This is a genomic window from Pseudomonas sp. PDM01, assembly GCF_014852325.1.
GTDB classification, from domain to species: domain Bacteria; phylum Pseudomonadota; class Gammaproteobacteria; order Pseudomonadales; family Pseudomonadaceae; genus Aquipseudomonas; species Aquipseudomonas migulae.
This window is the reverse complement of record NZ_JACVBK010000001.1, coordinates 916,081-1,018,276: the sequence shown is the minus strand read 5'-3', so window position 1 is coordinate 1,018,276 and position 102,196 is coordinate 916,081. Positions and strand designations below refer to the sequence as shown.

At 60.0% G+C, this 102,196-nt stretch carries 86 protein-coding genes (1 of these 86 cut by a window edge); 43 read left to right on the top strand and 43 right to left on the bottom strand.

Going from position 1 to position 102,196, the window contains the following annotated elements:
* Nucleotides 1-87 precede the first annotated feature (87 nt).
* From IB246_RS04510 to IB246_RS04495, 4 genes are all read right to left on the bottom strand, one after another.
* Nucleotides 88-1,155 (bottom strand): phosphotransferase family protein, encoded by a 1,068-nt coding sequence (locus tag IB246_RS04510; RefSeq protein ID WP_008036793.1) that lies wholly within the window; start codon nt 1,153-1,155, stop codon nt 88-90.
* Nucleotides 1,156-1,298: 143 nt separating this feature from the next.
* Nucleotides 1,299-2,264 carry a 2-hydroxyacid dehydrogenase gene (locus IB246_RS04505; protein WP_008036794.1) on the bottom strand — a complete coding sequence of 322 codons (966 nt, stop codon included), beginning with the start codon at nt 2,262-2,264 and terminating at the stop codon, nt 1,299-1,301.
* A 111-nt stretch (nt 2,265-2,375) separates the two neighbouring features.
* On the bottom strand, nt 2,376-2,960 hold the full coding sequence (locus tag IB246_RS04500; RefSeq protein ID WP_008036802.1) for a TetR/AcrR family transcriptional regulator: 585 nt from the start codon (nt 2,958-2,960) through the stop codon (nt 2,376-2,378).
* A gap of 29 nt (nt 2,961-2,989) precedes the next feature.
* Nucleotides 2,990-3,373 carry a tautomerase family protein gene (locus tag IB246_RS04495; RefSeq protein ID WP_008036811.1) on the bottom strand — a complete coding sequence of 128 codons (384 nt, stop codon included), beginning with the start codon at nt 3,371-3,373 and terminating at the stop codon, nt 2,990-2,992.
* 374 nt (nt 3,374-3,747) lie between these two features.
* Here IB246_RS04495 and IB246_RS04490 point away from each other — a divergent pair, with 374 nt between their 5' ends.
* Nucleotides 3,748-5,028 (top strand): HAAAP family serine/threonine permease, encoded by a 1,281-nt coding sequence (locus tag IB246_RS04490; protein WP_008036815.1) that lies wholly within the window; start codon nt 3,748-3,750, stop codon nt 5,026-5,028.
* A 1,107-nt stretch (nt 5,029-6,135) separates the two neighbouring features.
* Nucleotides 6,136-7,797, top strand: a complete 1,662-nt coding sequence (locus IB246_RS04485) for a SulP family inorganic anion transporter (RefSeq protein WP_008038192.1) — start codon at nt 6,136-6,138, stop codon at nt 7,795-7,797.
* A gap of 177 nt (nt 7,798-7,974) precedes the next feature.
* On the opposite strand, the gene acnB is transcribed toward IB246_RS04485, so the two are convergent.
* Nucleotides 7,975-10,584 (bottom strand): bifunctional aconitate hydratase 2/2-methylisocitrate dehydratase, encoded by a 2,610-nt coding sequence (gene acnB / locus IB246_RS04480; protein ID WP_032832425.1) that lies wholly within the window; start codon nt 10,582-10,584, stop codon nt 7,975-7,977.
* A gap of 408 nt (nt 10,585-10,992) precedes the next feature.
* On the opposite strand from acnB, the gene IB246_RS04475 reads away from it, so the two are divergent.
* A complete protein-coding gene (locus IB246_RS04475) occupies nt 10,993-11,463 on the top strand; it encodes a DUF1289 domain-containing protein (RefSeq protein WP_008038194.1) in 471 nt (156 codons plus the stop codon).
* Nucleotides 11,464-11,565: 102 nt separating this feature from the next.
* Here the strand turns inward: IB246_RS04475 and IB246_RS04470 are convergent, their stop codons facing one another.
* Nucleotides 11,566-12,429, bottom strand: coding sequence for a universal stress protein (locus IB246_RS04470; protein ID WP_008028696.1), 864 nt, complete (start codon nt 12,427-12,429; stop codon nt 11,566-11,568).
* Nucleotides 12,430-12,590: 161 nt separating this feature from the next.
* Between IB246_RS04470 and IB246_RS04465 the strand changes: the two genes are divergently transcribed.
* The 3 genes from IB246_RS04465 to IB246_RS04455 all read left to right on the top strand — a co-directional run bounded on the left by IB246_RS04465 (nt 12,591) and on the right by IB246_RS04455 (nt 15,430).
* Nucleotides 12,591-13,199, top strand: coding sequence for a tRNA-(ms[2]io[6]A)-hydroxylase (locus tag IB246_RS04465; protein ID WP_008028695.1), 609 nt, complete (start codon nt 12,591-12,593; stop codon nt 13,197-13,199).
* A 236-nt stretch (nt 13,200-13,435) separates the two neighbouring features.
* Entirely contained in the window at nt 13,436-14,143 is a 708-nt protein-coding gene (locus IB246_RS04460) for a winged helix-turn-helix domain-containing protein (protein WP_032828732.1), read from the top strand.
* Nucleotides 14,144-15,430 carry an ATP-binding protein gene (locus tag IB246_RS04455; RefSeq protein ID WP_008038196.1) on the top strand — a complete coding sequence of 429 codons (1,287 nt, stop codon included), beginning with the start codon at nt 14,144-14,146 and terminating at the stop codon, nt 15,428-15,430.
* 114 nt (nt 15,431-15,544) lie between these two features.
* Here IB246_RS04455 and IB246_RS04450 read toward each other — a convergent pair whose 3' ends face one another.
* The 4 genes from IB246_RS04450 to IB246_RS04435 all read right to left on the bottom strand — a co-directional run bounded on the left by IB246_RS04450 (nt 15,545) and on the right by IB246_RS04435 (nt 19,796).
* Nucleotides 15,545-16,333: a MipA/OmpV family protein gene (locus IB246_RS04450; RefSeq protein ID WP_008038197.1), complete on the bottom strand. Its 789-nt coding sequence runs from the start codon at nt 16,331-16,333 to the stop codon at nt 15,545-15,547.
* Nucleotides 16,334-16,492: 159 nt separating this feature from the next.
* A complete protein-coding gene (locus IB246_RS04445; protein WP_008038198.1) occupies nt 16,493-18,742 on the bottom strand; it encodes a TonB-dependent siderophore receptor in 2,250 nt (749 codons plus the stop codon).
* Between the two features lie 106 nt (nt 18,743-18,848).
* A complete protein-coding gene (locus tag IB246_RS04440; protein WP_008038199.1) occupies nt 18,849-19,337 on the bottom strand; it encodes a GFA family protein in 489 nt (162 codons plus the stop codon).
* A 57-nt stretch (nt 19,338-19,394) separates the two neighbouring features.
* Complete coding sequence (locus tag IB246_RS04435) at nt 19,395-19,796, bottom strand: PaaI family thioesterase (protein ID WP_008038201.1); 402 nt, start codon at nt 19,794-19,796, stop codon at nt 19,395-19,397.
* Between the two features lie 258 nt (nt 19,797-20,054).
* Between IB246_RS04435 and IB246_RS04430 the strand changes: the two genes are divergently transcribed.
* The 3 genes from IB246_RS04430 to IB246_RS04420 all read left to right on the top strand — a co-directional run bounded on the left by IB246_RS04430 (nt 20,055) and on the right by IB246_RS04420 (nt 23,249).
* On the top strand, nt 20,055-20,939 hold the full coding sequence (locus IB246_RS04430) for a LysR substrate-binding domain-containing protein (RefSeq protein ID WP_008038204.1): 885 nt from the start codon (nt 20,055-20,057) through the stop codon (nt 20,937-20,939).
* A gap of 100 nt (nt 20,940-21,039) precedes the next feature.
* Nucleotides 21,040-22,149, top strand: a complete 1,110-nt coding sequence (aguA, locus tag IB246_RS04425; RefSeq protein WP_008038209.1) for an agmatine deiminase — start codon at nt 21,040-21,042, stop codon at nt 22,147-22,149.
* Nucleotides 22,150-22,151: 2 nt separating this feature from the next.
* Complete coding sequence (locus IB246_RS04420; protein ID WP_008038211.1) at nt 22,152-23,249, top strand: extracellular solute-binding protein; 1,098 nt, start codon at nt 22,152-22,154, stop codon at nt 23,247-23,249.
* A gap of 130 nt (nt 23,250-23,379) precedes the next feature.
* On the opposite strand, the gene IB246_RS04415 is transcribed toward IB246_RS04420, so the two are convergent.
* The 7 genes from IB246_RS04415 to IB246_RS04385 all read right to left on the bottom strand — a co-directional run bounded on the left by IB246_RS04415 (nt 23,380) and on the right by IB246_RS04385 (nt 31,807).
* Nucleotides 23,380-23,997 carry a DNA-3-methyladenine glycosylase family protein gene (locus tag IB246_RS04415; RefSeq protein ID WP_008038213.1) on the bottom strand — a complete coding sequence of 206 codons (618 nt, stop codon included), beginning with the start codon at nt 23,995-23,997 and terminating at the stop codon, nt 23,380-23,382.
* A gap of 5 nt (nt 23,998-24,002) precedes the next feature.
* Nucleotides 24,003-24,815 carry an isocitrate lyase/PEP mutase family protein gene (locus IB246_RS04410; protein ID WP_008038215.1) on the bottom strand — a complete coding sequence of 271 codons (813 nt, stop codon included), beginning with the start codon at nt 24,813-24,815 and terminating at the stop codon, nt 24,003-24,005.
* A 31-nt stretch (nt 24,816-24,846) separates the two neighbouring features.
* Nucleotides 24,847-25,929, bottom strand: coding sequence for a bifunctional transcriptional activator/DNA repair enzyme AdaA (locus IB246_RS04405; RefSeq protein WP_032832426.1), 1,083 nt, complete (start codon nt 25,927-25,929; stop codon nt 24,847-24,849).
* A gap of 74 nt (nt 25,930-26,003) precedes the next feature.
* On the bottom strand, nt 26,004-27,662 hold the full coding sequence (locus IB246_RS04400; protein ID WP_008038218.1) for an O-antigen ligase family protein: 1,659 nt from the start codon (nt 27,660-27,662) through the stop codon (nt 26,004-26,006).
* 531 nt (nt 27,663-28,193) lie between these two features.
* Entirely contained in the window at nt 28,194-29,696 is a 1,503-nt protein-coding gene (locus IB246_RS04395; protein ID WP_008038219.1) for an O-antigen ligase family protein, read from the bottom strand.
* 502 nt (nt 29,697-30,198) lie between these two features.
* Complete coding sequence (locus tag IB246_RS04390; protein ID WP_008038221.1) at nt 30,199-30,819, bottom strand: LysE family translocator; 621 nt, start codon at nt 30,817-30,819, stop codon at nt 30,199-30,201.
* A gap of 91 nt (nt 30,820-30,910) precedes the next feature.
* Nucleotides 30,911-31,807, bottom strand: a complete 897-nt coding sequence (locus IB246_RS04385) for a DMT family transporter (protein ID WP_008038222.1) — start codon at nt 31,805-31,807, stop codon at nt 30,911-30,913.
* Nucleotides 31,808-31,908: 101 nt separating this feature from the next.
* Here IB246_RS04385 and IB246_RS04380 point away from each other — a divergent pair, with 101 nt between their 5' ends.
* Together IB246_RS04380 and IB246_RS04375 are read left to right on the top strand one after the other, a co-directional pair.
* Entirely contained in the window at nt 31,909-33,240 is a 1,332-nt protein-coding gene (locus IB246_RS04380; RefSeq protein ID WP_032832427.1) for a PLP-dependent aminotransferase family protein, read from the top strand.
* A gap of 85 nt (nt 33,241-33,325) precedes the next feature.
* Nucleotides 33,326-33,913 (top strand): LysE family translocator, encoded by a 588-nt coding sequence (locus tag IB246_RS04375; protein WP_008038225.1) that lies wholly within the window; start codon nt 33,326-33,328, stop codon nt 33,911-33,913.
* An 8-nt stretch (nt 33,914-33,921) separates the two neighbouring features.
* Here the strand turns inward: IB246_RS04375 and IB246_RS04370 are convergent, their stop codons facing one another.
* The 5 genes from IB246_RS04370 to IB246_RS04350 all read right to left on the bottom strand — a co-directional run bounded on the left by IB246_RS04370 (nt 33,922) and on the right by IB246_RS04350 (nt 39,490).
* Nucleotides 33,922-34,755, bottom strand: a complete 834-nt coding sequence (locus IB246_RS04370) for an AraC family transcriptional regulator (protein ID WP_008038226.1) — start codon at nt 34,753-34,755, stop codon at nt 33,922-33,924.
* A gap of 35 nt (nt 34,756-34,790) precedes the next feature.
* A complete protein-coding gene (locus IB246_RS04365; protein ID WP_008038228.1) occupies nt 34,791-35,294 on the bottom strand; it encodes a VOC family protein in 504 nt (167 codons plus the stop codon).
* A gap of 93 nt (nt 35,295-35,387) precedes the next feature.
* A complete protein-coding gene (locus IB246_RS04360; RefSeq protein ID WP_008038234.1) occupies nt 35,388-37,874 on the bottom strand; it encodes a TonB-dependent siderophore receptor in 2,487 nt (828 codons plus the stop codon).
* A 103-nt stretch (nt 37,875-37,977) separates the two neighbouring features.
* On the bottom strand, nt 37,978-38,961 hold the full coding sequence (locus IB246_RS04355) for a FecR domain-containing protein (RefSeq protein ID WP_008038236.1): 984 nt from the start codon (nt 38,959-38,961) through the stop codon (nt 37,978-37,980).
* 4 nt (nt 38,962-38,965) lie between these two features.
* A complete protein-coding gene (locus tag IB246_RS04350; protein WP_008038238.1) occupies nt 38,966-39,490 on the bottom strand; it encodes a sigma-70 family RNA polymerase sigma factor in 525 nt (174 codons plus the stop codon).
* Nucleotides 39,491-39,783: 293 nt separating this feature from the next.
* Between IB246_RS04350 and IB246_RS04345 the strand changes: the two genes are divergently transcribed.
* Complete coding sequence (locus IB246_RS04345; RefSeq protein WP_008038240.1) at nt 39,784-40,032, top strand: hypothetical protein; 249 nt, start codon at nt 39,784-39,786, stop codon at nt 40,030-40,032.
* Nucleotides 40,033-40,066: 34 nt separating this feature from the next.
* Here IB246_RS04345 and IB246_RS04340 read toward each other — a convergent pair whose 3' ends face one another.
* Nucleotides 40,067-40,987, bottom strand: coding sequence for a LysR family transcriptional regulator (locus tag IB246_RS04340; RefSeq protein WP_032832429.1), 921 nt, complete (start codon nt 40,985-40,987; stop codon nt 40,067-40,069).
* Between the two features lie 113 nt (nt 40,988-41,100).
* Here IB246_RS04340 and IB246_RS04335 point away from each other — a divergent pair, with 113 nt between their 5' ends.
* The 5 genes from IB246_RS04335 to IB246_RS04315 all read left to right on the top strand — a co-directional run bounded on the left by IB246_RS04335 (nt 41,101) and on the right by IB246_RS04315 (nt 46,118).
* Nucleotides 41,101-41,946, top strand: coding sequence for an oxidoreductase (locus tag IB246_RS04335; RefSeq protein WP_008038242.1), 846 nt, complete (start codon nt 41,101-41,103; stop codon nt 41,944-41,946).
* 296 nt (nt 41,947-42,242) lie between these two features.
* Nucleotides 42,243-42,698, top strand: coding sequence for a (2Fe-2S)-binding protein (locus IB246_RS04330; RefSeq protein ID WP_008038243.1), 456 nt, complete (start codon nt 42,243-42,245; stop codon nt 42,696-42,698).
* A 15-nt stretch (nt 42,699-42,713) separates the two neighbouring features.
* A complete protein-coding gene (locus tag IB246_RS04325) occupies nt 42,714-44,882 on the top strand; it encodes a xanthine dehydrogenase family protein molybdopterin-binding subunit (RefSeq protein WP_008038244.1) in 2,169 nt (722 codons plus the stop codon).
* Between the two features lies 1 nt (nt 44,883).
* The gene (locus tag IB246_RS04320) at nt 44,884-45,462 is read left to right on the top strand and encodes a hypothetical protein (RefSeq protein ID WP_008038245.1); all 579 of its coding nucleotides are present in this window, start codon (nt 44,884-44,886) and stop codon (nt 45,460-45,462) included.
* Nucleotides 45,463-45,536: 74 nt separating this feature from the next.
* On the top strand, nt 45,537-46,118 hold the full coding sequence (locus tag IB246_RS04315; RefSeq protein ID WP_008038246.1) for a GGDEF domain-containing protein: 582 nt from the start codon (nt 45,537-45,539) through the stop codon (nt 46,116-46,118).
* A 131-nt stretch (nt 46,119-46,249) separates the two neighbouring features.
* On the opposite strand, the gene IB246_RS04310 is transcribed toward IB246_RS04315, so the two are convergent.
* Nucleotides 46,250-46,675 (bottom strand): VOC family protein, encoded by a 426-nt coding sequence (locus IB246_RS04310; protein WP_008038247.1) that lies wholly within the window; start codon nt 46,673-46,675, stop codon nt 46,250-46,252.
* Nucleotides 46,676-46,789: 114 nt separating this feature from the next.
* On the opposite strand from IB246_RS04310, the gene IB246_RS04305 reads away from it, so the two are divergent.
* Nucleotides 46,790-47,647, top strand: coding sequence for a LysR family transcriptional regulator (locus IB246_RS04305; protein ID WP_008038248.1), 858 nt, complete (start codon nt 46,790-46,792; stop codon nt 47,645-47,647).
* Between the two features lie 177 nt (nt 47,648-47,824).
* Here IB246_RS04305 and fabI read toward each other — a convergent pair whose 3' ends face one another.
* The 8 genes from fabI to gloB form a co-directional block, all read right to left on the bottom strand.
* A complete protein-coding gene (gene fabI, locus IB246_RS04300) occupies nt 47,825-48,619 on the bottom strand; it encodes an enoyl-ACP reductase FabI (RefSeq protein ID WP_008028639.1) in 795 nt (264 codons plus the stop codon).
* 21 nt (nt 48,620-48,640) lie between these two features.
* Nucleotides 48,641-50,251, bottom strand: a complete 1,611-nt coding sequence (locus IB246_RS04295) for an ABC transporter ATP-binding protein (protein ID WP_008038249.1) — start codon at nt 50,249-50,251, stop codon at nt 48,641-48,643.
* 1 nt (nt 50,252) lies between these two features.
* A complete protein-coding gene (locus IB246_RS04290; protein WP_008028637.1) occupies nt 50,253-51,272 on the bottom strand; it encodes an ABC transporter permease in 1,020 nt (339 codons plus the stop codon).
* A gap of 1 nt (nt 51,273) precedes the next feature.
* Complete coding sequence (locus IB246_RS04285; RefSeq protein WP_008028636.1) at nt 51,274-52,347, bottom strand: microcin C ABC transporter permease YejB; 1,074 nt, start codon at nt 52,345-52,347, stop codon at nt 51,274-51,276.
* A gap of 3 nt (nt 52,348-52,350) precedes the next feature.
* A complete protein-coding gene (locus tag IB246_RS04280) occupies nt 52,351-54,192 on the bottom strand; it encodes an extracellular solute-binding protein (RefSeq protein ID WP_008038252.1) in 1,842 nt (613 codons plus the stop codon).
* The gene (locus IB246_RS04275; protein WP_412548144.1) at nt 54,189-56,003 is read right to left on the bottom strand and encodes an extracellular solute-binding protein; all 1,815 of its coding nucleotides are present in this window, start codon (nt 56,001-56,003) and stop codon (nt 54,189-54,191) included. The genes IB246_RS04280 and IB246_RS04275 overlap by 4 nt, the downstream gene beginning before the upstream one ends.
* A gap of 341 nt (nt 56,004-56,344) precedes the next feature.
* Complete coding sequence (locus tag IB246_RS04270; protein WP_008038257.1) at nt 56,345-57,802, bottom strand: transglycosylase SLT domain-containing protein; 1,458 nt, start codon at nt 57,800-57,802, stop codon at nt 56,345-56,347.
* Between the two features lie 99 nt (nt 57,803-57,901).
* On the bottom strand, nt 57,902-58,669 hold the full coding sequence (gene gloB, locus IB246_RS04265) for a hydroxyacylglutathione hydrolase (RefSeq protein WP_008038259.1): 768 nt from the start codon (nt 58,667-58,669) through the stop codon (nt 57,902-57,904).
* Between the two features lie 65 nt (nt 58,670-58,734).
* Between gloB and IB246_RS04260 the strand changes: the two genes are divergently transcribed.
* Together IB246_RS04260 and rnhA are read left to right on the top strand one after the other, a co-directional pair.
* Complete coding sequence (locus IB246_RS04260; protein WP_008038260.1) at nt 58,735-59,493, top strand: methyltransferase domain-containing protein; 759 nt, start codon at nt 58,735-58,737, stop codon at nt 59,491-59,493.
* A gap of 90 nt (nt 59,494-59,583) precedes the next feature.
* On the top strand, nt 59,584-60,036 hold the full coding sequence (gene rnhA / locus IB246_RS04255) for a ribonuclease HI (RefSeq protein WP_008028618.1): 453 nt from the start codon (nt 59,584-59,586) through the stop codon (nt 60,034-60,036).
* Nucleotides 60,037-60,132: 96 nt separating this feature from the next.
* On the opposite strand, the gene IB246_RS04250 is transcribed toward rnhA, so the two are convergent.
* Nucleotides 60,133-60,444 (bottom strand): DUF2388 domain-containing protein, encoded by a 312-nt coding sequence (locus IB246_RS04250; protein ID WP_008038263.1) that lies wholly within the window; start codon nt 60,442-60,444, stop codon nt 60,133-60,135.
* 190 nt (nt 60,445-60,634) lie between these two features.
* Here IB246_RS04250 and dnaQ point away from each other — a divergent pair, with 190 nt between their 5' ends.
* The 3 genes from dnaQ (at nt 60,635) to IB246_RS04235 (ending at nt 64,507) form a co-directional block, all read left to right on the top strand.
* Nucleotides 60,635-61,393, top strand: coding sequence for a DNA polymerase III subunit epsilon (dnaQ, locus tag IB246_RS04245; protein ID WP_008038265.1), 759 nt, complete (start codon nt 60,635-60,637; stop codon nt 61,391-61,393).
* A gap of 229 nt (nt 61,394-61,622) precedes the next feature.
* Nucleotides 61,623-63,878: an Orn/Lys/Arg decarboxylase N-terminal domain-containing protein gene (locus IB246_RS04240; RefSeq protein WP_008038267.1), complete on the top strand. Its 2,256-nt coding sequence runs from the start codon at nt 61,623-61,625 to the stop codon at nt 63,876-63,878.
* 14 nt (nt 63,879-63,892) lie between these two features.
* Nucleotides 63,893-64,507 (top strand): GNAT family N-acetyltransferase, encoded by a 615-nt coding sequence (locus IB246_RS04235; RefSeq protein ID WP_008038268.1) that lies wholly within the window; start codon nt 63,893-63,895, stop codon nt 64,505-64,507.
* Here IB246_RS04235 and IB246_RS04230 read toward each other — a convergent pair.
* A complete protein-coding gene (locus tag IB246_RS04230; protein WP_008038270.1) occupies nt 64,473-65,366 on the bottom strand; it encodes a LysR family transcriptional regulator in 894 nt (297 codons plus the stop codon). The two genes, IB246_RS04235 and IB246_RS04230, sit on opposite strands and share 35 nt — an antisense overlap.
* An 88-nt stretch (nt 65,367-65,454) precedes the next feature.
* Nucleotides 65,455-65,682 carry a hypothetical protein gene (locus tag IB246_RS04225; RefSeq protein ID WP_008028606.1) on the bottom strand — a complete coding sequence of 76 codons (228 nt, stop codon included), beginning with the start codon at nt 65,680-65,682 and terminating at the stop codon, nt 65,455-65,457.
* 176 nt (nt 65,683-65,858) lie between these two features.
* Between IB246_RS04225 and IB246_RS04220 the strand changes: the two genes are divergently transcribed.
* The 3 genes from IB246_RS04220 to IB246_RS04210 all read left to right on the top strand — a co-directional run bounded on the left by IB246_RS04220 (nt 65,859) and on the right by IB246_RS04210 (nt 68,213).
* Nucleotides 65,859-66,419, top strand: a complete 561-nt coding sequence (locus tag IB246_RS04220; RefSeq protein ID WP_008028605.1) for an NADPH-dependent FMN reductase — start codon at nt 65,859-65,861, stop codon at nt 66,417-66,419.
* Between the two features lie 133 nt (nt 66,420-66,552).
* On the top strand, nt 66,553-66,900 hold the full coding sequence (locus IB246_RS04215) for a metalloregulator ArsR/SmtB family transcription factor (protein ID WP_008028603.1): 348 nt from the start codon (nt 66,553-66,555) through the stop codon (nt 66,898-66,900).
* 29 nt (nt 66,901-66,929) lie between these two features.
* On the top strand, nt 66,930-68,213 hold the full coding sequence (locus IB246_RS04210; protein WP_008028602.1) for an arsenic transporter: 1,284 nt from the start codon (nt 66,930-66,932) through the stop codon (nt 68,211-68,213).
* A gap of 114 nt (nt 68,214-68,327) precedes the next feature.
* Here IB246_RS04210 and IB246_RS04205 read toward each other — a convergent pair whose 3' ends face one another.
* Entirely contained in the window at nt 68,328-69,278 is a 951-nt protein-coding gene (locus tag IB246_RS04205) for a DUF1853 family protein (protein ID WP_008038274.1), read from the bottom strand.
* A gap of 112 nt (nt 69,279-69,390) precedes the next feature.
* Here IB246_RS04205 and IB246_RS04200 point away from each other — a divergent pair, with 112 nt between their 5' ends.
* From IB246_RS04200 to IB246_RS04165, 8 genes are all read left to right on the top strand, one after another.
* On the top strand, nt 69,391-70,281 hold the full coding sequence (locus IB246_RS04200) for an NAD(+) kinase (protein ID WP_008028599.1): 891 nt from the start codon (nt 69,391-69,393) through the stop codon (nt 70,279-70,281).
* The gene (locus tag IB246_RS04195) at nt 70,278-71,252 is read left to right on the top strand and encodes a metallophosphoesterase (protein WP_177318166.1); all 975 of its coding nucleotides are present in this window, start codon (nt 70,278-70,280) and stop codon (nt 71,250-71,252) included. The genes IB246_RS04200 and IB246_RS04195 overlap by 4 nt, the downstream gene beginning before the upstream one ends.
* Nucleotides 71,249-72,118, top strand: coding sequence for a rhomboid family intramembrane serine protease (locus IB246_RS04190; protein ID WP_008038279.1), 870 nt, complete (start codon nt 71,249-71,251; stop codon nt 72,116-72,118). Before IB246_RS04195 ends, IB246_RS04190 begins: the two co-directional genes overlap by 4 nt.
* A 27-nt stretch (nt 72,119-72,145) precedes the next feature.
* A complete protein-coding gene (locus IB246_RS04185; protein WP_008028592.1) occupies nt 72,146-72,406 on the top strand; it encodes a YeaC family protein in 261 nt (86 codons plus the stop codon).
* The gene (locus IB246_RS04180) at nt 72,403-73,233 is read left to right on the top strand and encodes a DUF2797 domain-containing protein (RefSeq protein WP_008038281.1); all 831 of its coding nucleotides are present in this window, start codon (nt 72,403-72,405) and stop codon (nt 73,231-73,233) included. The genes IB246_RS04185 and IB246_RS04180 overlap by 4 nt, the downstream gene beginning before the upstream one ends.
* Nucleotides 73,234-73,243: 10 nt before the next feature.
* Nucleotides 73,244-75,901 carry an aminopeptidase N gene (gene pepN / locus IB246_RS04175; RefSeq protein ID WP_008038283.1) on the top strand — a complete coding sequence of 886 codons (2,658 nt, stop codon included), beginning with the start codon at nt 73,244-73,246 and terminating at the stop codon, nt 75,899-75,901.
* A 1,085-nt stretch (nt 75,902-76,986) separates the two neighbouring features.
* Nucleotides 76,987-78,060, top strand: coding sequence for a WD40/YVTN/BNR-like repeat-containing protein (locus tag IB246_RS04170; RefSeq protein ID WP_008030080.1), 1,074 nt, complete (start codon nt 76,987-76,989; stop codon nt 78,058-78,060).
* 28 nt (nt 78,061-78,088) lie between these two features.
* Entirely contained in the window at nt 78,089-80,473 is a 2,385-nt protein-coding gene (locus IB246_RS04165; RefSeq protein ID WP_008042857.1) for an efflux RND transporter permease subunit, read from the top strand.
* A 64-nt stretch (nt 80,474-80,537) separates the two neighbouring features.
* Here the strand turns inward: IB246_RS04165 and IB246_RS04160 are convergent, their stop codons facing one another.
* The 3 genes from IB246_RS04160 to IB246_RS04150 form a co-directional block, all read right to left on the bottom strand.
* Entirely contained in the window at nt 80,538-85,235 is a 4,698-nt protein-coding gene (locus tag IB246_RS04160) for a dermonecrotic toxin domain-containing protein (protein ID WP_008042867.1), read from the bottom strand.
* A gap of 279 nt (nt 85,236-85,514) precedes the next feature.
* Nucleotides 85,515-86,234: a FadR/GntR family transcriptional regulator gene (locus tag IB246_RS04155; RefSeq protein WP_008030085.1), complete on the bottom strand. Its 720-nt coding sequence runs from the start codon at nt 86,232-86,234 to the stop codon at nt 85,515-85,517.
* 202 nt (nt 86,235-86,436) lie between these two features.
* Complete coding sequence (locus IB246_RS04150; RefSeq protein ID WP_008030087.1) at nt 86,437-88,173, bottom strand: IlvD/Edd family dehydratase; 1,737 nt, start codon at nt 88,171-88,173, stop codon at nt 86,437-86,439.
* 193 nt (nt 88,174-88,366) lie between these two features.
* On the opposite strand from IB246_RS04150, the gene IB246_RS04145 reads away from it, so the two are divergent.
* The 9 genes from IB246_RS04145 (at nt 88,367) to IB246_RS04110 (ending at nt 95,323) form a co-directional block, all read left to right on the top strand.
* Entirely contained in the window at nt 88,367-89,689 is a 1,323-nt protein-coding gene (locus tag IB246_RS04145) for an MFS transporter (RefSeq protein WP_008042870.1), read from the top strand.
* A 142-nt stretch (nt 89,690-89,831) separates the two neighbouring features.
* Entirely contained in the window at nt 89,832-90,824 is a 993-nt protein-coding gene (araD1, locus tag IB246_RS04140) for an AraD1 family protein (protein WP_008042872.1), read from the top strand.
* 10 nt (nt 90,825-90,834) lie between these two features.
* Nucleotides 90,835-92,409, top strand: coding sequence for an aldehyde dehydrogenase (NADP(+)) (locus IB246_RS04135; RefSeq protein ID WP_008042873.1), 1,575 nt, complete (start codon nt 90,835-90,837; stop codon nt 92,407-92,409).
* 201 nt (nt 92,410-92,610) lie between these two features.
* Nucleotides 92,611-92,907, top strand: a complete 297-nt coding sequence (locus IB246_RS04130; protein ID WP_008042875.1) for a DUF5629 family protein — start codon at nt 92,611-92,613, stop codon at nt 92,905-92,907.
* Nucleotides 92,900-94,069: a lactonase family protein gene (locus tag IB246_RS04125; RefSeq protein WP_008042877.1), complete on the top strand. Its 1,170-nt coding sequence runs from the start codon at nt 92,900-92,902 to the stop codon at nt 94,067-94,069. Before IB246_RS04130 ends, IB246_RS04125 begins: the two co-directional genes overlap by 8 nt.
* A 155-nt stretch (nt 94,070-94,224) precedes the next feature.
* Nucleotides 94,225-94,404 carry a hypothetical protein gene (locus IB246_RS04120; RefSeq protein ID WP_008030101.1) on the top strand — a complete coding sequence of 60 codons (180 nt, stop codon included), beginning with the start codon at nt 94,225-94,227 and terminating at the stop codon, nt 94,402-94,404.
* A 211-nt stretch (nt 94,405-94,615) separates the two neighbouring features.
* Complete coding sequence (locus tag IB246_RS28835) at nt 94,616-94,741, top strand: hypothetical protein (protein ID WP_008030104.1); 126 nt, start codon at nt 94,616-94,618, stop codon at nt 94,739-94,741.
* A 115-nt stretch (nt 94,742-94,856) separates the two neighbouring features.
* Nucleotides 94,857-95,069, top strand: coding sequence for a hypothetical protein (locus IB246_RS04115; protein WP_008042879.1), 213 nt, complete (start codon nt 94,857-94,859; stop codon nt 95,067-95,069).
* A complete protein-coding gene (locus tag IB246_RS04110; protein ID WP_008030107.1) occupies nt 95,066-95,323 on the top strand; it encodes a hypothetical protein in 258 nt (85 codons plus the stop codon). Before IB246_RS04115 ends, IB246_RS04110 begins: the two co-directional genes overlap by 4 nt.
* A gap of 109 nt (nt 95,324-95,432) precedes the next feature.
* Here the strand turns inward: IB246_RS04110 and IB246_RS04105 are convergent, their stop codons facing one another.
* The 4 genes from IB246_RS04105 to IB246_RS04090 all read right to left on the bottom strand — a co-directional run.
* Nucleotides 95,433-96,026: a glutathione S-transferase gene (locus tag IB246_RS04105; RefSeq protein WP_008042882.1), complete on the bottom strand. Its 594-nt coding sequence runs from the start codon at nt 96,024-96,026 to the stop codon at nt 95,433-95,435.
* The gene (locus tag IB246_RS04100; RefSeq protein ID WP_008042884.1) at nt 96,023-99,664 is read right to left on the bottom strand and encodes an AAA family ATPase; all 3,642 of its coding nucleotides are present in this window, start codon (nt 99,662-99,664) and stop codon (nt 96,023-96,025) included. Before IB246_RS04100 ends, IB246_RS04105 begins: the two co-directional genes overlap by 4 nt.
* Nucleotides 99,661-100,905, bottom strand: coding sequence for an exonuclease SbcCD subunit D C-terminal domain-containing protein (locus IB246_RS04095; RefSeq protein WP_008042886.1), 1,245 nt, complete (start codon nt 100,903-100,905; stop codon nt 99,661-99,663). The genes IB246_RS04100 and IB246_RS04095 overlap by 4 nt, the downstream gene beginning before the upstream one ends.
* Before the next feature lie 268 nt (nt 100,906-101,173).
* Nucleotides 101,174-102,196, bottom strand: the 3' portion of a protein-coding gene (locus IB246_RS04090) for a BatD family protein (protein ID WP_008042888.1). 618 nt of this gene lie beyond the right edge of the window; the window shows 1,023 of its 1,641 coding nt (coding positions 619-1,641); its start codon lies off the right edge, out of view — the gene reads right to left on this strand; its stop codon occupies nt 101,174-101,176.

Sequence of the window (102,196 nt, the reverse complement as noted above, 5' to 3'; positions counted from 1 at the left end):
AGACAGGTATTACAGATACACCGCAGTGTCCAATTCGCCGGCAAGTCGGGTCGCCGCATCGCTGGCTCCTACAAGTGGTGTGTTGTATCAGAGGCTGGATTTCTGGATGACCTGCAAACTCATCTGCTCCAGCAGTTTGTTCATGTGAATGAACTGCGCGAAGCGTTTGTCCTGGGTCTGACCATGGAAGAAGCGGTAGTAGATCTGCTGCACGATGCCGGCCAGGCGAAACAGGCCGTAGGTGTAGTAGAAGTCGAAGTTGTCGATCTGGATGCCGGCGCGTTGGGCGTAGTAATCGACGAACTCGCGGCGGGTCAGCATGCCCGGGGCGTGGCTCGGCTGGCGGCGCATCATTTGTACTGGGGCCGGGTCGCCGGCTTCGATCCAGTAGGCGAGGGTGTTGCCCAGGTCCATCAGCGGATCGCCGAGGGTGGTGAGTTCCCAATCGAGTACGCCGATGATCTGCATCGGGTTGTTCGGGTCGAGGATCACGTTATCGAAGCGGTAGTCGTTGTGCACGATGCTTGAGGTCGGGTGATCGGCCGGCATTTTGTCGTTGAGCCAGGCTTTGACCACGTCCCATTGCGGGGCGTCCGGGGTCAGGGCTTTTTCGTAGCGATCGCTCCAGCCTTTGATCTGCCGCGCCACATAACCTTCGGGTTTGCCCAGATCACCGAGGCCATAGGCCTTGTAGTCGACCTGGTGCAGTTCAACGAACTTGTCGATGAAGCTCTTGCACAGGGCTTCGGTTTTCGCCGAATCCAGGCCCAGTTCCGGCGGCAGTTCGGAGCGCAGGATGATCCCGTTGACCCGTTCCATCACATAGAACTCGGCACCGATTACCGATTCGTCAGTGCAGTGCACGTAGGCTTTGGGGCAGTACGGAAAACCGTCGCGCAGTTGATTGAGGATGCGGAATTCGCGACCCATGTCGTGGGCGGACTTGGCCTTGTGGCCAAACGGTGGCCGACGCAGGACAAATTCCTGTTCGGGGTATTCCAGCAGGTAGGTGAGGTTCGACGCACCGCCGGGAAACTGGCTGATTTGCGGCAAACCGCTGAGGCCCGGAATGTGGGCCTTGAGGTACGGATCGATCAGGCTGGCATCGAGTTCTTCGCCGGAGCGGATACGGGTGGACTGGTCAGTAAGCGCCATGCTTATCCCTTCTGCTTATTCTGGAGGCCTGAGACTATTGGCTAATCTAATGTGCACACCCGGCACCGACAACCACGATCAGTCCTTATAGGTGAGCGTGTTGCCGGGCAATCATTGCTTTTGATACACCTGTTTGAATGTTGTCACAGCGCTGCCTGATTCGCATTGGCTGGCAGGGCGACTGGGGTGAGCACCGGTTCACCGGAAAAGAACGCCATCAGGTTGCGCCCGACCAGTTCGACCGTGCCCTGGGTCGCTTCCGGAGACAGTCCCGCGACGTGCGGCGTGAGGATGACATTGCTCAAGACTTTCAAGGCCTCAGGCACCTGAGGTTCGTGGTCGAAGACATCCAGTGCCGCGCCGGCAATGCGTCGCTGTTCCAGTGCGCCGATCAGATCGGCGGTTACCACGACACTGGCCCGAGCGATGTTGACGAGAAAACCGTTGGGACCCAGCGCGTCCAGCACCGGGCGATTGATCAGGTTTCGGGTGCCGATTCCGCCGGGCGTGGCCACCACCAGGAAATCCGTGACGCGGGCCAGTTCGGTCGGTGTCGAACAGAAGCTGTACGGCACATCGCTGCGATGCTGGCGGTTGTGGTAGCTGACCGTCATGTCGAAACCGTTGGCCGCGCGCCTGGCGATGGCCATGCCGACGGCGCCGAGGCCGAGGATGCCCAGGCGTTTGCCGGCGAGGGAAGGGCGCATGATCTTCGGCCACTCGCCCCGTCTTACGGCGGCGTCGCAGCGCGGGATATCACGCACCAGCGAGAGCAGCATCGCCATCGCATGGTCGGCGACCGAAGACGCGTTGACGCCGGCGCCGTTGGTGACGGTCAGGCCCCGGTCGGCGGCGGCTTGCAGGTCGACGTGTTCGTAGCCGGCACCGATCACGCAAATGATCTTCAGCGCCGGCAGCGCGGCTATTTCGTCAGCGTACAAACCTAACGGGCCACGGGTCAGGACCGCATCGATCCGGGCGCCGTGGGTGGCAATGGCCTCGGCGCGTTCGGCGGGGGTCGGTGCCAGAATCAGGTGAAACCCCTGATGCTCCAGAATCGGCAAGTAATCATTGATTGTTTCAACCAGTACCAGAACGGTTGCGGGCATGCTGGGCTCCTGTGACTTGAAAATCCCTAGAGATTGCTGGCTTCAAAGTGCATTGGCAACGATCAAGGTCGCAGCGCTACCAGATGATCATAGCGGAACAGGAGGGAGAGGTTATGGCGCTGTCAAAAAGCTGCGCGCCGCGTCCAGAATCTCATCGGACAATGGTTCGCCACGGGTGGCGCGGGCCAGCGTCAGGGCGCCGACCATCAAGGAGAACTGCACCAGCGCCTGCTGTCGATCGCGTTCGTCATCGCCAGTGTCCATCAGGGGGGCGAACGTGTTGAGCAACGAGTCGAGACCTTCCATGAACGTTTGGCGCAGGCCGCTTTCGGCGGCTTCGTGGCACATGTCACCGGCAAACGCCGTCACCGGGCAGCTGTCGCCCGGATTATCGCGGCTGGCTGCCGACAGGTAGGGTTTGATCAAGGCCTGACGAGCGGCGTTCTTGTCTTCATTGGCGGCGATCCAGTCTTTCCAGCGGTCTGCCGATTGCTGGAATGCGCGGCCACTGGCCTCCTGGGCCAAGGCTTCCTTGGACTCGAAATGCCCATAGAAACCGCCATGGGTCAGGCCTGCTGCCGCCATGACGTCGATGACGCTGATGCCATGCACGCCCCGTTCGCGAAACAGCCGCGTGGCCGCCTCGACGATAATCTCGCGGTTGAGTTCGGCTTGTTTGCGGGAAACACGGGGCATTGGCGGCTCACATAGATAAAGGATGGCGATCAGAGGGCGTACTGGGCAATTCCGTTGCCGAACGACCAGTTCTCTTTTTTCACTTCGACCAGATTAATGAAAACGTCCTCGAGGCGCACCGCCAGTTCAGCGTTAAGGCTCTCGGCGATGGTTTTATAGAGCAGTTTTTTCTGCTCGACGGTGCGGCCTTCGCTCAGGGTGATCTGAATCACCACCAGTTTGTCGCTGCGGTCGATCCCCAGGTACTGCGGGTCAAAGATGAAGTGCTGCTCGTCGTGTTCGGCGAGGATCTGGAAATTATCGTTTTCCGGCACGCCGATGGCGCTGTGCATGGCGGCGTAGATCAACTGCCCGATGCGTTTGGCGTGGGTGGGGTCCTGATGCTTTTTGATGTCGATGCGAACCAGTGGCATGGAAGGTCTCCGGAAGGGATGCGGGTTTACTTAAAATACATGATGGCAAACCTTTATCAAGTCGAAGCTGGCTTTGGCGATGAAGCGTTTGTGCGTGATTGAGGCTCAACCGAAATTGTAGGAGCCGGCTTGCCGGCGAAAGATTTTGGATATTGCGGTTTTCTTCCGTCCGCCATCGCTGGCAAGCCAGCTCCTACAGGGTTGTGTTCGCTGCAGATTTGCTGATCCGCACAACCATTCCTCAGCTAAGTCTTTGCTTCTGTTCATTAATCCCGGAGAATCGCGCCCCTGTTTCGGCCAGGGCGCTGCCTGTCGGATTTTTCCGACTCGTCCTGGCCGGGTAGCAACTGACCGGAATGTGGAGATCCCACCGGATGAATGATCAGGCCAATAGCGTTAACGAACGCTATGTAGCGGCGAACCCTGTCAGCCTTGAGGGCTGGAATCGTCATGACACCACCTGGATGCTCGGCCTGTTTGGCACGGCCATCGGGGCCGGCACCCTGTTTTTGCCGATCAATGCGGGTCTGGGCGGTTTCTGGCCGTTGCTGGTCCTGGCGCTGCTGGCGTTCCCCATGACGTTTTACGCGCACCGTGGCCTGACCCGCTTCGTGTTGTCCGGTCGTGAAGGCGCGGACATCACAGAAGTGGTGGAAGAGCATTTCGGCATCAAGGCCGGTGCGCTGATCACCTTGCTGTACTTCTTCGCGATCTTCCCGATCCTGCTGATTTACAGCGTGGCCCTGACCAACACCGTGGGCAGTTTCCTTGAGCATCAACTGCACATCATGCCGCCACCGCGCGCCGTGCTGTCGTTTGTGCTGATCCTCGGCCTGCTGGCGGTGGTGCGTTGCGGCGAGCAGGTGATCGTCAAGGCGATGAGCCTGATGGTGTATCCGTTCATCGTGGCGTTGCTGTTTCTGGCGGTGTTCCTGATTCCGCACTGGAACGGCGGCATCCTCACCACGGCATCGACGCTGCCTGAGCCGTCGGCGCTGCTGCACACCTTGTGGCTGGCGATCCCGGTGATGGTGTTCTCGTTCAACCACTCGCCGATCATCTCGGCGTTCGCGGTGGACCAGAAGCGTCGCTACGGCGACCACGCGGAAGAGCGCAGCTCGCAGATTCTGTCCCGCGCCCATGTGTTGATGGTGGTGATGGTGTTGTTCTTCGTGTTCAGTTGCGTGCTGACCCTGTCGCCGGCGCAACTGGCGGAAGCGAAGGCGCAGAACCTGTCGATCCTGTCGTACCTGGCCAACCACTTCAGCAACCCGACCATCGCGTTTGCGGCGCCGTTGATTGCGTTTGTGGCGATTTCCAAGTCGTTCCTCGGGCATTACATCGGTGCCAGTGAAGGTCTGAAAGGCCTGATCGTGAAGAGTGGCAAGCGTCCGGCAGCCAAGACGCTGGACCGTATGACCGCGGCGTTCATGCTGGTGGTGTGCTGGATTGTGGCGACGCTGAATCCGAGCATTCTGGGGATGATCGAGACCCTCGGTGGCCCGATCATTGCGGCGATTCTGTTCCTGATGCCGATGTATGCGATCCGCAAGGTGCCGGCGATGGCACGTTTCCGTGGTCAAGCGTCGAATGTGTTTGTGACGGCGGTTGGTTTGGTGGCTATTTCGGCGTTGATTTATTCGCTGAGCGCTTGATTGTTGTTGTTTGCTTGATTGGTTGAGATGACGGCTGATCCGCTTTGCGGGTTGGCCGTTTTTTTTGTGCGCTGGTTTTTTGAGGGGGGGCATATCCGTTGCTGCGGTCACGGCTGCTAATGGTTTCGCCCTTACGGCGAGTCACTTGGAGAAGCGCCAAGTAACCAAGCGCTCTTGCCCCTTTCGTTCGGTGGCTCGCTAATGCTCGCCATACCCTCGCTCCGGTCCTGCTCCGTGGGCCCGCCGCCATCGGCCATCCATGGCCGGGGGCGGCTAACCCGGCATCCATGCCGGGTTGCCCACTGCGCAGAACCTGCGCTCGGCCTCTCGAGGGGGCGCTCAGATCAAAAGCGGAAGGCGAGCTAACGCTCGGCCTGATGAGTGGTGGAAATCAAAAGCGCATGGAATTCCCTGTAGGAGCCGGCTTGCCGGCGAAAATCGTCTGGACAACGCGTTCATTCAGACAGCCCTCGTTATCGTTGACGCCCATCGCCAGCAAGCTGGCTCCTACAATTTTGAGTCGTGTGAACCCAATCCCCGTGTAGGAGCCGGCTTGCTGGCGATAGCGTCCATCCAATCAATAAATTCGTCGACTGACCCACCGCCATCGCCAGCAAGCCGGCTCCTACAGGGGATCGGTGTACATGTCCGGAATGAGTGAGCGCATCAGAGAAGGACAACGCGTACACAAAATGAGCCAGGTCGGCTTTCAGGCCGCCTCGGCGGCTGTGGCGGTAGTCGCCCCCTCGAGAGGCCGAGTGGAGGTTCTGCGCAGTGGGCAACCCGGCATGGATGCCGGGTTAGCCGCGCACGGCCAAGGATGGCCGATCGCGGCGGGCCCACGGAGCAGGACCGGAGCGAGGGCATGCCGAGCCTTAGCGAGGCACCGAACGAAAGGGGCAAATGCCCTTTGGTTACTTTGGGGCTTTTCCAAAGTGACTCGCTGTAAAAGCGAAACCATTAGCGGCCGTTACCAAAAAAACGGATATACACACGGCCAGCGTTTTTATGGCATGGCACCTGATCCAGAACACCTGTCCCCAAGGATAAACAGCTAAGCTGCGGCTGCATCGGCGCGCCGTAAAGCGCCGTCTCTGGAGACGCTACATGGCTCGTACCCCCGGCGCATCGGCGCAACCCCGTGCCGATACACCTGACCGTTGGCTGGATGTACTGGCCGGCCTGTCGATTGCCGGGTTGTTGCTGCCCGAGGCGGTCGCCTATTCCAGCATTGCCGCGTTGCCGCCACAGGCCGGGGTGATTGCCTTGTTTGCCGGGCTGCTGTGTTACGGACTGTTCGGCACCAGCCGGTTCGCCATCGTGTCCGCGACCTCGTCGTCAGCGGCCGTTCTGGCTGCCGCCACCGCCGCGCTGGCCAATGGCGATCCGGCCTTGCGTATGAGTCTGGCGATCGGCCTGGTGCTGATGACCGGAGGTTTCTTCCTGTTGGCCGGGTTATTCAAGCTCGGCAGCGTCACCTCATTCATCGCCAAACCGGTGCTGCGCGGCTTTGCAGTGGGGCTGGCCGTGACCATCATCCTCAAACAAGTGGCGAGCATCGTCGACGTCCACTTGAGCACCGGCAACCTGATCCGTTTCCTGCCGCAACTGCTGGAGCAGTGGCCGCAGTGGAATAAAGTCGGGGCATTGGTCGGGGCGGTGGCGTTGCTGGTGTTGTGGCTGTGCGCGCGGGTCAGGCGTTTGCCTGGCGGTTTGCTGGTGGTGACGCTCGGCATCGCGGCGGGCCAATGGCTGAACCTGCCAGCCTACGGGGTCAAGCTGATCGGCGTCATCGATCTGAGCCTCGAAGTGCCGCAGCTCCCGGTGTTGCCGTTCACTGACTGGTTGCGCTTGGGTGAACTCGCGTTCGCCATGGTGATGATCCTGTATGCCGAGTCTTACGGCTCGATCAGCTCGTTTGCGCTCAAACACGGCGACCGGGTGTCTTCCAACCGCGATCTGCTGGCCCTCGGTGCGGCCAATCTTTTATCGGGACTGTTTCATGGCATGCCCGCAGGCGCTGGTTATTCTGCGACATCGGCCAATGAAGCGGCGGGGGCCGGTTCGCGTCTGGCCGGGATTGTGGCGGCCGGGGTGGTACTGCTCATCGTCCTGACGGTGTTGCCGTGGATCGCCCTGACTCCCGAGCCGGTGCTGGCTGCCATCGTCATTCATGCCTTGGCCCGTGGCTTGAGCCTGCAACCGTTGGGCCGGTATTTCATCTGGCGTCGCGACCGCCTGCTGGTGATTTGCGCGGTGGCAGCAGTGCTGGTGCTGGGCGTGCTGGACGGCTTGCTGCTGGCAGTGGCGATCAGCGTGGTGCTGATGCTCAAGCAGATGTCGTCGGCGGACATCCAGGTGTTGGGGCAAATGGCCGGAGGTCACGATTTTATTGACCTGCAACGACATCCCGACGCGAAGGAAATCCCCGGTGTGCTGATCGTGCGGCCCAGCGAGGCGCTGTTTTTCGCCAATGTGGAGCGCATTCTCGGTGGTGCATTGCGCCTGGCGAGGCACGCGGAGCCGCCGGTGCATACGGTTATCCTCAGTCTCGAAGAGTCGCCCGATCTGGACGGCACCAGCATCGAAGCGCTGGAAGCGTTCTTTTTGCAGGTGCGTGCCGAGGACAAACTGCTGATCCTGGCGCGGCTCAAGCATCAGGCAAAAGCGGCGCTGTCGAAGTTGCCGGCGCAGGAACTGGAGCAGGTGATTCTCAGCGGCCTGAGTGTCGATGTTGCCGTCCAGCAAGCCCTTAAGCTATCCGCATAACCCTGTGGGAGCGAGACCGGCTTGCCGGCGATAGCGGAGGATCAGTCAACATCGATATGAATGTACTACCGCTATCGCGAGCAGGCTCGCTCCCACAGGGGATTGGTGCAAACCTTTCGGGCATAAAAAAACGCCGCTCATCTCACGATGGGCGGCGTTTTTTACAGCGTTGTAACGTTAGGCTTGAACGACCGGGATATTGGCGTTCGCAGCAACTTCACGGAACTCGGCGATCTGGTCGAAGGACAGGTAGCGGTAAACATCAGCCGCCATGCTGTCGATCTTGCCAGCGTATTCCATATACTCCTCGACGGTCGGCAGGCGACCCAGGATGGACGCAACGGACGCCAGCTCGGCCGAAGCCAGGTAGACGTTCGCGCCGTCACCCAGACGGTTCGGGAAGTTACGGGTCGAAGTCGACACAACAGTCGAGTTCGGCTCTACACGTGCCTGGTTACCCATGCACAGCGAGCAGCCTGGCATTTCCATGCGTGCGCCAGCCTTGCCGTAGATGCCGTAGTAGCCTTCTTCGGTCAGTTGGTGAGCGTCCATCTTGGTCGGCGGCGACAGCCACAGACGGGTTGGCAGCTGACCCTTGACCTGATCAAGCAGTTTACCGGCAGCGCGGAAGTGACCGATGTTGGTCATGCACGAACCGATGAACACTTCGTCGATCTTCTCGCCAGCAACGCTGGACAGCAGACGGGCGTCGTCCGGATCGTTCGGCGCGCAGAGCACAGGCTCTTTGATGTCGGCCAGGTCGATTTCGATGACTTCAGCGTATTCGGCGTCAGCATCGGCAACCATCAACTCTGGGTTGGCAACCCAGGCTTCCATCGCTTGAGCGCGACGTTCCAGGGTACGTGCATCGCCGTAGCCTTCGCCGATCATCCAGCGCAGCAGGGTGATGTTGGAGTTCAGGTACTCGGTGATCGACTCTTTCGACAGCTTGATGGTGCAACCGGCAGCCGAACGTTCAGCCGAGGCGTCGGACAGCTCGAAAGCCTGTTCGATGCTCAGGTTGTCCAGGCCTTCGATTTCCAGGATGCGGCCGGAGAAGGCGTTCTTCTTGCCTTTCTTCTCGACAGTCAGCAGGCCAGCCTGAATCGCGAAGTAAGGAATGGCGTGAACCAGGTCGCGCAGGGTGACGCCCGGTTGCATTTTGCCTTTGAAGCGCACCAGGATCGATTCCGGCATGTCCAGCGGCATAACGCCAGTGGCGGCGGCGAACGCTACCAGACCGGAACCGGCCGGGAACGAAATGCCCATCGGGAAACGGGTGTGCGAGTCACCACCGGTACCGACGGTGTCCGGCAGCAGCATGCGGTTCAGCCAGCTGTGGATGATGCCGTCGCCCGGACGCAGGGAAACGCCGCCGCGGGTCATGATGAAGTCTGGCAGGGTGTGGTGGGTGGTCACGTCGATCGGCTTAGGGTAAGCCGCGGTGTGGCAGAAGGACTGCATTACCAGATCGGTCGAGAAGCCCAGGCACGCCAGGTCTTTCAGTTCGTCACGGGTCATCGGACCGGTGGTGTCCTGAGAGCCGACGGTGGTCATTTTCGGTTCGCAGTAGGTGCCAGGACGAACGCCTTTGCCTTCTGGCAGACCGCACGCCTTGCCGACCATTTTCTGTGCCAGGGTGTAGCCCTTGCCGGTGTCGACAGGTGCTTCAGGCAGTTTGAACAGATCGGTAGGGCCCAGGCCCAGTTCAGCACGAGCCTTGTCGGTCAGACCGCGACCGATGATCAGCGGAATACGGCCGCCGGCACGAACTTCGTCCAACAGGACCGGGGTCTTCATTTCGAAGGTGGTCAGGACTTCGTCGGTGCCGTGTTTGCAGACTTTGCCAGCATGCGGGTACAGGTCGATCACGTCGCCCATGTTCATGTTGGTAACGTCGAATTCGATCGGCAGTGCGCCGGCATCTTCCATGGTGTTGTAGAAGATCGGAGCGATTTTGCTGCCGAAGCAGAAACCGCCGGCACGCTTGTTCGGCACGTAAGGAACGTCGTCGCCGAAGAACCACAGCACCGAGTTGGTGGCGGATTTACGCGAAGAACCGGTACCGACCACGTCACCGACGTAGGCGATAGGGAAGCCTTGACCGCGCATTTCTTCGATCTGCTTCATCGGGCCGGTGACACCCTGGACGTCAGGCACGATGCCTTCGCGGGCCATTTTCAGCATGGCGAGGGCGTGCAGCGGGATGTCCGGGCGGGACCAGGCGTCCGGAGCAGGGGACAGGTCGTCGGTGTTGGTTTCGCCGGTGACCTTGAACACGCGCAGGCTGATCTTGTCGGCCAGGACAGGGCGGTTGCGGAACCACTCGCCGTCAGCCCAGGACTGGATCACGCCTTTGGCGTGTTCGTTGCCGTTGCGGGCTTTTTCCGCGACGTCGTGGAACGCATCGAACATCAGCAGGGTGTGCTTGAGCTGAGCGGCAGCGACAGCAGCCAGTTCGGCGTTGTCGAGCAGGTCAACCAGGGTCACGATGTTGTAGCCGCCCTGCATGGTGCCGAGCAGTTCTACAGCGCGTTTCTTGTCGATCAGAGGGGAAGTGGCTTCGCCTTTGGCCAGGGCAGACAGGAAACCTGCCTTTACATAGGCCGCTTCGTCCACGCCAGGCGGAATGCGATTGGTGATCAGGTCAACGAGGAAAGCTTCTTCGCCAGCCGGGGGATTCTTCAGCAGCTCAACCAGGCCTGCAGTTTGTTCGGCGTTAAGCGGCTGGGGAACGATACCCAGTGCTGCACGCTCTTCGATATGTTTGCGGTAGGCTTCAAGCACAGTTATTACCCTCATCAGTGGTCCCAAATGGGTGTCCGGGACGCTCATCCCGAAATTGCCGTACTCATGCGCTGCGTGGCGTTGTGGGCCACTTAGCCAGAATTACCGACAATTCCTTACAGAAGCTGCTTTCAAAGTTTTACGCCTGCAGAACGGGGAGCTGATGAGGGTTGGCGTTGGGCTTTTCCCCGCTGGAAAAACCCTTCGCCAACACCGCTCTGAAGGAACGACTGTGCTCGTGACGCTTTGAAAACAGCTTCTAACGGACATTGGCGCCTTAAAAGGCTGGCTGATTCTACGGCAAAAAAAATTTAAAGGTAAGTTGGGCTCTCAACTTTGAGGGGTGATGAATGTTAGACAAAGGGCTAACATGCCCGCCTGTTCTGCTTTCCCGTGCTTTGTTGACCTATGCCCAATCAGACCATCAAGACCCCCTGCGTCGGCCTTTGCTCCACTGTTTACGGTGACTTGGTCTGCCGTGGCTGCAAGCGTTTCCACCATGAAGTGATCAACTGGAACGGTTACAACGAGGAGGAAAAACGCGCGGTATGGCTGCGGCTGGAGCAACTGTTGTCCCAGGTGATGGCCAGCAAACTGGAGGTTTTCGATCCCCAGCGCCTGCGTCTGCAACTGGAGCAGCGCAAGATTCGCTTCGTGCCGCATCAGTCGGAATATTGCTGGGCCTATCAGTTGATCGCCCGAGGCGCGCGGGTGATCAACAATCTGGAAGCCTACGGGATGGTGTTGATGCCGGAGTTTCGCGACTGGAACCTGCCGGAGCTGCGGGATGCGATTGATCGGGAGTTCTTTTTGCTCTCCGAGGCGCATTACCAGCGTTACATCGCGCCCGGGTTCCTCAAGGAAGCGTTCGGTGGTTAACCTTTAAAAGCTTCGCGGGCAAGCCTCGCTCCTACAGGTGAACACGTAACCCTGTAGGAGCGAGGCTTGCCCGCGAAGGCGCCCTGATGGGCACCGCAAATCTCAATGATGAGACACCATCTCTTCCAGATGATCCTCAATTTCCTGCGGCTTCAACACCAGCACATCGCTCTCCACCGCATCCAACACCACCTCCGCCGTATTGCCGATCAACGCGCCGGATATCCCGGACCGCGCCACCGTGCCAATCACGGTCACCGATGCGCCCAACGTGTGGGCCATGTACGGAATCAACACATCCGCCGGACCTTCCGCGATATGCAGGTGCTCATTGTCAATGTCGAACTCGGCTTGAAACGCTATGCACTGTTCGCGGTAACGCGCCTCGATGGTTTCGCTGAGCTGCAACGTAGGGTCCGCCGCCGACAGCATCGGTGAAGGATGAGCGCTGACCACATGCAGATGCGCCTTGGCCAGACTGGCGATGTCATAACCGTGATCGATGATGATGTTGTGCAGGTGACGGTGTTCGTCATCGGTATTGCCGACATCAATCGCCGCCAGGACCACACCGCCTGCCCAGGGTTTCGAGGTTTTCACCAGCAGCACCGGAGTCGGACAGTAACGCAGCAGTTTCCAGTCCGCCGGGGTCAGCAGGGCTTTTTTCAATGAGCTGTCGGGGTAATGCTGCTTGATCACCAGCCCGCAACCTTCGGCTTGCTGCACATCGACGATGGTTTCGTGCAGGCTTTCGTTCCACGCCTGCTCGGTGGTCACGCTGTAGCCATCCGCGAGCAGTGCTGCCTTGAGCACGCCAAGCATGCCGCTATGGTCATGCTTGCGGTCGCACACCAGCAGATGCAGATGAGCCTGGGTTACCCCGGCAATCAGCTTGGCCCGTTTGAGCGCCAGGCTTTCCGAGTGTTCGGGTTCGATGACCACCAGAATGCTGCGAATGGCTTGCATGATCGGGATCTCCAGAGGGAAAAAAAGCATGGCGTTGCACAACTATAGTTGCTGGTCGCGCATCCGGGACTTGATACATATCAACGGTCGTGGCTGGTGGTCTGGCGGCGGGCCGGTATAATCGGCGCCCTTCGTTTTGAACCTTTATGTCCGTGAGCCCCATGATCCTTCCCGAAATTCACGAGTTCCTCGGTTGTCGCACCCCGGACGGCTGGGTCCAGGCCGCACTGGCCGATCAGGAAACCTTGCTGATCGACCACAAGAACTGCGAATTCAAGGCGGCCAGCACGGCATTGAGCCTGATCGCCAAGTATCACTCCCACGTCGATCTGATCAACCTGATGTCGCGGCTCGCCCGGGAAGAGCTGGTGCACCACGAACAAGTCATGCGCCTGATGAAGAAGCGCAAGATCGAGCTGCGCCAGCTGTCGGCCGGGCGGTACGCCTCTGGCTTGCGCAAAGTAGTGCGCAGCCATGAACCGGTCAAGCTGGTCGATACCCTGGTAGTCGGTGCGTTTATCGAAGCCCGCAGCTGCGAGCGGTTCGAGGCGTTGGTGCCGCATCTGGACGAGGAACTGGGCAAGTTCTACTTCGGTCTGCTGAAAAGCGAGGCGCGGCACTTCCAGGGTTACCTGAAACTGGCCTACCAGTATGGTGACGCCAAGGACATCGCTCAGGTGATCGAGCGGGTCCGCGCTGCCGAGCAGGAACTGATCGAATCGCCGGACGTGGAATTCCGCTTTCACAGCGGTGTTCCAGCCGCCGCATAACCCGTAGGAGCACGGCTTGCCGGCGAAGGCGTCCTTGAGATCGCCTTCGCCGGCAAGCCGTGCTCCTACAGTTAGTTGCGATCTTTTGCAGCGCAATTGTTAAAAACTCTTAAGAGTATGAAAGATCATTGAAAACCGGCCCCAGAGGCCGGTTTTTGCTGCCTGCAATCGCCGCCCCGACGCTGATTGACGCCATAATGCCGCCCACTTCACACAAGAGTTGGCACGCGTTCGTTATGGATAACCTGGGTTTTGGCAAAGTTCTGCTGGTGGAAGACGACGAAAGGCTTGCCGGGCTGATCGCGCACTTCCTGTCCCAACATGGCTTTGAAGTGTTACAGGTGCATCGCGGCGACCTCGCGTTGGCCGCGTTCCTCGACTTCAAACCGAAAATCGTTGTACTCGACCTGATGCTGCCGGGCCAGAGTGGCCTGCACGTGTGTCGCGAAATTCGCAGCGTGTCCGATACGCCGATCGTCATCCTCACCGCCAAGGAAGACGACCTCGATCACATCCTCGGCCTGGAATCCGGCGCCGACGACTATGTGATCAAGCCGATCAAGCCGCCGGTATTGCTGGCCCGTCTGCGTGCGTTGCAACGCCGGCAAACGCCGGACAGCACAGTCTGCAGCTCGCTGGAATTCGGCCATCTGAGCATCGACCGCAGCTGTCGCGAAGTGCGCCTGGCGGGTGAGGGCATCGAGCTGACCACCATGGAATTCGAATTGCTGTGGTTGCTGGCCAGCGCGGCGGGCAAGATTTTGTCCCGCGACGATATCCTCAACCGCATGCGCGGGATCGCCTTCGACGGCCTCAACCGCAGCGTCGACGTCTACATCAGCAAGTTGCGCGGCAAGCTCAAGGACAACCCGCGTGAACCGGTGTGCATCAAGACCATCTGGGGCAAGGGTTACCTGTTCAATCCGTTCGCGTGGGAGCTGTAAATGCTGCGGTTATTTCTCGGTCTGTTTGTGATGATGACGGTTGGCCTGGTACTGGGGTTGCAAACTGTCGAGCGCACGTTCGATGCGCTGCTCGCAGGTCAAATGCAGAGCTACAACCGCGAGGCGGTGCGTGGTCAGGCCTGGTCGCTGGTGGAGCAGTTGCGCGGCCTGGACGGTCCGGCGCGGGAACGCCAATTGGAAACCGTGCGCCCTCACTACGGTTTGAGCTTGAGCCTGGTCGAAACGGATCAACTGGCCCTGACCGATCAGGAAAAAGCCGAGTTGGCCCAAGGCCTGCTGGTGCTGCGTGACAAGTACACGCAGTTCATCTCGCGCATTGACGACGGTTCGCAGTTGCTCAGCATCAAGCTGCCGGCCGAGCCGAGCCTGATGCCGTTCTACATTGCCGCGGCCTATTTGATGATCGCGGTGATGATCGGTTTCGTGTTGTTATTCTGGGTGCGCCCACACTGGCGAGATCTGGAGAAACTGCGCCTCGCCGCCGAACGCTTTGGCGACAACAACCTGTCGGCGCGAATCCAGCTGTCCAAGCGCTCGAACATTCGCGACTTGTCCGAGCATTTCAACCTGATGGCTGCGCGCATCGAAGGCCTGATCGCCAATCAGCGTGAGCTGACCAACGCGGTATCCCATGAATTGCGCACGCCGATTGCCCGGCTGTCGTTCGAACTCGATCAGCTCAAGCAACAATCCGATCCGAGCCAGCGTCGCGAACTGATTGCCGACATGTACGCCGACCTCGGCGAGTTGGAAGAAATGGTCTCGGAGCTGCTGACCTACGCCAGCCTTGAGCGCGGCGCTACGGTCATTACCCGGGAGAATATTCAGGCCAACAGTTGGCTCGACAGCGTGGTCGGCAGCGTGGCGCTGGAAGCCGAGGCGGCCGGGGTGCAACTGCTGATTGTCGTGTGTCGGGTCGATGAGGTGCGCATCGAGCCGCGCTTCATGGCGCGCGCGGTGATCAACCTGCTGCGCAATGCCATTCGCTATGCAGAAGAGCGAGTGGAAGTGTCGTTGGTGCGCACCGGGGATCATTACGAAGTCCAGGTCAACGACGACGGGCCGGGCGTGCCGGTGGACGGGCGGGAGAAAATCTTCGAACCGTTCTCGCGCCTGGACGCCAGTCGGGATCGCCGCACGGGTGGCTTCGGCCTGGGCCTGGCCTTGGTGCGGCGGGTGTCGCAGTCTCATGGCGGGCAAGTGCAAGTGGCGGATTCGCCGTGGGGCGGGGCGTCGTTTCGCATGACTTGGGTGCATCAGGATTAGATGTGTGTTGCTCTTGCGGACCCCTTCGCGGGCAAGCCTCGCTCCTACAGTTTGTACGCGTACCGTGTAGGAGCGAGGCTTGCCCGCGAAGGGGCCTTCAGCAACACCCTCAAATCAAAAGCTGTAAACGACCTGCCCAGCCACCGAAGTCTGCAAGCGACGCTCGACAATCGGACTGTCCGCCGCTTTACCACCCAGGTACTGCACCGCCAGCACCGTGGTAAAACTCCATTCATCGTTGATCGGCAGCGACCAGGTCAAATCCGCCCCCCGACTCACCAGGCCACCTTTGGTGTCATACGCCTTGAACTTGCTGCGCGATGCCTGAGCGCTGCTCACGCCATACCAGGTGCGCATGTAATTGCTGTCGCCGAACTGACTGTTCAGGCTGCCGACGACCTTGCCGTAGTCACCTTCATAAAACGGCGCGCTGATGCTCAGTTTCAATCGGTTCCAGGCTGAGCCGGTGTCGTGTTCGTCCTCGTCTTCTTCAAGCGCATGTTCATAACTGGCGCCGAGAATGATCGGCCCCATGTGATAGGTCCCGTCCAGCCCCAGCAAGGGACGCGACTTGATCGAGCCCATACCGTTGAGCTCATCCGAGCCCTTGAAACCGCTTTTACGGTCCTTGCGCACATCACTTGCGCCGACGTAGACGCTGAGGCCGAAGTCCTCTTCATCAAACGCCCAGCCAAGACCCTTTTGCGTGTCGAGAAAGAAACCATAAGGGCTGACGATTTCGCCGCCCAGCAACGGTGCGACTACGCGTTCATCACTGCCGCTGTAACGCGGCGCACTGGCAGCGCCGGCGCGCAGGGTGTAGTGCCAGTCTTCGGCATACAAGGAGGTGGAGGGGAGAAGCAGGCAAAAAGAGGTCAACGGCAAATACAGCGAACGAAACATGGGAGCACCCTGGGTGATAGTGGATGCGCCCATGCTAGGCGGGTGCCGCCCGGCAATCTTTGGCAGCTTTGTCGCAAAACTGTCAAAGACTGTGAACGGGGGTTGGCGAGCAGTGAGTCGCCTGTGGTGAGGGCGTAAATCCCTCGCCACGGGTTCAGCTTAGAAGTCCCACTTGGTGCTCAGCATCAGGTTGCGCGGCTCGCCGTAGAACGTGGTGTCGAAGTTGCCCAGGCCGGTCAGGTACTTCTTGTCGAAGATGTTGTTGGCGTTGGCGGTGAAGCTCAGGTGCTCGTTGTACTGGTAACGGGTCATCAGGTCCACGAGGGTGTAGCCGCCCTGTTTGATCCGGGTGTAGTCGCCAGCGGGAGCGCTGTAGATTTTGCCGTAGAAAGCGCTCTGCCAGCTGATGCCGCCGCCAACGGTCACTTTGTCCAGGGCGCCAGGCAGGCGATAGGTGGTGAACGTGCGCACAACGTGCTCGGGTTTGCTGGTGGACAACGGGTAACCGAAGATGCGCTGCTCGTCTTTATCACGGGTGCGTGCGTAGGTGTAACCGGCCATCAGGTTCCAGCCATCGGTCAGTTCGCCGGCCAGTTCCAGTTCCACACCTTTTGTGGTGGTGCCGTCGACGGCTTTGTAGATGCCTTCGTTGGTGATTGCGTTGGTGCCGGTTTGCTCGGCGACGCCGTCCTGCTCGATGCGGAACAACGCCAGGCTGGCATTCAGCCGGCCATCGAGGTAAGCGGCTTTCAGACCGGTTTCGTAGCTGACGCCTTCAACCGGTGCCAGGGTCATGCCACTGGCATCCTTGTTGGTCTGTGGCTGATAGATCGAGGTGTAGCTGGCGTATGCCGAGTACACGTCGTTCAGGTCATAGACCACGCCGGCGTAAGGCGTGACGACGCCGTGTTCCTTGTAGCTCGCGTGGCTGGCGTCCAGCGGTGAATCCACGTTGTAGCGGTAATCTTCGTTGTACTTGAAGGTGCTCAGGCGGCTGCCGAGGATGACCGACAGGTCATCGGTCGGGCGCAGGCGAGTGGCGAGGTACACACCGTTCTGGCTCTGGGTGCGTTCGTATTTGCCGTTGGCCGGGAACTCCTGTTTCGGCAGATGGCCGTCCCAGTCGTAGATGCTCCCCGGGACCATTTCGAAGGCGCTGGTGTCGTAGGTGGAACCGGTCTGGCGGGAGTGGGACGCCATGACGCCGGCCACCAGGTCATGCTCGCGACCGCCCAGTGAGAAGGGGCCGGAGACGTTCACGTCGGCGGTGTCCTGCACGCGATGACCTTCCCAGCGACCCCAGAAGAGGAACATGCCGTCGCCGGTCTCGCGGTTCGGGTTGCCGCCGCTGGCCGAGGCCAGTTGGGTGTCGTGTTCGGTGGTTTTCTCGCTGAGGCTGGCCTTGAATTTCCAGTCGTTGGCCAGCGCTTGTTCCAGCGAGGCAAAGTAGGTGGTTTCGTCGAAATCGCGGCGGCTCCAGTCGGCCGCCGGGTTGAAGCTGCGGGAGAAGTCGGTACGGCCGCCGTCGGAGAAATACGTCGGGTTGCCGGTCCAGGAACTGCCGCGAGGCGTGGCGCTGGACTTGTCGATGCCGAACGTCAGCAGGGTATCGTCGGTCAGGTCGGCTTCGAGGATGCCGTAGTACAGGTCTTTCTTTTGGCTGTAGTGGTCGATGTAGGAATCCTTGTCCTGGTACACGCCGACAAAGCGCCCGCGCACGTTGCCCGAGTCAGTCAGCGAACCGGAAATATCGCCGGAGGTGCGGTAATTGTCCCAGGAACCGACGGTGCCGCTGATCGAGGCCTTGAACTCTTTGGTCGGCTTCTTGCGGATCAGGTTGACGGTGGCGGACGGGTCGCCAGCGCCGGTTATCAGGCCGGTCGCGCCCTTGACGACCTCGATGCGGTCGAGGCTGGCGGAGTCGTCGCTGTTGTTCGGGTTTTCCCCATAAACACCGTCGTACGGCTGGTTGACCCCGTCGTACTGGAAGTTGGTGATGGCAAAGCCGCGGGCGGAAAACTCGGTACGGTCGCTGTCGTATTTCTGCGTCGAAACACCGGGGGTGTTACGCAACGCATCGCTGATGCTTTGCACACCACGATCGTCCATTTGCTGGCGGGTAATCACCGTGACCGATTGCGGTGTTTCACGCAGCGACAAGGGCAGGCCGGTGGCCGAAGACGTTGAGCCGGTGGTGTAGGAATGGGTGTCCTCGGTGGTCGCGCCCAAGGCGACACCATTGATGTTCGTCGCACCCAGTTGCAGCACGCCATCGTCCTTGGCTGCCGTTTTGCCGGTGGCCGTTTCGGCGGCATGGGCGGTGGAGGCAAGGCTCAGCAGAGCGGCCGGAAGGGCCAGTGCCAAGGGGCACAGGGCAAAACGAAAACGCGCAGCAATTGGGTGCGACATGGAGATCCCTTTGTATCGAATCGATCGGTAAGTGAAAGGCTTCTGAGGGTTAACCGAACGAAAAACGCAAAGGGGAACTGCCGTGTGAAAAAAATCCAGGTTTTGATTAGCGAGCCAGACCCAGTCGCTCGTGCCACTGTGCGATGGACTCCTCGGGCCAGATCTCGCACTGCCGATCACCGGCATGCACCGCAACCTCCACCCACGGCGCTTTCGAATTGAGCATCACGTGCGTGTACTCGGGTGGCACCGGCAACGCCGTATCAATGGCCGAGGCGAACGGGTGAATCAGTTCCGGCCATTCAGGGCTGAACAGCCACAAGCCCGAGCCACACACCGAGCAGAAGTGCCGCTCTGCCGTGCTGCGGTGTGCGCGTTTGGCATCTTCGTCCTTGAGTCGTGCGTGATAGATCGCGATGGATTTGCGACCGCGCACCTTGAGGCTGGCGGCATCGCCCGCGATGTTGACCGAGTAACCGCCACCGCCCTGGGTCTTGCGGCAGATCGAGCAATAGCAACGTTGGTAGGGGTAGGGGTGGGCGCTGGTCAGACTGAACGACACGGCACCGCAGTGGCAGGAGCCTTCGAGTCGCATGGCAGAACCTCCAAATGATTGGCTGTTACTTCCCTGACCGCCCCGAAAACCGGTGGTTCATTGCTGGATCGGCACCAGGATCGCATCGCCGGTTGCCACCAGCTTCAACTGATCCCCTGTTTGTGCGAACAGCTCGGCACGGGCAAACACCTGCTTCTTGCCAGACTTCACCACCTGGCCGCGCGCAATGAACACTTCACCGACGGCGGGTGCAAGGCAATTCACCGAAAAATGCGATGCCAGGACATTGCCAGCGACCGTTCCGGCCGCAAACCCACAGGCGGTATCGAGCAGCGCGCCAATCAGGCCGGCATGCAGAAAACCTGCGTATTGCGCCATATCCGCCTCGCGAAAAGCCATGGTCAGTTCCACCTCGCCCGGCTCGGTGCGAGTGACCTCGAAACCGGCCCAGCGGTTGAAGGCGGACGTTGAGTTGATCTTTTTGAGTGCATCAAGCATGGCGAATCCCTCCGGTTGAGGCATCAACATGCGCCGGGTTCTGGGGGATGTCATGGTGGATAAAGAAGGGTGATGGGCGGGTGGCTTGGTGGTGAATATTCAGGCCTTATCGCTAGCAGGCTAGCTCCCACATTGGATCTCCAGTGTTCATGAGACCACTGTGGGAGCTAGCCTGCTAGCGATGAACGATAACGCGGTCCCACTGGACGCCCACCGCCCGCCAAGTCAGCATGAGCACCTCGAATCGGGAACCGACTCATGCGACGACTACCTTCCCTTGCAGCCCTCAAAACCTTCGAATGCGCCGCCCGCCACGCCCACTTCGGCCGGGCCGCCGCAGAGCTGTGCGTCACCGACAGCGCCGTCAGCCATCAGATCCGCCAGCTCGAAGAGCAACTGGGCGTGTCGCTGTTCATCCGCGAAGGCCGGCAAATCCGTCCGACCATGGCCGCCGGGCGCCTGATGCAAAGCCTGCAGCAAGCCTTCGAACTGATTGGTGAAGCCTGCGATGAACTGCGCGATCCGTCGTCGCTGGCGGTGTTGCGCCTGGCGGTGACGGCCGAGCTGGCGCAAAAGTGGTTGATGCGTCGCCTCACGGATTTCTATGCGCGCTATCCGCACATCACCTTGCACCTCTACGAACAGCCAATCGACGCCACCGCGCCGGGGGAAGACATCGATCTGGCCATCACCTACGGCACCGGCCCGGTGGACAGCAGCGCGTACTTCGTTCGGCCATTGCCGGCATTGCAGTTTTTCCCGGTGTGCAGCCCCGGCCTGTTCAACCAGGGCGCCCTGAAAACCCCGAAGGACCTGGCGCGCCACTGCCTGCTGCACGACGATCAGGACGGCAAGACCTGGACCGCGTGGCTCACCAGTCATGCCGGCGATCTACGCCCCGAACGACAGTTGTATTTCGCCCATGCCGGCCTGGCGCTGGAAGCCGCGGCCCAAGGACAGGGCGTGGCCATGGGCGATAACCTCACGGCGCAGGAAGACTTGCTCAGCGGTCGACTGGTCCGGCCGTTTACCTCAAGCATGACTGCGCTGGGCCAATACGCGCTGGTGTGTGAACGAGTGCGCCTGGAGCGTCCGGCTGTGGCGCAGATGCTCGAATGGTTCAACGATCAGCTGATCGATTGATGAGTTGAATTCAACTATTCCGAAATAATCATCGTTGGTGAGGAGGGCGCCGACGACCTTAGCCTGTGGTCATTCCAATCCCCGTCAACGAGGTTTGACCATGGCACGTTCGCTCGACACCACCCCAAAACAAGACGGCTTCCGCCTGCCCGGCGAATTCGAAACCAAGGCCGGTTGCTGGCTCGGCTGGCCGGAGCGCACCGATGTCTGGCGCAACGGGGCCAAGCCGGCGCAGAAAGTCTGGGTGCAGATCGTCACCGCCATCTCTCAAAGTGAACCGGTCACCGTGTGTGCCTCCGCCGCGCAATTCGCCACGGCGCGCCGTCAGTTGCCACCGCAAGTGCGCGTGGTTGAAATGACCTGCAACGACACCTGGTTCCGGGACAGCGGTCCGTGCTTTGTGGTGAATGACGCCAGCGGCGAAGTACGCGGCGTCGACTTCGAATTCAACGCGTACGGCGGCCTCGATGGCGGCTTGTATTACCCGTGGGACAAGGACGACCAGATCGCCAGCAAGATCCTCGAAATCGAACGTTTCGACCGTTACCGCGCACCGCTGATCGCCGAACTCGGCGGCATCCAGAGTGACGGCCAGGGCAGCATCCTCACCACCGAACAATGCCTGCTCAACCGCAATCGCAACCAGCACCTGGGCAAGGAAGAAGTCACCCGGCGGCTGACGGACTACCTCGGTGCCGAGCAAGTCATCTGGCTGCCGCGCGGTTGCAAGTTCGACGAAACCGACGGTCACGTCGACGACCTCGCGTGCTTCGTGCGTCCCGGTGAAGTGGTGCTGCAATGGACCGACAACCGCGATGACCCGCAATGGGAAATCTATCAGGAAGCCTACGACGTCCTGCGCAGCACCCGTGACAGCCGTGGCCGCGAGTTGATCGTACACAAACTGCCACAACCCGACGTGCTGGAATGGACTGCAGAAGAAGCCGAAGGTCTGGACCAGCAAGACAGCACCCACACCCGTCAGGCCGGCACCAAAATCTGCGCGTCGTATATCAACTACTACGCCGGCAACACCTCGATCGTGGTGCCGTTGTTTGGTGATCGTAACGATCAGGTGGCACTGGCGACACTGGCTGAGCTGTTCCCGCAGCACAAGATCGTCGGCATCGAAAACTCCCGGGAAATCCTGCTCGGCGGCGGTAACGTCGCGTGCATCACCATGCCTCAATACGCTGGTAAAGGAGTGTGATCATGGGCCTGCACAAACTGACTCAAGCGTTATTGCTGGTGCTTGCACCCTTGTGTGTGCAGGCCGCCGACAGCGCCAGACCGGTGGTGAACCTGTACATCTGGGGCGAATACCTGGCCCCGGATACCCTGACCAATTTCGAGAAAAAGACCGGCATCCATGTGATCGCCGATCATTTCGATTCCCTGGAAACCGTCGAGACCAAACTGCTCACCGGTCGCAGTGGTTATGACCTGGTGCTGACGGCGGGGCAGCATTTGTCCAGGGCGATCCAGAGCGGTGCCATTCAAACCTTGAACCTGCAACGGTTGCCGCACTTTGCCGGCGTCGGTGAAGAGTTCCGCCAGCACATGGCGGTGTTCGATCCGGGCAATCGTTACGCCGGGATTTATGCCTGGGGCACGACCGGTGTGGGTTATCAGGAAGAGGCCGTCAAAAAGCGCCTGCCGGAGGCGCCAACGGACAGTTGGGCGATGCTGTTCGATCCGGCGGTGGTCTCGAAATTTGCCGATTGCGGCGTGAGTTTGCTCAACGATCCCAACGAGGTGTTCGCCGCGGTGATGAAGTACATGGGGCTGGACATCAACCGCCAGAACCTCGATGACCTGAAGCTGGCCGAGCAGCAACTGGCGAAGATCCGGCCGTACATCCGTTACTTCGACAATGACCTGAACATCAGCGACCTGGCCAATGGCAACACCTGCGTGGCGATGTCGTGGAATGGCAACGTGGCCATTGCGGCGGGTCAGGCAGAAGCCGCGAAAAAACCGTTCACGTTGACCTACCGGATACCGAAGGAGGGCACGTTGATCTGGTTCGACGCCATGGTCATTCCCAAGGATGCGCCGCATCCCGAGGCCGGGCTGGCGTTGATGGATTACCTGATGACGCCGCAAGTGATTGCGCCAATCACCGACACCATTCACTACGCCAATGCGATCACGGCGGCGGATGACTTGATCGCCCCGGCGATTCGTAATGATCCGGGGACGTATCCGTCGGCGCAGGTAAGGGCTTCGTTGTATAGCAAGAATGACAATGGCAAGGCGTTCAACCGGGCGTTGATTCGGGCGTTCAGTCGGTTGAAATCCGGGTTGTGACTGGCTTTGAGTGATGTGTTGAATGGGCTGGCGCCATCGCGAGCAGGCTCGCTCCCACAGGGGATCTCCAGCGTTCACAAAATCCCTGTAGGAGCGAGGCCGGCTTGGCGGCAAAGAACGATAATGCGGACTATTTGGCTGGCACCCGCCACAAATACCAGGACGCTACCGTTCGATAAGGGCTCCACTCCAGGCCGATCTCGACCATCTGTTTGCGCGTCGGCTGCACCTCCAGGCCCTTCAACCGCCGATAGCCCTCACGTACCCCAAAGTCATCCGCCGGCAGGATGTCCGGGCGCTCCAGGCTGTAGATCAGCAGCATCTCCACGGTCCAGCGCCCAACGCCGCGCAGGGTAATCAACTGCTCGATCAACGCCTCATCGTCCATGGCCAGCGCCGTTGCATAGTCCGGCACCACGCCGTCCAGCGCTGCTTGAGCGATGCCCTGAATGGTCGCGATTTTGCCGGCGGAAAAGCCGCAACTGCGCAGTTGATCAAACCCGCTCCCCAGAATCTGTTCGGGCCGCGGAAACGAGGCCGAAGGAAACAACGCCAGCAGCCGCCCGACAATCGCATCACCGGCCCTGGCGTGCAGTTGCTGATAGGCAATTGCCCGCACCAGCGACTCATACGGGTCGCGAGCCGCATGAGGCTGATGCAGACAAGGGCCGATGGTCGCGATATGGCGCGCCCAATCGTCGTCAATGGACGCCAGAAAACGGGTCGCGGGCTGATAGGGATCGGGCATGAGGATCAAGTGTTTCCGACGGATTTCAGCAGGGCGTTCACTTCCCCGTACGTGTAGGCCTTGAGCTGGCTGCTGTCGAGTTTGCCGGTCTCCAGAAACCCCTTGGCCAGGCCGGCCATGGCGCCGTACAGAAACTCGGCGATAGCGGACCCCGCGCTCAAACGCCGCACACCCAGCGCTTTCAACGTCTCTGGGGCGGGTAACCCCGGCAACGCGAGTACGTTCACCGGCAGCGTGGTGCCACGGCACAGCGCGGCAATCTCGTACTCTGCCGAAACGCCTGCCGCGAACAGCCCGTCCGCCCCGGCCGCTTGATACAGCGCGGCGCGTTTGAGTGTTTCCGCGACGCGGTCTTCGGCCGGCACCAAGGCTTTGAGGTACACGTCGGTGCGGGCGTTGATGAACAATTTCACCTGACGACGCTCCGCAACCTGGCGGGCGATGGAAATCTTGTGCGCCAGCAGCTCGGGCGGCGAAGCACCGTCCTCGATGTTGATTCCGACAGCGCCAGCGGCGAGCACCGCCTCAACCACTTCGGCGACCCGTGCCACGTCATCGGAATAGCCGGCTTCGATGTCCACGGTCAACGGCAGCGAAATCACGCGGGCAATGGCCTCGACGCTCGATACCAGGCGTTCGAGCGGCAGGGTGTTGCCGTCTGCGTAACCGTGCGCCCAGGCGACGGCGGCGCTGCTGGTGGCTACGGCTTTGCAGCCCAGTTGTTCAACGATGCGGGCCCCGGCGGCATCGGCAACGTTGGTGAGAATCAGCAGGCCGTCCTGATGCAGCCTGTGGAATGAGTGGTCGAGCGTATCCATCGATTTCCTTCCTTATGAAAACACCGAGTGATCAGAACGCGAGTTGATGGGTGATCTGCACCGCCGCTTTTTCCAGCCTGAGCAGAAACGCCTTGCGCGGTTGTCCTCCACCATAGCCCGTCAGCGAGCCATCTGCACCGATCACCCGGTGGCAGGGCAAGACAATCGAAAGGCGGTTGTGCCCGTTGGCCAGGCCCACGGCGCGACTGGCGCCGGGCTTGCCCAGCCGCGCGGCGATGGTGCCGTAGGTGCTGGTCTGGCCGTATGGGATTTTCGCCAGTTCGGCCCAGACTTGCCGGGAGAACTCGCTACCGGGCAGGTGCAGGGGCACCTTGAATTCGGTCAGTTTGCCGGCGAAATAGTGCGCCAGCTCGTCTTCGATTTGCTGCAAGTGAGCGTTGTGACCGGGCGCCACCGCGTAGCCGTAACGGTTCTGCAAGGCCTCGACTTCGCGGGTCAGCGCCGGCCGATCCAGAAACTCCAGCAGCACCAGCCCACGCCGTTCGGCCATGGCGATCATCGGCCCCAGCGGGGTGGTCAGGCGTGCGAACAACAGTGGCTCGCTGTGGGCCGCGCGGCCGGGCGTGATGTGAAAGGATTTTTGAAACGCATCGCGAAATCCACTCAGCGATTCGTATCCCGAATCGAACGCCGCGCTGTCAATGGAATCGCCTTGTCTGATCCCGCCCAGTGCCATGCCGAGGCGCCGGGTACGCAACCATGCATGAAAGGTCATGCCGAAATGCTGTTTGAACCAGCGGCGCAGTTTCAGCGGCTCAATGCCCTCGGCCAGCAGTTGCACATCGGTCCAGCGCCGTTCGGGGTCGGCGTCCACCGACTTGAGCAGCCTTTGCACCCAGTCCGGGGCAATGGCGGCAGCGTCCAGCGGTTTGCATCGCAGGCAGGCTCGATAACCGGCGGACAGGCACTCATCCGCATGGGCGAAGAATTCGACGTTCTCCGGTTTCGGCTTGCGCGCCGTGCAGCTGGGGCGGCAAAAGATCCCGGTGGTTTTGACCGCGGTAAAAAACACTCCCTCGTACGCGGTGTCGCGTTCGAGCATGGCGCGGACCATCTCGGCGTGGGGAGGGAGCAAAGTGTCTTGTAAGTTCATGGCATGAGCATAAGACGCGGCGCTCGGCACCTCCACCGGAAAATCGACAGAGAATTCCAGTGAGCAGTCGGGCTCTACGTGTTATCGATTTCGGACTTGTTCTTCTGACGGTCGATTAGAACCTGGGTAACGAGGATTCCCCATATGACCGCTAATAAAAGATTGAACGTGATGAGCCTGAACACTGCAAAGAAAGCTCCGTATATCGCCATGGTCAGGATAGCCATACGTATGAGTGTCCAGTGAATGGGCTCTGATCTGATCGATGACAGTTTGAAAATGACAGGGCCAAAAAGTAAGGCCGAATACACTAACAAGCCGCTTAATCCCCCGACCATCAACATATAAAATGGCCAGTTATGCACGTAGGCCACTTGTTTGGCTTCCGAAACGTTGTCAGAGGTCTCCCAGCGCATTTCGTGTTTGACTCCCAATCCATTGCCCATTATCGGGTGAGGCACAAACATTTCCCAGGCGATTTTATATTCATCCATGCGTGCAGAGATATTGAAGTCTTTTGTTATTTTATTGTCTGAAAATACTTCCGGTTGAATGGAGCGATAGTTGTCGGGTGCGGGCGGTGCCTCAAATGTGCTGGTGTCGTTCGGTGTTGTCTCTGTCGATATGTTTTGTTCGGGGGTGGAAAGTGCTGTTGTCGAAATAAGTGCATCGGGCTCGACAATAGTGTCAACAGGCGTGGTGTTGAGTTCTGAGGTTGGCAGGGCGATCAATTGGCTCATCCGGCCAATCCAGATATCCTGAATGCCCGTAGAGTAAATGAATATCAAGCCCGCCGCGCCGAGCGCCGTGAGGGTTGTAATAAATCTCGGCAGCACCTCTTTGCGGTAAACGATGAGGTAAACCAGGAATATAAACATCGCCAGTAACGAGCTCAGTAACATGCTTCTGGTAAACGTGATAAGTATTGCGATCATGCAGGACAGGGCCATCAGCAAACCTGTCGTCGCTGCGGCCTTTGGCTGCGCCAGCGAGGCCAGGGTTACACCGATGACGAGCCCGACAGGCAGGAGGGCGTCCGTGGCCTGTGCGATCGACATGGTTATTCTGTCGCGCATGGGGCCAATGGCGTCGGCGTATTCACTTGCAACGGTTTCCGGGATTCTGAGCGCCTGGTCATCGACCGAAAGAAGCCAATAAGGCCGCCATAAGTCGCTGTGAAAATAATAAAAAATAATAAAACCCGCGAGCATGAATATTGACGTTGCGATTGAAATTCCAATCCAGCGAATCCGGTTGCCGTCCTTGCCTATCAATACCGCGACAGGTAAAAAATTCAACATGAAAAGAAAAGGAATAGTTCCTCTGGTCCAGTCCCTGAGCGGGATGTTGTTGTTAAGCGCAACTGTCAGATTTATCGTTATTGCAGTCGAGACTACCAGTATTGTAAGTCCCCAAAGTTTCAAGTGAGGGCGAGCGGCGGGGGAGTGCAGGCACTCAATAAAAGTGCCTGTCGTAATGACAGCCAAAAGAACGGCAAATGAAAATTCTTGTAAGCCAACTGTAGCGGGGGCCGGAGGTAACGCAAGTGCCAGCGGGAATAGTGTCAGCATTCCTAGCCATGGCGAAAAACCCGCCATGATGATAACGGAGGCCATGCCGGTAGCAGCCATAAAAAGAATAGTGTCGTTTTCTTGTGTCAGGCCAATAGCAGTCAGCGCTGCAATAATGATTGCAGCGCTATTTTTAATGCGGATCATAGTGTTCAATACCATGAGTCACTCTCCCTCAGGAGAGCGTCTTTAGGATGGCTTGAAGCGGTTGGATGTGACCAAGTCGCCCCTGTCCATGATTCAACTTGCAACGAACCAGTCGATGCGATTAATTCAGCCGGTCAGCACAATTGAATTGCACATTCATACGTGCTGTCAGCCCTGTGCTTATGAATCGGACATTGACCAACGACTGGGCAGGCGTCTCTGTTATCCGGCACGCTGAATAAATCATGAGGTGTCCTTTCAGGCATTCTTGGGAGCCCGGGAATCAGGGCGCGGGCAGAAGAAGATACCGACACACTCAGTTGCTGAATGTAGGAAAGTTCCTGAAATGGGTACTCCGCTTTCCCTGTATCAAGCGCCAGCATCTGAAGCTGCGGAGCAGGCATCAAAACCCTGGGCAGGTGGTAAGCGGAGGAGGAGCAAGGCGAGGGGGGGAGACACTATTATCGCGGCCCGGCGACGCCCAGGATTAAGGGCGTCGCGGTTTTCAATGCCGTGGACTCGAAAAACGGTGACCTGACCGCTTTTTTACAAAGCCACCTCTTCCTTGATAGAGGACTGGCTTTTGCGGCGATCGGCAAGTATCTGGGCAAATATGAGTCCCCAGATAACGGAAATCAAAAGATTGAAGGTGATGAGCCGGAAGACAGCGAAGAAAGCACCATAGACAGTCATGGTCAGTACGGCCGCACGGATAATGGTCCAGTGCGTCGACTCAGACTTGACCCAGGACAACCTGAAAAACAGCGGCCCGATCAGGACGACCGAATAAACAAGGAAGCCAGCGATGCCGCCGACCATCAAAATATAAAAAACCCAGTTGTGCACATAAGCAACCCATTTGGTTTGCCGCTCATTCTCAACGGTCTCCCACTGCATTTCGTGCTTGATACCCAGGCCGTTGCCTAATACGGGATGGCTGACAAACATGTTCCAGGCAATTTTGTACTCTACCAGCCTGGACGAAACGTTAAAGTCCAGTTTTTCTTTCAGGACAGGGTCTTTACTGTAGAACTCCTTCAGGTTGCCAGTTTTTATTTCTGTCAGTTGGTTCATTCGCCCAATCCATATGTCTTGCATGCCAGTGGCGAAGATGAAGACCACGCCAGCTACGCCTAACGCTGCTCCAATTTTCACGACTTTAAGCCGCATTTCCTTGCGGAACATGAATATAAAAGCGGTAAACACAAATGCGATGAGCAGCGAACTCATCAACATGCTTCGGGTGAAGGTGATCAGTACGGCGAACAGGCAGGTCAAGGCCATCAAAAAACCGATTGCGACGACACTTTTGCGGCGAGCCAAGGTCGCCAGGACGACGCCCAACACGACCCCGACGGGCAACAAGGCATCCGTTGCCTGCGCCACCACCATTGTCACCCTGTCGCGCATCGGGCCAAGGGCCTCGGAATATTGCAGGGCAGCAGTTTCGGACATTCTGACGACCTTGTCGTCTACCATCACAAGCCAGTAGGGCAGCCAGATGTCGTAGTAAAAATAGTAAAAAATAATATAACCGGAGAACAGGAATATGAGTGTGGCAATGGACCCGCCGAGCCAACGTATCCTGCTCTCATCGTTGCCTACGAGTATCGCGACAGACAAAAAGTTATAAATGAACAGAAACGGAATTGCGCCGCGCACCCAGTCGACCAACGGCACGCCGTTTTTTACCGCGACGAACAGGTTGACTGCCAATACAAACAATCCGACAAGTAATGCCAGGCCGAAATACTTGAGTGCCGCCTTGTTCGCGGATCGTGAAAGTTTTACCAGTACACCCACAAAGATGACGCCCATTAGCAGGGCGAACGAAAGTTCGGTGATTCCGATGGTGGCAGGTGCCGGGGGCAGAGAGAACAGCAGGGGGAATAACGCGAGCATTCCCAGCCAGGGCGAAAACGCCGCCAGGATGATGAGTGAGCAAATACCGGCGACACCCAGATAAAAAACAAAACCGTGTTCTTGTATCAGACAAATAGCGGTAAGCGCTGCAAGTGCAATTGTTGCGCTATTTTTATTAAAAATCATGTTTATTACCTTGATTACTTCCGTGTTAGTAAGGGGGGTACCTTGAGCGAGGGCCTCAGCAACTGACCTTTTCAGTTCGGCCTGGTTCCATCGACTCAAAGCGAGAGCCCGTCAAAACGATAATGCAGTTGGTTAACCTGGCATTGACAAAGTTCCGGAATTGCGCTGTTGGCGGCCAAGTTGCCGTTAAATCACCCGCCGACAGGCTAGATTCGGTGGGGGCTGGCGCTATGACCATAGGTCGGATCAGTTCTGAAATATTTTGAAGTGAGCATTCTAGTCAGTGTGCTGATGTAACGCGAGGGGTGTCATGGCTATTCGGGACGGGAGGTCAGACTCGCAGTCCTTGTTCGGCTTTGGAAGTGCTCGGTTTGAAGCCGTGACGAAGGACGTTACCGGGAGCTTGAATGCCTGGATGCGCGATGGACCTGAAATGAATGAATCCGTTTTTCGAGTGTTCGCTGTCGGCCTGGAGCAGACAAATCAGCAGGCGTGAAACACTTCAACCACGGCGTGCCATCAGCAACACCGAAGCCGCCGCCGACAGCAACCCCGCACAGCAGCGATTGAAAATCTGCTTGCCCCGCGGTTTCGCAAACCAGCGGCGCATATGCAGACCCATGTAGGCGTAGGCGCCGATGGCGATCCATTCCAGGATCAGGAACAGCGCGCCCAGCACCGCAAATTGCGGCGTCACGGCCTGGTTCGGGTCGACAAACTGTGGCAGGAATGCAGTGAAAATCAGGATCGCCTTCGGATTGCCGGCTGCCACCAGGAACTCCTGTCGCGCCAATGTCAGCATCCCCGCCGGCGCGCCAGTCACAACGTTTTCAGCCCCCGGATCCGCGCGCCACAATTGCCAGGCGAGGTAGAACAGGTACGCCGCGCCGACAATCTTGATCGCGTAGAACAACAATTCCGACGTTTGCAACACCACCGCCAGACCCGCCGAGGCGAGGGCGATCATCCCGGCGAATGCCAGCAGTCGACCGATCCCGGCCACACACGCGGTGCGGTAACCGTAACGCGTCGAATTGCTGACCGACAGCAGGTTGTTCGGACCCGGTGCCATGTTCAGGGCGAAGCAAGCCGGGAGGAAAAGGGAAAGGGTGGCGAGGTCCATGATCGGCTCCAGAAGCGAGAGCGATATTTTTATCACAGGTGCCGTGCGGCCCAACCCATACAGTGGCGAACGGCACGTCCCGTACAATCGCTTACTTCGCGAACTTCTTCGCCCCCGCCACACATAGAATCACCGCCACGGTCACCGCCAGCATGCCGATGCTGACCTGCTCGTGAAGCAAGGTCGCCGCCAGCGCCAGGCCAAAAAACGGCTGCAAGAGTTGAAGCTGTCCGACCGCGGCAATCCCGCCCTGAGCCAGCCCGCGATACCAGAAAACGAAGCCGATCAGCATGCTGAACAGCGACACGTAACCCAGGCTGAACCAGGCCGGTGTGCTGATCCCGGAGAACGATGCGGGGGCGAGCCACCAGGTCAACAGCGCCATCACCGGCAGCGACAACACCAGCGCCCAGCAAATCACCTGCCAGCCGCCCAGTGTTCTGGACAGTTTCGCCCCTTCGGCATAACCCAGACCGCACGCGAGGATGGCCAGCAGCATCAGGATGTCGCCTTCAGGTGAGGCGGTCAGGCCTTGGGAGGCGGCAAATCCCACCACCAGCAGGCTGCCCAGCACCGAGAAAAACCAGAATACCGGCCGCGGCCGCTCACCACCGCGGATCACGCCGAATACGGCGGTCGCGAGCGGCAGCAAGCCGACGAAGACGATGGAGTGCGCCGACGTCACGTATTGCAACGCCAGCGCCGTCAACAGTGGAAAGCCGACCACCACGCCCATGGCCACGATGAACAGCGGCAACAGTTGGCTCTTTGCAGGGCGCTTTTCCTTGAACAGCCACAGCATGCATAGCGCCAGTACGCCGGCGATGGTTGCACGGGCGACGGTCAGGAAAACCGGGTCGAATTCCAGCACTGCCACTCGCGTGGCCGGCAGCGAGCCGCTGAAGATCACTACGCCGATCAACCCGTTGATCCACCCGCTGGTGGTCTTTTCCCGGGGCTCGATATGCAGGTTCGATACGCGTTCCATTGAGGTCACACTCGATGATTGTTTTCGCGGCGGGTTGCCTTGAGCGCATCGTATGGCTGACTATAAAGACAATCAAAAAATTGTCATGGATACATCTCGAGATGCCGCGCTCCCGATACAAGTCGCTGGTTGATTCCTTTGCCACTGATATCCGTTGCGGACGTTTGCCGCCGGGCACTCGCTTGCCCACGCACCGCCAGTTGGCCGAGTCAGAAGGGCTGGCCCTGGTCACGGCCAGCCGGGTGTATGCAGAGCTTGAGGCGATGGGGCTGGTGAGTGGGGAAACCGGGCGGGGCACGTTCGTTCGGGAAACGTCGTTGCCGCCCGGCCATGGCGTTGATCAACCCGAAGTGGCCGCGGGCGTGATGGACCTGAATTTCAACTACCCCTCATTGCCCGGCCAGGCCGATCTGTTGCGCAACGCCTTGCGTCAGCTCGCGTTGTCCGGCGATCTGGAATCCCATCTGCGCTACCAGCCGCATGGCGGGCGCCTGCATGAGCGCGCGTCGGTCGCCAGCCATTTGCGCACGCGAGGGCTGAGCGTAGAGGCCGGGCAGGTATTGATCGTCAGCGGTGCCCAGCATGGTTTGGCGGTGACGATGATGGCGCTGCTGAAACCGGGCGATGTGATCGCGGCAGACGCGTTGACCTACTCGGGTTTCAAAGTGCTGGCGCAAGCGTTGCACCTTGAAATCGTGCCCATTCCCGTCACCGAGACCGGACCCGATCTCGATGCACTCGACACACTCTGTCGGCGTCGTTCGGTGCGGGCCGTCTACACCATGCCGACCCTGCACAACCCGCTGGGCTGGGTGATGGACGCGGCGTGGCGGAACCAGCTCGTATCGATAGCGCGCGCCCACGACCTGCTGATCATCGAGGACGCCGCCTACGCGTTTCTCGCTACTGACCCGCCACCACCAGTGGCCCAATCGGCGCCGGAAAGGACGGTCTACGTTTCAGGGTTTTCGAAGAACGTCGCCACCGGCTTGCGTGTCGGCTTCGTTGCTGCGCCGGCTGAAAAGGTCCCGGCACTGGAACGCGTGATCCGGGCGACCACCTGGAATACGCCTGGCGTGATGACCGCGATTGCCTGCGCATGGCTCGACGATGGAACCGTCAGCAAACTCGAGGCGCAAAAGCGCGCGGACGCACAAGCCCGGCAAGCCCTGGCTGCGGAGCTTCTGAAAGGGCTGCCCTGCATCACTCATCCTTCTTCCTACTTTTTGTGGCTGCCTCTGGCGGAGGACGCCAGGGCGGACCAGATCGCCGTGGAGTTGATACAAGAGCAAGTGGCCGTTTCCACCGCCGAACCCTTTTCCGTCGCTGCCAACGTGCCCCATGCGATCCGATTGGCGCTGGGGTCGGTGGACATGGATTCTCTTCGGGCAGCGTTGATCAAGGTGAAGCGGGTGGTGGGCGCTTATTCCTAGTACGGTTGGGCAGTTTTCTTCAATACGCGGACCAGCCCGCGCCTTACCGTGAGGCCTGGTTCAACTGAATTGAAGAAGGTATGCAATGAGTCTGATTATTTCGATGGCGGCGTTTGCCCTGGTGGCCTCGATTACGCCGGGGCCGGTCAACATTGTGGCGTTGAGTTCCGGCGCGCAGTTCGGTTTTCGCGCCAGTCAGCGCCACGTGGCCGGCGCAACGCTGGGTTTTGTGTTGCTGCTGGTGTTGATGGGGTTGGGGCTGCATGAAGTGTTGCAGGCATGGCCGGCGCTGACGCGGATGGTGCAACTGGCCGGCGTGGCGTTTCTGTTGTTCATGGCGTGGAAACTGGCGGCGGACAACGGGCAACTCGACGCGAAGGAGTCGGGGCGGGCGCCGTCGATGGTGTACGGCGCGGTCATGCAGTGGCTCAACCCGAAAGCCTGGCTGGCCTGCGTGGCCGGCATGGGCGCGTTTGTCGCCGATGGCGAGGCGCGGCTGGTCTGGCAGTTTGCCGCGGTGTATCTGGTGATCTGCTACCTGTCCGTCGGTTGCTGGGCGTACGCCGGGACTTTTCTGCGCGGTTATCTGAACAACCCGGCGGGGATGCGCGTGTTCAACCGGATCATGGCGCTGTTGCTGGCGATGAGTGCGATTTACCTGTTGCTGCCCTGATCGATCATTCAGCCGCGATACTGCCCCGGTGTCGCCGCCAGATGCTGTTTGAACGCCCGCTGAAAATGCGCCTGATCGGCAAACCCGGCTTCCAGTGCCACGTCGGCGATCAGCTTGCCGCTGCGCAGACGATCCTGGGCAAACTGGATGCGTCGGTTGACCAGAAACGCGTGGGGCGTCATGCCGTAATGCTGTTTGAAGGCGCGGATCAGGTAGGACGGCGACAGTTGCGCAGCGTCGCAAATGTCTTCGAGCTTGAGCATTTGCGTGCAGTTGTCGCGGATGTAGTCAGCCGCGCGCTCCAGTTTGAAATTGGGCTCGCGCAGCGGTTGATCGCCGGGGTTGAGGCGTTGCTGCACGTCGGTAAAAAACTCGACCGCCGCGCTGTGTTTGCTCAGCACGTCCTGCTCGCTGTCGACCAGTGTTTCGAACAACGCCTTCAGGCCGGCAAACAGGCTGGCGTCAGACGTATGGGTGATGGAAAACCGCCGAAACGCCAAGTCGCTGCCGAACCCGAGCTGATGCTGCAAGTCGGTGAGCCACGGCGTATCGACGTACAACATCAAGTACGACCACGGCTGGTCATTGATTGGATTACAGGCGTGGACGTCACCGGGATTCATCAGCACTACGGTGCCGGCGCTGACCTCAAACTCCAATTGTTCATGGATATAGGTACTGCGCCCGGCGGTAATCGCGCCGATGGAAAAGTGCTCGTGAGCATGCCGGGTGTAACAGACCTCGCGCCCATCGGCGATGGAGCGGGCTTCAATGAAGGGCAGGGCATCGTCGCGCCAGAAGCGGGGGGCCTTGTCAGCGTCTTTGCCAGCGGTGGGCTTCATCGTCGGTGTCCTCGGCAGGTCAGCACCGGAGTGTATTAGCTCTCGCCGTCAAAGGCTCGTTGCAGTGCAGCGATATCGAGTTTTTTCATTTGCAGCATCGCCTCCATGGCGCGCTGTGATTTTGCCGTGTCGGGGTCTTTCATCATGTTCATCAGGGCGATTGGCACGATCTGCCACGACAGGCCGAATTTGTCCTTGAGCCAGCCGCATTGCTGGGCCTGAGGGACGCCCCCCGCGCTCAGGGCGCCCCAGAAGTGATCGACTTCCTCCTGGGTCTGGCAGTTGACCTGAAACGAGATTGCCTCGCTGAACTTGAACATTGGGCCACCGTTGAGGCCGGTGAAACTCTGTCCGTCGAGCTCGAAGCTGACCGTCATGACCGAGCCTTCAGGGCGGCCATGCAAATCGAAACCGGCGTGGCCATAGTAGGTCGTGGCGGTGATTTTTGAATGATCGAACACCGAGCAGTAAAACTTCGCGGCTTCCTCCGCCTGATCGTCGAACCACAGGCAGGGCGTGAGCTTCTGAACGCGTTGCATGGCGGTAATCCTCTCCACGGTTCACTCGTGCTGAACTTTCAGCGTAGTCAGCCGGGAGGGGCCCGGAAGTACCGCAGATCGACAAGTTACCGATCAGAAATCCCAGCGGGTGGTCAGTTGCACGTTGCGAGGCTCGCCGTAGAACCCGGTGCCAAAGTTACCGAGCCCGGTGTAATAGGTCTGGTCGAAGAGGTTCTTCACGTTCAGCGTGGTGCTCAGGTGATCGTTGAAGCGGTAACGCGCCATGACGTCCACCAGGGCATAGCTTTGCTGGGTGATTGTCGAAGACTGGCCGAAGTTGACCGGGTCGTCGGGGTTGGGCTGGAACACATTGCCGAAGAATTCGCTCTGCCAGTTCACCCCGCCGCCGACGGTGAGTTTTTCCAGTGCCCCTGACAGCCGGTAGGTGCTGAACACCCGAACCACTTGTTCCGGCGCGGTGGTTTGCAGGATCGAGCCGTAGACGTAATCGCCCTTGGCATCGCGGGTGTGGTTGTAGCTGTAGCCGGCCGACAGATTCCAGCCTTCCATCACTTCACCCGCCACTTCGACTTCAAAGCCTTTGGTCGTGGCGCCTTGCACCGGCCGGTACACCGACTCGGTGTCGACACCGCTGACGTACTCGGCAACGTTGTCTTGTTCGATGCGGAACACTGCGAAACTGGCGTTCAAGCGCCCGTCAAGGAATTCGGCCTTGAGCCCGGCCTCGTAGCTGTCGCCTTCCACCGGGTCGAGCAGTTTGCGCTCGGCATCCTTGCTCATCTGCGGCTGATAAATGCTGGTGTAGCTGGTGTACACCGACCAGGTATCGTCGAGGTCGTAGACCAGCCCGGCATACGGGGTGACCACGCCGGTCTGGCGATAGCTGTCGCGCACATCCTTGGTGGTCGGGTCGCTGTAGTCCAGCTCATCGCTGGCAGTGAAGCGGCTGACCCGGGCGCCGAGGATCACCGCCAGGTCGTCGGTTGGCTTGAGCCGGGTGGCCAGGTAGGCACCGGTCTGACGCTGGTCGATGTCGTTGTCGCCGACCCTGGCAATGTCCGGTTTCGCGAACTCGCCGCGCCAGTCGAAGATGCTGCCGTCGAGGGGCGGGTAGACCGAACCGTGCACCGGGATGTCCTGGCGGGTGTGCATCGACATGAAACCGGCGATCAGCTCATGCTCGCGACCCAGCAGGCTGAACGGGCCGGTGAAATTGACGTCGAGGTTGTCCTGCAACTGATCGCCCTTGAACCGGCCCATGTACATGAACATGCCGTTGCCGGTGAGCGGGTCCGGATTGCCGCCGCTGGCCGAGGCGAGGAAGGTGTCGTGCTGGCGATGCTTGCGGTCGTAGCTGACCTTCAGCTTCCAGTCATTCACCAGTTGCTGTTCCACCGAGGCGAAGATCGTCTGGTTGGTGAAATCGCGCCGGCTCCAGTCGGTGGCCGGGTTGAACGAGCGGGAAAAACGGGTGCGCGAACCGTCGCTGTTGTACATCGGGAAACCGGTCCAGCTGGCGCCACGGGAGCGGGTATTTTGCTGGTCGATACCGACGGTCACGAGAGTGCCCGGCGTCAGGTCGGCTTCGAGGATGCCGTAGGCGATGTCGCGGGTGTTGCGGTAGTTGTCCAGGTACGCGCTGCGGTCTTGATACGCCCCGACGAAACGCCCGCGCACGTTGCCGCTCTCCGTCAGTGGGCCAGCAATGTCGCCGGTGCTGCGATAGTTGTCCCAGGAGCCGACAGCGCCGGTGATCGAGGCCTTGAATGCTTTGGTCGGGCGCTTGCGGATCAGGTTGACGGTGGCCGATGGGTCCCCCGAACCGGTCATCAGCCCGGTGGCGCCCTTGATGATCTCGACGCGGTCGAAGGTCGCCATGTCGGTGCTGGTGGTGCCGTAATCGTAGACGCCGTCGTAGTCGGTGTTGACGCCGTCGTACTGGAAGTTGGTGATCGGCAGGCCACGGCTGGAAAACTCCCAGCGCTCGCTGTCGTAGTTCTGCACACTGACGCCGGGCACACGGCGCAGGGCGTCGGCGATGCTGGTGGAGCCCTGGTCGTCCAATTGCTGGCGGGTGATGACCGACACCGACTGCGGGGTTTCACGCAAGGACAGCGACAGCCCGGTGGCTGAAGAGGTCGATCCGAGGGTGTAGGCGTGGCTGTCTTCGGTGATGGCGCCGAGCGCCCGGCCGGAAACGTTGGTGGTGCCCAGTTCCAGCGGCCCATCCGTTGCGGGGGCAACCTGCAGGACATAGCCGCGGTCGCCCTGCGGCTGGGCTTGCAAGCCACTGCCTTGCAACAGTCGCTGCAAGCCCTGTTGCACGGTGAATTCGCCTTCAAGCCCCGGGCTGTATTTATCACTCGCCAGATCGTTGCGGCCGGCGAGGAATATCCCCGCCTGTTCGGCGAAACGGTTGAGTGCACTGACCAACGAGCCGGCAGCGACCGTGTAATAACGCTTCTGGCGGGTGGACTGTTCACTGGTGCCGGCTGTTCCGGCGTGGGCGAGGGCCGGGGCAAGACTCAGCAGCGCGACCGGAAGGGCCAGTGCCAACGGACGCAAGGCAAAACGAGTGCGAGCGAAGGAGTCGCGCAAAAGGGTGTTCCCTGGAATCAGATCGAGCGGCAATTGAAGTGCTTCACAGGGTTAACCGAACGAAAAACCAAAAAGGGAACTGTGGCGTTGAAATGTTTTTGGTTCACGCTTTTGGCGCGACGTTGACCCACCAGTCCATGGTTTTTTCGACGCGAATCGGTAGCGCCGCTTCCAGCAGGCGCAAGGCTTGATCGGTGTCCTTGAGCGGAAACGAGCCCATCACCGGCAAACCGGCGATGGCCGGGTCGCACGCCAGATGCCCCGGTCGGTAGCGGCTCAATTCGTCGATCAACTGCCCCAGCGGCAGGTTGTCCGCCAGCAACAGACCACGGCGCCAGGCTTCGCGGCCCGCCGCTGCTTCGGTGGAAGGTGGCGTGTGGTTTTGCGTGAACGCCAATTGTCGTCCGGCCTCGACCACCTGCACCTGGCCCGCCGTGGTTCGAACTTCGACCGCGCCTTCGTAGACGTTCAGCAACGTCCGCTGTTGTTCCTGGCGCACGCTGAAACGAGTGCCGAGCGCGCGCATCCGGCCTTCGGCGGTTTGCACCAGAAACGCTCGGCTGCTGTCCTTGGCGGTATCAATCAACACTTCCCCGGCATTCAACAGCAGCAGGCGTTGCGTGGTGTCGAAACGCACATTCAGCGCGCTGAGGGCGTTGAGCCAGATGCGGCTGCCATCGCTCAGGAGGCTTTCCCGGGTTTCGCCGGTGCCCGTAGAAAGATCGGCGGTCCATCGGCCCAGAACGTCCGGCAGCGAAGATTCCCGCCAGGCGTTCCAGCCCAGTAGCCCGCCCGATGCGAGAATGAGCAGGCTCTTGACTGTCTGCCGACGGCTGATCGGCGAGCGCGCGGTATTACGCAGCACAAGTCCGGCGGCCTGCGGGTGATCATCCTGTAGCGCGGCAAAGCGCTGGCCAACACGCTCGACATAGCGCCAGGCCGCCTGATGATCGCCACTTTGCGCCAGCCAGGCTTGCCAGCGCTGACGTTCCTGATCGCCGACGTGCTGATCGTTGAGTTGCACATACCATTGCGCCGCTTGTTCGAGGCTGGCATGGCTGATCGAGTTGGAAGTGGCGGCGGGCATGGCGCTACTCGATCAACAGGCCATCGAGTTCGGCCTCAAGCATCGCGCAGTGCATCAGCGCCTGTGCCAGGTACTTTTTCACCATGCGTTCGCACACACCGATTTCTTCGGCGATGGCGCGGTAGGGTAGGCCATGCAACTGGGCCAGGATGAACGCGTCGCGCACATTCTTTGGCAGGCGCAGCAGCATGGCGTCCACTTCATACAAGGTCTCGACGATGATTGCCTGTTGCTCCGGCGACGGTTGAACCGCCTGCGGGCGTGCAGCCAGCGTTTCCAGCCACGCCTGTTCCAGCTGTCGACGGCGCCAGTGATCGATGCACAAGCCACGGGCAATGGTCGCCAGGTAGGAGCGCTCGCGACTTTCGCAATCGAACACTTGAGGGCGCTTGAGCACGCGGATAAAGGTGTCATGGGCCAGGTCGGCAGCATCGAACGCATTGCTCAAGCGCCGGCGCAGCAGCTCATGCAGCCAGCGGTGATGCGTGACGTAGAGGTTCTGAACGCTGGAAGAATCGGCGACCATCATCGTGAACAGATATCCATGGGCGACAGGCGCCGTTGGTGCAAATAAGAATTGGTCGCGATTAAAACAAAAGGTTTGGCTGCGTGCAAATGATATTGGTTTGCTTTTAGGGTGTATGGACAGGCAGAAGGCCTTGGTGAAGTCAAATTGACTCTTGCCGTAGTCGTATTGACTGTTATGGCTTCAGGTCAAATTGACTGCCTTCGTCGCAGCGTGTTGATTTTTATAGCTTAAAAAACTGGCACGAAACCTGAAGTAACAAACGTACAACTGGTCTGATTCGGGAGTACGGAAATATGTTCGCTTACTTCAGCAATCCTCAGAATGTCTTGCACCTGTCTAGCAACATGTTGGGCGCGGGCCTGGCGCTGTTGCTGGCAGGCATCTACGGCGCTTATCTCTACGCCGGACACCTGCCGATCGTGGTGTTGGTCGCGATGCATGCCATGACCATCATCGGGCCTACCTTGATCAAAATCGGCTATGTCATGCGTCTGCTGGCCCAGCATCGGATGGGCAAAGGCTTGGTTGCCGCAGCGGTTTGAGGCATCAGACCGGCATTTTGTTTGTACCGAGGCTCTAGCCTCGTCCCAGACCACCCTGTTCGGCGATCCAGCGGGTGGCCAGGTCGATAAAGGCGCGCAACTTCGGTTGAGTCTGGGTTCTGCCGGGGAAATACAGGTACAGCGCCGAACTCAGTGGCACGAACGGTTGCAGCACCCGCTCCAGTCGGCCGTCCGCCAACTCATCGGCGATTTCCAGATCGCAGGCATACGCCAGGCCCGAACCGCTACGGGCGGCCGCCACCAGCAACCTTCGGTCATTGACGATCACGCCGCCCTCGACACCCACCGTAAAATCGCGCCCCTCGCGGCGAAATTCCCAGCGGTGTGCGCTCCCCGAGGTCGAAAAGCGAAAGCCGATGCATTGATGACGGGTCAGGTCTTCAGGGCTGGCCGGCTTGCCTGCCTTGGCGAAGTACTCCGGCGCACCCACCACCGACCATTGCAGATCCGGCGTGAGGCGCACCGCGACCATGTCTTTTTCGATGGACTCGCCCAGGCGGATCCCTGCATCAAAACCGCCAGCCATCAGGTCCACCGTGGCGTCATCGAGGGATATGTCGAGGGTGACTTGCGGATAAGCCTCGCGAAACAGCGGAATCAGCGGCTCCATCAACAAGGCCCCGGACAGCCTCGGTGCAGTGAGGCGCAGCGTGCCCATGGGCTGATCGCGAAAGCCGCTGAGTACCGCCAGCGCCTCATCGATTTCACTGGCCGCAGGCCGCAACCGCGCAAACAGGCTGGCCCCGGCTTCAGTCAACGCCACCCGGCGTGTGGTGCGCTGGAACAGCAATACGCCCGTACGGCGCTCGAGCAATTTGATCGCATGGCTGACAGCGGTGGGGGTGACCGCCAACCGCGTCGCGGCGAGGGTGAAACTCTTGTGCTCGGCCACCGCCAGAAACTCGGTCAAGCCATCGAAAGGATCGTGATTCATCGCGGTGCCATTATGAAAGTGCGTTTCATAGTGCTTGTAACACGAGGGCATTTTTCCGGGCAATCTTCCTGCGTACCTTGTGCCTACCCCCACTGCACACAAGGAACACGCTCATGACCACCTCCAATAACTTCAAACGTATCTGGCTCATCACGGGCGCTTCTCGCGGTATCGGCGCAAAAATCGCCGCCGCTGCGCTGGCCAACGGTGACGCGGTGGTTGCCACCGCCCGCGATGCCAACAGCATCACCCAGCGTTTTGGCGATCAACCCGGATTGCTGGCCGTCACCCTCGACGTCACTGACGAAGCGCAGGGCGTTGCGGTCGCCAAAGCCGCCATCGAGCACTTCGGACGCATCGACGTGCTGGTCAACAACGCCGGTTTCGGTTTGCTCGGCGCAGTAGAAGAAGCCACTGCCGATGAAGTACGCCGCGTGTACGAAACCAATGTCTTCGGTTTGTTGAACGTCACCCGCGCCGTCCTGCCGCACATGCGCGCCGCTCGCAGCGGGCATGTGATCAACCTGTCATCGGTGGGGGGGTACAGGTCCGGGGCGGGATTCGGTGTTTACTGCTCGACCAAATTCGCCGTCGAAGGCTTGAGTGAAGCGCTGCATGCCGAGCTGGAGCCGCTGGGCGTCAAGGTCACCATCGTTGAACCGGGCTATTTCCGCACGGAGTTTCTCGAAGGCAATTCACTGGTCGAATCGCCGTCCTCGATTGCCGACTACGATGGCACTGCGGGCGAAGTGCGCAAGATTGCCAAAGCCGTGACCCTGAATCAGCCCGGTGATCCGGACAAACTGGCCCAGGTCATGATCACCCTGGTGGAAGCGCAAAAGGCACCGCTGCGCCTGCCGCTGGGCAGTGACTGTGTCGCGGCGATCGAAGCCAAGAACACCTTTGTCGCCGGTGAGTTGCAGGCCTGGCGCGAAGTGTCGGTGTCCACCGATTTCTAAGCCCCGACGCAACCTGTAGGAGCCAGCTTGCTGGCGAAGCGGCAGCGGCCATAAAACCGCTTCGCCAGCAAGCTGGCTCCTACAGGTTTGAGGCGGTATTGAGAGTACCGGTGGTCGATGAACCGGTCTCGCCCGGCAATTTGCGCTTAGCTATAGGGATAACCCAAACAGCGCTACCTGTAGGAGCGAAGCTTGCTCGCGAAGGGGCCGTGTCATTTGACATGGAAGTCGTCTGATACACCGCCTTCGCGAGCAAGCTTCGCTCCTGCATGGGCCGTGAGTCTGAGGAATTCGCCATGCTGACCCTCAACATCAATGGCAAGGATCAGGCACTGGATGTCCCTGCGGACATGCCGCTGCTTTGGGTCCTGCGCGATGTCGCGCACCTGACCGGCACCAAATTCGGTTGCGGCATGGCCCAGTGCGGCGCTTGCACCGTGCATGTCGACGGGGCGCCGCTGCGCTCCTGCATCACGCCCGCCACGGCAGTGGCCCATGGGCAAAAAATCCTCACCATTGAAGGCCTGTCCACCGACGGTTCGCACCCGGTACAACAAGCCTGGGCCGAACTCGATGTGGTCCAGTGCGGCTACTGCCAGTCCGGGCAGATCATGTCGGCGGCGGCGCTGCTGGCGAAGATCCCCAAGCCCACCGACAGCGACATCGACCAGGCGCTCTCCGGCAACATCTGCCGCTGCGGCACCTACCCGAGGATTCGTGCCGCGGTCAAACGCGCCGCCGACATCGGTTGACGGGAGTCATGCGCCATGAACAGCATCAATCCGTTATCGCGCCGAGGTTTTCTCAAGGGCAGCGCAGTGCTGGGCGGTGGGCTGGTGATCGCCTTTATCATCCCCGGCGCCCACCGTTTTGCCATGGGTGCCGAGAATCAGGGCAACGTCTTTGCACCGAATGCATTTTTACGAATCGGTAACGACAACAGCGTCACCGTGCTGCTCGGCCATTCTGAAATGGGCCAGGGCATCTGGACCGGCCTGACCATGCTGATCGCCGAAGAGCTGGACGCCGACTGGTCGAAAATCCGCGTCGAACACGCCCCGGCGTCGGCCGCCGACTATGGTCTGCCCGGGTTTGGTGGGATGCAAATCACTGGCGGTTCGACCTCGACCTGGATGGAGTTCGATCGTTACCGTCAGGCGGGCGCGGCGGCGCGGTTGATGCTGATCGAAGCCGCCGCCAAGCGCTTCAATGTCGCGCCTTCGGAAATTCGCACCGAGTCGGGTGTGGTCATTGCCGGCGACCACCGCGCCACGTACGGCGAACTGGCCGATGACGCGGGCAAGCTGCTGGCACCGGACCCGGCGTCGATCAAGTTCAAGGAGGCGAAAGACTGGAAGGTCATCGGCAAACCGACCAAACGCCTGGACACTCCGGAGAAAATCACCGGGCGAGCCAAATTCGGGATGGACGTGCAGTTCGACGGACTCATGACCGCGATGGTTGCCCGTGCGCCGGTGTTCGGTGGCAGCGTCAAATCCTTTGAAGGCGCGCAAGCGCTGGAGATCCCGGGCGTGCACAAAGTGGTGCAGGTGCCGACGGGCGTCGCGGTGATTGCCGATCATTACTGGGCGGCGAAACTGGGGCGCGATGCGCTGAAGGTCGATTGGGATCTGGGGCCGAACACCGAGCTCGACAGCCAACATCTGCTGGAGAGCTTTCGCAAACTCGCCGCCACGCCGGGCACTTCGGCCAGCAAGGCCGGGGATGCGCAGGGCGCTTTGCGCAAGGCAGCGAAGGCGATTGACGTCGAGTACAGCGTGCCGTACCTGGCTCATGCACCGATGGAACCGCTCAATTGCACGGTGAAAATCACCCAGGACAAATGCGAAATCTGGACCGGTACGCAGTTCCAGACGCTGGATCAGATGATCGCGGGAAAAATCACCGGGCTCAAACCTGAGCAGGTCGAGATTCATACCGAGTTCTTGGGCGGCGGTTTCGGCCGGCGGGCCAACCCGACTTCGGACTTTGTCGCTGAGGCGGTGGAGGTCGCGAAGGCGGCGGGCGGCCCGGTGAAAACGGTGTGGTCGCGTGAGGACGACATCCGTGGCGGGTATTACCGCTCGGCGTTCCTGCATCAGGCGCGTATCGGCCTGGATGCCAGTGGAATGCCGATTGCGTGGAAGCACGTGATGGTCGGGCAGTCGATCATGGACGGCACAGCGTTTGCGGCCACCATGGTCAAGGACGGTATCGACAAAACGTCGGTGGAAGGCGTTGTCGACAGCCCTTACATCGAGGGCTTGGCCGATCATCAGGTGGAACTGCATTCGCCGAAAACCGGCATCACCGTGTTGTGGTTGCGTTCGGTCGGGCACACCCACACGGCGTTCGTGATGGAGTCGCTGATCGATGAGCTGGCCGAAGCGGCAGGCAAGGACCCGGTGGAGTACCGGCGAACCTTGCTCAAGGACCATGCGCGGCATCTTGGTGTGTTGAACCTGGCGGTCGAGAAGGCCAATTGGACAGCGCCATTGCCGGATGGGCATGCACTGGGTGTCGCGGTGCATGAGTCGTTCGGCAGCTACGTCGCGCAGGTTGCCGAGGTGTCCCAGGACAACCTGAAGATCCGCGTGCACCGGGTGGTGTGCGCGGTGGACTGCGGCATTGCGGTCAACCCGATGAGCATCGCGGCGCAAATGGAGTCGGCCATCACCTTCGGCCTCGGCTTTACCCTGCACAGCAAACTGACCTTCAAGAATGGGCAGGTGGTGCAGTCCAATTACCACGACTATCAGGTACTGCGCCTGAACGAAATGCCGCTGGTTGAAGTGCATATCGTGCCCAGCACCGACAAACCCGGCGGCATCGGTGAGGCTGGCGTGCCGCCCACGGCGCCAGCGGTGGCCAACGCAGTGTTTGCCCTGACCGGGCAGCGGTTGCGCGAACTGCCCTTGCAACTGTCGGGGGTGTGAGATGAGGCGACATCTGATTCTGGGCGCAGTGGTGCTGATCCTCCTGACGATCTACGCCACGGACCTGTTCTCAGAGGATAGAGAAGCGTTGAAGGCTTTCGATACCGTGCAGAAAGTGTTTCAGAGCCCGCGCTGCCAGAACTGCCATATTCCCGGTGATTCACCGTTGCAGTTCGATGCCGGAACGCCCCACGCGATGAACGTCGTACGCGGCATGGACGGCAAGGGCGCGGCCGGTTTGCCGTGCGCCACCTGCCACGCCGACAGCAATCCGCCGGCCAGTTACGGCCCGCATGCGCCGCCGGGTGCACCGCACTGGAGCCTGCCGCCTGCGGCGCACAAAATGGCCTGGATCGGGCTGCCGGCCGACAAATTGTGCGCAATGATCAAGGACCGCTCCAGTAATGGCGACCGGGATTTCGCCGCGCTGATCAAGCATGTCAGCGACGACAAACTGGTGCTGTGGGGCTGGAATCCGGGTGAAGGGCGAGCGCCGGTGCCGGTGCCGCACGATATCTTCGTCACTCAATTCAAGCGCTGGGCCGAGGCCGGAGGGCCTTGTCCGGTGGTGGGCAGTTGACCGACGGTCCGTTAACCGGGAGTCAAACCGGGTATGGACCACTCTAAAGAACATACCCGCCAATGGAGTGAGTCATGCTGAACCCAGGCAAACCGGTAAAACACGGCGCTAACGCAGACCCGTTGCTGTCGCCCCAGCAAGCGCGTCAATTGCTGCGTGATCAGGCCCGTAAAGCCGAGCAGGAAGTGATTGGTGTGCAGATGGCGAGCATGGATGAGTTGACGCTGCTGTCCAACCGTCACGGCTTCACGACACTGGCCCAACTGGGGCTGGACGCCTGTCAGCAACTGGAAAAGCCGGCCACGCTGCTGTTTTTCGATCTCGATAATTTCAAGCACATCAACTATTTGTACGGTCGCGCCGAGGGTGATGACGCGCTGAAAACCTTTGCCGACGTGCTGCGCATCGCCTTCCGCGAAAACGATGTGATTGGCCGGCTCGGCGACGACGAGTTTGTGGCCTTGTTGACCGGTTCAAGCGCCGTGGACATTGGCGCCATCAAGTCCCGGCTCGAAGAAATCCTCGACGAGCGCAATGCCACGATGCGTCGCGGTTATGACATTCGTTTCAGCATTGGTCAGGTTGAGTACGACATTAATCTGCATCACTCGATCGATGAACTGCTGATTGAGGCGGAGAGGGCGTTGCACCGGTAGGCTGGAATTTCGGTGGTGTATGAGCGGGCCTCATCGCGAGCGGGCTCGCTCCCACATTGGTTCGTGTACGGCGCAGAACCAATGTGGGAGCGAGCCCGCTCGCGATGAGGCCCTCAAAATCACCCATATCTTCACTTGGCAAACAGCTGCCCGATATCCTTGAACGCTTTGAACTCCAGCGCGTTACCGCAAGGATCGAACAAAAACATCGTCGCCTGTTCGCCAACCAACCCCTGAAACCGAATACCCGGTTCGATCACGAATTGAGTTTCAAGCGCCTTCAGCCGTTCAGCCAAACCCTCCCACTCATCCATCCCCAGCACCACGCCAAAATGCGGCACCGGCACGTCATGCCCGTCCACGGCGTTGGTATGCGCCGCTTCCTGTGAGGCGTTTTTGGGCGCCAGGTGAATCACCAATTGGTGGCCGAAGAAGTTGAAGTCAACCCAATGGTCGCTGGACCGGCCTTCCTCCAGACCGAAGACGTCACGGTAAAAAGTCCGGGCTGCCGCGAGGTCATAGACCGGGATGGCCAAGTGAAAAGGGGAGAGTTGCATCGCTGTGCCTCGCAGATTGACGGTGGTTGAGGTGGAGTTTAGCGCTGTGCTTTTCGATTGAAAGACGATAGTTTTTGCATCGAGCTCAAATTATTTCGATCAATCGAGACCGTCATGCTGCGTGAACTGAAAACCTTCATCGCTGTTACACGCTACGGCACATTCGCCGCCGCCGGCATGCACATCGGCCTGACGCAGTCGGCGGTCAGCGCGCAGATGCGCAACCTGGAACAAGCGCTGGGCATTCGTTTGTTCGATCGCACCGGGCGTCAGGCGATTCTCAATGCGGCAGGGCAACGGGCGTTGCCAATGGCCCGGGAGATGCTGGAAACCTTCAGTCGCATGGCGGTCAGCGATGACGTCAGCGAATACCGCGGCGAGTTGAAGATTGGCGCAGTGGCCACAGCCCAGACCGGGTTGCTGCCCCAGGCGTTATTGCGCTTACGCCAGCAAGCGCCGTTGCTGGAACCGAAACTGGTGCCGGGCGTTTCGCTGAATCTGCTGAGCCAGGTCGATACCGGAGAGGTTGATCTGGCCATCCTGATCAAGCCGCCGTTCGAGTTGCCCAAGGAGTTGTCGGCGCAGGTCATTCGCAAGGAACCGTTTGTGCTGATCGTGCCGCCGGAACTTGAGGGTGATGACCCGTTGCAGATCCTCGCGAACCATCCCCATGTGCGTTACGACCGCAATTCCTTCGGTGGGCGCCTGGTGACGCGGTTCCTGCGTGAGCAGCAGATTGATGTGCAGGTGGCTTTGGAGCTGGATGAACTGGAAGCCATCGTCAAAATGGTTGAATGCGGATTGGGTGTGTCGTTGCTTCCTGAGGCCGGGTTGTGGCTTGAGTATGGCGCGAAGGTGCGGATCATCCGGTTGGGCGAATTGACGTTCTACCGCGAGATTGTGCTGTTGCAGCGCTACAGCCAGAGAATGCAGCCAATCCAGCAGCTATTTGCCGACTGCCTGAGCCAATAGATGATCCCTGTAGGAGCTGGCTTGCCAGCGATGGCGATGTCCGTCTCACTATAAATGTTGGCTGTACGACCGCTATCGCTGGCAAGCCAGCTCCTACAAGGGATCGCGGTGGGGTCTGGAATTTCGGGCACAAAAAAACCCGCCTGTAGAGGCGGGTTTTTTCGTTACCGTCGAAGATTACTCTTCGAGGCTGCCCATGGCCGTGGTGTTGAAACCACCGTCCACGTACATGATTTCACCGCTGATGCCGGACGCCAGGTCCGAGCACAGGAAGGCGCCGGCGTTGCCGACTTCTTCGATGGTGACGTTGCGACGCAGCGGGGTTTGCGCTTCGTTGGCGGCCAGCATCTTGCGGAAGTTCTTGATGCCGGAAGCGGCGAGGGTGCGGATCGGGCCAGCCGATACGCAGTTGACGCGAGTGCCGTCCGGGCCCAGGGAACCGGCCAGGTAACGTACGCCGGCTTCCAGCGAAGCCTTGGCCATGCCCATTACGTTGTAGTTAGGCATGGTGCGCTCGGCACCCAGGTACGACAGGGTCAGCAGGCTGCCGTTGCGGCCTTTCATCATTTCGCGGCCAGCTTTGGCCAAAGCCACGAAGCTGTAGGCGCTGATGTCGTGAGCAATGCGGAAACCTTCACGGGTGGTGGCTTCGGTGAAGTCGCCGTCCAGTTGGTCGCCAGGGGCGAAGCCGACGGAGTGCACGATGCAATCCAGGCCATCCCACTTCTTGCCCAGCTCAACGAAAACCTTGGCGATTTCTTCATCGCTGGCCACGTCGCACGGGAAGCACAGGTCCGGGTTGGAACCCCAGCTTTGTGCGAACTCTTCGACACGACCCTTGAGTTTGTCGTTCTGATAAGTGAAGGCAAGCTCAGCGCCCTCGCGATGCATGGCGGCAGCGATGCCGGATGCGATGGACAGCTTGCTGGCGACACCGACGATCAGTACGCGCTTACCGGCGAGAAAACCCATGTGTTGCTCCTCTCTTTCAGGTTATTGCGCAGTGGCTGGTGCCAGAAAAGCGGCTTCCAGCAACTGCTGTGTATACGGATGTTGGGGGGCGGCAAAGATACTTTGCGCGTCTCCCTGTTCGACCACTTGGCCATGCTTGACCACCATCAGCTGGTGGCTCAGCGCTTTGACGACAGCCAGGTCATGGCTGATAAACAGATACGTCAGGTTGTACTTGGTTTGCAGTGAACGCAAAAGCTCCACCACTTGGCGCTGCACTGTCCGGTCGAGGGCCGAAGTCGGCTCGTCCAGCAGAATCAGCGCCGGTTTTAGCACTAATGCCCGGGCAATGGCGATTCTCTGCCGCTGCCCGCCGGAAAATTCGTGGGGGTAGCGGTGCCGGGTTTCCGGATCCAGACCTACCTCCCTGAGTGCCGCAATAATCGCTTGTTCCTGTTCCGCCTCGGTGCCCATCTTGTGAATCCGCAGGCCTTCGCCAACGATCTGGCTCACGCACATCCGCGGGCTCAGGCTGCCGAACGGGTCCTGAAACACCACCTGCATCTCCCGACGCAGCGGCCGAACCTGTTGTTGCGTCAGGCAGTCTAGCTGCTTGCCTTCAAAACGGATCGCACCTTTGCTGCCAATCAGCCGCAAAATCGCCAAACCGAGTGTCGACTTGCCGGAACCGCTTTCCCCCACAATCCCCAGGGTCTGTCCCTGAGGCAGGCTGAAATTGATCCCGTCCACCGCTTTGATGTGATCGACGGTCTTTTTCAGCAAGCCTTTCTTGATCGGAAACCAGACTTTCAGGTCCTCGACCGCAAGCAACGGCGGGCCAATCACGTTGGTCGCCGGCTTGCCGCTGGGCTCCGCTGCCAGCAGTTCCCGAGTGTACGGATGCTGCGGCGCGCGGAACAACTCTTCGCACGATGCCTGTTCGACGATGCAACCGCGCTGCATGACACATACGCGATGCGCAATTCTTCGTACAAGGTTCAAATCGTGACTGATCAGTAACAATGCCATGCCCAGACGGGTCTGCAATTCCTTGAGCAATTCGAGGATTTTCAGCTGGACGGTCACGTCCAGCGCGGTGGTCGGTTCGTCTGCGATCAGCAGCTCCGGCTCGTTGGCCAGGGCCATGGCGATCATCACCCGCTGGCGCTGGCCGCCGGACAATTCGTGGGGCAGGGCTTTCAGGCGCTTCTCGGGCTCCGGAATGCCGACCATTTCCAGCAGTTCCAGCGTGCGTTTGGTCGCGACTTTGCCGATCAAACCTTTGTGGATGCTGAGAACTTCGTTGATCTGCTTCTCGATCGAGTGCAGCGGATTGAGCGAAGTCATCGGCTCCTGAAAGATCATCGCGATCCGGTTGCCACGGATGTGGCGGATGGTTTTTTCTTTCAGGCTCAGCAGGTCTTGCCCGGAGTACTCGATGGTGCCGGACGGATGCCGGGCGAGCGGGTAGGGCAGCAGGCGCAGGATCGAGTGCGCGGTGACCGATTTGCCGGAACCGCTTTCACCCACCAACGCCAGGGTTTCGCCGCGCTTGATGTCGAAGCTGACACCTTCGACCACCCGCTGGCAGCGCTCGCCAACGACGAATTCGACGGCCAGGTCGCGCACTTCGATCAGATTGTCCTGATTCATTTCACTTCCTCGGGTCGAAGGCATCGCGAGCGGACTCGCCGATGAACACCAGCAGACTCAACATCAACGCCAGCACCGCAAATGCGCTCATGCCCAGCCACGGCGCTTGCAGGTTGGATTTGCCCTGGGCCACCAGCTCACCGAGCGACGGCGCACCCGGCGGCAAGCCGAAACCCAGGAAGTCCAGCGCCGTCAGCGTGCCGATGGCGCCGGTCAGGATGAACGGCATGAAGGTCATGGTCGAAACCATCGCGTTGGGCAAGATGTGGCGGAACATGATCGCACCATTCTGCATCCCCAGCGCCCGGGCCGCGCGCACGTATTCGAGGTTGCGTCCGCGCAGGAACTCGGCACGCACCACGTCCACCAGGCTCATCCACGAAAACAGCAGCATGATCCCCAGCAGCCACCAGAAGTTCGGCTGGACGAAGCTGGCGAGAATGATCAGCAGATACAGCACCGGCAACCCGGACCAGATCTCCAGGAACCGCTGCCCGGCCAGATCGACCCAGCCGCCATAGAAACCCTGCAAGGCGCCGGCAATCACGCCGATGATCGAGCTGAGAATGGTCAACGTCAGCGCGAACAGCACCGAAATTCGGAAGCCGTAAATCACCCGCGCCAACACATCGCGCCCCTGGTCGTCCGTGCCCAGCAGGTTGTCGGTCGATGGCGGTGCCGGTGCCGGGACTTTCAGGTCATAGTTGATGCTTTGGTAGCTGTAGGGAATCGGCGCCCACAGCACCCACGCATCCTTGGCCTTGAGCAGTTCGCGGATATACGGGCTCTTGTAGTTGGCTTCCAGCGGGAACTCGCCGCCGAACGTAGTCTCCGGGTAACGCTTGAGCGCCGGGAAGTACCAGCTGTTGTCGTAATGCACCACCAAGGGTTTGTCATTGGCGATCAGCTCGGCGCCGAGGCTCAGGCCGAACAGCACGAGAAACAGCCACAGCGACCACCAGCCGCGCTTGTTGGCCTTGAACAGTTCGAAACGCCGACGATTGAGAGGGGACAGGTTCATCTCAATGCTCCCGGCTTTCGAAGTCGATGCGCGGATCGACAAAGGTGTAGGTCAGATCGCCGATCAGTTTCACCACCAATCCCAGCAGGGTGAAGATGAACAACGTGCCGAAGACCACCGGGTAATCACGGTTGATCGCCGCTTCGAAACTCATCAGCCCCAGTCCGTCGAGGGAGAAGATCACCTCCACCAGCAACGAACCGGTGAAGAAAATCCCGATGAATGCCGACGGGAAACCGGCAATCACCAGCAGCATGGCGTTGCGGAACACGTGGCCGTAGAGCACACGGTGATTGGTCAGGCCCTTGGCCTTGGCGGTGACCACGTACTGCTTGTTGATTTCATCGAGGAAGCTGTTTTTGGTCAGCAGGGTCATGGTCGCGAAGTTACCGATCACCAGCGCCGTCACCGGCAACGCCAAGTGCCAGAAGTAATCGAGAATCTTGCCGCCCATGCTCAGTTCATCGAAGTTGTTCGAGGTCAGTCCCCGAAGCGGGAACCAGTCGAAATAGCTGCCGCCGGCGAACACCACAATCAACAGAATGGCGAACAGGAACGCCGGGATCGCGTAGCCGACGATGATCGCCGAGCTGGTCCAGACGTCGAAGTGACTGCCATGTCGCGTGGCCTTGGCGATCCCCAGCGGGATCGATACCAGGTACATGATCAGCGTGCTCCACAGCCCGAGGGAGATCGACACCGGCATCTTTTCCTTGATCAGGTCGATGACCTTGGCGTCGCGAAAGAAACTGTCGCCGAAATCCAGGGTGGCGTAGTTCTTGACCATGATCCACAAACGTTCCGGCGCCGATTTGTCGAAGCCATACATGTGCTCGATTTCTTTCACCAGCGCGGGGTCCAGACCCTGGGCGCCACGATAGGCCGAGCCGGCCACCGACACCTCTGCACCACCGCCGGCAATGCGGCTGGTGGCGCCTTCGAAACCTTCGAGCTTGGCGATCATCTGCTCCACCGGCCCGCCGGGGGCGGCCTGGATGATCACGAAGTTGATCAGCAAAATGCCGAGCAGCGTCGGGATGATCAGCAGCAGTCGCCGAAAAATATACGCCAGCATCTATTACTCCGTGCCCGCAGGGTCGGCTTGCAGTTTGGTTTCGACTTCTATCGCCGGTGTCACGTTGGGCTTGATCCACCAGGTGGCCGTACCGATGTCGTACTTGGGTGAGATTTTCGGGTGGCCGATATGGTTCCAGTAAGCCACGCGCCAGGTCTTGATGTGCCAGTTGGGGATCACGTAATAACCCCATTGCAGCACGCGGTCCAGTGCACGGGCGTGAGCCACCAGGCTTTTGCGCGAATCGGCGTTGATCAGTTGCTCGACCAGTTGGTCCACCACCGGGTCTTTCAGGCCCATGGAGTTGCGGCTGCCGGGTTTGTCGGCGGCGGCAGACATCCAGAACTCGCGCTGTTCGTTACCCGGCGAGTTGGATTGCGGGAAGCTGCCGACAATCATGTCGAAGTCCCGCGAACGCACGCGATTGATGTACTGCGAGACGTCGACCCGGCGAATCACCAGGTCGATCCCCAGGTCGCTGAGATTGCGCTTGAACGGCAGCAGCACCCGTTCGAACTCGGTCTGGGCAAGCAGGAACTCGATGTTCACCGGTTTGCCGTTGGCGTCGACCATCTTGTCGTCGACGATCCGCCAGCCGGCTTCCTGCAACAGCTGATAAGCCTTGCGCTGCTGCGTGCGGATCATGCCGCTGGCGTCGGTCACCGGGTTCTGGAAGGCCTCGGTGAATACCTGCTCGGGGATCTTGCCGCGGAACGGGTCGAGAATGGCCAACTGATCGCCATCCGGCAAACCGGTGGCGGCCATTTCCGAGTTTTCAAAGAAACTGCGGGTGCGCACGTAGGCGCCGTTGAACAGTTGCTTGTTGGTCCATTCAAAGTCCAGCAACAACGTCAGCGCCTGGCGCACGCGCACGTCCTGGAACACCGGACGGCGCAGGTTGAAGACAAAACCCTGCATGCCGGTCGGGTTGCCGTTGGGGATCTGTTCCTTGTTCAGCCGACCTTCGGCAACCGCCGGAATGTTGTAGGCGTTGGCCCAGTTCTTCGCGCTCATCTCCAGCCAGTAATCGAACTGTCCGGCCTTGAGTGCTTCCAGGGCCACGGTGTTGTCGCGGTAGTAATCGGTGGTCATCACGTCGAAGTTGTAGAAACCACGGTTGGCCGGCAGGTCCTTGCCCCAGTAATCCTTGACCCGCTCGTAGCGAATCGAGCGCCCGGCCTTCACCTCGCTGACCTTGTACGGGCCGCTGCCCAACGGCATTTCCAGGTTGCCCTTGTTGAAATCCCGGGTCGCCCACCAGTGTTTGGGCAGTACCGGCAACTGGCCGAGGATCAACGGCAGTTCGCGGTTGTTGGTGTGCTTGAACTTGAACAGCACGGTCAGAGGGTCTTCGGCGACTGCTTCAGCGACGTCGCTGTAGTAACCGCGATACATCGGCGCGCCGTCCTTGATCAGGGTTTCGAAGCTGAACACCACGTCTTCGGCACGGATCGGATGACCGTCGTGGAAGCGTGCTTCAGGGCGCAGGTAGAAACGCACCCAGCTGTTGTCCGGGGCTTTCTCGATCTTGCCGGCAACCAATCCATATTCGGTGAACGGTTCATCGAGTCCCTGTTTGGCCAGGGTGTCGTAGATCAGCTCGATGTCGCCGGCCGACACGCCTTTGCTGATGAACGGGTTGAGGCTGTCGAAGCCGCCGAAGCCGGCCTGACGGAAGACCCCGCCCTTGGGTGCGTCCGGATTCACGTAATCGAAATGCTTGAAGTCGGCCGGGTATTTCGGCGGCTCGTTGTACAAGGTCAGGGCGTGTTGCGGTGCGGCGCAGGCCAGCCCGGCGAACAACAGGCCGCTGGCCTGCAGGAGCAGGGCGCGTACGGGTTTCATCGATCTTTCTCCGAAGATTTCAGCCACCACGCGCTCAGGCCCAGCGTATAGGGCGGCGTGGTGACGAAGGCGAACCGGTTGCGGTAGGCCAGGCGGTGATAATTGAGGTACCAGTTGGGAATGATGTAGTGCTGCCATAACAACACGCGGTCCAGGGCTTTGCCGGCGGCAACCTGTTCATCGCGGGTCTGGGCGGCGAGCAGTTGCTCGAGTAAATGGTCAACCACCGGGTTGGCGATGCCCGCGTAATTTTTGCTGCCCTTGACCCCGACCTGGCTGGAATGGAAATACTGCCATTGCTCCAGGCCGGGGCTGAGGGTCTGGTTCAGGGTCATCAGAATCATGTCGAAATCGAACTGGTCGAGGCGCTGTTTGTACTGGGCGCGGTCCACCGTGCGCAGCCGGGCGTCGATGCCGATACTGGCGAGGTTCTCGACATAAGGCTGGAGGATGCGTTCCAGGTTCGGGTTGACCAGCAGGATCTCAAGCGAGAGCGGCTGGCCCTTGGCATTTTCGACCCGTTGACCGTTGAGCTTCCAGCCGGCCTCGGCGAGCAGGCTCAGGGCCTGGCGCATGGTGTCCCGCGGAATGCCGCGCCCTTGGGTCTGCGGCAGGCTGAACGGCTCGGTGAGCAGTTTGGCGGGCAATTGCTCGCGGTACGGCTTGAGCATCAACCACTCATGACCGACCGGCAGACCGGTGGCCGAGAATTCGCTGTTGGGGTAGTAACTCATGGCGCGTTTGTAAGCACCGCTGAACAGCGTGCGATTGGTCCACTCGAAATCGAACATCAGCCCCAGCGCTTCGCGCACCTTCGCGTCGGAGAAGGCCGGACGCCGGGTGTTCATGAACAGGCCCTGGCTCTGGGTCGGGATCTGGTGCGGGATCTGCGCCTTGATGACATCGCCTCGTCGCACGGCCGGGAAGTTGTAACCGTTAACCCAGTTCTTCGCCTGATGCTCGATGTAGATGTCGAACTCGCCGGCCTTGAAGGCCTCGAACGCGACGTCGCTGTCGCGGTAGAACTCGACTTCCATGCGGTCGACGTTGTACTTGCCGCGATTGACCGGCAGGTCCTTGCCCCAGTAATCCTTGACCCGTTCAAACACAATCTGGCGCCCGGGCGTGACCGAGGTAATGCGATAAGGGCCACTGCCCAGCGGCGGCTCGAAGGTGGTGGCCTTGAAGTCGCGACCTTTCCAGTAATGCTGCGGCAGCACCGGCAACTCGCCCAGGCGCAAGATCAGCAGTGGATTGCCAGCGCGCTTGAAGACGAAGCGGATGCGCTGTGGGTTGAGCACGTCGACCCGCAACACTTCCTGGAGATTGGTGCGGTATTGCGGATGGCCTTCCTTGAGCAGCAATCGATAAGAGAACGCGACGTCATACGCGGTGATCGGCGTGCCATCGTGAAAGCGGGCTTCGGGGCGCAGGTTGAACACCACCCAGCTGCGGTCTTCGCTGTATTCCACCGATTGGGCGATCAGGCCATAACTGGAGGTGGGTTCGTCGCCGGACGGCGCGTATTGGCCGGTGCCGACCATCAGCGGCTCGTTGAGCTCGTTGATGCCGTACTGCAGGAAATTCGCGGTGGAAACCGGGCTTGAGCCCTTGAAGGTGTACGGGTTGAGCGTATCGAAGGTGCCAAACGCCATCACCCGCAACGTACCGCCCTTGGGCGCTTGCGGGTTGACCCAGTCGAAATGGGTAAATCTGGCCGGGTACTTGAGCGTGCCGAACTGCGCATAACCATGGCTTTCGCTGATCGTCGCACTTGCGGAGGAGCTCAAGGCCAGGCTGATGAGGAGCAGGAGGAGGGGACGCTTCAAGTCAGAGATCCGATCCAGGCGGCTTGGGCTTTGTGGGCCGTACAGTAACAGCTTGTATGGACAGGAAAAAGACGGGGATTTAACGACCCCTTAATTGCCGGGGCAGATCCCTTGTGGAGGCTTGGAAACCTATTTGATCGCTCGTCGTACACAAACCCTGTAGGAGCCAGCTTGCTGGCGATGGGCTCAAGTGCGCCGCGCTTAACCAGATTTCACGCGTTATCGTTAACGACCATCGCCAGCAAGCCGGCTCCTACAGAGGGTGTGTGAACCTGTTTTATGGTGTTTGGGCAAAAAAAAGCCCCTGAAGTCAGGGGCTTTTTTTAGTGCGGCGAAGCAACCGTCAGCATCTGACCCGGCTTCAGCGCCTGGCCGACACGCGGGTTCCAGCGCTTGAGGTGCTGCATTTCAACGTTGAAACGCTTGGCCACGATGTACAGCGAGTCACCTTGCTGGACCTTGTATTGAGTCTGCGGTTTCTTGGTGTCCGTCTTGCCATTCGTCTTGGTATTGGCGGCCACTACGGTGTTGACGCGTCCGGAGCTGCGCTTGGTCTTGTCCTGCATCACCAGCGTCTGGCCAACCTTGAGGTCCTTGCCAGTCAGCTTGTTCCAGCGTTGCAGGTCTTTTACGTCGACCTTGTTGGCCTTGGCGATGGTGCCGAGGTTGTCGCCACGTTTCACGCGGTAGGCGCGTTTGAGGCTGGCGATCTGGGTATCGTCTGCGCCTTCGAACACCGGTTTGAGCGACTTCTTGCTGATCAGCTCTTCGGGACGCATGGTCGACAGGCTGGCGGTCAGCAGTTGCGCCTTGGACGTCGGCACCAGCAAATGCTGAGGGCCGTCCAGAGTGGTGGTGCGCTGCTTGAAGGCCGGGTTGAGCTGGAACAGCTCGTCTTCGTCGATATTGGCCACCGCTGCAACCTTGGACAGGTCCATGCGCTGGTTGATTTCGACAGCCTGGAAATACGGCTCGTTGGCGATCGGGTTGAGGTTCACGCCGTAGGCTTCGGGCGCCAGGACCACTTGCGACAGGGCCAGCAACTTCGGCACATAGGCCTGGGTTTCCGACGGCAGTGGCAGGTTCCAGTAATCGGTGGGCAGGCCAAGTCTTTCGTTACGTTCGATGGCCCGGCTGACCGTACCTTCACCCGCGTTGTAAGCCGCGAGGGCCAGCAGCCAGTCGCCGTTGAACATGTCGTGCAGACGGGTCAGGTAATCCATCGCGGCGGTGGTCGACGCGGTAATGTCGCGACGGCCATCGTAGAAACGGGTCTGGCGCAGGTTGAAGTAACGCCCGGTGGAAGGAATGAATTGCCACAGGCCAACCGCGTCGGCCCGGGAATAGGCCATTGGGTTGTAGGCGCTTTCAATCACTGGCAGGAGTGCCAGTTCCAGCGGCATGTTGCGTTCTTCAAGGCGTTCGACGATGTAGTGAATGTAGAGACTGCCGCGTTCGCCGGCGTTTTCGAGGAAGGAAGGGTTGCTGGCGAACCACAGGCGCTGTTGCTCGATGCGCGGGTTGACGCCCAGGCCTTCCTGCAACTGGAAGCCCTGGCGCATGCGCTCCCAGACGTCCTGTGGAATTTGCGGGCTAGGCTTTTCGCTGAGCCAGATGGGCTTCTGTTTGGCTCGCGCTGCGATGTTCGGGGTATGTGCCGCGTCGGTCTGCGGCACATGGCTGGAACAGCCCGCCAGAGTGGCGGACACAGCCACCGCTATGGCTTGAGCCAAGCGGGTCAATGCGTCTGAATTGATGGCTTTACGAATAGATGACGACATTGGCTGGAAGTAAGTTCCGGGCAAAAATGTCGGGCGATTCTAGAAAGCGCACCCTCTGCGGTCAACCATTCAGATTTTTCGCACCAACGGCAAGCCCTCTCAGAACTGATCCTTCCAAGCGCGCAGAGCAGCAAAAACCGCACTCGGAGCCCGGTTATAGGTGCCATTCCGTTCGTCCACTTTTTCTTTAACAGATGTTTCGTCGACACGTAAAAACGGGTTGGTCTGCTTTTCCAAGGCCAGTGTCGACGGCAAAGTAATGACTCCGGCGGCCCGTTGCTCCGTGACTTTAGCCAGACGTTCGACGGTATGTGGGTTGCCGGGCTCGACCGCTACGGCGAAACGCAGGTTGCTCAAGGTGTATTCATGAGTGCAGTAGACCCGCGTGTCCTCTGGAAAGGAGGCGAGGCGCGTCAGCGACGTGTGCATTTGCTCGGGGGTGCCTTCAAACAGCCGTCCGCAACCCGCAGCGAACAGGGTATCGCCGCAAAACAGTACGCCCTGATGGTAGTAGGCAATGTGCCCCAGGGTATGGCCGGGAACGGAGATCACCTCAAAGTCCCAACCCAGCACGTTGATACGGTCGTTGTCCTTGAGCGCGACGTCCCGCGCCGGAATGGTTTCACTGGCCGGGCCGTAGACCTTCGCGTCCGTCGCTTTTTTCAACTGTTCGACGCCGCCGACATGGTCGTGATGATGGTGAGTGATCAAAATATCACTCAGTGCCCAACCCGGATTCGCCGCGAGCCAGGCCTGGACCGGCGCGGCATCGCCGGGATCGACCACCGCACAGCGTCGCGTGTCGGGGTCTTGCAACAACCAGATGTAGTTGTCGGTGAAGGCGGGCAGGGCACTGATCTGTATCATCGTCGGATTCGCCAAGCGGAAAACAATGGCGCATCTTAGAACTTCCTGGCGCGTTGGAGAATGCAATGACTGATAAAGCGTTCGCTCAGGCTGATCCTGACTGGCTGGCCCTGATCAGCGCGGCCCGTGAATGGCTGTCCGGCCCCATCGGGCAGTTTCTGCTGGACGAAGAACGCCGCATGCTCGAAGACGAGCTGGGGCGCTTCTTCGGTGGCTATCTGGTGCATTACGGTCCTTCGGCTGAGACTCCGCCGTCGGCGCCGCAGGTCCAGCGCAATGTGCGGCTGGGTGCGCCATTGCCGGGTGTCGAGATTGTGTGTGAAGAGCAGGCCTGGCCGTTGAGCGAGCACGCTGCCGATGTGGTGGTGTTGCAGCACGGCCTGGATTTCTGCCTGTCGCCCCATGGTTTGCTGCGCGAAGCGGCGAGCAGCGTGCGTCCCGGCGGGCATTTGCTGATCATCGGGATCAACCCCTGGAGCAGCTGGGGCTTGCGCCACGTGTTCGCCCATGACGCCTTGCGCAAGGCGCGGTGCATTTCGCCGTCGCGGGTCGCCGACTGGCTGAACCTGCTGGGCTTCGCGCTGGAGAAACGCCGCTTCGGGTGCTATCGTCCGCCGCTTGCGTCCCCGGCCTGGCAAGCCCGTTTGGCCGGTTGGGAGCGCAAGGCCGGTGATTGGCAACTGTCGGGTGGCGGCTTCTATTTATTGGTCGCGCGCAAGATCGTGGTCGGCCTGCGGCCGGTTCGTCAGGAACGTCGTGAGCCGATGGGCAAGTTGATTCCATTGCCGATGGCCAAGGTCAACCGCCGCAACATCGAGCCGTAACACTTTTTATATTCCCGGCCGGGCGCGTCCCGGCCTCGGGCATCGTCGATCAACGGTCGGCGGGCCACCGCATTTTCTGGATAGATTGGCATGAGCGATAGCGTAGAACTCTTCACCGACGGCGCCTGCAAGGGCAATCCTGGCCCAGGCGGCTGGGGCGCATTGCTGGTGTGCAAGGGCGTTGAAAAAGAACTCTGGGGTGGCGAAGCCAACACCACCAACAACCGTATGGAGCTGATGGGCGCGATTCGCGGGCTGGAAGAACTGAAGCGTTCCTGCGACGTGCTGCTGGTGACAGACTCGCAGTATGTGATGAAAGGCATCAACGAATGGATGGACAACTGGAAGAAACGCGGCTGGAAAACGGCAGCGAAAGAACCGGTAAAAAATGCTGACCTGTGGAAATTGCTGGACGAGCAAGTCAACCGCCACAACGTCACCTGGAAGTGGGTGCGCGGGCACATCGGGCATCACGGCAACGAGCGGGCCGACCAGTTGGCTAACCGTGGCGTGGATGAAGTGCGCGGTTACAAACAAGCCTGACCTTTGTAGGAGCCGGCTTGCCGGCGATAGCGTTCCTGAGATCAATACAAGGCTCAGGACCTATCGCCGGCAAGCCGGCTCCTACAAGATCGGTGTTCACAGCATCAAAATGGCGTTGGCCAGTTGTTGGTCTGAATACTGATCGCTCAGCCCGCCACGAATCCTCTCGAATGCCGCTTCAATCCGCGCCCCGCGAATCTCCCCGTCACTCGCCACAAACGCTGCCGCATCATCCTTGGCCGCCAGCACAATCTTGTCGTCCTTGAATGATCCGCTCGTGCCCTTGGACGAACTCAAGGTCAGGCTCAACGTGATATCGGTGCTGATTACAAAACTGGTGGCCTGGGCGGTGGTTGCGATCAGGCAGCCGCCCAGGACCAGCAGGCGTAGCGATTGTGTGGTGGTCATGACGAGCTCAAATCCATCGGAAACAAGCCGCGCACGCTATCAAGCCGTTCTTTGCCAAACTTTATGAACATTGCTAATGATTGTTAAAAACTGCATGAGCTTCAGTCATTTGCCTGTGCGCACGCCTGATCCCGTGGGCGTGTTAACATCGCCGTTTTTGCACGATTGACCCGTTGAGAGCTGAGCACTGATGGCCACCAGATCCGTTGTACTCGATACCGAAACCACCGGCATGCCGGTGACCGACGGCCACCGGATTATCGAAATCGGTTGTGTCGAGTTGATCGGTCGGCGCCTGACCGGCCGGCATTTTCACGTTTACCTGCAACCGGACCGCGAGAGTGATGAAGGCGCCATCGGCGTTCACGGCATCACCAACGAATTCCTGGTGGGCAAGCCGCGCTTCACTGAAGTGGCTGATGAGTTTTTCGAATTCATCAAGGGCGCGCAGCTGATCATCCATAACGCGGCGTTCGACGTTGGCTTCATCAACAACGAATTCGCCCTGATGGGCCAGCACGATCGTGCGGACATCACGCAACACTGCTCGATCCTCGACACCCTGATGATGGCCCGGGAACGTCACCCGGGGCAGCGCAACAGCCTCGACGCCTTGTGCAAACGTTATGGCGTCGACAACTCCGGCCGTGAGCTCCACGGCGCCTTGCTCGACTCCGAGATTCTCGCCGACGTTTACCTGACCATGACCGGCGGCCAGACCAGCCTGTCGCTGGCCGGCAATGCGTCCGACGGCAACGGGTCTGGTGAAGGGGCGGACAACTCAGCCACGGAGATCCGCCGTTTGCCGGCCGATCGCCAGCCAACCCGCATCATCCGCGCCAGTGAAGATGATTTGGCGCAACACATGGCCCGTCTGGAAGTCATCGCCAAATCCGCCGGTGCGCCATCGCTGTGGCAGCAACTGCTTGAGGCTGAAGCTCAGGCGTAAATCTCGAGATAGACACTAACCTGTAGGAGCCGGCTTGCTGGCGATAGCGTCCGTTCAGACGATGAACGTGTCGACTGTCCCACCGCCATCGCCGGCAAGCCGACTCCTACAGGGTTATGCGATCCACTCGTGACCCATTTCGGGGCATTGCACTCGCCACAAGCGCCTCAACCCTCTACCCTGAGGTTATTGGCAGGCTACGGACTGCCGCCTCAGGACACTGAGCCCCATGTATAAAGATTTGAGATTCCCGGTCTTGATCGTCCATCGCGACATCAAGGCCGACACGGTTGCCGGTGATCGGGTGCGTGGCATCGCCCGGGAGCTGGAGCAGGAAGGTTTCAGCATTGTCTCGGCAGTGGATTACACCGAAGGGCGGTTGGTCGCGTCGACCCATCATGGCCTCTCGTGCATGTTGATCGCCGCCGAAGACCCCAGCGCCAACTCCCATCTGTTGCAGAACATGGCCGAACTGATCGGTCTGGCGCGGGTGCGTGCGCCGGATTTGCCGATTTTCGCGCTGGGCGAGCAGGTGACGCTGGAAAACGCCCCGGCCGATGCGATGGACGAGCTCAATCAGCTGCGCGGTATTCTCTATTTGTTCGAAGACACCGTGCCGTTTCTGGCACGGCAGGTCGCACGAGCCGCACGCAAATACCTGGATGGCCTGCTGCCACCGTTCTTCAAGGCGTTGGTGCAACACACCGCCGACTCCAACTATTCCTGGCACACGCCCGGCCACGGTGGCGGCGTGGCCTATCACAAGAGCCCGGTGGGGCAGGCGTTTCACCAGTTTTTCGGGGAAAACACCCTGCGTTCGGACTTGTCGGTGTCGGTGCCGGAACTCGGTTCGCTGCTCGACCACACCGGCCCTCTGGCCGAGGCGGAAGCGCGAGCGGCGCGCAACTTTGGCGCCGATCACACCTTCTTCGTGATCAATGGCACCTCGACGGCCAACAAGATTGTCTGGCATTCGATGGTCGCCCGCGATGACCTGGTGCTGGTGGACCGCAACTGCCACAAGTCGGTATTGCACTCGATCATCATGACCGGCGCGATTCCGTTGTACCTGTGCCCGGAACGCAACGAGCTGGGGATCATCGGCCCGATTCCGCTGAGTGAATTCAGCCGCGAATCGATTCAGGCCAAGATCGACGCCAGCCCGTTGACCAAGGGCCGTGCGCCCAAGGTCAAACTGGCGGTGGTGACCAATTCGACCTACGACGGCCTCTGTTACAACGCCGAACTGATCAAGCAAAGCCTGGGCAACAGCGTCGAGGTGCTGCATTTCGATGAGGCCTGGTATGCCTATGCGGCGTTTCACGAGTTTTTTGCCGGACGTTACGGCATGGGCACTGCGCGCAGTGCGGACAGCCCGCTGGTGTTCACCACCCATTCCACCCACAAACTGTTGGCGGCGTTCAGTCAGGCCTCGATGATTCACGTCCAGGACGGCGGTGCGCGGCAACTGGATCGCGACCGCTTCAACGAAGCGTTCATGATGCACATATCCACGTCGCCGCAGTACAGCATCATCGCCTCTCTGGATGTGGCGTCGGCGATGATGGAAGGCCCGGCGGGTCGTTCGCTGTTGCAGGAAATGTTCGACGAAGCCCTGAGTTTCCGTCGGGCACTGGCGAATTTGCGTCAGCACATCGCCGCTGATGATTGGTGGTTTTCCATCTGGCAGCCGCCGTCGGTGGAAGGCATCGAGCGCGTGGTGACGGAAGACTGGTTGCTGCAACCCGATGCCGACTGGCACGGCTTTGGCGGCGTGACCGATGACTACGTGCTGCTCGATCCGGTCAAAGTCACGCTGGTGATGCCGGGCCTCACCGCCGGCGGTGCGTTGAGCGAACGCGGGATTCCGGCGGCGGTGGTCAGCAAATTCCTCTGGGAGCGCGGGCTGGTGGTCGAGAAGACCGGGCTCTATTCATTTCTGGTGCTGTTCTCCATGGGCATCACCAAGGGCAAATGGAGCACGCTGCTGACCGAGTTGCTGGAGTTCAAGCGCAGTTATGACGCCAACGTCAGCCTCGTGACCTGCCTGCCCTGCGTGGCGCAGCAGGAAGGCGCGCGTTACAAGGGTATGGGGCTGCGCGATTTGTGCGATCAACTGCACGCCTGTTACCGCAGCAATGCCACGGCCAAACATCTCAAGCGCATGTACACCGTGTTGCCGGAAATCGCCATGAAGCCGGCTGACGCTTATGATCATCTGGTGCGTGGCGAGGTGGAAGCCGTGTCCATCGATGCGCTGGACGGCCGCATCGCCGCGGTGATGCTGGTGCCGTATCCGCCGGGGATTCCGTTGATCATGCCCGGCGAACGTTTCACCGAGTCGACCCGCTCGATCATCGATTACCTGGCGTTTGCCCGCACGTTCGATAGCAGTTTCCCGGGGTTTGTCGTCGATGTGCACGGCTTGCAACACGAAGACGAGGGCAATGGGCGGCATTACACCGTCGATTGCATCAAGGAGTGAGGACCTTTCCCAGTATGCAACCGGTCATGAATCCGAAATACCCAGGGCTGTCGGTTCGCGTTGCCGACGACGGCTTTGCAGCTTACATCTGGGGCAGTGATTTCAGTTTTGAAGTCACGGCCTATGTCGCCGCCGAAATCGGCAAACCGATGGAGCAATGGGCGGTCACGCCAATTACCCCTTACCGCAAGTGCTATGGCATCGATCCCGAGGAATTCAGCAGTTTCCGCGACGCCGCCGACAGCGCGATTTTCATAGCTTATCTCGATGATGAGCCAGTGGGCCACCTGGTGATCAGCACCAACTGGAACGGCTTTGCCCATATCGACGAGTTGGCGGTCCACGCGCCGGCCCGCCGGCATGGCGTGGCCAAGGCGCTGCTGGATGTGGCGCAGTTCTGGAGCCGCAAGAAAAAACTGCCGGGCATCATGCTAGAAACCCAGAACAACAATCTGGGCGCGTGTCGGCTGTATGAGCGCTGCGGTTATGTGATGGGGGGTGTCGATCATCTGCGCTATCGCGGCATCGACCCGAACACCGCCGAAATCGCATTGTTCTGGTATCGACTGTTCGACAATCCGCTGGAAAGCCCGATCAGCTCGCCAACATCGCCACGGCTTGTTCCGTGACGATGTCCAGCAGTGCCTGAAGGGCGGGGGATGGCTCGCCGTTCTTCAGGGTCAGGGCGTAGACGCTGATCGGCACGGCGGGCGCCAGCGGGCAGGCATCCAGGCCGGCGGATTTGGCCCCGAGCGCGGTGAACGGGTCGACAATCGCCAGGCCTTCACCGGCTTCGACCATGCTGCGCATCATCTGGTGAGTCTGAACCCGAGTGTGAATCACCGGGGCAGGGCGCAGGGCGTGCAGTTTGTTGTCGAGTGCCGGGCTCAGCGGATCATGACCTTCCAGGCCAACCATCGACTGCCCCGCCAGGTCTTGCAGCGAAATGTACTTCTGCTTCGGTTGCAGCCAGCCATGGGGGGCCAGTAGCTGGAGTTTGCCCTGGGCAATCACCTGGCAATGAATATCGGCGTGGTCGGGATCGTGCAGGCTCAGGCCCAGATCGCTTTCGCGCAGCAGCAGGCTTCTGACGATGTCGCGGGTGGGTTGGCTCAGGAGGCTGCAAGGCACGTCGGGGAGGCGTCGGCGCAACGCCGCGATGCTCTGTGGCAACAACTGTTGTGCCAAGGGCGGCGTGCAAATGATGCGAAGGGGTGGGGCCTGATATTGCTTGAGGCTGCTGGCCAGTCGCAGGACCGGCTCGAGCGCATCGTAGACGTGGGCGATTTCGACCTGTAGCTCCCGCGCCTCGCGCGTGGCTTGCAAGCGTCCACGCACGCTGGAAAACAGCATGAAACCCAACTGACTCTCAGCGTCACGCAGAATGCCTTCGACCTCGGCCACTGGCAGCTGCAGCCATTCGGCGGCGGTGCCAAGGTGACCGGTCTGCAGGAGCGCCTGGATCACTTCGATATGACGTAAACGCATGCGTGAAGTCCATGTTCAGCAGGTGAGGGAGTCAGTGGCTGAATCCTAACCCAAGTCCGCGCATAAGACTTCTGCTCATAACGCGAGGTTATGAGGCGACGCTGGCTTCGGGTTCACGAATGAGGGTGACGCCCGATTGCACCAGCAGAAACTCGTTCTCATCAAGCTTGTTGACGCGGTCGCCAATGGCCAGCTTGTAGGTGGTGACAGCGGTGAGGCCGTCTGCCGAAGGGGTGGATTCCTGGAACTCATGCACGGAATAGACACGGCCTTCCGCGTCTCTTGCATGGAACTGACTGACGAGTACTGCTGCCATCTGCTTAGAACCTCTGGAGATAAATCACTCAATTTGCGGTTCTGTAGACCGTGGTTGGGCGAGGTAAGTTTTCCTACAGGAAAAAAATAGTCAGGGGCGGCGTTTTTCAGTCGCCCACTGCTTGAATCGTCATCTATAACTACAAGCTCTTTCCATCGGACAGTCGAGAATCTTCCATGAGCAATGTCTACACGATCGCCGTTCTGGTCGGCAGCTTGAGAAAGGAATCGATCAACCGCAAGGTGGCGTTGGCCCTGGCCGATCTGGCACCTGCAAATCTCAAGCTCAACATCGTCGAAATTGGCGACTTGCCGCTCTACAACGAAGACATCGATGGCGAATCACCGCCGGCAGCCTACAGCACTTTCCGGCAACAAGTGAGTTCATCCGACGCGTTGCTGTTCGTCACCCCGGAATACAACCGTTCGGTTCCTGCGCCGTTGAAGAACGCAATCGACGTCGGTTCACGGCCATATGGCAAGAGCGCCTGGGGTGGCAAGCCGGGTGCGGTGATCAGCTGTTCACCGGGGGCTATCGGCGGGTTTGGCGCCAACCATCATTTGCGCCAGTCCATGGTGTTTCTCAATGTGCCTTGCATGCAACAACCGGAAGCCTACTTGAGCGGTGCCGGTTCGGCCTTCGATGAAGCGGGCAGATTGTCCGAGACGGTGAAGCCGTTTTTGCAGAGTTTCATCAATGCTTACGGGCAGTGGGTCGAGCAGCATAAGAAAGTCTGAATATCACTTTGATAGCCGCTGCCGAATGCAGGCTCGGCAGCGGCTGCACAAACAAACGTTTCCATACTTTGCTTTACTGGATATTCGAAATTCCATATATTCACGCCTCGTTTGTCCGGAGGCGTTTCCCTGTATGTCCGACTCTTACAGTCCCGTCGATGTTTTCAAGGCCCTGGCCGATGACACGCGCAGCCGTATCGCGCTGTTGATCGCCCGCGAAGGCGAGTTGTGCGTGTGCGAGTTGACCGCCGGGCTGGACTTGAGTCAGCCGAAAATTTCCCGTCACCTGGCGCTCTTGCGTAGCAATGGCCTGTTGGCGGACCGCCGTCAGGGGCAATGGGTGTTCTATCGCCTGCACCCGGACCTGGCGCCTTGGGTCGTCACTCTGCTGCACGGCGCACTGGCTGAACATCAAGGCTGGCTGGCTGCCGATGTCGCACGCCTTCAAGCCATGACCGATCGACCTGTACGTTGCTGTTAATCCCTGATTTCTGTTGAAGGCTGCTTTGCATGCTCATTGCGTCGTTGATTTTCCTGCTGACCATCACCCTGGTGATCTGGCAGCCCAAAGGCCTCGGTGTCGGTTGGAGTGCGGTGTTCGGCGCCGTGCTGGCGCTGATTTTTGGTGTGGTGCACCTCAGTGATATTCCGCTGGTGTGGCAGATCATCTGGAACGCCACCGGCACTTTTGTTGCGTTGATCATCATCAGCCTGTTGCTGGATGAGGCGGGGTTCTTTGCCTGGGCGGCACTGCATGTCGCGCGGTGGGGGCGGGGCAGTGGGCGCAAGTTGTTTGCCTACATGGTGCTGCTCGGCGCGCTGGTCTCGGCCTTGTTTGCCAACGACGGGGCGGCGCTGATCCTCACGCCCATCGTGATTTCCATGCTGCTGGCGTTGCGCTTTTCCCCGGCGGCGACCCTGGCGTTCGTGATGGGTGCCGGGTTTATTGCCGACACTGCCAGCCTGCCGCTGGTGGTGTCGAACCTGGTGAACATCGTTTCCGCCGACTTCTTCCACATCGGCTTCAATCGCTACGCGGCGGTGATGGTTCCGGTCAACCTGGTGAGCGTTGCGGCGACACTGGCGGTACTGATGTGGTTTTTCCGGCGCGACATTCCCAAGGATTACGATCCTGAGCAACTGGAACATCCGTCCAGTGCGATCCACGACAAGGCGACGTTTTATGCCGGTTGGGCGGTGTTGCTGATCCTGTTGATCGGCTGTTTTGCGCTGGAACCGCTGGGTATTCCCATCAGTGCCATTTCGGCGGTGTGCGCGGCGTTGCTGCTGGCCATTGCTGCCCGAGGCCACAAGATTTCCACGCGCAAGGTGCTGAAAGAAGCGCCGTGGCAGATCGTGATTTTCTCGCTGGGCATGTATCTGGTGGTCTACGGCCTGCGTAACGCCGGGCTCACCGGGTATCTGGCGGGTTGGCTGGACGGTTTTGCCGGTTACGGCGTCTGGGGCGCAGCCATGGGCACGGGTGTGTTGACGGCGCTGCTGTCGTCGATCATGAATAACCTGCCGACGGTGCTGATTGGTCTGCTGTCGATTGACGCGAGTCAGGCGAGCGGAGTGGTGAAGGAGGCGATGATCTACGCCAACGTGATCGGCAGTGACCTGGGACCGAAGATTACGCCGATTGGCAGCCTGGCGACGTTGTTGTGGCTGCACGTGCTGGAGCGCAAGAGCATTCGGATCGGCTGGGGGTATTACTTCAAGGTCGGGATTGTGTTGACGGTGCCGGTGTTGTTGGTGACGTTGGCGGCGTTGGCTGTGCGGTTGTCCGTTTAGACCGCGTCGGCCCCATCGCGAGCAGGCTCGCTCCCACAGGGATTTTGTGAACGCCGCAAATCCAATGTGGGAGCGAGCCTGCTCGCGATGGGGCCAGTCTAGTCACTACAAAAACTAACCACTGCCCGGCACATTCGGCCAAAGATCCGCCACCAGAAACAAGCGCTCCGCTTCCTCCCACTCCCCATTCGCATTCTCGATCAACCGCACCAGCAACTGCGCCGGCGCCAGCGGTTCCAGATCGCTCAGCCACGCTTGCAGCTGTTGCGTGCTCCAGGTCTGCTCGGCCGGGTAGTGCGCCGGCGCCAGCCAGGCATGGCGGGGCAGGGGTTGCCAGCGACCGAACGGGCGCTGCGTGACAAAATCATTCCAATCCTTTTGATGCAGCCAGCTACCGCGCAAATGCTGCGGGTGCGCACCGCTTGGGGCTTCGGATTGCCCCGGCCACGGATAAAGCAGATAGCCGCCCAGCCACAAATGCGCACTGAACTGCTGGATGTCCAGCGCCGCCAGGACCTCGCGGCTCTCCGGTCGCGCGGAAATCGGCAGCTGATGCTGGCTCAGGTGCGCCAGTTTGCGGTCCAGCCGATCATGGCAGCCCGGCCCCAGCCAATGCGCGGTGTTATGCCCCGCGCCATTTTGTGGGCCGAGGTAAAGCTTGATCGCCAGTTCCAGGTGATGCACGCCGTCGCGATCGCGCAGCAGCATGTCCAGTTCGCCCAGCGTGTGGCCTTCGCGACGGATTGGCATGTTCGCGGCAATCAGATCGATGCCCGGTGCATGGCGCACGGCGTATTGCCACAGCCGTTCGTAATACAGACCCAGGCGCCGGGTCCGGGCCTGGGCCAGCCAGTGCAGCAAGTCGTAGCTGTCGTTATCCAGTTGCCGTAGCCAGAGTTCCAGCCGTTCCGGTACCTGCACCCAGTCACTGCCGGCCAGTGGATGGCGTTGCGGCCACGGCGTGACCTCCAGCATCGGCGGCGCGAGGATGACCCAGGCCAGGTCGCGGACCTCGGGGTGGCGCAACTGGTGGGGTAACTGCAGCAAATCGGGAAATAGGATCATCTTGCGAGCATAGCCCTAAACCTGAGTGCGCCCTTGTGGCTGAAAGGATTTTGTCTATCCCGCGCTTTCGCCCATAATCGTGGTTTTCGCCGTCGCAAACCGTAGGGGCACCATGGAGCAATTTCGTAATATCGGCATCATCGGTCGCCTGGGCAGTTCGCAGGTGCTGGATACCGTCCGCCGACTGAAACGGTTTCTGCTCGATCGTCACCTGCACGTGATCCTCGAAGACACCATCGCTGAAGTCCTGCCGGGTCATGGCCTGCAAACTTCATCGCGCAAGATGCTCGGTGAAGTCTGTGACATGGTGATTGTGGTCGGCGGTGACGGCAGCCTGCTTGGCGCCGCACGCGCACTGGCCCGACACAATATTCCGGTGCTCGGCATCAACCGTGGCAGCCTCGGTTTCCTGACCGATATTCGCCCCGATGAACTGGAAGTCAAAGTCGCCGAAGTGCTCGACGGCCACTATCTGGTGGAAAACCGCTTCCTGCTGCAAGCCGAAGTCCGCCGCCACGCCGAGGCCATTGGCCAGGGCGATGCGCTGAACGACGTGGTGCTGCACCCCGGCAAATCGACGCGCATGATCGAGTTCGAGCTGTACATCGACGGCCAGTTCGTCTGCAGCCAGAAGGCCGACGGCCTGATCGTCTCCACGCCGACCGGCTCGACCGCGTACGCGCTGTCGGCGGGCGGCCCGATCATGCACCCCAAACTTGACGCTATTGTGATTGTGCCGATGTACCCCCATACCTTGTCGGGTAGACCGATTGTGGTCGATGGCAACAGTGAGCTGAAAATCGTCGTGTCCAAGGATATGCAGATCTACCCGCAAGTCTCCTGTGACGGGCAGAACCACTTCACCTGCGCGCCGGGTGACACCATCACCGTGAGCAAGAAAGCGCAGAAGCTGCGGCTGATTCATCCGCTTGACCACAACTACTACGAAGTCTGCCGGACCAAACTCGGCTGGGGCAGCAAGTTGGGGGGTGGAGGCGACTGATGCTCGATCCCGCGCGAAGTTATGACCTTATCGGTGACGTGCACGGTTGCGCCCTGACCCTTGAGCACTTGCTCGACCTGCTTGGTTATCACAAACAGGGCGGCGTCTGGCGGCATCCGTCGCGCATGGCGGTGTTCGTCGGTGACATCATCGACCGCGGCCCGCGGATTCGCGAGGCGCTGCACATCGTCCACGACATGGTCGAGGCTGGCCAGGCGTTGTGCATCATGGGCAACCATGAATTCAACGCGCTCGGCTGGAGCACGCCAGCGCCGCCGGGCAGCGGCAAGCAATTCGTCCGTGAGCACACGCCACGTCATGCGCGCCTGCTGGGTGAAACCCTGACCCAGTTTGAAGACCATCCCGCGGACTGGCATGACTTCCAGCAATGGTTCTACGAACTGCCGCTGTTTGTGGATGCCGGGCGTTTCCGTGTGGTTCACGCCTGCTGGGATTCGGGCCTGATCGAGCCGCTACGCGCTCTGTTTCACGACGGCTGCGTCGATGAACATTTCCTCCAGGCCTCGGCCGTGCCGGGCAGTTTTGCCTGCACCGTGTTCGACCGTTTGCTGCGCGGCACCGACATGCGCTTGCCTGACGGGTTGACCATGACCAGCGGCGATGGCCTGACGCGCTCGTTCTTCCGCACCAAATTCTGGGAAGACGACCCGCAAACCTACGGAGACATCGTGTTCCAGCCTGACGCTTTACCGGAACCCGTCGCCCGGACGCCGCTGTCGTCCACCGAGAAAAACACCTTGCTGCGCTATGGCGTTGACGAGCCCTTGTTGTTCGTCGGCCACTACTGGCGCAGCGGCAAACCGGCGCCGATCCGCCCGAACCTGGCCTGCCTGGATTACAGCGCGGTGCTTTACGGCAAGCTGGTCGCCTATCGACTGGATCAGGAAACCCGGCTCGATCCGCACAAATTCGTCTGGGTCGACGTCGAACGGCCGGAGGCACTGCGATGAGCGCCGTGGCCGTTTTACGCCTGCCGCTGGCGGTGGATCTGAGCGGGTTCGTCAAACTGCTGCAACGCATGCAGGTGCCGCATCGGGTCAGCGAAGAGCAGGGCGAGCAGGTGCTGTGGGTGCCTGCCAATATCAGTGAAGACGTGCGTGCGTTGTACGAGCGTTTTCCGACGGGTGATCCCGATCAGCAACTGGACATCCCGGTGGCGATAACCGCGAAGCGTCCCGGTTTCGTCGAGCAATTGCGCCACGCCAAAGCGACGGCGGCGGTGCTGCTGCTGAGCCTGATCGTCGGTGCGGTGACGCTGCTGGGCGAAAACCTCGACACGATGCGCTGGTTGACCTTCCTCGATTTCCGGGTGGTCGGCGAATACATCCATTTCACGCCATTGGCCGACAGCCTGGCAGCGGGGCAGTGGTGGCGTCTGGTTACGCCGATGCTGATCCACTTCGGCATCCTCCACCTGGCCATGAACGGCATGTGGTATTGGGAACTGGGGCGACGCATTGAGTCGCGTCAAGGCGGCATCAACCTGATCGGCCTGACCCTGCTGTTCGCCCTGGTGTCGAACTACGCGCAGTTTTATTTCAGCGGCCCGACCTTGTTTGGCGGGTTGTCCGGCGTGCTGTATGGCCTGCTAGGGCATTGCTGGATCTTTCAGATCCTGTCGCCGAACCGCGCTTATCGCCTGCCTCGCGGGGTGCTGGTGATGATGCTGGTGTGGCTGCTGCTGTGCCTGTCCGGGCTGGTCTCGATGATCGGCTTCGGTGAAATTGCGAACGCCGCCCACGTCGGCGGGTTACTCATCGGATGCTTCACCGGTTTGTTGGGTGGTTTGTACAACCGCCGTAAACTGGCCGCCTAAAAAAGTTATGTAAGTTCGGAGACCTTGATGTCCTCTTTTAACGAAATGATCAAAAACATCACACCCGATATCTACCAGAGCCTGAAACTGGCGGTGGAAATCGGCAAATGGTCCGACGGTGGCAAACTCACCGCCGAGCAACGCGAACTGTCGCTGCAAGCGATGATCGCCTGGGAAATCCAGAACCTGCCCGAAGACCAGCGCACCGGTTACATGGGCGTGCAGGAATGTGGCTCGAAGTCGATTGAAGTGCCGAATATCCTGTTCAAGTCGGATGCCATCCATTGATCGAGATTGGCCGCGGTGCAATCAGTAAAATGTCGGCCCGCCTGGACGGGGCCGACGTGCAGTACGCGTTTCGTCTGGGCGATGTCGAAGTGCCGGTCAACCCGTTGATCGGCACCACGGTACGTCTGGAATACCTGGGGGCGATCCACTGCTGCCATTGCGGACGCAAGACCAAAACCAGTTTCAGCCAGGGTTACTGCTACCCGTGCATGACCAAACTGGCGCAGTGCGATGTCTGCATCATGAGCCCGGAGCGTTGCCACTACGACGCCGGCACCTGCCGTGAGCCGGAGTGGGGCGAGAAGTTCTGCATGACCGATCACATCGTGTATCTGTCTAACTCGTCCGGGGTCAAAGTCGGGATTACCCGCGCGACCCAACTGCCGACGCGCTGGATCGACCAGGGCGCTCGTCAGGCGTTGCCGATCATGCGCGTTGCGACCCGTCAGCAGTCAGGCTTCGTCGAAGACCTGTTCCGCAGTCAGGTGGCGGACAAGACCAACTGGCGTGCTTTACTCAAGGGCGAAGCGGTTTCGGTGGATCTTGTCGAAGTACGCGATCAGCTGTTTGAAAGCTGCGCCGAAGGCCTGCAAACCTTGCAGGAACGATTTGGTCTGCAGGCGATCCAGACTATTAGCGATGCCGAGCCGCTGGAGATCCGTTATCCGGTGGAGCAATACCCGGCCAAAATCGTCAGCTTCAACCTGGACAAGAACCCGATTGCCGAAGGCACGCTGCTGGGGATCAAGGGCCAGTACCTGATCTTCGACACCGGCGTGATCAATATTCGTAAATACACGGCTTATCAGCTCGCCGTGCATCAGTAAGGACTCCAGCATGCGCACCGAACAACCGAAGATGATCTATTTGAAAGACTATCAGGCGCCTGAGTACCTGATCGACGAGACGCACCTGACCTTCGAGTTGTTCGAGGACCACAGCCTGGTCCATGCGCAACTGGTGATGCGCCGCAACCCTGAGCGTGGTCCGGGCTTGCCGCCGCTGGTGCTGGACGGTCAGCAACTCGATCTGCTGTCGGTGACCCTGGCCGACCGCGAGCTGACAGCTGCCGACTATCAGTTGACCGAGAACCACCTGACGCTGCATCCGACCAGCACCAGCTTCACGGTCGACACCAGCGTACGCATTCACCCGGAAACCAACACCGCGCTGGAAGGCCTGTACAAGTCCGGCACGATGTTCTGCACCCAGTGCGAGGCCGAAGGCTTCCGCAAGATCACCTATTACCTCGACCGCCCGGACGTGATGAGCACGTTCACCACCACGGTCGTCGCGGAACAGCACAGCTACCCGGTGCTGCTGTCCAACGGCAACCCGATTGCCAGCGGTCCTGGCGAAGACGGCCGTCATTGGGCGACCTGGGAAGACCCGTTCAAGAAACCGGCGTACCTGTTCGCATTGGTGGCCGGTGATTTGTGGTGCGTCGAAGACACCTTCACCACCATGACCGAGCGCAACGTGGCGCTGCGCATCTACGTCGAGCCAGAAAACATCGACAAGTGCCAGCACGCCATGAACAGCCTGAAGAAATCCATGCGCTGGGACGAAGAAGTCTACGGTCGTGAATACGACCTGGACATCTTCATGATCGTTGCGGTCAACGACTTCAACATGGGCGCCATGGAGAACAAGGGCCTCAACATCTTCAACTCCAGCGCCGTACTGGCTCGCGCCGAAACCGCGACCGACGCCGCGCACCAGCGTGTCGAAGCGATCGTCGCCCACGAATACTTCCACAACTGGTCGGGCAACCGCGTGACCTGCCGCGACTGGTTCCAGTTGTCGCTGAAGGAAGGCTTCACCGTATTCCGCGATTCCGGTTTCTCCGCCGACATGAACTCGGCCACCGTGAAGCGCATCCAGGACGTGGCTTACCTGCGTACTCACCAGTTCGCCGAAGACGCAGGTCCCATGGCTCACGCGGTGCGCCCGGACAGCTTCATCGAGATTTCCAACTTCTACACCCTGACCGTGTACGAAAAGGGCTCGGAAGTGGTCGGCATGATCCACACCTTGCTTGGTGCCGACGGTTTCCGTAAAGGCAGCGACCTGTATTTCGAGCGCCATGACGGCCAGGCCGTGACCTGCGATGACTTCATCAAGGCCATGGAAGATGCCAACGGTGTCGATCTGACCCAGTTCAAACGCTGGTACAGCCAGGCTGGCACGCCGCGTCTGGCGGTGAGCGAGTCCTACGACGCTGCAGCGAAAACCTACAGCCTGACGTTCCGTCAAAGCTGCCCGGCGACCCCGGACAAGGTTGAAAAACTGCCGTTCGTGATCCCGGTTGAATTGGGCCTGCTGGATTCCAAAGGCGCGCCTGTTGCCTTGCGCCTGTCCGGCGAAGCCAGCGCCCAGGGCACCTCGCGCGTCATTTCGGTGACCGAAGCCGAACAGACCTTCACCTTCGTCGATATCGCTGAGCAACCGCTGCCTTCGTTGCTGCGCGGCTTCTCGGCGCCGGTGAAACTGAGCTTCCCGTACAACCGCGACCAACTGATGTTCCTGATGCAGCACGACAGCGACGGTTTCAACCGCTGGGATGCCGGTCAGCAGTTGTCGGTGCAAGTGCTGCAAGAGCTGATCGCCCAGCAGCAGAAGGGCGAGAAGCTGGTGCTGGATCAGCGCCTGATTTCGGCCTTGCGTACCGTGCTGTCGGACGAGACGCTGGATCAGGCGATGGTCGCCGAAATGCTCTCGCTGCCGGGTGAGGCGTATCTGACCGAGATCAGCGAAGTGGCTGACGTCGACGCCATCCACATCGCTCGCGAGTTTGCCCGCAAGGCGTTGGCAGACGGTTTGTTCGAGGCGTTGTGGTCGCGTTACCAGGCCAACCGCGCTCTGTCGAAACAAACCCCGTACATTGCCGAAGCCGAGCACTTTGCCCGTCGCGCCTTGCAGAACATTGCGCTGTCGTACCTGATGCTCAGCGGTCAATCGCAAGTAATGGCGGCGACGCTTGAGCAGTTCGAGACCAGCGACAACATGACCGAGCGCCTGACGGCATTGGCGGTGTTGGTGAATTCGCCGTTCGAAGAAGAAAAAGCCTTGGCGCTGGCCGGTTTTGCCGAGCACTTCAAGGACAATCCGCTGGTCATGGATCAATGGTTCAGCGTTCAGGCGGGCAGTACGTTGCCGGGCGGGCTGGAGCGGGTGCGTCAGTTGATGCAGCATCCGGCGTTCAACATCAAGAACCCGAACAAGGTGCGGGCGCTGGTCGGTGCGTTTGCCGGGCAGAACCTGATCAACTTCCATGCGGCGGATGGTTCGGGGTATCGCTTCCTGGCGGATCTGGTCATCGAACTGAACGGGTTCAACCCGCAGATTGCTTCTCGCCAACTGGCGCCGCTGACGCGCTGGCGCAAATACGACGATGCTCGTCAGGCGTTGATGAAAGGGGAGCTGGAGCGGATTCGTGCTTCGGGTCAACTGTCCAGCGATGTGTTTGAAGTGGTCAGCAAAAGCCTGGCCTGAGTCTGGCTTTGGAACCTGTAGGAGCGAGGCTTGCCCGCGAAGGTTGTGTGTCGGGCGCGTTTTTTGATGGTGTGCATATCCATTGCTGCGGTAACGGCTGCTGGCGGTTTCGCTCTTACAGCGACTCACTTTTCCAGACGCCGAAAAGTAAGCAAAAGGCTTTGCCCCTGACGTACGGCCCTTCGCCTAGGCTCAGGGTACCCTCGCTCCGGTCCTGCTCCGTGGGCCCGCCGCCATCGGCCATCCATGGCCGGGGGCGGCTAACCCGGCATCCATGCCGGGTTGCCCACTGCGCAGAACCTCCACTCGGCCTCCCGACGGGGCAGATCAAAATCAAAATCAAAAACCAAGCAAAAGCCAAAGCGAGGCGGCCTGTCAGCCGACCTGGCTCTATCTTCGTACGCATCCCCCTGTAGGAGCCGGCTTGCTGGCGATAGCGTCCGTTCAGGCGATACATGTGTCGCTGACCCACCGCCATCGCCAGCAAGCCGGCTCCTACAGGGAACCCCATACGCTTTTGCTTTTCACCACTCATCAGGCCGAGCGTTAGCTCGCCTTCCGCTTTTGATCTGAGCGCCCCCTCGAGAGGCCGAGCGCAGGTTCTGCGCAGTGGGCAACCCGGCATGGATGCCGGGTTAGCCGCCCCCGGCCATGGATGGCCGATGGCGGCGGGCCCACGGAGCAGGACCGGAGCGAGGGAATGCCGAGCCATGGCGAGGCACCGAACGAAAGGGGCAAGAGCGCTTGGTTACTTGGCGCTTCTCCAAGTGACTCGCCGTAAGGGCGAAACCAAAAGCCGCCGTTACCGCAAAAATGGATATGTACACAAAACACCAACCACAAACCCCAAATCACCCCACCTGATACCCCAACATTCAGAAAAACCCCATCCCCCCCAGGTTAACAAAAGATAACGTGGCGTCGATTGTCAGACCTTTCCAAACCCCGATAGGATAAGCCAGCTTCCGAAGGGGCTCTGGATTGCGGGTTTCAGGACTATGCTCCTAACCATCCAATCCCGATGAGCACCCCTTACGGCGCCCTGAAAGGTTGAACGACCTAACAATAATAATGGGGGAAGGTCTATGAGTGAGCCTGTCATGGGTGTGGGTATCTGCCGCCCGCCGGCACTGCGCAAATTCGCATTGCTGGCTACAGCGCTCTCGCTGTTGGGCTGTGCCGTGTTGTCGGCACCTGCGCTGGCCAATGCGGCGCCAGCCACCGACGTTGTCTATTCCGTTGAATCCGCCAAAGCCAGCAAAAGCCTGATGCTCGACGTCGTGCACGCCGGCAAGCGCCTGGTGGCCGTCGGGGATCGCGGGCACATCCTGTATTCCGATGACCAGGGCGCGACCTGGACCCAGGCCAAGGTGCCGACCCGGGCACTGCTGACCTCGGTCTATTTTGTCGACGACAAACACGGCTGGGCCGTCGGGCATGACGCGCAGATCCTCGCCAGCGAGGACGGCGGCGTCACCTGGACCAAACAATATGAAGACCTGAAACGCGAATCGCCCCTGCTCGACGTCTGGTTCCAGGATGCCAGCAACGGCTTTGCCGTGGGCGCTTACGGCGCGCTGGTGGCCACCACCGACGGCGGCAAGACCTGGGAAGACGCCAGCGACCGCCTGGACAACGAAGACCAGTACCACCTCAACGCCATTGCAGCGATCAAGGATGCCGGGCTGTTCATCGTCGGTGAGCAGGGCAGCATGTTCCGTTCCTCCGACTGGGGGCAGACCTGGGAAAAACTCGAAGGCCCCTATGAAGGCTCGTTGTTCGGCGTGATCGGCACCGCCGAGGCCAACACGCTGCTGGCCTACGGGCTGCGGGGCAACCTGTTCCGCTCCACCGATTTCGGCACCACCTGGGAGCCGGTCGAGTTGAAAGCCACCCGTGGTGCGCTGGAGTTCGGACTGTCCGGTGCGACCTTGCTCGACGATGGTTCCATCGTGATCGTCGGCAACGGTGGCTCGGTGATCCGCAGCAACGACAACGGCGAAACCTTCAGCGTGTTCAACCGTCCGGATCGCATTTCCGTTTCGGCGGTGACTGCGGCGGGCGACGGCAATCTGGTTCTGGCAGGACAGGGCGGCGTTCGCGTTACCTCGCCAACCGGCGCCGGTGCAGAGAATGGAAAAAACGGGTCGTCCAAATGAGCCGGGCAAATAATAAGAAGGCGGGTCTATGACATCCTTGAGCAGCCATCACCAAGACAAGGCGACGTTTCTTGAACGCCTGATTTTCAACAACCGCCCGGCAGTGATCGTGATCTGTCTGTTGGTGAGTATTTTCCTGTTCTGGCAAGCGACGCTGATTCGGCCGTCCACCAGTTTCGAAAAGATGATCCCGCTCGAGCATCCGTTCATTCAAAAGATGATGGAGCACCGCAACGACCTGGCGAACCTGGGCAACACCGTTCGCATTTCGGTTGAAGCCACCGACGGCGACATCTTCTCCAAGGAGTACATGGAGACCCTGCGTCAGATCAACGACGAGGTGTTCTACATCTCCGGCGTCGACCGTTCCGGGCTCAAGTCGCTGTGGAGTCCGAGCGTACGCTGGACCGAGGTGACAGAGGAGGGCTTCGCCGGGGGTGAAGTGATCCCGCAGAGCTACAACGGCTCCCAGCAAAGCCTCGATTTGTTGCGCAACAACGTGCTCAAGTCCGGTCAGGTCGGGCGTCTGGTGTCCAACGACTTCAAGTCGAGCATCGTCGATATCCCGCTGCTGGAGTCCTACCCGGACCCGCAGGACCAAGGCAAGTTGCTGGCCCTGGACTACCGCAAGTTCTCCCACGAGCTGGAAGAAAAGATCCGCGACAAGTACGAGAAACAGAACCCCAACGTGCAGATCCACATCGTCGGTTTCGCCAAGAAAGTCGGCGACCTGATCGATGGCCTGGTGATGGTGGTGATGTTCTTCGGTGTCGCCTTCGTCATCACCCTGATTCTGTTGTACTGGTTCACCAACTGCATGCGCAGCACCGTGGCGGTGTTGAGCACGACGCTGGTGGCGGTGATCTGGCAGCTCGGCCTGATGCACTTCTTCGGCTTCGGGCTGGATCCGTACTCGATGCTGGTGCCGTTCCTGATCTTCGCCATCGGCATTTCCCACGGCGTGCAAAAGATCAACGGTATCGCCTTGCAGTCCAGTGAGGCCGACAACGCGTTGACTGCGGCGCGGCGCACCTTCCGCCAATTATTCCTGCCGGGGATGATCGCGATCCTTGCGGATGCGGTGGGCTTCATCACATTGCTGATCATCGACATCGGCGTGATTCGCGAACTGGCCATCGGCGCATCCATCGGTGTGGCGGTGATCGTGTTCACCAACCTGATCCTGTTGCCGGTGGCAATTTCCTACGTCGGCATCAGCAAGCGCGCCGTCGAGCGCAGCAAGAAAGACGCGCACCGCGAACACCCGTTCTGGCGCCTGCTGTCCAACTTCGCCAGCCCGAAAGTCGCCCCGGTGTCGATCGTGTTGGCCCTGTTGGCCTTCGGTGGCGGCCTCTGGTACAGCCAGAACCTGAAAATCGGCGACCTCGATCAAGGTGCTCCAGAGCTGCGTCCGGATTCGCGCTACAACAAGGACAACAACTTCATCATCAGCAACTACTCCACCAGTTCTGACGTGTTGGTGGTGATGGTCAAGACCAAGTCCGAAGGTTGCTCGCGCTATGAAGCGATGGCACCCATCGACGAACTGATGTGGAAGATGCAGAACACCGAGGGCGTGCAGTCAGCGATCTCGCTGGTGACCGTGTCCAAGCAGATGATCAAGGGCATGAACGAGGGCAACCTGAAATGGGAAACGCTGTCGCGCAACCCGGACGTGCTGAACAACTCCATCGCCCGCGCTGACGGCCTGTACAACAACAGTTGCTCCCTGGCGCCAGTGCTGGTGTTCCTCAACGATCACAAGGCTGCCACCCTGGATCGCGCAGTTCATGCGGTGCAGGACTTCGCCAAGGAAAACAACAAGGAAGGCCTGGAATTCATCCTTGCGGCAGGTAACGCCGGCATCGAGGCGGCCACCAACGAAGTGATCAAGGAATCCGAGCTGACCATCCTGATCCTCGTCTACATCTGCGTCGCAACCATGTGCATGATCACCTTCCGTTCCTGGGCGGCGACCTTGTGCATCGTGTTGCCACTGGTGCTGACGTCGGTACTCGGCAACGCCCTGATGGCTTTCATGGGCATCGGCGTCAAAGTTGCGACCTTGCCGGTAGTGGCGTTGGGCGTGGGGATTGGCGTGGACTACGGCATCTACATCTACAGCCGCCTGGAAAGTTTCCTGCGTGCCGGTCTGCCGTTGCAAGAGGCGTACTACCAGACGCTGAAGTCCACCGGTAAAGCCGTATTGTTCACCGGCCTGTGCCTGGCGATCGGCGTGTGCACCTGGATCTTCTCGGCCATCAAGTTCCAGGCCGACATGGGCCTGATGCTGACCTTCATGCTGCTCTGGAACATGTTCGGCGCGTTGTGGCTGCTGCCGGCGCTGGCTCGTTTCTTGATCAAACCGGAGAAACTGGCGGGGCAGAAGGGTAACTCGTTGTTCGCTCACTAAACCTCAGGCAAAACCAAAAAGCCGCAACCTTGGGTTGCGGCTTTTTTATGGGCGATTGAAAAACTCAGCGGGGTTGCAACGGTAGAAAATCGCTGTTCGCCAGTTCCTTGCTGATGATTCCGTGATGAATTTCGATTTTCTGCTTCGGGTCCTTGGCCTTGGCCATGGCCGATTCATAGGTTTCGAAGCGTTGCTCCCTGGTTTTCAAGTGCGCCTGGGTGTAGTCAGCCTTGGCATCATCCGCGTTGGCGTAGTGAAAATGCCCGTACCACCAGGGTTGATTGTCTTTATTCAACAAAGCGTACTCTTGCATGAAGTCACGCCGCCCGGTTTTCAGCTGAACCCGGTTGCCGTTGATTCGCGCAAAAATTTCTTTGTGCCGCAGCAGATACTCCACCCCCTCGCTACTGGGCGGCCGGGCGAGGGTCATGCGGGTGCGAAGTTCAGTGGCCTTGTTGTCGAGGATAAGCGCTTTGTCGCGGAGTCCGCTGATCAGCGAAACGTCTGTTTCGCGGTTGGCCGGAGGACTTTCGTGCTGTTCCAGTCCATCGGCGTACCCGATCAGTTTTTGTGCTTCCCGTTGCAACTGCTCTTCGATTTCCTTGGGAGAACTGGCGCGCTGCGCGTAACCCTCGATCTTCTGCACGTTTTTATCGACATCGGCCAACGCCTTGCGGGCATCGCCCTTGAGCTGCTGATAGGGGTGCGTTGCCTTGGTAGCTGCGGGTCTGGCATCGACGATTTCTACCCAGACATTGGGCTCGTGCTCGTGGAACGAAGCCAGTGGCCTTTCTTCGAACGGATGGTTGATGTCGACAATGTCTCCTTCCTGGTGAGCGACCCGTTGTCGAAGATCGCCGATCAATGTGCCTTTAGCGGTTTTGATCACCCGCTTGCGACTGGACCATGAATAGGGACGCTTCACCGGCGGCTTGGGGCCGGAAGCTGATGTTGAAGGCTCCTCCGGTTGCGGCAACAGTTGAAGCGCTTCCGCAAGACGTCGTTCGGCATCGATACGCAGTTGGTGAATGAGCTCGCGCAGGCGATTGAAGGGGTGTGCCTGCAGTTCATCTGTGCTGAAAATGCCTATCGCCTCAAGGCCGTCCTGTGCCTTGTTGTACTGATCGACCAGGTTCTCCAGAACGGAGATCCGATCGCTGTTGGTGTAGGTGTGTTCCGTTTGCAGTTCGGCATGCGAGCGAGACAGCAGCAGTAATGGGCTGAGGGTGTGTTCGAGCACACCCATGGTGCTGCTTCCGAGGGCCTTGAGGCTGAGCAGGCGCAAGATACTCAACTGGTAGCACTTGACGCGCAGTGCCGTCATTTCATTTTCGGGCCTGTTGCCGGTCAGGCGCTTCCAGTACTCGATGCCCAGGCGAGGGATCTGCTTGAGTTCCTGCAGTCGGCTGTCTACCTGGTCCAGAAGCTTGATCATGGATTCGTTGATGTCGGAGGTTTTGCGCATGAACTCAAAGTAGCGATCCAGTACCGCGTCGCCTTCGCGGATCAACGCGTCATGCAAATGCCCGACGCCATTTCTCAAGTCCGCATACGTTTGATTGACAGCCTCGCGCTCCCAGTCAGCAATGACGATCCGTTTGCGGGCGTTGTTGATGATGTTTTCCGACAGGTTGCACAACTGCACAGGATCGGGATCGGATTTGGTCAACTCGGCCAATTCCCTTTTCTCGGCCAGCAGCGTGGCGTAGCTTTCGGTCTGTTTGTCCAGCTCATCAACGAACCGTTGCCTGTACGTGGCGCGATCGAGCTCTGTACTGGCGGCGTCGTTCTTTTTCAGCTGCATCAGGTTTTCGGCAATGTCGACGCGCTTCTGCACCCGCACTTGCTGATCCACGAATTCCTGACGATTGAGTTCCAGCAGACTGATGCGTTGTTGCGTGATTTCTCGCTGGGCGTTGATCCGTGCATTGCGCCCGCCGCCAACCAGTTTCAACCCTTGATCCAGAGTCCAGCGGCCCGCTCCATTGGTCTTGAGCTTGATGCCGGGATGATCCGGGTGCTCCGGATGTATCAGATACGCCTCACCGAACCCGGGCACGATACTCACGCGAAACAGCAGGCCGGCGACGGTGGCGTGCCAAAGATTGCCGATCCGGTACAAACCTTTGAAGACGCCGGTGGTAACGGGCTCTGGCAGAGGTGTCGGCCATGGCACCTGAACCTCCCGTAACGTGTTGAACAGTCGGGCCGCTGCCGAATCGCGCGCGCTCGACTGGTTGAAGTCGAGCAGGGTCTTGCCACTGCCCGGCGGCTCGGAGGGCAGGCCCGCAGTGTCCTGGGTAATAGTCGATTCGGCGGGCCATGAAAATGTCTGCGCAGGACGGCGCAAGGAGGCGAGGGCATCCGGAACTGGCGTCGCTGCGCTGTCGGAAAGTGCCGGGGATCCTTCCTCTCGAGCGACATGCAGAACCAACAGGCCAATGTTCAACAGCACATCGATCCATGCCTGATTCCGCGCCTTCGGGTCATCACTGTCCAGCGCTGGCAGATCGTTGATCAGGCTGTGGGCGATTTGCAGCATCCAGCCCACCACCATGGCGGGGCCGCGCAACAATGGCAGAATCAGGTTGTTGAACACCAGCCAGCCACCCTCGAGGATGATCGCCCAGCGGCTCTCGGCATTCGACACCGATTGCCGATCCGCCAGATCGATCAGTGTGCGTGCATTGCTGACGAACAGACTGGCCAGCAATCGACCTTCTTCCAGCGCGGTGAGCCAGCCGCCAACCGCTTCGTCGCCAGCCAGAATCGCCGGTTGGGGCTTTTCAGGCAGTGTGAATTCGTCCCCTGCATGGAAGTGGACAATGTGCGGTTCGGTGAAGCCGTTGTTGTCGTAGATCGGCCGTGCGCGATCCGGCAACCAGGTCAGCACGCTGGTTTGCAACGGGCCGGTTTGCGCAATGGCACTCAGCAAGTCCTGACGGCTGGAGTATTGGTGCAGAGGTTCTGAATACAGCGGTCGGTAAAGAATATGCGGGCCGTCCGACTTCAGGTCTTTCGGCTCAATGATGAACATGTTGCTGACCACATCACTCGTGGCCCCGGCCTTGCGTTGAAACGCCAATGGCCTGATGACGACGGACTGTTCCTCGACAATGCGCTCGGCGGCCAACGGCTGGAACACTGCATCGACATATCGATAGCCCAGGAAGGTGAAGCCGTGCTCACCCTTGATCGAATGCTCAAGGGCGCGCAGTGGCAAATGCAGGCTCAGTTCCAGGCCGAAGAGTCGCAATCGCTCATTGGCCTCGGCACTGTTGCCAAGCAACTGCGCCTCGATGTACTCGGGGTAATGTTTTCCGACATCAACGCGGCTCACCAGATCCAGCAAATAGGCCTCGGTGGTCCAGTCTTGAATCAGCTGGTTTTCGGTGTGGCGAAGGGTCATCCGGCCCTTGGGTTTGCCGGCCAGGTTGTTGATCGCCAGCTCGGTCAGGGACATTTTGACGGGTTCGAGGTAGCCGCTGCCCAAATCGCCGACAGGCACGTGAAAGGTCAGTTCCAGTTCATCGGACTTGTAGCCGGGTGCCAAGGGCTGGTCTTTGAGCATTTGCTCATGCAGCGCATTTCTGGCGAATGTGCGAAGGTCAACGTCGTCGTCGGGCAACGAGCGCCCCTGTGTCTGCTGTTTGACACTGGCCATCGACAACGTGTGTTTACGCCAGGCCATGCGATCAGTGGCGCTGGCGCCCTGCAACCACTCGGGAATCGTTGTCTGTAGGGCGTGAAGGTGCGTCGGGTGGTTGTCGCTGCCGATAAACAGTGCGGCGACATCGGTGATCGCATCAAAACGCTTTTCAAGGCTGGCCACGTTTTCGTGTGCGGGCAGTTTGAGCGACTCCAAATCTTCCAGTTGCCGGTTCAGCAGCAGAGCTGCCTGGGTATCAAAGATGTTGCCGTCCGGAGCAAAACGTTTCCAGGTGATGGAGTCCGCCGTGAAGTCTTGCTGAAACCGCGCGCCCCATGCGGCACCGAAGGCTTGCAGGGACGGGAACGATTCGATGTTGCCGGTCACGCTGCACAACAAATGGGTTTCGCCGCAAATCACCAGGATATCCGGCACCTGCAGTGTGAACGACATGTCGCCTCTGCTCAGCGTGACTTGCAGCGTGCAGGCTTCAATTGCACCTTTGGCCCAAGGACGCAGAAGGCGTTCGCGGTTGTCGGGTTGGCGGGCCAGCTCCAATAGAATCCCGGCCTGCTCGGCATCACTTGCTGCGAGGCGCGTCGCGGATGTTTTCAACACGCCGGCGAGCAGGTTCCCCAGCCATTGCCAGCGGCTGACGCCGGTTTCGTCCTGTTCGTTCCAGCAGGCGGCCAATGATTCCTGAGCGCCGATGTAGAAAATGTCGGGTAATTCACGGATGACTTGCGCAATCACTTGCAGGTCGGGCAGTCGCGATGTCGTGTTGTCGACGGTAAGTTGCGCGGGGGCACGGTTTGTCAAAAAACAGCTGCGACCGTATTGCTCGCTGAGATCGGGGAATGTGCCGCTGGCCAGGTAGTCGAGTACCACGTCCAAAAGTAGCGTCAGCCGCCAGGCGCCATCGGGGATCGGTTGGGCAATTTTGGTTCGCTCAGGGTCGAACGCCAGTTGCGGGTATTTTTCCAGAATGCCGTCTTTGAGCAGGCGGGCGGTTTGCGAGCGTAAGGTCGGCCGGGTATTAAATCGGGTGTGAACCGCCCGCGCGATGATGTCGGTGTCGCTTGCGGCGGCGGGTGGTGATGCAGGTGTGGGCATGATGCAATCCTTTGCATGTGTGGTTCCTCAACGTAAAACCGAATCGAAAGGGATGTGCGGTAGCCGGGTACCGCACATTGGGCGAAGCGATAGGTTAAGGCCTGCGTTCAGGCCAGAAACGAAAAAGCCGCAACCAGGGTTGCGGCTTTGTTATCTCAGAAGATCAACGTAACCCCTGTAGGAGCCAGCTTGCTGGCGATGGCGGTGGGTCAGCCAACATATTTATCGTCTGAACAGACGCCATCGCCAGCAAGCCGGCTCCTACAGTGGAACGTGTTTTTATGAGGGATCGGCGCCGAGCACCACATTCAGCGCACTGCGTGCATCGTCCAGTTGCACCAGCGTTGCATGCCGTGCACCCAGCGCATCGCGGTTCTCGATGGCAGTGAGAATCGCCTTGTGCCGTGGCAACGCCAATTCATGCAGGTTCGGCCGCTGGTTGGAATGCTTCAACGCTTCGGCAATCGCCACCGACAGCATGTTGCACAGGTTCGCCAGCAGATCGTTGTGAGTGGCATCGGCGATGCGGCTGTGGAAATCCAGGTCCGGTTGCAACAGGGCTTCAGGCGTCGGCGCGGCTTCCATGCGTTGGTAGGCTTCACCGATAGAGGCAATGTCTTCGTCGGTGGCGAATTGCGCGGCGAGGGCCGCTGCTGCCGGTTCGATGATGCTGCGCACGCTGGTCAGCAGATCGAAGAACTGATTCTGCGGGCTGCTTTGCATCAGCCAGTGCAGCACGTCCGGGTCGAGCATGTGCCATTCCTTGCGCTGCTTGACCACCGTGCCGACACGCGGACGGGAATACACCAGGCCTTTTGCGACCAACACGCGAGTGGCTTCGCGCAGCACCGGACGGCTGACCGCGTACTCCTCGCACAACAGGGCTTCGGCGGGCAGTTTGTCGTCCGGTTTGAAGCGTCCCGAAACGATCTGCATGCCCAGTTCCTGGACAATGCGCGAGTGCATGCTTTTGCGGTCGGAGGGTTTGCGGTAATCCATGGGGAACGGCGCGATCCTGTGCGGGGGAGGTGCTGCGCATGATAGCAGGCGCGGCGAGGACGGTCGCCAGAGCAAGCACGGTCCTGAGGCAGATGAAGATCAAAAACTGTAGGAGCTGGCTTGCTGGCGATGGTGTGTCAGTCACCGTTGTGTCGACTGATACACCATCGCCAGCAAGCCGGCTCCTACAAGGGGGGTGGGGTTAGTGGGAGTGGCGGGGGACTTCGGCACCTCGGCAACCGACCAGGAAGTCGAAGTCGCAGCCCTGATCCGCTTGCAACACATGGTCGATGTATAGCTGGCGATATCCACCGAGGATCATCTGCTGCGGCGGTTGCAGATCGGCCATGCGCGCCGCCAGTTCGGCATCCGGAATGTCCAGGTGCAGACGCCCGTTGGCGCAATCGAGTTCGATCCAGTCACCTTCCTTCACTGCTGCCAAAGGCCCGCCGGCCGCCGCTTCCGGTGCTACGTGCAACACCACTGTGCCGTACGCGGTGCCGCTCATGCGCGCATCGGAAATACGCACCATGTCCGTCACGCCCTGGGCCAGCAGTTTGGCCGGCAAGCCCATGTTGCCGACTTCAGCCATGCCCGGATAACCCTTCGGCCCGCAGTTTTTCATCACCAGAATCGAGTTGGCATCCACGTCCAGTTCCGGATCGTTGATCCGCGCCTTGTACATGTCGAAGTTCTCGAACACCACCGCCCGCCCGCGATGCTGCATCAGCTCAGCCGTGGCGGCGGACGGTTTGAGCACCGCGCCGAGTGGCGCCAGGTTACCGCGCAATACGCAGATGCCGCCGTCGGCGCGGATCGGGTTGTCGAGGGTACGGATCACTTCGTCCTGACCGTAGATCGGCGCGTCCTTGGTGTTCTCGCCGAGGGTCTTGCCGTTGACGGTCAAGGCATTTGGATTGGGAATCAGGTTGGCTTCACCGAGGCGTCGCAATACCGCAGGCAAGCCACCGGCGTAGTAGAACTCTTCCATCAGGAAGCGCCCGGAGGGTTGCAGGTCGACGATGGTCGGCATGCCGCGACCGATGCGGGTCCAGTCATCCAGCTCCAGCTCCACGCCGATGCGGCCGGCGATGGCTTTCAAGTGGATCACGGCGTTGGTCGAACCACCGATGGCGGCGTTGACCCGAATGGCGTTTTCGAAGGCTTCCTTGGTGAGGATTTTCGACAGTTTCAAATCTTCGCGGACCATCTCCACCGCACGCATGCCGGACATGTGCGCCAACACATAACGGCGTGCATCCACCGCCGGAATCGCGGCGTTGTGGGGCAGGGAAGTGCCGAGTGCTTCGGCCATACACGCCATGGTCGATGCGGTGCCCATGGTGTTGCAGGTGCCGGCGGAGCGGGACATGCCGCCCTCGGCCGCGAGGAAGTCATCGATGGAGATGGTGCCCGCTTTCACTTGTTCGCTGAGCTGCCAGACCACCGTGCCCGAGCCGATGTCCTGGCCCTTGTGCTTGCCGTTGAGCATCGGCCCGCCGGTGACGACGATGGCCGGCACGTCGCAACTGGCCGCGCCCATCAACAGCGCCGGAGTGGTTTTGTCGCAACCGGTCAGCAGCACCACGCCGTCAATCGGGTTGCCGCGAATCGCTTCTTCGACGTCCATGCTCGTCAGGTTGCGGGTAAACATGGCGGTCGGGCGCAGGTTCGATTCGCCGTTGGAGAACACCGGAAATTCCACCGGGAAACCGCCGGCCTCGATCACGCCGCGTTTGACGTGGTCGGCGATCTGGCGGAAATGCGCGTTGCACGGGGTCAGTTCCGACCAGGTGTTGCAGATGCCGATGATCGGTTTGCCGTGGAACTGGTGGTCGGCGATGCCCTGATTCTTCATCCAGCTGCGGTACATGAAGCCGTTCTTGTCGGCAGTGCCAAACCATTGGGCGGAGCGCAGGGTGGGTTTCTTATCAGACATGATCGATTCTCTTATTGTATGACTATATTGTTCTGGCTGAGGCGTAACATAAGCGCAATTCGATCTGTTTGGAAGTGTTGTTGCGTAAATAGTATTACTATATAGTCCGCTCCAACGGAGGGAAGGCCCTGGCAGTTTTTGGCGAGAGGCGTCCCCCGAGGTTCTATAACAACAACAATCGGAGACCGATCTCATGAGCCAGGAACTGCGGCTTATTCGTCGCATCACGCTGAAACTGATTCCCTTCCTGATCCTGCTGTACCTGATCGCCTATGTGGATCGCTCCGCCGTGGGCTTCGCCAAGCTGCACATGGGCGCCGACATCGGTATCGGCGATGCGGCTTACGGCCTCGGTGCCGGGTTGTTTTTCATTGGTTACTTCCTGCTGGAAATCCCCAGCAACCTGATGCTCGAACGCTTCGGCGCGCGGCGCTGGTTTGCGCGGATCATGGTCACCTGGGGCGCCATCACCATCGGCATGGCCTTCGTTCAAGGGGCGCACAGCTTCTACGTGATGCGCTTTTTGCTCGGCGCCGCCGAAGCCGGGTTCTTCCCGGGCGTTCTGTACTACATCACGCAGTGGTTCCCGGTTCGCCATCGCGGCAAGATCCTCGGGCTGTTCATCCTCTCCCAACCGATCGCCATGCTGATCACCGGCCCGGTGTCCGGCGGCCTGCTCGGCATGGACGGCATCCTCGGATTGCACGGCTGGCAGTGGCTGTTCATCGTCATCGGTTCCCCGGCGATCCTGCTGACCTGGCCGGTGCTGCGTTGGCTGCCTGACGGTCCGCAACAGGTGAAATGGATGGATCAGCCCGAGAAAGACTGGCTGGCCGGCGAACTGAAAAAGGACCTTGAGGAGTACGGCCAGACCCGCCACGGCAATCCGTTGCATGCGCTCAAAGACAAACGCGTGTTGCTGCTGGCGCTGTTTTATCTGCCGGTCACCCTGAGCATTTATGGCCTGGGCCTGTGGTTGCCGACGCTAATCAAGCAGTTCGGTGGCACTGATCTGGTGACGGGTTTCGTGTCGTCGGTGCCGTACATTTTCGGGATCATCGGTCTGTTGATCATCCCGCGCAGTTCCGACCGTTTGAATGATCGCTACGGCCATCTGGCGGTGCTGTATGTGTTGGGGGCTATCGGCCTGTTTCTCAGTGCCTGGCTGACGGTGCCGGTGCTGCAACTGGCGGCGCTGTGCCTGGTGGCGTTCGCCCTGTTTTCCTGCACTGCGGTGTTCTGGACCTTGCCGGGCCGGTTCTTCGCCGGTGCCAGCGCTGCGGCGGGGATCGCGCTGATCAACTCGGTGGGCAACCTCGGTGGCTACATCGGTCCGTTCGTGATCGGGGCGCTGAAGGAATACACCGGCAACCTGGCTTCGGGGCTGTATTTCCTCTCGGGTGTGATGGTGTTCGGGCTGATTTTGACCGGCGTGGTGTATCGGTTGCTGGAGCGTAAACACGTTCTGCCGGCGGACCAGTTTGCAGCCAGCGCACGTGGCGCTTCCCGCATCTGACGCAAACCCTGTAGGAGCCGGCTTGCCGGCGATGGCGTCAGCATATTCAACATCATTGTCGACAGGCCGATCGCTATCGCCGGCAAGCCGGCTCCTACAGGGTTCTGCGGTGTTTTTGAGAATTGCTTACAGGAGAAAATTCATGCGTTTGGTTCAATTTGAATTGTTTAACGGCGAGCGTCGGGTTGGCGTGGTCGAGGGCGGTCTGGTCCGCGAGGTGCAGGACGCGCGCACGGTGCGCGATCTGGCGTTGGCGGCGATCGAGGCGGGTGTCAGTCTTGAGCAGCAGGTGAACGCACTGGGCCTGGGCATCAGCCACGACTATGCAGAACTGCTGGCGAAACTGCGTATCCTGCCGCCGCTGGACCATCCGGACCCGGCACACATGCTCGTCAGCGGCACTGGCCTGACCCATCTGGGTAGCGCCTCGGCGCGGGACAAGATGCATCAGCAGGCCGGCGACGAAGCAACGATGACCGACACCCTGCGCATATTCAAATGGGGCGTGGAGGGTGGCAAACCGGCAGCGGGCCAGGCCGGTGTGCAACCGGAATGGTTCTACAAAGGTGACGGCAGCATCGTCGTTCGCCCCGGTCAATCGTTCCCGCTGCCGCCGTTTGCCGAAGACGCCGGAGAAGAACCCGAGCTCAGCGGTCTTTACGTCATCGGCCACGATGGCAAGCCGTATCGCCTCGGTTATGCGGTGGGCAACGAGTTTTCCGATCACGTCATGGAGCGCAAGAACTACCTCTATCTGGCGCATTCCAAACTGCGCAGTTGCAGTTACGGGCCGGAGCTTCGGGTCGGTGAGCTGCCGGAGCATCTGGCGGGCACCAGCCGCATTTTGCGCGACGGCGAAGTGCTGTGGCAGAACGAGTTTCTCACCGGCGAGGCCAACATGTGCCACAGCCTGGAAAATCTCGAATACCACCATTTCAAATACAGCCAGTTCCTGCGTCCGGGGGATGTGCACATTCACTTCTTCGGCACCGCGACCCTGTCCTTTGCCGACGGCATTCGCACCCGGCCGGGGGATGTGTACGAGATCAGTCAGGCCGAGTTCGGTGCGCCGTTGATCAACGGTATCGCACCGGTTGAAGCGGCCTTCGAGCCCGGCACCATCGGCATTCTTTAAGGAGCAACCCATGATTCTTGGTCACAACTATATTGGCGGCCAGCGCAGTGCCTGCGGCAGCGTCAAACTCCAGAGCGTCGACGCCAGCACCGGCGAGGCGTTACCTCACGATTTCTATCAGGCCACGCCGGAAGAAGTCGATGCCGCCGCCAAGGCTGCCGCTGCCGCGTACCCCGCTTATCGCAGCCTGAGCGCCGAGCGCCGCGCGCAATTCCTCGATGCCATTGCCGATGAACTGGACGCGTTGGGCGATGAATTTGTCGCCGTGGTCTGCCGCGAAACCGCGCTGCCTGCCGCCCGCATTCAAGGCGAGCGCGGTCGCACCAGCGGCCAGATGCGCCTGTTCGCCAAAGTGCTGCGGCGCGGTGATTTCTATGGCGCGCGGATCGATCTGGCGCTGCCGGAGCGCAAGCCGTTGCCGCGCCCCGACCTGCGTCAGTACCGTATCGGCCTCGGCCCGGTCGCGGTGTTTGGCGCCAGCAATTTCCCGTTGGCGTTTTCCACCGCCGGCGGCGACACCGCTTCCGCCCTGGCCGCCGGTTGCCCGGTAGTGTTCAAGGCGCACAGCGGTCACATGGCCACGGCCGAGCAAGTGGCAGATGCAATCCTCCGAGCCGCAGAAAAAACCGGCATGCCGGTCGGCGTGTTCAACATGATCTACGGTGGCGGGGTCGGCGAAGCGCTGGTCAAGCACCCGGCGATTCAGGCAGTCGGTTTCACCGGTTCGCTCAAGGGTGGACGGGCGTTGTGCGACATGGCCGCTGCACGTGCACAACCGATCCCGGTGTTTGCCGAGATGTCGAGCATCAACCCAGTGATCGTCTTGCCCCAGGCCCTGTCCGTTCGTGCTGAAAGCGTGGCCCGTGACCTGACCGCTTCGGTGGTGCAAGGCTGTGGCCAGTTCTGCACCAACCCCGGTCTGGTGATCGGCATTCGCTCGGCACAGTTCAGTGCGTTTGTGCAGCAGGTGGCGGGGTTGATCAACGATCAGCCTGCGCAAACCATGCTCAATGCCGGGACGTTGAGCAGTTATGGCCAAGGTCTGCAAAAACTCCTCGCGCATCCGGGCGTGACGCACCTGGCGGGTAATCCGCAGCAAGGCAATCAGGCGCAGCCGCAGCTGTTCAAGGCCGATGTCAGTCTGTTGCTCGATGGCGATGAAGTGCTGCAGGAAGAGGTCTTCGGCCCGACCACGGTGTTTGTCGAGGTGACGGATCAGGCGCAACTCAGCGCTGCTTTAAATGGCCTGCACGGACAACTCACGGCAACGATCATTGGCGAACCGGCAGACTTCGAGCAGTTCGGCGAATTGACGGCGTTGCTGGAACAGAAGGTCGGACGAATCCTGCTCAACGGCTATCCGACCGGTGTGGAAGTCTGCGATTCGATGGTCCATGGCGGGCCGTACCCGGCGACGTCCGATGCGCGTGGCACCTCGGTGGGCACGCTGGCAATTGACCGCTTCCTGCGGCCGGTGTGCTTCCAGAACTACCCCGACAAGCTGCTGCCGGATGCGTTGAAGAACGGCAACCCGCTGCGTATTCAGCGGCTGGTGGATGGACAGCCTTCGCGTGATGCGCTCTGACAGCTGAACACAAATCCCTGTGGGAGCGAGCCTGCTCGCGATTGCGGACTGTCAGGCACATTGATGTTGAATGTGCCGCCGCTATCGCGAGCAGGCTCGCTCCCACATTTGTTCTGTGTGGCGTGGGAGTTTTGTGGTCGGCTCTGAGCCGCTCCCACATTGCGCTATCATTGCGTCTTTCCCCTTCAAAGATTGACTGCCATGACTGCCCCAACCGACACCTTGCTCAACGCCCTCGAACACTGCGGAATGGTGGAAATCGACGGCTTGCATGCCTTCGAATTCGCCCTTGATGTCGACGACAATCTGCACATCGAATGCATGGACGGTCGAGCGGCCAAACACTGGGAATTCACCCCCGCTCAGGTTCAAGCGGCAACCTTCGATTCGACTTTGCAGAGCTGGCTGATCAAGGACGATGGCGGCGAACACCGCCTGGTCTGCCTCGGCGACGTCATCAGCGGCGACAACGAAGACGACGAACAAGAGGATGCGTAATCTCTGGCCGCTGTTGATCGCCGGTAGCATCGGTGCAATGGGTGTTCAAGCCGCATCCGCCGGCGACTTTCAACTGCTCGTGGGTTCCTACACCGCAGGGCAAAGCCAGGGCATTTATCGCCTGAATTTCGACAGCGCCACCGGGCAGCTCGACGCCAAGCCGTTGCAAGTGGTCAACAGCGGAAACCCGTCCTGGTTGACCCTGTCCAATGATCAACGTCATCTGTTCGTGGTCAACGAAAACGGCCCGGGACAAAAAGACCCGGTCGGGCGCGTCAGCAGTTATGCGATCGACGCCAAAACCCATGCGCTGCGCCAGATCAATCAGGTCCAGAGCCTGGGCAACGAGCCGACCCATTCGAGCCTCAGTGGCGATGCCAGCCACCTGTTCGTCAGCAATTATTCAGTGGCTGAAGACCCGGGCGGCACGCTGGCGGTGTTGCCGGTGGGCGCCGATGGCACGCTCAAAACCGTGGTGCAAATGAGCAGTCATCCGTCCAGCCGGGTCAATCCCGAGCGGCAGATGTCGGCGCATGTGCATTCGACGGTGTCCTCGCCGGATGGCAAGTTTGTGTTCTCCAATGATTTGGGCGCGGACAAGATCTTTGTCTATCGCTTCGACCCGAAGGCCAACCCGGACTTGCCGTTGATCGCGGCCACACCCGCGTCGGTCCAGTTGCCGCCCGGCAGCGGACCACGGCATTTGCTGTTCAGTGCCGATGGCAAACACGCGTGGCTGACCCTGGAAATGAGCGCGCAGGTCGCGGTGTTCGATTACCGCGACGGCACGCTTGAGCAAACGCAAATGGTCGATCTGGCGGCCGGGCAACCGACGTCGGACAAAGCCGCCGCAGCGTTGCATGCATCAAAGGATGGCAAATTCCTCTACGTCAGCAACCGTGGCACTGCCAATCAGTTGCTGGTGTTTGCCATTGATCCTGCTACCGGGCACCTCAAAGAGCTGCAACGCCGTTCGGTGGAAGGGGATCACCCGCGCGAGTTCAGCCTCGATCCGAGTGGCCGGTTCGTGCTGATCGCCAATCAGAAGAGCAACCAGATTGTCGTCGTCGAACGCGATGCCAAGAGCGGCCTGCTGGGTAAAACCGTGCAGAAACTGCCGATGGATGCCCCGAGCGATCTGAAGTTCCTGGTGCGTCAATAGGCCGCAGGCCCCGGTTGATGGGGCCTGCATCCTTCTATTAATGACGCTGATATCTGCTACTGCTACAAAAGATTTCAAGGCGTCAGCCTCGGCAGTTAAGTTTGCTTCACGGCCCCACCGGGCAAGCAAGCCAACTGAATCCGAGGAATACCGCCATGAACTTCAATCTCTTCTCTGTCATCGCCGCATCCGCCATCTCTGCCACCGTTGCGCTGCCAGCCAGCGCCAACGTTGAAATCAGCGACAAAAAATCCCACGCCCAGAGCTACACCCAGAAATACCTGCAACAGAGCGCCAACTTCTACGCAGCCCTGGATCACAAAACCCAAGCCTGAAAGCCAAGCCCTGCACCCTTTATGCAGGAGCGAAGTCACTTGCGCGGATCAAGCTGAAAAGCTTCGAGAAAGCCTGAGTGATGTCGCTCCTGCATAACGCGTTTACGACAGCATCATATTGCTATTAATGCTGCGCTTGATATCACATGGCCATGAGTTTAAATTTGACGCTGATTTATTGACTCCTTCTACTATAAAAAGGATCGACAGCATGGCGATGCGTCTGGCCGTGGTACTCCTGTTCCTCTATTCAACCCCCATTTTATCTGCCGCAACGCCCGTTCCAGGCGAGCCTGACGCTGCCCGAGAGCGCATGATGAGTTTTATCGAAGGCTGAAATAGACTGGCTTAATGATCAACGAAGCTGATGGTGACTATGGATAACCCTGAGTGGTTATCACAGCTTTTTTGATCGATTCTGTGGGCACTGAAACATGCCCACGGAGAACACCATGGCCAGCGCAATCCTCACTTCTGCCAAACACGGCGCCTACCTGGCCATCGGTCTTTACGTGGCGCTGGTGTTGGTTGTCAGCATTACCGCGCAATCTCAACACGAAACCGACGCACCGATTCAGGTCGCTTATCCCGCCATTCAGTTCGAGCACCGCGCACAAAACGCCGTGATCGATCACGCAGACGTGGCGGGAGTGACAGGGGCATGAAAGGGGGCAAACTCTGGGTCATCGCCTTCCTGGCGTTCATGACCAATGGCTCATCACTGTTGGGCATCGGACAAGCCTCGGCAGGTTCCGTGGCTCGCGCTATCGAAGCCAATCACAACCTCGCTCGCAGCATCGAAACCGAAAAGGCCATGGGCCTGCTGGCCGGTAATCCACCGATCAAACGCCAAGGCGATTTCTTCGGGCCGTTCCAGGTCGATTGCTCGGTGCTGCAGATGTGCGAAGTGTTCGCCTGAATCCTGAAACGCCAACACCCCCTGTAGGAGCGAGGCTTGCCCGCGAAGCTTTTGGCGGTCTTGATGACCCCTTCGCGGGCAAGCCTCGCTCCTACAGGGGGGGGGGCGGTTATTTCTTCATGATTGATGTGAACAGGTCCGACTCCAGGAATCGTTGTAGCCACGCCTGCAACCGCACGTAAGGCGTCTGCCCGAACCATTCGCGATCGACATGGGCGAACTGCCGTACGAACGGCATCAACGCCACATCCGCCAGGCTCGGCACCGCCAGCAAGTAATCGCGGCCCTCCAGCAACGCCTCCAGCCTGCGCAAGAACACCTCACCCTCGCTGCGATAAAACGCCATTGGCTGCTCGGGATAACGCTCGGCGTACTTGTAGCGATTCAGATGCACCTTGAACACCTGATCGTTCTCTTCGATCAGCGCCGCGATCTGCGCTTGCCCCACAGGATCATCCTTGAGCAACCAATCCTGCGGATCGTTCTGTTCCAATGCCCAGTGCATGATCGCCAGGCTCTCATCGATCACTTGGTCGTCGACGCTCAGCACCGGCACCGTGCCTTTGCTCGACAGCGCGAGCATCTCGGCAGGCTTGGCCTTCAGGCTGACCTCGACGATGTTCACGGCAACGTCCGAGTAACGCAGGGCCATCCGCGCCCGCATGGCGTACGGGCAGCGGCGGAAGGAGTACAGCGTGGTCATTTCACCTCCAGGGTACTCAGGCCGTTGCCCTGACGATGGACCTGGATCTGCACCGGGATCCGTTCGTGCATTTCCTGGACGTGGGAAATTACCGCGACCTTGCGGCCCTGAGCCTGCAAGCCATCGAGGGCATCCATCGCCAGTTGTAGGGATTCCGGATCGAGGCTGCCGAAGCCTTCGTCGATGAACAGCGATTCGATTTTCAGCGTGCTCGACGCCATCGAAGCCAGGCCCAATGCCAGGGCCAGCGACACCAGGAACGTCTCGCCGCCGGACAGCGAATGCACCGAGCGCAGCTCGTCGCCCATCTCGGTGTCCATCACCAGCAAGCCCAGCATGCTGCCGCCGCGTTTGAGGCGATAGCGCCGCACCAGTTGCCGCAACTGCACGTTGGCGTGATGCACCAGCAGGTCGAGGTTGTAGGCCTGGGCGATCTTGCGGAAGGTGTCGCCGGTCGCGGAGCCGATCAAGGCATTCAAGCGCGCCCAGCGCTGATACTCGCTGTAAGCGTCGGCGATCTGTTGCGCCAGGGCCTGATTGGCGTTCTGCCGGCGCTGGTCCTCGGCCTGTTCGGCGCGCAGTTCGGCGCAACGGTGCTCGCTGGCGGCAAACTGGTTTTGCAGCTCGGACAGGGCAGTGTCCAGTTGCGCGGCATCGAGATTACCGTTGTGCTGCGCCTGATGACTGGCCAGACGCTTGTCGCGTTCCTGCAACAACACCTTGGCTTGTTCGATGGCTTTTTCGTTGTGCTGCAACCGTTGACGCAACTCGCTGACCTGCTGGTCGTCGACGCTCAGCAACTGCTCAAGGCCACCGTCATCCAGTTCCGGATGCAAGGCGCGCCAGTCGGCAATCTTCAGGCCCAGTTCACGATCTTCGCTTTCAAGGGCGAGCAGGCGGTCTTGCTGCGCTTTCAGTTCCGCTGCCAATTGCACCAGGCGCGTGCGCACCGATTGCAGTTCCTGACTGACGGTCGCCTGGGCATTGCGCGCCTGTTCGACGGCTTGATCCAGTTGCTGTTGCCAGTGTTCGGCGCTGCTGTGGGAACCGAGCAGTTGCGTCAGTTGCTGCTGGCAAGCCTGTTGCTGCTCGGTGAGCGTGGTGAACTGGCGCTGAGCGGTTTCCAGCTGCTGGACGCGGGTCAGTTGACGATCCTGTTCCTTCTCCAGCGTCTGCTGGCGTTGTAGCTGTTCGCTCAGTTCATCGCGTTGCTGGTCGAGTTGCTCCAGGCGCTGGGCGATCTGCCGGTCGAGCTGCATGAAGGTCGCAGCCGGTTCGTTGCGCAAGGCGTCCAGTGTGTCGGCCGGGAGCAGGGTGCTGAACGCGATCAGCTCTTCGTCCAGGCGCTGACGGTCATTGCTCAACTCGCGTTGCTGGTTGGCCAGGTGCTGGGTCGCCTGCTGACTCGCGGTTTCGGCGTTGCGCAGTTGCTGTTGCAGGCGCGTGGCGTCCTGCTGCAGGGTGAGCAGGGCGGTCTGGCGCTGTTCGTCCTGCGTGATGCTTTGGTTCAACTGGCTGTTTTGCTGGTTCAACCAGGCATCGCGTTTGGCGCTGTCCTGGGTGAAAAGCTGCGCGGATAACGGGTGCGCATCGAGGCTCGGTGCCAGGCTTTGCTGCTGAGCGAGCAGTTGTTCCTGCTGTTGCAGCAATTCCTTCTGTTGCGCAATCACGCCGCCGACTTCGGTACGCAGGTCGGTGAGTTTTTCCTTGAGCGAATCCACCGCTTTTTGCGCGTTGGCCTGTTCGCTTTCATCATGGCGGCCGAGGCTTTGCAGCAGCGCTTCCGGTTGATGATAAGGATGGTCCGGGCTGCCGCAGACCGGGCAGGGCTGATCATCCTGCAATTGCTCGCGAAGTTCTTCGACACTGGCGCTGCGTGCCAGACGCTGACGTTCCAGCAGTTCGCGGGTCACCGTCAGGGTCTGTTCGGCCACGGTCAATTCGTTTTTGGTTTTCACCCCGTCCTGGGTCAGGCGGTCGCGCTCCTGCTGGGCAACGGTTTGACGTTGCTGCAATTCGGCGATGCGCTTGTCCAGTTCCTGCTGGCCAGTCCACAGCCGCGTCAGCTCTTCAATGGCGCGCAGTTGCTTGCGGTTGTCCTGCAACAGAGTGCCCAGCAGCTGGATCTGTTCGGCCACCGCATCAGGCTCGGCGCCGGCCTCTTTGTAGAGCACTTCCAGATTCTGTTTTTGCGCCGCCAATTCCTCGGCGGCGTGGGTGGCGTTCTGCTCCAGAGAGGCCAGTTCCGCCTGCCCCTTGTTCAGGCGATTGCCGATCAGCATCAATTGTTGCAAGCGGTCGCGGTAGGCGTTCCAGGCATCGCTGAGCGGCGCCAGATGGGTGCTTTGCTCAAGTTCGGCGGCAATCCGTTGCAGACGCTCGGCAACCCGATTCTGCTGCTCAAGCAAACCTTGAATCGTCTGTTGGCCTTCGGAGCAGGCCCGTTCCGCTTGCTGCTTGAGGTCGGCGCTGAGGCCGGTGTCCTTGATCAGGCGGGCGAGGGTGCTTTGCGCCTCAAAGGCCTGACGCAGCAGTGGCGCGCTTGAAGTGTGTTGGCTTTGCGCCTCGATCAGCGCGGTTTGCGCCGCGCTGAGACTGTGTTCGAGTTGCGTCTGACGGGTTTGCAGATCCTGTTCTTGCCCGGTGTGCTGCTGGATCTGCGCGGCCAGCGGCGTGAGCTGGGCGGTCAGTTCGGTCTTGCGGGCGAACTGGTGCCGTTGTGGTGCCAGTTGTTCCAGTCGAGTCAGCTTCAAGCGGTCGCTGGCCAGGTTTTCCCAATCCTGCCGGGCGCTGGTCAGTTGCTCGGTGGCGCTGAGCTGCTCGTCCTGCAATTGGCGCAGCTCTTTCAGCCAGGTGTGTTGCAACTCCAACTGTTTGAGTTGCGCCTGTTGAGTCTTCAATTGCTGCTGTGCTTCGTTGAAGCGTTCATCCAGTTCTGCGCGGGCTTCGGTCGACAGCGGCGTGACGCCGGTGGCCTGATCCTGCAACAGCTTGTGCGCTTCACGGGCCTCTTTGGCCTTGTCGAAGGCGCGACGGCCGAGACGCGTGTAGAGCGCGGTGTCGGTGAGTTTTTCCAGCAGTTCGCTGCGTTCGTTGTCGTTGGCCTTGAGGAACGCACTGAATTCGCTCTGGGCCAGCAACACGGCACGGGTGAATTGCTCGAAGTTCAGGCCCAGGACTGCTTCGAGCTGGACCTTGAATTCAACCTTCTGACTGGCCAGCAGTTGATCCAGATCGATGTCGCGCAGGCTCTGACGGCTGTGTTGCAGCTTGCCGCCGGCCTTTTCCCGGGCGCGATTGGCTTCCCAGCGAGCGCGGTAGCGACGGCCATCGATGCCGACGAAATCCACTTCGGCATAGCCTTCGCCCGTACCGCGACGCAGTAACGTGCGCGGGTCGCCGGTGCTGATTTCACCGTCGGCGTCCGGCGCTTTGGCCGACACTTGCGCGTTGCTCAACCGCGGCACGGCGCCGAACAGCGCCAGGCACAAGGCATCGAGCAAGGTGCTTTTGCCGGCACCGGTCGGCCCGGTGATGGCGAACAAACCGGCGCTGGCCAACGGCTCGGCGGTGAAGTCGATTTCAAACGGCCCGGCCAGGGAGGCGAGGTTTTTCAGGCGGATCGCGAGAATTTTCATGGCTGTTCGCTCTCCATTTGCACGTCTTGCAACAGCTCGGCGAAGTCCTTCAGCGTTTGCTCATCGACCTCGCTGCCGTAGTTGTCCTGCCAGGCGCGGCTGAACAATTCCTGGGGCGTGAGCTGGTCCAGTTCAACCAGGGTCGCACCGTCATCGAGGCCATCACGGCTGCCGTTTCCGGCGTACTCAGCGGCGATGCGCACCAGGCGCACGGCTTTGCCTTGCAGGGCGGTTTCGACCTGATGGCGCAAGTCGGGTTGTGGCTCGTCGAGGCGCACCCGCACTTCCAGCCACGGCTGCCGTTGAACGTCGGCGAGCAAGTCGATGTTCGGCAGGTCGCCCAGTTGCAGCAGGATGTCGGCCAGAGGCGCCGGGCCGATACGTTGCAGGTTGACGGCGCGGGGAATCAGTTTCGGTTCGACGCTGATCAGGGTTTCGCCGTCGAGCTGGACGTCGAGAATCTGATGCTGATAACCGATTTCGGAGAACGACAATGGAATCGGCGAGCCGCTGTAGCGAATGCGCTCTTCACCGTTGACCTTCTGCGGTTTGTGCAAGTGGCCAAGGGCAACGTAGCTGATGCTCGGGCCGAAGAGGCTGGCGGGCAGCGCTTCGGCGTTGCCGATGATCAAGCTGCGCTCGGAATCTTCGGACACCGAACCGCCGGCCATGTGCGCATGACTGATGGCAATCAGCGCCTGACCTTTCTTGCGCTTGGCGTTGGCGGCTTCGATCAGCCATTCGTGAACCTGGCCAATCCCGCGCAGGTAGTTGTCGCCCAGGTGCGCGCCGGTCACTTCGGCAGGTCGCAAAAATGGCAACGCCAGGCACCAGGCGACGGTTTTGCCCTTGGCGTCCGGCAGTGGCAGCAGCAGGCGCTCGGCGTCGAGTTGGCCGTCATCCAGCCACAACACACGACCCAGCGCATGCGTGCGCAAACGGCGCATCAACGGTGCAGGCAATTCGATGCGCGAGCCGGAGTCATGATTGCCGGCGATCATCACGATGGTCAGCTTCGGCTGCTGTTCGTGGGCGCTGACGATGAAATCGTAGAGGCGTTCCTGGGCTTTGACCGGTGGATTGACCGTGTCGAAGATATCGCCGGCGATCAACAGCACATCGGGCTGGTCCAGTTTCAGTTGATGCAGCAACCAATCGAGGAAACAGCCGTGCTCGAAATCGCGTTCCTGGCCGTGCAGGTTCTGCCCAAGGTGCCAGTCGGAGGTGTGAAACAGACGCAAGGCGAGCTCCGTAGGAAATAAGGTGATGGCCGCGTGGGAATTGACAGCGGCGAAAGGGGAGAGAGTTTACGGGTAAAGCGACACCAAACCTACTGCAGGAACTGGCCACCACAACCTCAAGGGCCTCTTCGCCGGCAAGCCTGGCTCCTACAGGGATTCGCGCCGCCCCCGGCCTTGTAGGAGCGAGGCTTGCCCGCGAAGGCGGCCTTGAGCGCGACGCGGAACTCGGGATCGCTTCGCCGGCAAGCCGGCTCCTACAGGATTGGGGTTACTTCGGGTAGAGCGGTGGCAGGCCGCTGTCGCCGACCGGGTCTTGAACCCGCTCGGCAATCGGGATTGCCTTGATCGCGCGCCACAGCTCTTCACCTTGCCAATGCTGGCCGGTTTCGCTGTACAGCGCCCCGTTCAAACCATCCAGCGCGTCCGACAACGGCACGAAACGCGCCGCCATGTCGGCCAGGGTTTCCGGTTGTTGCCGGGCCCAGGCGTCGAGGGCCTGGCGGGTGGCGTGGGAGTCGTTGGCCTGACAGGCGCGCTTGAGGTCGTCGAGCACGGTACGCGGGCTCGGGCCGGTCTGGGCCGCGCGCAGGATCGCCGGTTGCCAGCGGGCACGCCACCAGAGGCCGAATCCCAGCAGGGTGGTGCAGGCGAGAATGACGGTGCTGAGTTTCCACCACCAGAGCGCTTCATTGTCGGCAGGGGAAATGACCAGCGGCGTACCGGCCGGGGTATCGACCATCAAGCCCGGGTTGTTGGCTACTTGCAGCGTCCGCGCCGGCAGGCTGCTGTGTTCCAGATGATCTTCGAAGGTGTTCCACCAGACCACATCCACAGCCGGCAACTCGACGTTCCCCCGCTGGACAGGCACCAGTGCCTCACGGTCCTCGCGGCTGCCGATCAGGCCGCGCTCGCTATTCTGGTTGACCAGCACCGGCTGATCCGGATAGCGCCGTAAGCCGTTGACGTCGGTGGCCGGCAATGGCGGCAGTTGTGAACTGGCCAAACCTTCGGCTTCCAAAATCAGGCTGCGAGTCAGAGAGTCACCCACTTGCGTGTGATCCGGTTCCGGATTCCAGCTCTCGCTCAGGGTCAGGCTGCGGGCCGGCAGCCAAGGCACGTCAGCCGGGTAAGTGGCAGGTTTCGGCTTGACGGTCAGCGGCAGTTCGACCGAGCTGACACGCATCAATTTGCCGGATTTCGGCACCTGGGACTCGACGTCCTTGGCCGGCTGCGCGTCCACCAGCGTGGCGCTGAAGATCTGCGCCGGAATGGTCAACTGGCCGCTGTGTTG

What these genes read in the sequence shown, in the direction of transcription:
- IB246_RS04510 (WP_008036793.1), bottom strand. Translation starts at nt 1,155, where the DNA reads ATGGCGCTTACTGACCAGTCCACCCGTATCCGCTCCGGCGAAGAACTC.
- IB246_RS04505 (WP_008036794.1), bottom strand. Translation starts at nt 2,264, where the DNA reads ATGCCCGCAACCGTTCTGGTACTGGTTGAAACAATCAATGATTACTTG.
- IB246_RS04500 (WP_008036802.1), bottom strand. Translation starts at nt 2,960, where the DNA reads ATGCCCCGTGTTTCCCGCAAACAAGCCGAACTCAACCGCGAGATTATC.
- IB246_RS04495 (WP_008036811.1), bottom strand. Translation starts at nt 3,373, where the DNA reads ATGCCACTGGTTCGCATCGACATCAAAAAGCATCAGGACCCCACCCAC.
- IB246_RS04490 (WP_008036815.1), top strand. Translation starts at nt 3,748, where the DNA reads ATGAATGATCAGGCCAATAGCGTTAACGAACGCTATGTAGCGGCGAAC.
- IB246_RS04485 (WP_008038192.1), top strand. Translation starts at nt 6,136, where the DNA reads ATGGCTCGTACCCCCGGCGCATCGGCGCAACCCCGTGCCGATACACCT.
- IB246_RS04475 (WP_008038194.1), top strand. Translation starts at nt 10,993, where the DNA reads ATGCCCAATCAGACCATCAAGACCCCCTGCGTCGGCCTTTGCTCCACT.
- IB246_RS04470 (WP_008028696.1), bottom strand. Translation starts at nt 12,429, where the DNA reads ATGCAAGCCATTCGCAGCATTCTGGTGGTCATCGAACCCGAACACTCG.
- IB246_RS04465 (WP_008028695.1), top strand. Translation starts at nt 12,591, where the DNA reads ATGATCCTTCCCGAAATTCACGAGTTCCTCGGTTGTCGCACCCCGGAC.
- IB246_RS04460 (WP_032828732.1), top strand. Translation starts at nt 13,436, where the DNA reads ATGGATAACCTGGGTTTTGGCAAAGTTCTGCTGGTGGAAGACGACGAA.
- IB246_RS04455 (WP_008038196.1), top strand. Translation starts at nt 14,144, where the DNA reads ATGCTGCGGTTATTTCTCGGTCTGTTTGTGATGATGACGGTTGGCCTG.
- IB246_RS04450 (WP_008038197.1), bottom strand. Translation starts at nt 16,333, where the DNA reads ATGTTTCGTTCGCTGTATTTGCCGTTGACCTCTTTTTGCCTGCTTCTC.
- IB246_RS04445 (WP_008038198.1), bottom strand. Translation starts at nt 18,742, where the DNA reads ATGTCGCACCCAATTGCTGCGCGTTTTCGTTTTGCCCTGTGCCCCTTG.
- IB246_RS04440 (WP_008038199.1), bottom strand. Translation starts at nt 19,337, where the DNA reads ATGCGACTCGAAGGCTCCTGCCACTGCGGTGCCGTGTCGTTCAGTCTG.
- IB246_RS04435 (WP_008038201.1), bottom strand. Translation starts at nt 19,796, where the DNA reads ATGCTTGATGCACTCAAAAAGATCAACTCAACGTCCGCCTTCAACCGC.
- IB246_RS04430 (WP_008038204.1), top strand. Translation starts at nt 20,055, where the DNA reads ATGCGACGACTACCTTCCCTTGCAGCCCTCAAAACCTTCGAATGCGCC.
- aguA (WP_008038209.1), top strand. Translation starts at nt 21,040, where the DNA reads ATGGCACGTTCGCTCGACACCACCCCAAAACAAGACGGCTTCCGCCTG.
- IB246_RS04420 (WP_008038211.1), top strand. Translation starts at nt 22,152, where the DNA reads ATGGGCCTGCACAAACTGACTCAAGCGTTATTGCTGGTGCTTGCACCC.
- IB246_RS04415 (WP_008038213.1), bottom strand. Translation starts at nt 23,997, where the DNA reads ATGCCCGATCCCTATCAGCCCGCGACCCGTTTTCTGGCGTCCATTGAC.
- IB246_RS04410 (WP_008038215.1), bottom strand. Translation starts at nt 24,815, where the DNA reads ATGGATACGCTCGACCACTCATTCCACAGGCTGCATCAGGACGGCCTG.
- IB246_RS04405 (WP_032832426.1), bottom strand. Translation starts at nt 25,929, where the DNA reads ATGAACTTACAAGACACTTTGCTCCCTCCCCACGCCGAGATGGTCCGC.
- IB246_RS04400 (WP_008038218.1), bottom strand. Translation starts at nt 27,662, where the DNA reads ATGGTATTGAACACTATGATCCGCATTAAAAATAGCGCTGCAATCATT.
- IB246_RS04395 (WP_008038219.1), bottom strand. Translation starts at nt 29,696, where the DNA reads ATGATTTTTAATAAAAATAGCGCAACAATTGCACTTGCAGCGCTTACC.
- IB246_RS04390 (WP_008038221.1), bottom strand. Translation starts at nt 30,819, where the DNA reads ATGGACCTCGCCACCCTTTCCCTTTTCCTCCCGGCTTGCTTCGCCCTG.
- IB246_RS04385 (WP_008038222.1), bottom strand. Translation starts at nt 31,807, where the DNA reads ATGGAACGCGTATCGAACCTGCATATCGAGCCCCGGGAAAAGACCACC.
- IB246_RS04380 (WP_032832427.1), top strand. Translation starts at nt 31,909, where the DNA reads ATGCCGCGCTCCCGATACAAGTCGCTGGTTGATTCCTTTGCCACTGAT.
- IB246_RS04375 (WP_008038225.1), top strand. Translation starts at nt 33,326, where the DNA reads ATGAGTCTGATTATTTCGATGGCGGCGTTTGCCCTGGTGGCCTCGATT.
- IB246_RS04370 (WP_008038226.1), bottom strand. Translation starts at nt 34,755, where the DNA reads ATGAAGCCCACCGCTGGCAAAGACGCTGACAAGGCCCCCCGCTTCTGG.
- IB246_RS04365 (WP_008038228.1), bottom strand. Translation starts at nt 35,294, where the DNA reads ATGCAACGCGTTCAGAAGCTCACGCCCTGCCTGTGGTTCGACGATCAG.
- IB246_RS04355 (WP_008038236.1), bottom strand. Translation starts at nt 38,961, where the DNA reads ATGCCCGCCGCCACTTCCAACTCGATCAGCCATGCCAGCCTCGAACAA.
- IB246_RS04350 (WP_008038238.1), bottom strand. Translation starts at nt 39,490, where the DNA reads ATGATGGTCGCCGATTCTTCCAGCGTTCAGAACCTCTACGTCACGCAT.
- IB246_RS04345 (WP_008038240.1), top strand. Translation starts at nt 39,784, where the DNA reads ATGTTCGCTTACTTCAGCAATCCTCAGAATGTCTTGCACCTGTCTAGC.
- IB246_RS04340 (WP_032832429.1), bottom strand. Translation starts at nt 40,987, where the DNA reads ATGAATCACGATCCTTTCGATGGCTTGACCGAGTTTCTGGCGGTGGCC.
- IB246_RS04335 (WP_008038242.1), top strand. Translation starts at nt 41,101, where the DNA reads ATGACCACCTCCAATAACTTCAAACGTATCTGGCTCATCACGGGCGCT.
- IB246_RS04330 (WP_008038243.1), top strand. Translation starts at nt 42,243, where the DNA reads ATGCTGACCCTCAACATCAATGGCAAGGATCAGGCACTGGATGTCCCT.
- IB246_RS04325 (WP_008038244.1), top strand. Translation starts at nt 42,714, where the DNA reads ATGAACAGCATCAATCCGTTATCGCGCCGAGGTTTTCTCAAGGGCAGC.
- IB246_RS04320 (WP_008038245.1), top strand. Translation starts at nt 44,884, where the DNA reads ATGAGGCGACATCTGATTCTGGGCGCAGTGGTGCTGATCCTCCTGACG.
- IB246_RS04315 (WP_008038246.1), top strand. Translation starts at nt 45,537, where the DNA reads ATGCTGAACCCAGGCAAACCGGTAAAACACGGCGCTAACGCAGACCCG.
- IB246_RS04310 (WP_008038247.1), bottom strand. Translation starts at nt 46,675, where the DNA reads ATGCAACTCTCCCCTTTTCACTTGGCCATCCCGGTCTATGACCTCGCG.
- IB246_RS04305 (WP_008038248.1), top strand. Translation starts at nt 46,790, where the DNA reads ATGCTGCGTGAACTGAAAACCTTCATCGCTGTTACACGCTACGGCACA.
- fabI (WP_008028639.1), bottom strand. Translation starts at nt 48,619, where the DNA reads ATGGGTTTTCTCGCCGGTAAGCGCGTACTGATCGTCGGTGTCGCCAGC.
- IB246_RS04295 (WP_008038249.1), bottom strand. Translation starts at nt 50,251, where the DNA reads ATGAATCAGGACAATCTGATCGAAGTGCGCGACCTGGCCGTCGAATTC.
- IB246_RS04290 (WP_008028637.1), bottom strand. Translation starts at nt 51,272, where the DNA reads ATGAACCTGTCCCCTCTCAATCGTCGGCGTTTCGAACTGTTCAAGGCC.
- IB246_RS04285 (WP_008028636.1), bottom strand. Translation starts at nt 52,347, where the DNA reads ATGCTGGCGTATATTTTTCGGCGACTGCTGCTGATCATCCCGACGCTG.
- IB246_RS04280 (WP_008038252.1), bottom strand. Translation starts at nt 54,192, where the DNA reads ATGAAACCCGTACGCGCCCTGCTCCTGCAGGCCAGCGGCCTGTTGTTC.
- IB246_RS04270 (WP_008038257.1), bottom strand. Translation starts at nt 57,802, where the DNA reads ATGTCGTCATCTATTCGTAAAGCCATCAATTCAGACGCATTGACCCGC.
- gloB (WP_008038259.1), bottom strand. Translation starts at nt 58,669, where the DNA reads ATGATACAGATCAGTGCCCTGCCCGCCTTCACCGACAACTACATCTGG.
- IB246_RS04260 (WP_008038260.1), top strand. Translation starts at nt 58,735, where the DNA reads ATGACTGATAAAGCGTTCGCTCAGGCTGATCCTGACTGGCTGGCCCTG.
- rnhA (WP_008028618.1), top strand. Translation starts at nt 59,584, where the DNA reads ATGAGCGATAGCGTAGAACTCTTCACCGACGGCGCCTGCAAGGGCAAT.
- IB246_RS04250 (WP_008038263.1), bottom strand. Translation starts at nt 60,444, where the DNA reads ATGACCACCACACAATCGCTACGCCTGCTGGTCCTGGGCGGCTGCCTG.
- dnaQ (WP_008038265.1), top strand. Translation starts at nt 60,635, where the DNA reads ATGGCCACCAGATCCGTTGTACTCGATACCGAAACCACCGGCATGCCG.
- IB246_RS04240 (WP_008038267.1), top strand. Translation starts at nt 61,623, where the DNA reads ATGTATAAAGATTTGAGATTCCCGGTCTTGATCGTCCATCGCGACATC.
- IB246_RS04235 (WP_008038268.1), top strand. Translation starts at nt 63,893, where the DNA reads ATGCAACCGGTCATGAATCCGAAATACCCAGGGCTGTCGGTTCGCGTT.
- IB246_RS04230 (WP_008038270.1), bottom strand. Translation starts at nt 65,366, where the DNA reads ATGCGTTTACGTCATATCGAAGTGATCCAGGCGCTCCTGCAGACCGGT.
- IB246_RS04225 (WP_008028606.1), bottom strand. Translation starts at nt 65,682, where the DNA reads ATGGCAGCAGTACTCGTCAGTCAGTTCCATGCAAGAGACGCGGAAGGC.
- IB246_RS04220 (WP_008028605.1), top strand. Translation starts at nt 65,859, where the DNA reads ATGAGCAATGTCTACACGATCGCCGTTCTGGTCGGCAGCTTGAGAAAG.
- IB246_RS04215 (WP_008028603.1), top strand. Translation starts at nt 66,553, where the DNA reads ATGTCCGACTCTTACAGTCCCGTCGATGTTTTCAAGGCCCTGGCCGAT.
- IB246_RS04210 (WP_008028602.1), top strand. Translation starts at nt 66,930, where the DNA reads ATGCTCATTGCGTCGTTGATTTTCCTGCTGACCATCACCCTGGTGATC.
- IB246_RS04205 (WP_008038274.1), bottom strand. Translation starts at nt 69,278, where the DNA reads ATGATCCTATTTCCCGATTTGCTGCAGTTACCCCACCAGTTGCGCCAC.
- IB246_RS04200 (WP_008028599.1), top strand. Translation starts at nt 69,391, where the DNA reads ATGGAGCAATTTCGTAATATCGGCATCATCGGTCGCCTGGGCAGTTCG.
- IB246_RS04190 (WP_008038279.1), top strand. Translation starts at nt 71,249, where the DNA reads ATGAGCGCCGTGGCCGTTTTACGCCTGCCGCTGGCGGTGGATCTGAGC.
- IB246_RS04185 (WP_008028592.1), top strand. Translation starts at nt 72,146, where the DNA reads ATGTCCTCTTTTAACGAAATGATCAAAAACATCACACCCGATATCTAC.
- pepN (WP_008038283.1), top strand. Translation starts at nt 73,244, where the DNA reads ATGCGCACCGAACAACCGAAGATGATCTATTTGAAAGACTATCAGGCG.
- IB246_RS04170 (WP_008030080.1), top strand. Translation starts at nt 76,987, where the DNA reads ATGAGTGAGCCTGTCATGGGTGTGGGTATCTGCCGCCCGCCGGCACTG.
- IB246_RS04165 (WP_008042857.1), top strand. Translation starts at nt 78,089, where the DNA reads ATGACATCCTTGAGCAGCCATCACCAAGACAAGGCGACGTTTCTTGAA.
- IB246_RS04160 (WP_008042867.1), bottom strand. Translation starts at nt 85,235, where the DNA reads ATGCCCACACCTGCATCACCACCCGCCGCCGCAAGCGACACCGACATC.
- IB246_RS04155 (WP_008030085.1), bottom strand. Translation starts at nt 86,234, where the DNA reads ATGGATTACCGCAAACCCTCCGACCGCAAAAGCATGCACTCGCGCATT.
- IB246_RS04150 (WP_008030087.1), bottom strand. Translation starts at nt 88,173, where the DNA reads ATGTCTGATAAGAAACCCACCCTGCGCTCCGCCCAATGGTTTGGCACT.
- IB246_RS04145 (WP_008042870.1), top strand. Translation starts at nt 88,367, where the DNA reads ATGAGCCAGGAACTGCGGCTTATTCGTCGCATCACGCTGAAACTGATT.
- araD1 (WP_008042872.1), top strand. Translation starts at nt 89,832, where the DNA reads ATGCGTTTGGTTCAATTTGAATTGTTTAACGGCGAGCGTCGGGTTGGC.
- IB246_RS04135 (WP_008042873.1), top strand. Translation starts at nt 90,835, where the DNA reads ATGATTCTTGGTCACAACTATATTGGCGGCCAGCGCAGTGCCTGCGGC.
- IB246_RS04130 (WP_008042875.1), top strand. Translation starts at nt 92,611, where the DNA reads ATGACTGCCCCAACCGACACCTTGCTCAACGCCCTCGAACACTGCGGA.
- IB246_RS04125 (WP_008042877.1), top strand. Translation starts at nt 92,900, where the DNA reads ATGCGTAATCTCTGGCCGCTGTTGATCGCCGGTAGCATCGGTGCAATG.
- IB246_RS04120 (WP_008030101.1), top strand. Translation starts at nt 94,225, where the DNA reads ATGAACTTCAATCTCTTCTCTGTCATCGCCGCATCCGCCATCTCTGCC.
- IB246_RS28835 (WP_008030104.1), top strand. Translation starts at nt 94,616, where the DNA reads ATGGCGATGCGTCTGGCCGTGGTACTCCTGTTCCTCTATTCAACCCCC.
- IB246_RS04115 (WP_008042879.1), top strand. Translation starts at nt 94,857, where the DNA reads ATGGCCAGCGCAATCCTCACTTCTGCCAAACACGGCGCCTACCTGGCC.
- IB246_RS04110 (WP_008030107.1), top strand. Translation starts at nt 95,066, where the DNA reads ATGAAAGGGGGCAAACTCTGGGTCATCGCCTTCCTGGCGTTCATGACC.
- IB246_RS04105 (WP_008042882.1), bottom strand. Translation starts at nt 96,026, where the DNA reads ATGACCACGCTGTACTCCTTCCGCCGCTGCCCGTACGCCATGCGGGCG.
- IB246_RS04100 (WP_008042884.1), bottom strand. Translation starts at nt 99,664, where the DNA reads ATGAAAATTCTCGCGATCCGCCTGAAAAACCTCGCCTCCCTGGCCGGG.